The 111,638-nt window shown below is 65.0% G+C and carries 104 protein-coding genes, 4 tRNA genes and 1 pseudogene (2 of these 109 only partly in view); 63 read left to right on the forward strand and 46 right to left on the reverse strand.

Translation table 11 applies throughout. The features are described from left to right. Positions 1-910, reverse strand: the 5' portion of a protein-coding gene (locus tag ACFQO4_RS08580) for a Cdc6/Cdc18 family protein (RefSeq protein WP_500260533.1). It extends 128 nt beyond the left edge of the window; 910 of the gene's 1,038 nt are visible here — the first part of the coding sequence; it begins with the start codon at positions 908-910; its stop codon lies off the left edge, out of view. A gap of 81 nt (positions 911-991) precedes the next feature. Here ACFQO4_RS08580 and ACFQO4_RS08585 point away from each other — a divergent pair, with 81 nt between their 5' ends. Both ACFQO4_RS08585 and ACFQO4_RS08590 read left to right on the forward strand, forming a co-directional pair. Further along, on the forward strand, positions 992-1,741 hold the full coding sequence (locus tag ACFQO4_RS08585) for a sugar phosphate isomerase/epimerase family protein (protein WP_500260534.1): 750 nt from the start codon (positions 992-994) through the stop codon (positions 1,739-1,741). Positions 1,742-1,880: 139 nt separating this feature from the next. Beyond that, positions 1,881-2,276, forward strand: a complete 396-nt coding sequence (locus ACFQO4_RS08590) for a hypothetical protein (protein ID WP_500260535.1) — start codon at positions 1,881-1,883, stop codon at positions 2,274-2,276. 994 nt (positions 2,277-3,270) lie between these two features. On the opposite strand, the gene ACFQO4_RS08595 is transcribed toward ACFQO4_RS08590, so the two are convergent. After that, entirely contained in the window at positions 3,271-4,590 is a 1,320-nt protein-coding gene (locus ACFQO4_RS08595; protein ID WP_500260536.1) for an alpha-amylase domain-containing protein, read from the reverse strand. Positions 4,591-4,812: 222 nt separating this feature from the next. Between ACFQO4_RS08595 and ACFQO4_RS08600 the strand changes: the two genes are divergently transcribed. The 6 genes from ACFQO4_RS08600 to ACFQO4_RS08625 all read left to right on the forward strand — a co-directional run bounded on the left by ACFQO4_RS08600 (position 4,813) and on the right by ACFQO4_RS08625 (position 8,154). Continuing rightward, positions 4,813-5,199: a DUF7971 family protein gene (locus ACFQO4_RS08600; RefSeq protein ID WP_500260537.1), complete on the forward strand. Its 387-nt coding sequence runs from the start codon at positions 4,813-4,815 to the stop codon at positions 5,197-5,199. Positions 5,200-5,291: 92 nt separating this feature from the next. Beyond that, a complete protein-coding gene (locus tag ACFQO4_RS08605) occupies positions 5,292-5,762 on the forward strand; it encodes a hypothetical protein (RefSeq protein ID WP_500260538.1) in 471 nt (156 codons plus the stop codon). Positions 5,763-5,901: 139 nt separating this feature from the next. Continuing rightward, the gene (locus ACFQO4_RS08610) at positions 5,902-7,011 is read left to right on the forward strand and encodes a glycosyltransferase (protein ID WP_500260539.1); all 1,110 of its coding nucleotides are present in this window, start codon (positions 5,902-5,904) and stop codon (positions 7,009-7,011) included. 118 nt (positions 7,012-7,129) lie between these two features. Next, a complete protein-coding gene (locus tag ACFQO4_RS08615; protein WP_500260540.1) occupies positions 7,130-7,408 on the forward strand; it encodes a ubiquitin-like small modifier protein 1 in 279 nt (92 codons plus the stop codon). A gap of 84 nt (positions 7,409-7,492) precedes the next feature. Continuing rightward, entirely contained in the window at positions 7,493-7,753 is a 261-nt protein-coding gene (locus ACFQO4_RS08620; protein ID WP_500260541.1) for a MoaD-like domain-containing protein, read from the forward strand. A gap of 8 nt (positions 7,754-7,761) precedes the next feature. Beyond that, entirely contained in the window at positions 7,762-8,154 is a 393-nt protein-coding gene (locus tag ACFQO4_RS08625; protein ID WP_500260542.1) for a DUF8048 family protein, read from the forward strand. An 88-nt stretch (positions 8,155-8,242) separates the two neighbouring features. On the opposite strand, the gene ACFQO4_RS08630 is transcribed toward ACFQO4_RS08625, so the two are convergent. From ACFQO4_RS08630 to ACFQO4_RS08640, 3 genes are all read right to left on the reverse strand, one after another. Then, the gene (locus ACFQO4_RS08630; RefSeq protein WP_500260543.1) at positions 8,243-8,707 is read right to left on the reverse strand and encodes an NOB1 family endonuclease; all 465 of its coding nucleotides are present in this window, start codon (positions 8,705-8,707) and stop codon (positions 8,243-8,245) included. A 4-nt stretch (positions 8,708-8,711) separates the two neighbouring features. Then, on the reverse strand, positions 8,712-8,957 hold the full coding sequence (locus tag ACFQO4_RS08635) for a PRC-barrel domain-containing protein (RefSeq protein ID WP_253430099.1): 246 nt from the start codon (positions 8,955-8,957) through the stop codon (positions 8,712-8,714). A gap of 206 nt (positions 8,958-9,163) precedes the next feature. Next, a complete protein-coding gene (locus tag ACFQO4_RS08640) occupies positions 9,164-9,412 on the reverse strand; it encodes a DUF7860 family protein (RefSeq protein WP_500261164.1) in 249 nt (82 codons plus the stop codon). Positions 9,413-9,589: 177 nt separating this feature from the next. Between ACFQO4_RS08640 and infB the strand changes: the two genes are divergently transcribed. Further along, positions 9,590-11,395 carry a translation initiation factor IF-2 gene (gene infB, locus ACFQO4_RS08645; protein ID WP_500260544.1) on the forward strand — a complete coding sequence of 602 codons (1,806 nt, stop codon included), beginning with the start codon at positions 9,590-9,592 and terminating at the stop codon, positions 11,393-11,395. Positions 11,396-11,589: 194 nt separating this feature from the next. Continuing rightward, positions 11,590-11,982 carry a DUF5811 family protein gene (locus ACFQO4_RS08650; RefSeq protein WP_500260545.1) on the forward strand — a complete coding sequence of 131 codons (393 nt, stop codon included), beginning with the start codon at positions 11,590-11,592 and terminating at the stop codon, positions 11,980-11,982. 92 nt (positions 11,983-12,074) lie between these two features. Here the strand turns inward: ACFQO4_RS08650 and ACFQO4_RS08655 are convergent, their stop codons facing one another. After that, positions 12,075-12,722: a DUF8526 domain-containing protein gene (locus tag ACFQO4_RS08655; RefSeq protein WP_500260546.1), complete on the reverse strand. Its 648-nt coding sequence runs from the start codon at positions 12,720-12,722 to the stop codon at positions 12,075-12,077. 128 nt (positions 12,723-12,850) lie between these two features. Here ACFQO4_RS08655 and ACFQO4_RS08660 point away from each other — a divergent pair, with 128 nt between their 5' ends. The 5 genes and pseudogenes from ACFQO4_RS08660 (at position 12,851) to ACFQO4_RS08680 (ending at position 15,276) form a co-directional block, all read left to right on the forward strand. After that, positions 12,851-13,345 carry a ferritin-like domain-containing protein gene (locus tag ACFQO4_RS08660; RefSeq protein WP_500260547.1) on the forward strand — a complete coding sequence of 165 codons (495 nt, stop codon included), beginning with the start codon at positions 12,851-12,853 and terminating at the stop codon, positions 13,343-13,345. 94 nt (positions 13,346-13,439) lie between these two features. Next, positions 13,440-13,868 carry a metal-dependent transcriptional regulator gene (locus tag ACFQO4_RS08665; protein WP_253430113.1) on the forward strand — a complete coding sequence of 143 codons (429 nt, stop codon included), beginning with the start codon at positions 13,440-13,442 and terminating at the stop codon, positions 13,866-13,868. An 89-nt stretch (positions 13,869-13,957) separates the two neighbouring features. Next, a pseudogene (locus ACFQO4_RS08670) lies at positions 13,958-14,707 on the forward strand (HNH endonuclease). 72 nt (positions 14,708-14,779) lie between these two features. Next, positions 14,780-14,883 (forward strand) — tRNA-Gln (locus ACFQO4_RS08675). Between the two features lie 90 nt (positions 14,884-14,973). Then, entirely contained in the window at positions 14,974-15,276 is a 303-nt protein-coding gene (locus ACFQO4_RS08680; RefSeq protein WP_500260548.1) for a PadR family transcriptional regulator, read from the forward strand. 6 nt (positions 15,277-15,282) lie between these two features. Here the strand turns inward: ACFQO4_RS08680 and ACFQO4_RS08685 are convergent, their stop codons facing one another. After that, positions 15,283-16,425, reverse strand: a complete 1,143-nt coding sequence (locus ACFQO4_RS08685) for an acyl-CoA dehydrogenase (protein ID WP_500260549.1) — start codon at positions 16,423-16,425, stop codon at positions 15,283-15,285. 193 nt (positions 16,426-16,618) lie between these two features. Between ACFQO4_RS08685 and ACFQO4_RS08690 the strand changes: the two genes are divergently transcribed. Then, positions 16,619-17,665, forward strand: a complete 1,047-nt coding sequence (locus tag ACFQO4_RS08690) for a phytoene/squalene synthase family protein (protein ID WP_500260550.1) — start codon at positions 16,619-16,621, stop codon at positions 17,663-17,665. Between the two features lie 251 nt (positions 17,666-17,916). On the opposite strand, the gene ACFQO4_RS08695 is transcribed toward ACFQO4_RS08690, so the two are convergent. Further along, positions 17,917-18,369, reverse strand: a complete 453-nt coding sequence (locus ACFQO4_RS08695) for a hypothetical protein (RefSeq protein WP_500260551.1) — start codon at positions 18,367-18,369, stop codon at positions 17,917-17,919. Between the two features lie 65 nt (positions 18,370-18,434). Then, positions 18,435-19,289 carry a 3-hydroxyacyl-CoA dehydrogenase family protein gene (locus ACFQO4_RS08700; RefSeq protein WP_500260552.1) on the reverse strand — a complete coding sequence of 285 codons (855 nt, stop codon included), beginning with the start codon at positions 19,287-19,289 and terminating at the stop codon, positions 18,435-18,437. 183 nt (positions 19,290-19,472) lie between these two features. On the opposite strand from ACFQO4_RS08700, the gene ACFQO4_RS08705 reads away from it, so the two are divergent. The 5 genes from ACFQO4_RS08705 to ACFQO4_RS08725 all read left to right on the forward strand — a co-directional run bounded on the left by ACFQO4_RS08705 (position 19,473) and on the right by ACFQO4_RS08725 (position 24,467). After that, positions 19,473-20,030 carry a DUF7409 domain-containing protein gene (locus ACFQO4_RS08705; RefSeq protein ID WP_500260553.1) on the forward strand — a complete coding sequence of 186 codons (558 nt, stop codon included), beginning with the start codon at positions 19,473-19,475 and terminating at the stop codon, positions 20,028-20,030. 233 nt (positions 20,031-20,263) lie between these two features. After that, positions 20,264-21,052 (forward strand): class I fructose-bisphosphate aldolase, encoded by a 789-nt coding sequence (locus tag ACFQO4_RS08710; protein ID WP_312909700.1) that lies wholly within the window; start codon positions 20,264-20,266, stop codon positions 21,050-21,052. Positions 21,053-21,054: 2 nt separating this feature from the next. Next, positions 21,055-21,942: a class 1 fructose-bisphosphatase gene (locus ACFQO4_RS08715; protein ID WP_500260554.1), complete on the forward strand. Its 888-nt coding sequence runs from the start codon at positions 21,055-21,057 to the stop codon at positions 21,940-21,942. Between the two features lie 85 nt (positions 21,943-22,027). Continuing rightward, on the forward strand, positions 22,028-23,800 hold the full coding sequence (gene argS, locus ACFQO4_RS08720) for an arginine--tRNA ligase (RefSeq protein WP_500260555.1): 1,773 nt from the start codon (positions 22,028-22,030) through the stop codon (positions 23,798-23,800). A gap of 133 nt (positions 23,801-23,933) precedes the next feature. Next, positions 23,934-24,467, forward strand: a complete 534-nt coding sequence (locus ACFQO4_RS08725; RefSeq protein ID WP_500260556.1) for a GNAT family N-acetyltransferase — start codon at positions 23,934-23,936, stop codon at positions 24,465-24,467. A 15-nt stretch (positions 24,468-24,482) separates the two neighbouring features. Here the strand turns inward: ACFQO4_RS08725 and ACFQO4_RS08730 are convergent, their stop codons facing one another. Further along, on the reverse strand, positions 24,483-25,691 hold the full coding sequence (locus ACFQO4_RS08730; RefSeq protein ID WP_500260557.1) for a potassium channel family protein: 1,209 nt from the start codon (positions 25,689-25,691) through the stop codon (positions 24,483-24,485). Between the two features lie 244 nt (positions 25,692-25,935). On the opposite strand from ACFQO4_RS08730, the gene ACFQO4_RS08735 reads away from it, so the two are divergent. Both ACFQO4_RS08735 and serS read left to right on the forward strand, forming a co-directional pair. Further along, on the forward strand, positions 25,936-26,307 hold the full coding sequence (locus ACFQO4_RS08735; protein ID WP_500260558.1) for a hypothetical protein: 372 nt from the start codon (positions 25,936-25,938) through the stop codon (positions 26,305-26,307). Between the two features lie 296 nt (positions 26,308-26,603). After that, positions 26,604-27,983 carry a serine--tRNA ligase gene (gene serS, locus ACFQO4_RS08740; RefSeq protein WP_500260559.1) on the forward strand — a complete coding sequence of 460 codons (1,380 nt, stop codon included), beginning with the start codon at positions 26,604-26,606 and terminating at the stop codon, positions 27,981-27,983. A gap of 22 nt (positions 27,984-28,005) precedes the next feature. Here the strand turns inward: serS and ACFQO4_RS08745 are convergent, their stop codons facing one another. Then, entirely contained in the window at positions 28,006-28,911 is a 906-nt protein-coding gene (locus ACFQO4_RS08745) for a winged helix-turn-helix domain-containing protein (RefSeq protein WP_500260560.1), read from the reverse strand. 384 nt (positions 28,912-29,295) lie between these two features. On the opposite strand from ACFQO4_RS08745, the gene ACFQO4_RS08750 reads away from it, so the two are divergent. From ACFQO4_RS08750 to ACFQO4_RS08770, 5 genes are read left to right on the forward strand one after another with little or no spacing between them, the layout of a single operon-like run. Further along, positions 29,296-30,528: a translation initiation factor IF-2 subunit gamma gene (locus ACFQO4_RS08750; protein ID WP_500260561.1), complete on the forward strand. Its 1,233-nt coding sequence runs from the start codon at positions 29,296-29,298 to the stop codon at positions 30,526-30,528. Positions 30,529-30,537: 9 nt separating this feature from the next. Further along, positions 30,538-30,924 (forward strand): type II toxin-antitoxin system VapC family toxin, encoded by a 387-nt coding sequence (locus tag ACFQO4_RS08755; RefSeq protein WP_254158270.1) that lies wholly within the window; start codon positions 30,538-30,540, stop codon positions 30,922-30,924. Beyond that, positions 30,925-31,497, forward strand: coding sequence for a DNA-directed RNA polymerase (locus tag ACFQO4_RS08760; RefSeq protein WP_253430163.1), 573 nt, complete (start codon positions 30,925-30,927; stop codon positions 31,495-31,497). A 2-nt stretch (positions 31,498-31,499) separates the two neighbouring features. After that, entirely contained in the window at positions 31,500-31,697 is a 198-nt protein-coding gene (gene spt4, locus ACFQO4_RS08765) for a transcription elongation factor subunit Spt4 (RefSeq protein ID WP_500260562.1), read from the forward strand. A 22-nt stretch (positions 31,698-31,719) separates the two neighbouring features. Further along, positions 31,720-32,313: a GTP-dependent dephospho-CoA kinase family protein gene (locus ACFQO4_RS08770; RefSeq protein ID WP_500260563.1), complete on the forward strand. Its 594-nt coding sequence runs from the start codon at positions 31,720-31,722 to the stop codon at positions 32,311-32,313. A 23-nt stretch (positions 32,314-32,336) separates the two neighbouring features. On the opposite strand, the gene ACFQO4_RS08775 is transcribed toward ACFQO4_RS08770, so the two are convergent. Then, positions 32,337-32,756: a PaaI family thioesterase gene (locus ACFQO4_RS08775; RefSeq protein WP_500260564.1), complete on the reverse strand. Its 420-nt coding sequence runs from the start codon at positions 32,754-32,756 to the stop codon at positions 32,337-32,339. Positions 32,757-32,877: 121 nt separating this feature from the next. On the opposite strand from ACFQO4_RS08775, the gene ACFQO4_RS08780 reads away from it, so the two are divergent. Beyond that, on the forward strand, positions 32,878-33,984 hold the full coding sequence (locus tag ACFQO4_RS08780) for a geranylgeranyl reductase family protein (protein ID WP_500260565.1): 1,107 nt from the start codon (positions 32,878-32,880) through the stop codon (positions 33,982-33,984). A 65-nt stretch (positions 33,985-34,049) separates the two neighbouring features. Here the strand turns inward: ACFQO4_RS08780 and ACFQO4_RS08785 are convergent, their stop codons facing one another. After that, positions 34,050-34,550: a halocyanin domain-containing protein gene (locus tag ACFQO4_RS08785; RefSeq protein WP_500260566.1), complete on the reverse strand. Its 501-nt coding sequence runs from the start codon at positions 34,548-34,550 to the stop codon at positions 34,050-34,052. Between the two features lie 200 nt (positions 34,551-34,750). Here ACFQO4_RS08785 and ACFQO4_RS08790 point away from each other — a divergent pair, with 200 nt between their 5' ends. The 3 genes from ACFQO4_RS08790 to ACFQO4_RS08800 all read left to right on the forward strand — a co-directional run bounded on the left by ACFQO4_RS08790 (position 34,751) and on the right by ACFQO4_RS08800 (position 40,353). Next, a complete protein-coding gene (locus ACFQO4_RS08790; RefSeq protein WP_500260567.1) occupies positions 34,751-35,389 on the forward strand; it encodes an FxsA family protein in 639 nt (212 codons plus the stop codon). A gap of 67 nt (positions 35,390-35,456) precedes the next feature. Beyond that, positions 35,457-35,530: transfer RNA gene (locus ACFQO4_RS08795), tRNA-Ile, on the forward strand. Between the two features lie 566 nt (positions 35,531-36,096). Then, the gene (locus tag ACFQO4_RS08800) at positions 36,097-40,353 is read left to right on the forward strand and encodes a DUF7282 domain-containing protein (protein WP_500260568.1); all 4,257 of its coding nucleotides are present in this window, start codon (positions 36,097-36,099) and stop codon (positions 40,351-40,353) included. Between the two features lie 99 nt (positions 40,354-40,452). Here the strand turns inward: ACFQO4_RS08800 and ACFQO4_RS08805 are convergent, their stop codons facing one another. Beyond that, complete coding sequence (locus ACFQO4_RS08805) at positions 40,453-40,773, reverse strand: cupin domain-containing protein (RefSeq protein ID WP_500260569.1); 321 nt, start codon at positions 40,771-40,773, stop codon at positions 40,453-40,455. Positions 40,774-40,836: 63 nt separating this feature from the next. After that, positions 40,837-42,162: a nickel pincer cofactor-dependent isomerase, group 22 gene (locus ACFQO4_RS08810; protein ID WP_500260570.1), complete on the reverse strand. Its 1,326-nt coding sequence runs from the start codon at positions 42,160-42,162 to the stop codon at positions 40,837-40,839. Between the two features lie 94 nt (positions 42,163-42,256). Between ACFQO4_RS08810 and ACFQO4_RS08815 the strand changes: the two genes are divergently transcribed. The 3 genes from ACFQO4_RS08815 (at position 42,257) to ACFQO4_RS08825 (ending at position 44,942) form a co-directional block, all read left to right on the forward strand. Beyond that, a complete protein-coding gene (locus ACFQO4_RS08815; RefSeq protein ID WP_500260571.1) occupies positions 42,257-43,270 on the forward strand; it encodes an aldo/keto reductase in 1,014 nt (337 codons plus the stop codon). Between the two features lie 239 nt (positions 43,271-43,509). Further along, on the forward strand, positions 43,510-44,160 hold the full coding sequence (locus ACFQO4_RS08820; RefSeq protein ID WP_500261165.1) for a metal-dependent hydrolase: 651 nt from the start codon (positions 43,510-43,512) through the stop codon (positions 44,158-44,160). Between the two features lie 110 nt (positions 44,161-44,270). Continuing rightward, positions 44,271-44,942, forward strand: coding sequence for a DUF2238 domain-containing protein (locus tag ACFQO4_RS08825; protein ID WP_500260572.1), 672 nt, complete (start codon positions 44,271-44,273; stop codon positions 44,940-44,942). A gap of 167 nt (positions 44,943-45,109) precedes the next feature. Here ACFQO4_RS08825 and ACFQO4_RS08830 read toward each other — a convergent pair whose 3' ends face one another. The 3 genes from ACFQO4_RS08830 to tatA form a co-directional block, all read right to left on the reverse strand. Beyond that, positions 45,110-46,477, reverse strand: coding sequence for a TIGR00341 family protein (locus ACFQO4_RS08830; RefSeq protein ID WP_500260573.1), 1,368 nt, complete (start codon positions 46,475-46,477; stop codon positions 45,110-45,112). Between the two features lie 430 nt (positions 46,478-46,907). Further along, positions 46,908-46,980 (reverse strand) — tRNA-Arg (locus ACFQO4_RS08835). Between the two features lie 11 nt (positions 46,981-46,991). Continuing rightward, positions 46,992-47,294, reverse strand: a complete 303-nt coding sequence (tatA, locus tag ACFQO4_RS08840; protein WP_500260574.1) for a twin-arginine translocase TatA/TatE family subunit — start codon at positions 47,292-47,294, stop codon at positions 46,992-46,994. Positions 47,295-47,646: 352 nt separating this feature from the next. On the opposite strand from tatA, the gene ACFQO4_RS08845 reads away from it, so the two are divergent. After that, on the forward strand, positions 47,647-48,468 hold the full coding sequence (locus ACFQO4_RS08845; protein ID WP_500260575.1) for an HD domain-containing protein: 822 nt from the start codon (positions 47,647-47,649) through the stop codon (positions 48,466-48,468). A 256-nt stretch (positions 48,469-48,724) separates the two neighbouring features. Here ACFQO4_RS08845 and ACFQO4_RS08850 read toward each other — a convergent pair whose 3' ends face one another. Then, a complete protein-coding gene (locus tag ACFQO4_RS08850; protein WP_312909723.1) occupies positions 48,725-48,949 on the reverse strand; it encodes a MarR family transcriptional regulator in 225 nt (74 codons plus the stop codon). Between the two features lie 108 nt (positions 48,950-49,057). Between ACFQO4_RS08850 and ACFQO4_RS08855 the strand changes: the two genes are divergently transcribed. After that, complete coding sequence (locus ACFQO4_RS08855) at positions 49,058-49,252, forward strand: XapX domain-containing protein (RefSeq protein WP_254158290.1); 195 nt, start codon at positions 49,058-49,060, stop codon at positions 49,250-49,252. A 127-nt stretch (positions 49,253-49,379) separates the two neighbouring features. Here the strand turns inward: ACFQO4_RS08855 and ACFQO4_RS08860 are convergent, their stop codons facing one another. The 3 genes from ACFQO4_RS08860 to katG all read right to left on the reverse strand — a co-directional run bounded on the left by ACFQO4_RS08860 (position 49,380) and on the right by katG (position 54,960). Next, the gene (locus ACFQO4_RS08860; protein WP_500260576.1) at positions 49,380-50,684 is read right to left on the reverse strand and encodes a 5'-deoxyadenosine deaminase; all 1,305 of its coding nucleotides are present in this window, start codon (positions 50,682-50,684) and stop codon (positions 49,380-49,382) included. A 332-nt stretch (positions 50,685-51,016) separates the two neighbouring features. Continuing rightward, positions 51,017-51,490: a hypothetical protein gene (locus ACFQO4_RS08865; protein ID WP_500260577.1), complete on the reverse strand. Its 474-nt coding sequence runs from the start codon at positions 51,488-51,490 to the stop codon at positions 51,017-51,019. Positions 51,491-52,776: 1,286 nt separating this feature from the next. Next, positions 52,777-54,960 (reverse strand): catalase/peroxidase HPI, encoded by a 2,184-nt coding sequence (katG, locus tag ACFQO4_RS08870; RefSeq protein ID WP_500260578.1) that lies wholly within the window; start codon positions 54,958-54,960, stop codon positions 52,777-52,779. Between the two features lie 427 nt (positions 54,961-55,387). Between katG and ACFQO4_RS08875 the strand changes: the two genes are divergently transcribed. Continuing rightward, positions 55,388-56,845 carry an MATE family efflux transporter gene (locus ACFQO4_RS08875; protein ID WP_500261166.1) on the forward strand — a complete coding sequence of 486 codons (1,458 nt, stop codon included), beginning with the start codon at positions 55,388-55,390 and terminating at the stop codon, positions 56,843-56,845. A 111-nt stretch (positions 56,846-56,956) separates the two neighbouring features. Continuing rightward, positions 56,957-58,075, forward strand: a complete 1,119-nt coding sequence (locus ACFQO4_RS08880) for a YihY/virulence factor BrkB family protein (protein ID WP_500260579.1) — start codon at positions 56,957-56,959, stop codon at positions 58,073-58,075. 425 nt (positions 58,076-58,500) lie between these two features. Here ACFQO4_RS08880 and ACFQO4_RS08885 read toward each other — a convergent pair whose 3' ends face one another. Beyond that, positions 58,501-59,652, reverse strand: a complete 1,152-nt coding sequence (locus ACFQO4_RS08885) for a CapA family protein (RefSeq protein WP_500260580.1) — start codon at positions 59,650-59,652, stop codon at positions 58,501-58,503. A 112-nt stretch (positions 59,653-59,764) separates the two neighbouring features. Between ACFQO4_RS08885 and ACFQO4_RS08890 the strand changes: the two genes are divergently transcribed. Then, the gene (locus tag ACFQO4_RS08890) at positions 59,765-61,090 is read left to right on the forward strand and encodes a glycosyltransferase family 2 protein (protein ID WP_500260581.1); all 1,326 of its coding nucleotides are present in this window, start codon (positions 59,765-59,767) and stop codon (positions 61,088-61,090) included. 33 nt (positions 61,091-61,123) lie between these two features. Here ACFQO4_RS08890 and ACFQO4_RS08895 read toward each other — a convergent pair whose 3' ends face one another. The 3 genes from ACFQO4_RS08895 to hemC are packed head-to-tail and all read right to left on the reverse strand — an operon-like array spanning position 61,124 to position 63,926. After that, positions 61,124-61,912 (reverse strand): uroporphyrinogen-III synthase, encoded by a 789-nt coding sequence (locus ACFQO4_RS08895; RefSeq protein ID WP_500260582.1) that lies wholly within the window; start codon positions 61,910-61,912, stop codon positions 61,124-61,126. Positions 61,913-61,915: 3 nt separating this feature from the next. Then, the gene (cobA, locus tag ACFQO4_RS08900) at positions 61,916-62,719 is read right to left on the reverse strand and encodes a uroporphyrinogen-III C-methyltransferase (protein WP_500260583.1); all 804 of its coding nucleotides are present in this window, start codon (positions 62,717-62,719) and stop codon (positions 61,916-61,918) included. Next, positions 62,712-63,926: a hydroxymethylbilane synthase gene (hemC, locus tag ACFQO4_RS08905; protein WP_500261167.1), complete on the reverse strand. Its 1,215-nt coding sequence runs from the start codon at positions 63,924-63,926 to the stop codon at positions 62,712-62,714. Before hemC ends, cobA begins: the two co-directional genes overlap by 8 nt. 99 nt (positions 63,927-64,025) lie before the next feature. On the opposite strand from hemC, the gene ACFQO4_RS08910 reads away from it, so the two are divergent. From ACFQO4_RS08910 to ACFQO4_RS08925, 4 genes are all read left to right on the forward strand, one after another. Further along, positions 64,026-64,096: transfer RNA gene (locus ACFQO4_RS08910), tRNA-Gly, on the forward strand. Between the two features lie 164 nt (positions 64,097-64,260). After that, entirely contained in the window at positions 64,261-64,722 is a 462-nt protein-coding gene (locus tag ACFQO4_RS08915; protein ID WP_500260584.1) for a homing endonuclease associated repeat-containing protein, read from the forward strand. A 204-nt stretch (positions 64,723-64,926) separates the two neighbouring features. After that, positions 64,927-65,721: an NAD+ synthase gene (locus ACFQO4_RS08920; protein WP_500260585.1), complete on the forward strand. Its 795-nt coding sequence runs from the start codon at positions 64,927-64,929 to the stop codon at positions 65,719-65,721. 188 nt (positions 65,722-65,909) lie between these two features. Further along, positions 65,910-66,056 (forward strand): DUF1328 family protein, encoded by a 147-nt coding sequence (locus ACFQO4_RS08925; RefSeq protein WP_253430255.1) that lies wholly within the window; start codon positions 65,910-65,912, stop codon positions 66,054-66,056. A gap of 154 nt (positions 66,057-66,210) precedes the next feature. Here ACFQO4_RS08925 and arlJ read toward each other — a convergent pair whose 3' ends face one another. From arlJ to ACFQO4_RS08955, 6 genes are read right to left on the reverse strand one after another with little or no spacing between them, the layout of a single operon-like run. Beyond that, on the reverse strand, positions 66,211-67,935 hold the full coding sequence (gene arlJ, locus ACFQO4_RS08930; protein WP_500260586.1) for an archaellar assembly protein ArlJ/FlaJ: 1,725 nt from the start codon (positions 67,933-67,935) through the stop codon (positions 66,211-66,213). 14 nt (positions 67,936-67,949) lie between these two features. Beyond that, positions 67,950-69,629: an archaellum flagellar ATPase motor FlaI gene (gene flaI, locus ACFQO4_RS08935; RefSeq protein WP_500260587.1), complete on the reverse strand. Its 1,680-nt coding sequence runs from the start codon at positions 69,627-69,629 to the stop codon at positions 67,950-67,952. A 1-nt stretch (position 69,630) separates the two neighbouring features. After that, complete coding sequence (arlH, locus tag ACFQO4_RS08940) at positions 69,631-70,356, reverse strand: archaellum protein ArlH (RefSeq protein ID WP_500260588.1); 726 nt, start codon at positions 70,354-70,356, stop codon at positions 69,631-69,633. Further along, positions 70,353-70,820, reverse strand: a complete 468-nt coding sequence (arlG, locus tag ACFQO4_RS08945; RefSeq protein WP_500260589.1) for an archaellum stator protein ArlG — start codon at positions 70,818-70,820, stop codon at positions 70,353-70,355. The genes arlH and arlG overlap by 4 nt, the downstream gene beginning before the upstream one ends. A 3-nt stretch (positions 70,821-70,823) precedes the next feature. Further along, positions 70,824-71,255, reverse strand: a complete 432-nt coding sequence (arlF, locus tag ACFQO4_RS08950) for an archaellum stator protein ArlF (protein WP_500260590.1) — start codon at positions 71,253-71,255, stop codon at positions 70,824-70,826. A 4-nt stretch (positions 71,256-71,259) separates the two neighbouring features. Then, complete coding sequence (locus ACFQO4_RS08955; protein WP_500260591.1) at positions 71,260-72,345, reverse strand: FlaD/FlaE family flagellar protein; 1,086 nt, start codon at positions 72,343-72,345, stop codon at positions 71,260-71,262. Positions 72,346-72,963: 618 nt separating this feature from the next. On the opposite strand from ACFQO4_RS08955, the gene ACFQO4_RS08960 reads away from it, so the two are divergent. From ACFQO4_RS08960 to ACFQO4_RS08970, 3 genes are read left to right on the forward strand one after another with little or no spacing between them, the layout of a single operon-like run. Next, positions 72,964-73,554: a flagellin gene (locus tag ACFQO4_RS08960; protein WP_500260592.1), complete on the forward strand. Its 591-nt coding sequence runs from the start codon at positions 72,964-72,966 to the stop codon at positions 73,552-73,554. 2 nt (positions 73,555-73,556) lie between these two features. Continuing rightward, on the forward strand, positions 73,557-74,147 hold the full coding sequence (locus ACFQO4_RS08965; RefSeq protein WP_500260593.1) for a flagellin: 591 nt from the start codon (positions 73,557-73,559) through the stop codon (positions 74,145-74,147). Positions 74,148-74,172: 25 nt separating this feature from the next. Then, positions 74,173-74,676 (forward strand): DUF7500 family protein, encoded by a 504-nt coding sequence (locus ACFQO4_RS08970; RefSeq protein WP_500260594.1) that lies wholly within the window; start codon positions 74,173-74,175, stop codon positions 74,674-74,676. Between the two features lie 169 nt (positions 74,677-74,845). Here ACFQO4_RS08970 and ACFQO4_RS08975 read toward each other — a convergent pair whose 3' ends face one another. Further along, entirely contained in the window at positions 74,846-74,971 is a 126-nt protein-coding gene (locus ACFQO4_RS08975; RefSeq protein WP_256498842.1) for a hypothetical protein, read from the reverse strand. Positions 74,972-75,158: 187 nt separating this feature from the next. Between ACFQO4_RS08975 and ACFQO4_RS08980 the strand changes: the two genes are divergently transcribed. Beyond that, positions 75,159-76,022, forward strand: a complete 864-nt coding sequence (locus ACFQO4_RS08980) for an SOS response-associated peptidase (protein WP_500260595.1) — start codon at positions 75,159-75,161, stop codon at positions 76,020-76,022. A gap of 28 nt (positions 76,023-76,050) precedes the next feature. On the opposite strand, the gene ACFQO4_RS08985 is transcribed toward ACFQO4_RS08980, so the two are convergent. Next, complete coding sequence (locus ACFQO4_RS08985) at positions 76,051-77,673, reverse strand: ABC transporter permease (protein ID WP_500260596.1); 1,623 nt, start codon at positions 77,671-77,673, stop codon at positions 76,051-76,053. A 103-nt stretch (positions 77,674-77,776) separates the two neighbouring features. Here ACFQO4_RS08985 and ACFQO4_RS08990 point away from each other — a divergent pair, with 103 nt between their 5' ends. The 4 genes from ACFQO4_RS08990 (at position 77,777) to ACFQO4_RS09005 (ending at position 82,858) form a co-directional block, all read left to right on the forward strand. After that, positions 77,777-78,313 carry a gluconate 2-dehydrogenase subunit 3 family protein gene (locus tag ACFQO4_RS08990; RefSeq protein WP_500260597.1) on the forward strand — a complete coding sequence of 179 codons (537 nt, stop codon included), beginning with the start codon at positions 77,777-77,779 and terminating at the stop codon, positions 78,311-78,313. A 25-nt stretch (positions 78,314-78,338) separates the two neighbouring features. After that, the gene (locus ACFQO4_RS08995; RefSeq protein WP_500260598.1) at positions 78,339-79,970 is read left to right on the forward strand and encodes a GMC family oxidoreductase; all 1,632 of its coding nucleotides are present in this window, start codon (positions 78,339-78,341) and stop codon (positions 79,968-79,970) included. Positions 79,971-80,055: 85 nt separating this feature from the next. Next, a complete protein-coding gene (locus tag ACFQO4_RS09000; protein ID WP_500260599.1) occupies positions 80,056-80,913 on the forward strand; it encodes a dolichyl-phosphate hexose transferase in 858 nt (285 codons plus the stop codon). A gap of 934 nt (positions 80,914-81,847) precedes the next feature. Further along, positions 81,848-82,858 (forward strand): alkaline phosphatase family protein, encoded by a 1,011-nt coding sequence (locus ACFQO4_RS09005; protein ID WP_500260600.1) that lies wholly within the window; start codon positions 81,848-81,850, stop codon positions 82,856-82,858. A 74-nt stretch (positions 82,859-82,932) separates the two neighbouring features. Here ACFQO4_RS09005 and ACFQO4_RS09010 read toward each other — a convergent pair whose 3' ends face one another. The 5 genes from ACFQO4_RS09010 to ACFQO4_RS09030 form a co-directional block, all read right to left on the reverse strand. Further along, a complete protein-coding gene (locus ACFQO4_RS09010) occupies positions 82,933-85,140 on the reverse strand; it encodes an ArnT family glycosyltransferase (RefSeq protein WP_500260601.1) in 2,208 nt (735 codons plus the stop codon). 3 nt (positions 85,141-85,143) lie between these two features. Further along, a complete protein-coding gene (locus ACFQO4_RS09015; protein ID WP_500260602.1) occupies positions 85,144-86,262 on the reverse strand; it encodes an extracellular solute-binding protein in 1,119 nt (372 codons plus the stop codon). Between the two features lie 50 nt (positions 86,263-86,312). Further along, positions 86,313-87,509 (reverse strand): alpha-1 4-glucan-protein synthase, encoded by a 1,197-nt coding sequence (locus ACFQO4_RS09020; protein ID WP_500260603.1) that lies wholly within the window; start codon positions 87,507-87,509, stop codon positions 86,313-86,315. A 40-nt stretch (positions 87,510-87,549) separates the two neighbouring features. After that, positions 87,550-88,686 carry a lysylphosphatidylglycerol synthase transmembrane domain-containing protein gene (locus tag ACFQO4_RS09025; protein ID WP_500260604.1) on the reverse strand — a complete coding sequence of 379 codons (1,137 nt, stop codon included), beginning with the start codon at positions 88,684-88,686 and terminating at the stop codon, positions 87,550-87,552. A gap of 148 nt (positions 88,687-88,834) precedes the next feature. After that, on the reverse strand, positions 88,835-89,809 hold the full coding sequence (locus ACFQO4_RS09030; protein WP_500260605.1) for an NAD-dependent epimerase/dehydratase family protein: 975 nt from the start codon (positions 89,807-89,809) through the stop codon (positions 88,835-88,837). A 275-nt stretch (positions 89,810-90,084) separates the two neighbouring features. On the opposite strand from ACFQO4_RS09030, the gene thsB reads away from it, so the two are divergent. The 4 genes from thsB to ACFQO4_RS09050 all read left to right on the forward strand — a co-directional run bounded on the left by thsB (position 90,085) and on the right by ACFQO4_RS09050 (position 94,727). Further along, positions 90,085-91,737 (forward strand): thermosome subunit beta, encoded by a 1,653-nt coding sequence (thsB, locus tag ACFQO4_RS09035; protein WP_500260606.1) that lies wholly within the window; start codon positions 90,085-90,087, stop codon positions 91,735-91,737. A 210-nt stretch (positions 91,738-91,947) separates the two neighbouring features. Then, on the forward strand, positions 91,948-93,222 hold the full coding sequence (locus ACFQO4_RS09040) for an ABC transporter substrate-binding protein (protein ID WP_500260607.1): 1,275 nt from the start codon (positions 91,948-91,950) through the stop codon (positions 93,220-93,222). Next, a complete protein-coding gene (locus ACFQO4_RS09045; RefSeq protein ID WP_500260608.1) occupies positions 93,215-93,970 on the forward strand; it encodes an ABC transporter ATP-binding protein in 756 nt (251 codons plus the stop codon). The genes ACFQO4_RS09040 and ACFQO4_RS09045 overlap by 8 nt, the downstream gene beginning before the upstream one ends. Then, on the forward strand, positions 93,963-94,727 hold the full coding sequence (locus ACFQO4_RS09050; RefSeq protein ID WP_500260609.1) for an ABC transporter permease: 765 nt from the start codon (positions 93,963-93,965) through the stop codon (positions 94,725-94,727). The genes ACFQO4_RS09045 and ACFQO4_RS09050 overlap by 8 nt, the downstream gene beginning before the upstream one ends. Positions 94,728-94,740: 13 nt before the next feature. Here ACFQO4_RS09050 and ACFQO4_RS09055 read toward each other — a convergent pair whose 3' ends face one another. From ACFQO4_RS09055 to ACFQO4_RS09065, 3 genes are all read right to left on the reverse strand, one after another. Next, a complete protein-coding gene (locus tag ACFQO4_RS09055) occupies positions 94,741-95,568 on the reverse strand; it encodes an ABC transporter permease (protein ID WP_500261168.1) in 828 nt (275 codons plus the stop codon). 59 nt (positions 95,569-95,627) lie between these two features. After that, positions 95,628-96,695, reverse strand: a complete 1,068-nt coding sequence (locus tag ACFQO4_RS09060) for an ABC transporter substrate-binding protein (protein WP_500260610.1) — start codon at positions 96,693-96,695, stop codon at positions 95,628-95,630. 299 nt (positions 96,696-96,994) lie between these two features. Continuing rightward, entirely contained in the window at positions 96,995-97,297 is a 303-nt protein-coding gene (locus tag ACFQO4_RS09065) for an amphi-Trp domain-containing protein (RefSeq protein ID WP_500260611.1), read from the reverse strand. Between the two features lie 312 nt (positions 97,298-97,609). On the opposite strand from ACFQO4_RS09065, the gene ACFQO4_RS09070 reads away from it, so the two are divergent. After that, positions 97,610-97,903, forward strand: a complete 294-nt coding sequence (locus tag ACFQO4_RS09070; RefSeq protein WP_500260612.1) for an ArsR/SmtB family transcription factor — start codon at positions 97,610-97,612, stop codon at positions 97,901-97,903. Between the two features lie 17 nt (positions 97,904-97,920). On the opposite strand, the gene ACFQO4_RS09075 is transcribed toward ACFQO4_RS09070, so the two are convergent. After that, positions 97,921-99,063 carry a sodium:calcium antiporter gene (locus ACFQO4_RS09075; RefSeq protein ID WP_500260613.1) on the reverse strand — a complete coding sequence of 381 codons (1,143 nt, stop codon included), beginning with the start codon at positions 99,061-99,063 and terminating at the stop codon, positions 97,921-97,923. Positions 99,064-99,365: 302 nt separating this feature from the next. Between ACFQO4_RS09075 and ACFQO4_RS09080 the strand changes: the two genes are divergently transcribed. Both ACFQO4_RS09080 and ACFQO4_RS09085 read left to right on the forward strand, forming a co-directional pair. Further along, positions 99,366-100,475, forward strand: coding sequence for a sodium:calcium antiporter (locus tag ACFQO4_RS09080; protein WP_500260614.1), 1,110 nt, complete (start codon positions 99,366-99,368; stop codon positions 100,473-100,475). Positions 100,476-100,569: 94 nt separating this feature from the next. Beyond that, positions 100,570-101,538 (forward strand): cupredoxin domain-containing protein, encoded by a 969-nt coding sequence (locus ACFQO4_RS09085; RefSeq protein ID WP_500260615.1) that lies wholly within the window; start codon positions 100,570-100,572, stop codon positions 101,536-101,538. A 74-nt stretch (positions 101,539-101,612) separates the two neighbouring features. Here ACFQO4_RS09085 and ACFQO4_RS09090 read toward each other — a convergent pair whose 3' ends face one another. Further along, positions 101,613-102,638, reverse strand: a complete 1,026-nt coding sequence (locus tag ACFQO4_RS09090) for a Kelch repeat-containing protein (RefSeq protein ID WP_500260616.1) — start codon at positions 102,636-102,638, stop codon at positions 101,613-101,615. 275 nt (positions 102,639-102,913) lie between these two features. Here ACFQO4_RS09090 and ACFQO4_RS09095 point away from each other — a divergent pair, with 275 nt between their 5' ends. The 3 genes from ACFQO4_RS09095 to ACFQO4_RS09105 all read left to right on the forward strand — a co-directional run bounded on the left by ACFQO4_RS09095 (position 102,914) and on the right by ACFQO4_RS09105 (position 108,158). Beyond that, on the forward strand, positions 102,914-103,831 hold the full coding sequence (locus ACFQO4_RS09095) for a hypothetical protein (protein WP_500260617.1): 918 nt from the start codon (positions 102,914-102,916) through the stop codon (positions 103,829-103,831). A gap of 6 nt (positions 103,832-103,837) precedes the next feature. Then, the gene (locus ACFQO4_RS09100; protein WP_500260618.1) at positions 103,838-105,706 is read left to right on the forward strand and encodes an outer membrane protein assembly factor BamB family protein; all 1,869 of its coding nucleotides are present in this window, start codon (positions 103,838-103,840) and stop codon (positions 105,704-105,706) included. 481 nt (positions 105,707-106,187) lie between these two features. Beyond that, positions 106,188-108,158 (forward strand): ABC transporter ATP-binding protein, encoded by a 1,971-nt coding sequence (locus tag ACFQO4_RS09105; RefSeq protein ID WP_500260619.1) that lies wholly within the window; start codon positions 106,188-106,190, stop codon positions 108,156-108,158. 10 nt (positions 108,159-108,168) lie between these two features. Here the strand turns inward: ACFQO4_RS09105 and ACFQO4_RS09110 are convergent, their stop codons facing one another. Both ACFQO4_RS09110 and ACFQO4_RS09115 read right to left on the reverse strand, forming a co-directional pair. After that, complete coding sequence (locus tag ACFQO4_RS09110) at positions 108,169-108,606, reverse strand: hypothetical protein (protein WP_500260620.1); 438 nt, start codon at positions 108,604-108,606, stop codon at positions 108,169-108,171. A gap of 137 nt (positions 108,607-108,743) precedes the next feature. Further along, the gene (locus ACFQO4_RS09115) at positions 108,744-109,508 is read right to left on the reverse strand and encodes a DUF4397 domain-containing protein (RefSeq protein ID WP_500260621.1); all 765 of its coding nucleotides are present in this window, start codon (positions 109,506-109,508) and stop codon (positions 108,744-108,746) included. Between the two features lie 241 nt (positions 109,509-109,749). Here ACFQO4_RS09115 and ACFQO4_RS09120 point away from each other — a divergent pair, with 241 nt between their 5' ends. Next, a protein-coding gene (locus ACFQO4_RS09120) for a CARDB domain-containing protein (protein WP_500260622.1) crosses the window boundary here: on the forward strand, positions 109,750-111,638 show its 5' portion. 970 nt of this gene lie beyond the right edge of the window; only the first 1,889 of its 2,859 coding nucleotides appear in the window; its start codon is at positions 109,750-109,752; its stop codon lies beyond the right edge, outside the window.

The raw sequence follows: 111,638 nt of genomic DNA on the forward strand, positions 1-111,638 counted from the left end.
TCCGCGACGTCTTGGGATCGTCCACCCGTCGCTCGTACTCGGCGTAGAGCGCGCTCGGTTCGATCTCGCCCGCTTCGTCGATGACGTCGTAGAGCACCCGCTGGTGTTCGATCAGGCCGTCGATGGTTTCCCGGCGGATCGCCTCCCTGGTATCGGGAATCGCCTCCTCGAGCGCCTCGTTCGAGAGCGTCCCGCCGCCGCGGCGCGTCTCGATCCGGGCTGCCGAGCGCAGGATGCCGATTCCGACGCGGGCGTCGCCGCCCGCCGCCTGCGCGATCAATTGTAGCTGGTCATCCTCGACGGCGCCCGGCTCGAGGCCCTGTTTCGCCCGTTCTCGAAGAATCGCGACCAGTTCCTCGGTCGAATACCGGTCGAACTGCACGCGCGTCCCGGCGCGCAGGCGAGAGCGGACGCGGTCGTCGAACCCGGCGAAGAGTTCGGCCTCGCGGTTGGCGATCAACACCAGCGAGACGTGCCCGAGCCGGTGGAGGTCGTACAGGGCCGTCGTCTCCTCGAGCTGGTCGACCTCGTCGAGGATGGCGACGACGGGCTGGTCGTTCGCCGCTGCGAGGCGGTCGAACAGTTCGTCCTTCGGCGTCGAGCGGTGGACCTCGAGCGCGAGTCCAAGCGCATCGAGGATCGCGTACAGCACGCGATACCGAGTGTGGTCCTGCCAACAGTTGACGTAGGCGACCTGCACGTCGGGTCGCTTTTCCTGCAACCGGTCGAGCGTGTATCGCGCGATGCAGGTCTTGCCGACGCCCGTCGGCCCAAGCAGAAAGGTCGTCTCCGGTCGATCTCCGTGAAGGATCGGCTCGAGCGTCTCCGAGAGGTGAGAGACCTCGTCGTGGCGGTGGACCACCTCGCTCGGAACGAAGTCCTCCTGGAGGACGCGCGGATCGACGATCACGATACGACGAGTGTGCGCTCGAGGACCATAAACGGTCGTGGCTCCGCATGCACTCTTGACGCCGGCGTCCGTACGCGACGTATGCACACCGCCGTTCAGCTGTACTCCTTGCGAAGGCTCGATCGATCGCTTCCCGAGAAACTCGAATTCGTGGCGCGAACTGGGCTCGAGGGCGTCGAGCTGGCGGGATTCGACGACGCGGATCCCGCAGCCGTCGCCGACGCGCTCGAGCGGACGGGGCTCGAGGCGATGGCTGCCCACGTCCCGATCGAGGACCTCGAGGCCGACCTCGAAGCGGCCGTTCGACCTTACGGACCCATCGGCTGTGATCGAATCGTCGTTCCGTGGCTCGATCCCGAGGCGTTTCGGTCTCGTCGTGCAGTCGAGGAGACGCCCCAGCGGCTCTCGAGACTGGGCGAACGACTCACCGACCTCGGATTCTCCCTCGCCTACCACAATCACACGCAGGAGTTCGTATCGATCGAATCGGCCGAAGACGAGCAACGGGACGCCTTCGACTTCCTCGTCGACGAACTCGCGGGAACTCCCGTGACGCTCGAGCTAGACGTGGGATGGGCTCACGCCGCAGGTCGCGACCCTGTTGCCCTCCTCGAGCGTTACGGCGAGCAGGTCCCGCTAGTTCACCTGAAAGACGTCGACGTCGACGAGCCGTGCGCCCTCGGGGCGGGCTCGGTCCCGCTCGAGGCCTGCGTCGACGCCGCCCGGGAAGCGGGCGTAGAGTGGCTCGTCTACGAACACGATGACCCATCGGATCCGGAACTGGCTCTCGAGCGCGACACCCAGACCATGGTAGACTTACTCGGTCGATGACAACTCGACGTAGAAACTGGACGTTCTACGAATCGACGGACGAACACTCGCTCAGGGATGACAATGGCGTCCCTGCAGAATGTTCTGTGGATACGAAATCACGGGGAAATTACTTATCAATTGAACAAACACTCAACCCATGGAGCGCCGCTACTTCCTCCTTGGAACAGCCGCTATCGCATCGGGCTTATCTGGCTGTTCGACACTGTCCTCCGACTCGCAGTCGCTCGACGTGATCCTGTTCAATCAGACGAGTGACCCCTATACAGTCGAACTGAGAATGTTCCGAGATCACGACGACTCGAGCCGTAGCGAAGCGAGAGTCTTCTCCAGTCGCCTCGACGTAGATCCAGAGGGAGAAACACGGCGAGAAAATGCGGCCGAAGCCGAGCACTACGTCGTCGATTACGGTGTGTACAGGGACAATAGTAGACTAACCGATCAGGGTCACGTACACTATTCTCCTCCGAATGGCGAAGATACCGATACCCTGGCGTTCGATATCCGGCCGCCGGGGGTACTCACTCGCCGCTGAGAGAGTCCAGGCGGAGTGAGGACGCCAATTGGTGTCAATCACGAACCCGGCCTGGTTTCCACAGCATGGCAGGAAAATCAGCTGGACTGTTGAGTGTACCCGCCCCGAGTCACTGAAATTCGTATATCGTCATGAAGTATATGGCCCGGGGCTGACTGAAGATTCAGAAGTCGAGAGCGTAGCGAGTTCATCGAGCGTTACCGTCCTGTGTCTTCCGCAAATCAACGCCCTAGGCGTACACCTCGTTTCGGTGATGCGACGAGTAATGAGCTCGCCCAGGTGAAACCGGCGCAGTCTGAATCCGCGAAGCTGGAACCCGGTTTCGCAGCCGCGACCCCCCGGGTCTCGTGCCGAACTCGCCCTTGCTCGAGGGCCCGTTCCGCCGGCCGCTGAGGAGAGACCAGTAGTCTTCTCCGAATCCGAGATTCGGGAAGTCGACAGCCGGCATCGGAGAGCACTCGAGACACACCGTCGTCGAGGGCAGGCGAACGTGGCACCGGTAGCTGATGGCGGGGTGCCCTCTCCTGGAGGCATTTCCAGCCTTCGATTGCCGTTCGCACCCTACGGCCGCTATCGATGCTGGTTCGGCGTCACGGTCTCGAGAAGCACCCGGTCCAGATCCGTTCTCGCGATGAGATACCCTCACTGAACGTGGCCGACCGAAGGCGCACTATCAATCCCGGTGGGGTGGTTAGCGTATCGATCCCGGATGGGGGAGTCGGCGAATCGATTCCGGACTGAGAGCCGCCGCCGATACGCGGCGCCGATTCGACGGACCGTAGATTCGCTCTCGAGAGCTGGTCGAGGAAGATCGCCGATCAGTAGGTGCCGTACCGGTCGTGGGCGCGTTTGCGGAGATTTTGCGTTCGATTTCGACGAATCGGGCAGGCCGGTGAGAGTCCAATAAACCTCATTGTGGTATATCAAATTGGAGGCCGTGGACACGGCTCGGGCCTCGAGCGCGACCGAAAAAATAGCCGACTGCGGAGGGAAGTCAGTACGGCGCGTAGAACACCCATCCCTCCGGCGGGACCCAGACTTCGACCCAACCGTCGCCGTTGACCTCGACGTCGCCGGCGGCCCCGCTGTAGTCCGTGAGCGTCTCGTTGCGCCAGGTCGTGTACACCCACTGGCCCTTCCAGTCGTTCGTGTTGTTGTTCAACCCGACGAGCAAGTTGTTGTCCCGCTCGTAAATCGCGAGATCGGAGTCGGTGTAGCGCCAGTAGGTCGCCCCGCCCGCGAGGTTCTTCTTGACCCAGACCATGTTGTTGATCGCGTCGTCGTCGAGGATGCTATCGGGGTAGAGGTTGTACACCATCGGCGTCCCCTCGATCGTGAGGACGTGCGCGTGAGCGAGGTGGTACTGCGGTGGTGCACCCTCGTCGTGGTTCTGGACGAAGGGCCAGGCGTGCCACGAGTCCTGTGCCTTTAGTCCGGCCCCCTCGAGCTGGCTCATATCGCCATAATCGAAGACCGACTCGAGCGTCCAGTACAGCGGGAAATCGAAGGCGTCCATCCCGGTGTCGACGTAGTTCTGGACGTAGTCGACGCTACCGTCGAACACCTCGCCGACGCGGTTCATACCGAACTCGTCGGCCCAGGGATTCGCGTACTGGTCCCAGAACTCGGCCTCGACGTGTTTGACCGCGTCGTATCGGTAGCCATCCGCCCCGAAACTCGCGATTTTCTGCATGTAGTTGTACAACTGCTCGCGGACGTACGGCGCCGTGTCCTCGTGGCCGTGGGCCTCGAGCTGGGCGAGGTCCTTGAGCCCGAGCAGGTCGCCGTGTTCGACCTGGTGCTCGTCGTCCCAGTCGTCGATGGAGCCGACGTGCGTGTGGAAGTGCTCCTCGTTGAACTGCGGAAAGTCGTACCCCCGGTTGGCGGCCATGTGGTTCATCACGCAGTCGACGTACACCTCAAGGTCGTTGTCGTGGGCGGTGTCGATGAGTCGTTGCAAGTCGGCTTCGGTGCCGAACTCGCTGTCGAACGATCGGAAGTCCACTGGCTGGTAGCCGAGTGGCGGGTCGTTCCGGCCGTCCTGATCCGACCACGTCAGTTCGCTCTCCTGAGGGGCCTGAATCCAGATACCGTCGTAGCCGCGGTCGGCGACCTTCCAGAGGTTGTCAGTGATAGTCGGCCAAGTTTCGTGGAAGTACTGGAAGAACGCTCGTTCCCCTGCAGCCGACACCGTCGAGGCCGACCCGAGACCGGCGAGTGCCAACCCGGTCGTCGCTGCTCCACGAACGACGTTCCGCCTGCTGATCGTCAGTGATTCCTGTTCACGTTCGCCGTGAGTGTCTTTCTCAGACATGCAAGTACGAGGTACTATTACACCCAAAATATGTATTTTGTAAGTTTGGATTACAATTAACGGCTATTTGGAAAGGAGTATCGGCGACCTCACCATGTAGATTCGAGGAGAGCGTGTAAGCCGTGATCGAGCAGGATAGAAACCGGAACCTGTCGTCCTAGCGCTGATCAAATCGGAGAGTATCCACCGTGGTTTCTTTACCACCGGCCGACACCCTCCGGTATGGACGAGATCTCACTCGGCGTCCCGGAACCGGTACTCGAGCGACTGCCAGACGACAGCGGCGACGCGGCGATAGACATGCAACAGGCCGTCGCCGGTTGGGAGAGTCGACTGAATCGCGCCATCGAGGAAGCCGACGACGACGCGGAAGCCGCCGGCCACGTCCTCGACGCGATCGAACACTTCGAGGATCGTCTCGAGACCTACGACGCGTTCGTCCCCGAACTGCGGGCGTGGGGGCAGTCGCCGATTTACGCCATTGCGTGGCGAACGCTCTATGCGGACGTAATCGCACAGCTGTACGAACACGACGACCTGGCGACGTACCTCGACCGGGAGCGAAATTCCCGGCTGGTCCAGGACGGGATTCGTCTTCGGGATCTGTAGTTCTGGCAGCCGATCGTACTCTCTTCCGTTCGAAACAGTCGGTTGCGAATGCAGACGCAACGATTTTCTTCGTATCTACGGTAGAGAGGGGCGTGAACGCGAGGGACGAGGACGGCGCTGACCTGGACGCGACGACGCGACTTCGCCGGCGTGTGCTCCCGACACTGCACCGAATCAAAGAGCCGCTGGGCGGGTTCGCCACGTGTACCCAGCACCCGTCTGAGTACGTCGGAACCATCGAACGTGACCTGCGAGCGTTTCGGCCGGACCTCGAGGCGATGGCGTTTGCACCCGAACCGATCGCCTCGTTGAAGGTCCACGAGGACGGCCGCTTCTCGGCTGGAAGCTGGGTACGGCGGCGGTCGCCGCTGGCCGACTGGCAGCTACACGTGACGCTGTTTCAGGACGGACGAGACGCCGTCGAGGTGTTCGCCCACCGGGAGTACTCCTGGCTTCGCCACCCCTACAAGCACTACGTCGGTGACGGCTGGGATACGTCGAGCGGCGTCGAACGGATGCGGTCGCTGTTGCGGGGTCACGGGATCGAGTTCGTCGTGGACTAGACGAGGCCAGCGGGGCGGTTCACGCCTCGAGACCTTTCGTCCCGTACCGTGCCTCGAGACGTCCGTTGTGGGTCTCGAGACGAACCGAGAACGTATCGACAACGCAACCTATTCGGCCCCCGCGTTCGAACCACGACCTATGACCCGGACGGAGACGGTCGCCGCCTTCACAGACCTCTACCTCCCCACGGTCAACGGTGTCACCTACACGATCCAGCTCTGGCGCGAGCGCTGGCGCCAGCAACGGACGGCGATGCCCATCGTCTACCCGGAGATGGACGGCTACGAGGCGGGCCCCGGCGAACACCCGATCCGAAGCGTTCGCGCGCCGCTGTACCCGCAGTATCGCCTCGGGCTTCCCTCGATTCCGGACGACCTGGAGACGCCGGAGGTCGTCCACGTCCACACGCCGTTCACCATCGGCTTCGCCGGGATTCGCTTCGCTCGCAAGCGCGACGTACCCGTCGTCGCCTCCTACCACACCCTCCTCGACGACCGGGCCAGCCAGCACGTCTCTGGCAACGTCCTCGACGGCGTCAAGCGGACCTGCCGGCTCTACGAACGCACGTTCTTCGAGCGCGTCGACCACGTCACCGCGCCGACCTCCTTCGCCCGCGATCACTTGCTCGAGACCGTCGAGGCCGACGTCGACGTGACGGTGGTCTCGAACGGCATCGACACCGACTTCTTCCGCCCCGTCGATCCGACCTCGTTTCGCTCCCGGTACGACCTCCCCGACGACCGCCCGCTACTCGGCTACACCGGGCGCCACGGCGAGGAGAAGAACCTCGAGGAGGCGATCGACGCCGTGGACGGAACGCGGATGACACTCGTCCTCGGCGGCGACGGACCCGCTCGCGAAGCCCTCGAGGAACGTGCGGCCGAGGTGAACGCCGACGTCAGGTTCCTCGGCTTCCTCGAGCGCGAGGAGTTGCCGGCGTTTTACGCCGCGCTCGACGTGTTCATCTTCCCGAGTCCGGTCGAGACCCAGGGGCTCGTGGCGCTCGAGGCGACCGCCTGCGGGACGCCCGTCGTCGCCGTCGACGAGGGGGCGCTGACCGATTCGGTGATCCAAGGTGAAACCGGCTACCGCTACCGGCGCGGATCGATCGGGGACCTCCAGTGGGCGATCACGCGCTGTCTCGACGAACACGACCGCCTGGCCGATCTCTGTCGCCGTCGCCGGGCGATGCTCTCTGTCGACCACTCCATCGAGCAGTTATCGGAGATTTACGATGGGCTCGTCTGAGCGGGCTCGGGAGCGGCCCCAGGAGCGGTCTCGGGGAAGCGTACAGCACCCGACTCGAGACCAATTTTCAGCAGGCCCGACTGCGGGCACTTAAGTCTCGTCGCGTCAATTCGAGCGCATGGAACTCGATCTTCGATTTTTCGCCACGTTTCGCGAAGCCGTCGGCCAGAAGGATCTCTCGAGGACGGTCGAGGACGGCGCGACCGTCGGCGACGTGCTCGAAGCGCTGGAAGCAGAGTACCAGGGCCTCGAGGGAGAACTGCTCCAGGACGGCGCGATTCGGCCGCAACTGAGCGTGTTGAAAAACGGCCGGGACGTGGTCCACATGGCGGGCGTCGACACTGACCTGGAGGAGGGCGATCGGCTCTCGGTGTTTCCACCCGTCGCGGGCGGCTGATTCGCTCGAAAGGGTAAGTCGAGAGTTGGCGGACACCCTGCCGCCGAACGCACGTTTATGGGCACTCTCCACGAAACTGATTCAATGACCACGCGCGTCGAACGGTCCTTCCGGGGAATCTCCGAGCGACTCACCGTCCGCTACCTCGAGAACCTGGGCGGCGAGCGGGTAGCAGACGACGTCGTCGAGGGAGACGGTTGGCGAGCCCAGTTCGACGCCGAGACGATCGGCGTCGGGCCGACGTTGACGCTGACCGAGGTGACCGTCGTCTTCGACGGCGAGGAGGACGTTCTCGAGGAACTCGTTCCCGCGTTCGCCCAGAAGGCGATGCGGGCTGGAGGGTGAGATTGGCGATGACGGTCGCCGGCGAGCCGATCGAGGGTCAGATCCTCCTGCTCGCGGCGGCGAAAGCGAGCGTCCCGCCGTCACAGCTTCCGGATCTCGTGGAACGGGTTCAACACTACCTCGCGGCCAATCTCGACCGATATCGTCGATCGGCGGAGTGCCCCTACGAGGACGACGACCGGATCGTATTACTGTTCGAAACCGGGTTCTGGGAGCAGACCGGGTCGACGCTCGCACTCGAGGAGCGCGAGTGGGACGCCGTCTCGCGCGCACACGCCGAACAGTTTCGTCGGATCGGGCGCCGCCGCGACCGCGAGGACGAGTTCGAGACGGCACTGGAGATTCGCGAGCCGGTCTGTATCGGCCGCCCAGCCGCTACCGAACGAAATAGGTCTGGCTGACAGCAGGTCGAACGAGCACCGAACGAGTACCGAATACGCTCGGATACACGCCCGGATACGCGCTAGAAGGATTCGCTCGAGCCCGGTTTTAGCTCGAGCCTGGATTCTTCCGGGCGAGTTCGGCGCCACAGATCGGGCAACGGTCTTTCTGTTCGTCGTACTCCCGTCCACAGCCCTGGCACTGGAAGGTCCACTCGCGCTCCTCCTCGATGCCCTCGCGCGCGATCGGTTCGACGGTGACGGTCAGGCGCTCGGCGACGTTTTGCATCGCGTAGTCGTCGGTCACGAGCACGGCGTCGAGTTCGAACGCGGCGGCCACGAGGCGAACGTCGGTGTCCGAGAGCACCTCGAGATCGCCAGACTCCTTCGCGGCCCGGCGAACCTTCTCGGTGGTGTCGCCGTTGGGAATGTGAACGTGCATGCCCGACCCCTCCATGGCGTCGTAGCGGTAGACGCTCTCGCCCTCGAGTTCCTCGCGGACGAGCGGAATCGTGGCTGTCTGTTCGGTGGTGTGAAAGTCGTGAATAAAGGCCGACGAATCGAGAATGTACATACCGTTAGCGTTGGACGACGATGTAGTCTTTCACCGCCTGCACGCGGCTGACGGGGATGAGAAAGCGGCCGGCGTCGTTTCGATCGAAGTCGACCGATCGAGACGGCAGTTGCTCGTCGGGGTCGACCACGAGGTCGTGGAGTTTGCCCGAGTTGATGTCCATCGTGATGTTGTAGAGCAGTCCCAGTTCAGTCCCATCAGAACCCATGACGGACTTCCCCGAGAGATTCTCGGCGAGTATCTCGCTCATACCCCCTCGTACTGACTAGTGACTATTAAAGACATGGGAGCCGTCAGACGGACGTCGCCCCTCGAGCAGACGGAGCCTCGAGCGTGCTGTCGAACAGACGGGCCTCGAGAATGCTAGAACGAGTGCGTGCTCGAATGACGTGTCTCAGAGTCCCGGGGCTCGAGTGGGGTGACGGCCGCGAACAGAGTGGTGGGGAGCTCGTCGGGTCACTCCGTCAGCGGAAGGAAGATACCGAACACGAACGGCGAGAAGAACCCGATCAGGAGGCCGACCGTGATCAGACCGTACAGCAGCGTGTTCTCCCAGGCCGGGAGCGTACCGACGTACGTCTGGCCGACGAATTCGCCGCCGATACCGACGACGAACATGCCGAGGCCGAGCAGAAAGCCGCTCTTTGCGAGGGAAGGAAAATCGATGTCTCCGTAACGTCCAATAACGGCGAGACACGACGAAATCGGTTAGCGATTTTCGATTCGTTCAAATCGGCGGTTGGTACACGATCGAGGGTCGGAGAAACCCGAAGACGGGGGAATCAGCCACACGAATCGATCGACGTGCGGAGAAGCCGGTGACGATGGGTTTAACTACCGGGCAGCGGACGATACGGATAAGACCTTCTCGGGTGGTTCACTATGTCGGACACTGACTCGGATACACACGATCCAGCGGCCCTCAGGACCCCGATCGTCGCGGTCCTGGGACACGTCGACCACGGTAAGACCAGTCTCCTCGACAAGATCCGCGGCTCCGCGGTCATCGAGGGCGAAGCAGGGGCGATCACCCAGCACATCGGTGCGACCGCCGTTCCGCTCGAGGTCGTCTCCTCAATCGCCGGCGAACTCGTCGATCCGGACGACTTCGACCTCCCCGGGCTCCTCTTCATCGACACGCCCGGCCACCACTCGTTCACGACGCTTCGCTCTCGCGGGGGCGCGCTCGCGGACATCGCCATCCTCGTCGTCGACGTCAACGACGGCTTCCAGCCCCAGACGCTCGAGGCGCTCGACATTCTCAAGCGCTCCCAGACGCCGTTCATCGTCGCCGCGAACAAGATCGACACCGTCCCCGGCTGGAACGTCCACGAGGACGCCCCGATCACCCAGACCTACGAGTCCCAGTCCGATCGGACCCGCCAGCGACTGGACGAGAGCCTCTACACGATCATCGGTAACCTCTCCGACCACGACTTCTCCGCCGACCTCTACTGGCGCGTCCAGAACTTCCAGCGCAACGTCGGCGTCGTCCCCGTCTCCGCGCTCACCGGCGAGGGCGTCCCCGACTTACTCGCCGTCATGATGGGGCTCTCCCAGCGCTACATGAAAGAGGAGATGGAGATCGACGTCGCCGGCCCCGGCGTCGGCACGGTGCTCGAAGTGAAAGAGGAGAAGGGCTTCGGCACCACGGTCGACACCGTCCTCTACGACGGAACGATCCGCAGCGACGACACCATCGTCGTCGGCGGCCTGAACGATCCCATCGTCACCGAGGTCCGCGCCCTGCTCCAGCCCCGGCCGCTCGCCGAAATTCGGACCGAGAGCCGCTTCGACAACGTCGAGGAGGTCGGCGCGGCCGCCGGGATCAAGGTCGCCGCGCCGGACCTCGAGGACGCGATGGCGGGCGCCCCGGTCCGCGTGATCCGGGACCGCCCCCTCGAGGACGTCATCGCCGAAGTCGAGTCCGAACTCGCCGAAATCGCCGTCGACACCGACGAGGAAGGGGTCGTCGTCAAAGCCGACACCCTGGGCAGCCTCGAGGCGATGGCCGACGCCCTCGGCGAAGCCGAGATTCCGATCGTCCGGGCCGAAGTCGGCGACGTCGCGCCGCGGGACATCTCGGTCGCCTCGACCGCGGACGACGCGAAACAGCGCGCCGTCCTCGGGTTCAGCGTCGACGTCCTCGCCGACGCCAAGCGCCGGGCCGAAATCGACGACGTGGAGTTGTTCACCGACGACGTGATCTACCAGCTCGTCGAGGGCTACACCGAACACGTCGAGGAGATCGAGCGCGCCCAGCAAGACACCATCCTCGACAACATCACCCGCCCGTCCCGGTTCCGCGTGCTCGAGGACCACGTCTTCCGCCAGAACGATCCCGCCGTCGTCGGCGTCGAGATCTACTCCGGGACGCTCCAGAACAACTCCTTCGTCGCGAAGTGGGAGGACAACGAACCGACGCGCGTTGGACAGGTCAAGGGCATCCAGGAACAGGGCGAGGACGTCGACGAGGCCCGCGCAGGCGAGCGCGTCTCGGTGGCCATCGACGGGCCGACCATCGGGCGGCAGGTCAAGGAGGGCGACCTCCTGTGGACGGAAGTTCCCGAGAAGCACGCCAAGATTCTCGAACAGGAACTCACCAGCGAGATCCCCGCCGACGAACTCGAGGCGCTGAACATGTACCTCGAGAAACACCGCAAGCGGGATCCGTTCTGGGGCAAGTAGCGACGCCGGTTGGCGGCTCAAGGTGGCCTGGTCCGCCCCGTCGCTGAACGTGGTATCAACTCCTCGGGGTCGGGAGTGAAACCGAGATTCGGTAGCCGGGCGAGAAAACGATGCCCCGTAGCCGGGCGTGACATCGACTGTCACGAAGGGAACGTTTTTTAGGCGCCATCCCCAATCGGAAGTAGCGAGTTCTCATGAACGGAAATACGCCGTACGCGGGGTTGCCGGGAGTTACGCAAGCCGGACAGCGGGCCGCGGCGGACGTTCCCGAACTGTCACTCGAGCAAAAGCGAACGCTCCAACGGACCGTCAGCCAGATCGCCGCCCGGACGCGGGAGTTCCTCCCCGACGAGTACGTCGTCGACGCGGACGTCGCCGACGGCGTCTCCGGCCCGCAGGCGCTCGTGGCCGTCCAGCCACCCATCGGTCACCCGGTCAGCGCTGGATTCACGCCCGACCTCGAAAACACGCCGGAAGACCTCATCAGCGCCGACGACCGCGACGAGGTCGCCCAGGGGCTGGCTGCGAGCGCCGCCTTGCAGGTGAAACAGGCCGTGAACGACGACGTGACGCCGACGGCGCGATAGTCGTCCAATCCGCATTCTGCCGCCCACCCGTCTTTCTGCCCATCGATTGCCCTGAGCGCAGCGAGTCGAACGCCTCGAGTGCAGCGAGTAGATCACTGGACGTCGCGAACCAGCCCCGCCCGCAGGTCGCGACCGAAGTAGTAGCCGATTACGCTCGCGAGGAGGCCAGCGCCCGCACCGATGGCGAGCAGGTACCGACCCGAGTCCGTCGGCAGAAAGATAGCGAAATCGAGGAGGACGCCAAGCGCGCCGATGCCAGCGCCGCCCAGGCAGGTCTCGAGGTAGCGACGTCTCGAGGTGGCCAGGCCGATCACGAACGCCATCGCGAACAGGCCGAGCAGGCGGCCGACGCCGGAAAACGGCAGGACGATACCGCCAGCCACCATGCCGAACCCGAGTGTGAGGAAAACGGCGAGGAGGCTCCTTAGGGAAAAGTACCGCGACGGCGAGAGGCGGGCGCGGATCGAGCCGCCGAACCGTAGGCGCGAGAGCGGGTTCCACGTCCAGTTCCGACTCGAGTCCGTCGTCGATCCCGCCGACGGGCTCGACTCGGTCGCCGCGGTCGACTCGGCGTCGCTGCTCGCATCGGCCCCACCCTCGAGGAGTCGGTCGGTCTCGGCCAGCAGGTCGTCGGTGGTTGGACCTGGCCCGCTCGACCCGTCCGCCGGCACCGAACCGGTCGATCCGGACGACCGCGTTTCGGCGTCGTCCATCGATACCTCGTCGGAACGCTCGCTCATATCGTCCTCGAGGGGCGACAGCGGGATAGTTCCTTCGCTGACACGAGGTCGAGGTGCCAGTAGCGTGTGCAGAACGCGCCAAAACAAAAAAGCGGGAGACTAAGTATGATCCGCCCCGAATCGGGGGTATGAGCCTGGGACAGCGGGTCTCGAGCGACCACCAGCTCACCCGACTGCTACAGATCGGGATCGTCCTGGAAGAGGTCGTCGAGTCGCGTGCCGCCCACCACCTCGAGTCGTTGCCCGAGGCCGAACGCGAGGCCATCGACGACGAGGTGCGAGTGTTACTCGCCGAGGCGGCCGAGGAGTCAGCCGAGCACCGCCAGCGCCTCGAGGCGCTCGTCGACGAACTCGAGGCCGAGACGGTCTCCTACGAGGAGATCAACACGCTGGTCGACGCCCGCTACGGGCCGCCCGAGGACACCGACGGCGTCCTCTACGATCAGCTGTGTAACGAGGAGACAGCCTACAAGTTCTACGACGACCTCATCGCGGCAATCGAGGCCTCCGAGACAGACTTCAGCGTCGACCGCGACCGCGTCCTCGACACCCTCGAGGCGATCCGCGCAGAGGAGACCGAGGGCGTCGAAGCGGTCACGGAGATTATGGAGCGACGAGCATGAGCGGGGAGCCGAACGGAACGCGCACATTTCACACATCGTGCGGATCGCGGACATCCCGTACGTCACACACGATGCGGACGCGAGGTGGCAATCGATGAACACGGCAGATCAATACCTGAAGGCGGTCTACCTGGCACAGCGTCTCGAAGACGGCCCGGCCTCCACCGGCACCCTCGCGGAGTTACTCGAGGTCAGCCCGGCGAGCGTCAACGAGATGATCGGGAAACTCGAGGAACGAGAACTCGTCGAACACGAGAAGTACAAGGGAGCGACGCTCACCGACGAAGGACTCGAGCGCGCGCACAACGCCCTCCAGACGTACTGTATTATCGAGCGATTTCTCACGAACGTCCTCGAGGTCGAGGAGTTCCGCGAGGAGGCCCGCGCCCTCGAGAGCGTCATCGACGAGACCGTTGCGGACCGACTGGACACAATCATCGACCGCCGAGAGGAGTGTCCGGACTGTTTCGACGCCGAGGAGGACTGCTGTGCCTACCTCGAGGCGGGGTCGCTCGCGGAGTGACGGCGTGTTGGCGTGGCGGCATGGCGACGTGTTGGCATCGGTCGCGGACGGTACGGGAGTTTATATAAGATCGGGCGGCCAGACCCGGCGTGCGCTGTCCGACCTGTGAGAAGTCCCTGCAGACGGAGCGGGGAATGCGACAACACCACACGAAAGTCCACGGAGAGCCACTGCCGAACCGGACATGTAAGGGCTGTGGCCTCGAGTTCTACGACCCGAAGTCGAGACGAGTCTACTGCGACGACTGCAATCCGAACGGCGGCTCGAACAACGGCAACTGGAAGGACGCCAGGGAGGAGGCGTCGTGCGTGCGTTGTGACGAGACGTTCGAGTACTATCCCTCGAACAAGGAGGGTGTGTACTGTCCGCCGTGCGTCGCCGACGCCAACGGCCTGCTCCCGGACAATCCGTCGACGCCCAGTAAACGGGTGTCGACCACGTGTGCGAGCTGTGACGCTAACCTCGAGGTCTATCCGTCCCGTGGTCGAGGCGAACGAGCGCGGCGTGTTCTGTGATCGGACGTGTTATGGAAACTGGCTCTCGGAGACAGTCGTCGGCGAGAACCACCACCAGTGGGCTGGTGGCCCGATATCGTACGGCGAGCGTGGTGGAAAATACGCCGGCGAGCGCTCGAGCGAGACGAGTATCGGTGTCAGTCGTGTGGCCGTGGACGTCAGGAAATCGGACGAAATCCCGACGTCCATCACGTCATCCCCGTCCGAACGTTCGACGATCTCGAAGACGCCCACACGCTGGACAACGTCGTTTCACTCAGTCGTCGCTGTCATCGACTGGCAGAGGAGGGGTCGATCGCTGTTTCACCTGACGGAAAAAGGTAACACTATTACTTTTCGACCGACTACGACTGGATACCCACTGTCAAGCTGACGGCTGACTGTGGAGACGCGTACAGTCCCGTGGTGTAGTGGCCAATCATAATGGCCTTTGGACGCAATCGGAACCCACCTATTGCGGGAGACAGCCATTGACGGCGGTTCGAATCCGCCCGGGACTATGACAAATATCTTATATCAATTCTTCGAGCCAGGCACCACGCTCGAGAACGAACCGTAACGACTGTAGCCCCGTCCCTACCACATCCAACATGACCAGGTGGCTCCAGAGCGGGCGGCGACGCGATATCTGTTTTCTCCTCGCAAAACTGGAATCGGCGCGCGGCCAGGAACTCAAGTCGGCCCTCGAGTCCCACTACGACGAGCGCCTCGAGCCGAAGGCGTTCTACGGCTCCCTGTCGGCACTCGTCGACGCGGGGTTCGTCGAGAAGGACGTCGAGGGACTCCACGACGTCTATCGCCTGACCGACGCCGGCGAGGCTCGCGTGCGCGAACACGGGTCGTGGGTGCGGGCGTGTCTCGAGGGCGAAAACGGGAACGACGGTTCCGAATAACGCGACTTACTCGAGGAGTCGGTCCCCGATCGTATTTCGCAGAATCTCGCTCGTGCCCTCGTAGATCTCGTTGAGTTTGGCGTCGCGGTAGAAGCGCTCGGCGGGGAAGTCCTTGGTGTAGCCGTAGCCGCCGTGGATCTGGATGCCCTCGTTGGCGACTTCGCGGGAGACCTCGCTGGCGTAGAGTTTCGCCTGGGCGGCCTCGGTGATATAGTCCTCGCCGCGGATCTTGTTGTCGGCGGCTCTGTGCATCAGCAGTTTTGCGGCCTGAATCTTCGTGTCCATGTCCGCGAGTTTATGCTTGATCGCCTGGAACTCGCCGATGGGCTGGCCGAACTGTTCGCGCTCGCCGGCGTACGATCGAGCTTCTTCGAAGGCGGCGCGGGCGATGCCGACGCCGCGGGCCGCGATGGTGATGCGGCCGCCGTTGAGCGTCTTGAGCGCCTGGACGAAGCCGTCACCCTCCTCGCCGAGTCGGCGGTCGGCGGGGATCCGGAGGTCGTCGAACCGGAGTTCGGCGGTGGGACAGCCCTTGTCGCCGAGTTTCTCCTCGGTGCCCTCGACGTAGAAGCCGTCGTCCTCCTCGGGACGCACGACGAACGAGGAGATGCCGCGGTTGCCGGCGTCGGGATCAGTCTTCGCAAAGAGGGTGACGGTGTCGGCGACGGATCCGTTCGAAATCCAGAGCTTGCCGCCGTTGATGACGTATTCGTCTCCGTCCCGTTCGGCCGTCGTCGTCATCGAGGGGACGTCACTGCCGGCCCCGGCTTCGGAGAGAGCGAACGCGCCGACGTCTTTCCCCTCGGCGAGCGGAGTCAGGTACGTCTCCTTCTGGGACTCGTCGCCGAACTCGTAGAGCATGTTCCCCGCCAACGAGATGTGCGCGGCGACGACGGTTCCCAGTCCGCCCGACCCCCGGGAAATCTCCTCGATTCCGATCGCGTAAGAGTGGTAGTCGAGGCCGGCGCCGCCGTACTCCTCGGGGAACGGCATCCCCATCAGGCCCAGGTCGGCCATCTGATCGACGAGATCCTGCGGGAACTCGTCTTCGTGGTCGATCTCGCTCGCGACGGGCACGATCTCCTCGTCGACGAACTCCGCGACCATGTCCCGAATCTGTGCCTGCTCCGGCGAGAGGCTGAAGTCCATGATCGATCCATCGAGCGGCCGCCGCTTTATTGTTGTTGTACGCTCGTCCCGTTGACTCGCGTGTATTCGACCGTCGATCGAGACCCATTGCGTCGGGCTCGATGAGGCTGAATCGGACGGTTCGGTTCGCATATCTTCAGGATCGTCCGCGACCGGGGTGTTTTTCCGGAACGACGACCAATAAGGGGCCTAGATGACTACGGGCCACTCCCCTCCAGCCGCCGAATCCGACATCGAGTGGTGCTACGACGCCGTCCATGGCGTTTCGCGCACCTTCTCGATCACCATCGACCGACTCGAGGAGCCGATGGCGCGTCACATCTGCCTGGGGTACCTCCTGTGTCGAATCGCCGATACGATCGAGGACGCCGGTCACATACCACCGGCCGAGCAGACTGCCCTGCTCGAGGCGTTCGATCGGGTGCTCGATCCGGACGCCGACACGACGGCCGAAGACTTCCGCGAGGCCGTCCAACCCTGGATCCCGGAGGACCGGTCGAACGACTGGGACGTCGTCGCGCACGCCCCGCGAGTCGTCCGGACGTTCGAATCATTCGAGGACGAACCTCGCGAGATCATGCGCGAACCGGTCAGGGAACTCGTCGACGGGATGGCGATGTTCACCAGCCGGTACGCCGACGAGGGCGGTCTCCGTCTCCAGACGCTCGAGGAACTCGAGGAGTACTGCTGGTACGCCGCCGGGACCGTCGGGACGCTCATCACGGGACTCGTCGCCCGCGGCACCTCGCCCGAGCGCGCCGAGGTGCTCCGGGACAACGCCCGATCGTTCGCCCTGCTCTTGCAGCTGGTCAACATCGCGAAGGACGTCGAGACCGATTACCACGAGGAGAACAACGTCTACCTGCCGGCCGAGTGGCTCGCAGAAGAGGACGTCGCAGTCGAACGCGTCACCGACGAGGCCCACCACGGCGGCGTCACGAACGTCATCCGTCGGGTGACCGGGCGGGCGGAGGGATACCTCGACGGCGCCCAGCGCTACCTCGAGGTGGTGCCCGAACGCCACGGGAACACGCTGTCGGCGTGGGCGATTCCGTACCTCCTGGCCGTGGGCACCCTGCGGGAACTCCGCGAACGACCCGAGGACGTCGTCCGTGAGGGGAACGTCAAGATCTCGCGCGCGGAGGTCTTCGCCGTGATGCAACGGTTCGAACAGGACCTCTCGAGGTCGGCGCTCGAGGAGTTGCGACGTGAGATATCCGAGAAGCCGCTTCACCAGTAGCGGGGCCGCGTCTATCGGCAATGGGGCGGTGTCTGCCGGTAGCGGATTCGAGTCTCCCGGTAGCGGATTCGCGAGGAGTCGAGAAAGAGGAGCTGTTCGACGGACCGTACGTTACTACAGAAATTATAGAATATTGCCATCAATAGTATAGTATTGAATCGGCGCGAGCACCTCGAGCGGCAGAAATCGTCGGTGATGAGTCAAGGTACCTCGAACGCCGGGGAAACGCAGGTGAAAATGCAGCGCAGCCGTTACGCGAGCGCGAAGACGTCGGCCTCGAGCCGACGGTCGGGAGTCACGGTGATCGTCACGTGGGCCTCCGTGACGCCCCAGCCGTCCTCGAGCTGGTCGGCGATCGCCTCGCTCGAGAGGCGGAGCGACTCCTCGTCCAGCTGGGCGCGAATGCCGTAGGGACGGGCGGTCTCGTGCCACGGGCCGCGGACAGCCTGGCGGTCGCGGCCGCTCTCGTGGCCGGCGGGGTCGAGCCAGCGGGTGGTCTCGCGGGCGGTCTCGAGGTCGGTGTCGACGGCGATCTCGACCGTGGCACGCTCGCTCGAGTCGTTCGCGACGTGGAGGGAGGCGATCCGAAAGGTGTCGGGGTCGGAACGCTGGCCCCAGGCGACGGCGGCGGTGAGGGACGTGCCGAGACCGCCGAGTCCGAGACCGAGGACTGTCCGGCGAGTGTACGTTGGAGTGGAGGGCATCGGCTACCAGATAGTTCAACGGCGTTACTCATATACCTGTTGACTCGCTAAGAGGTGTGCGAGTGCTAGTCGTACTCGTAGAAGCCCCGTCCGGTCTTTTTGCCGAGGTCGCCTGCTTCGACCTTGCGCTTGAGGAGGTACGCAGGCTTGTACCGGTCTCCGAGTTCCTCGTACATGGTCTCGGAGGCGTGCAGGCAGACGTCGAGGCCGATGTGATCGGCCAGTTTCAGCGGTCCCATCGGGACGTTCGTCCCCAGTTCCATCCCCGCGTCGATGTCCTCCTTGCTCGCGACGCCCTCGTCGTAGGCCCTGATCCCCTCGTTGAGCCAGGGCATCAGGATACGGTTCGTGACGAAGCCGGGCTTGTCGTCCGATTCCCAGGTCGTCTTTCCGAGGGCCTCCGCGATTTCGTGCGCCAGGTCGGTAACGGCGGCGGTCGTCTTCTCCCCGACGACGATTTCGACGCCTTCCATGATCGGCACGGGGTTCATGAAGTGCAGGCCGACGACGCGTTCGGGGTGCTCGAGTGGCGCTGCGATCGACGTGATCGAGAGCGTGCTCGTGTTGGTCGCGAGCACGACGTCCTCGTCGCAGTGGGTCTCGAGATCACGGAAGATGTCCCGCTTGATATCCATATTTTCGACGGCAGCTTCGACGACCAGGTCGCAGTCGGCGAGGTCCGCGAGGTCGGTCGTCCCGGCGATTCGCGCCCGAATCGTTTCGGGGTCGTTGGGTAGTGCGTCCTTCCCGTCGAGGCGCTCGAGGCTGTCGGCAATCGCGTCGAATCCGCCCTCGACGTACTCGGATTCGATGTCGCGCATGACCACGTCGTAGCCGGTCGTGGCGGCGACCTGGGCGATGCCGCTCCCCATCGTCCCCGCGCCGACGACGCCGATTCGCTCGATGTCCTGGCGTACCATGGCGGGCAATACTTGCGATTCGCTGGTAAGTGTAGCGATACGTCGGAACGCCGTTCGATCGCCGTCGGTGCCCGCAATTTCGACCGACGAAGGCGGCGTCAGACGTCACCACTGCTGGCGATTTTCTCGAGGGGAAGGTTCAAGTTACGGGCGTGTGAGATACGGATAGTTCCGGTGAATCGCGTGAGCAAGGAAAACGTGGCCGAAACGAGAGACGGCTCCGCACGGATCCTCGAGCCGGGCCACCGCGAGGCCCTCGAGGACGCGGGTATCGAACCGGCAATCGTTTCCAGAGAGCATTGCTCCTATCGGATGCTACTCGACGCCGGCCTCGACGAGGACGTCGCCGACGCGCTCCGCCGACAGTTCTCCCTGCCGTGGTCGTTCGAGACCGACGGCGACCTCGACCGGCGCTCGAGCGAGGTTCGCGGCCTGGGAGAGGCCGAACGCGCCTGGGTCGCCGCGAGCGCCGACGAGGGCTGGCAGGCGTTCGAGCCCGTCTCCTCGAGCGGGACCGAAATCGGGGCCGAGGACGCGTCCGACCGCTCCTGGCCCCGACCCACGCCGGTGACGGCGGTCACCGGTGTCAGTCCCGAAAACGCCGCGAGGCTGGCCGAGGCGGGGATCAACTCCGCGGAACGACTGGCGACGATTCACGCGACCGAAGTCGCGAAGGTCCTCGAGTTGAGCGTCCTCCACGTCCGAACGTGGCGTCACAACGCCCGCGAGTTAGTCGATTGAGCGAGTCACTCGAAGTTGGAGTTGAGCGAGGCACTCGAGCCTTCCACTTCGAGACCAGCGAGCACGCTCCAAACACGCATCAATAATCAGATAGATACTCGAGCGTGAAGTTCGGACCGAGACGGCGACCAGCGAGTGTGGCTCGAGGAACCTCGAATTTACTACTCGAGAAAGTATTTTTCAGTTGAGAGGACCGCCAACGATATATGGGTCGATGGTGGAGTTGCAGGCAGATGCGACCCATCGACGACTCACCGATCGTTCGCGACGGAAACGCCTGCATTCTCGCGATGGACCACGGCCTCGAGCACGGGCCGGTCGACTTCGAGGAGGTGCCCGAGAAGCTCGACCCCGCGACCGTGTTCGAGACGGCGACCCACGACGCGGTGACGTGCATCGCCGTCCAGAAGGGAATCGCCGAGGGCTACTACCCGAGCTACGAGGACGACGTCAACCTCCTGGTGAAACTCAACGGTACGTCGAACCTCTGGATGGGCGAACCGGACTCCTCGCTCAACTGTTCGGTGGAGTACGCTGCCGAAATCGGGGCCGACGCGGTCGGGTTCACCCTCTACGGCGGGTCGAACAACGAAGTCGAGATGGCCGAGGAGTTCCGCGAGATCCACGAGGCCGCCCGCGAGTACGACCTCCCCGTCGTCATGTGGTCGTACCCGCGCGGCCAGGGGCTGAAAAACGACACGAAACCGGGGACGATCTCCTACGCGACCCGACTAGCTCTCGAGCTGGGCGCCGACATCGCGAAGGTCAAGTACCCCGGTAGCGCCGACGCCATGGAACACGCCGTCCAGTGTGCCGGCGACATGAAGGTCGTCATGAGCGGGGGCTCGAAGACCGACGACCTCGACTTCCTCTCGACGGTCGAGGCCGTGATCGCCGCCGGCGGCAACGGCCTCGCCGTGGGCCGAAACGTCTGGCAGCGCGAGAACCCCGAACGGCTGCTCGACGCCCTCGAGAAGGTCATCTACGAGGGGGAGACGGCCGACGCCGCGCTCGAGGCGTGACGATGGCGACGGCGCTCGACGACGCGGTCGAGCCAGTGAATTCGATCGTGCGGACGGTCGCCCGGTCGGCGACGGAGATCCGCCAGGGCCTCATCGGCCGCCGGAGCAGCGCCGCCGAGGAGAACCCCAGCGGCGAAACCCAGCTCGAGGCGGACGTCTGGGCCGACGACCTCCTCTACGACCGGCTCTCCCGGATCGAGGGGGTCGCCCAGTACGCGAGCGAGGAGCGCGAGGAGGTGCTCGACTGCGGTGACGACGTCGACCTGGACGACGGCGTAGCCGTCGCCCTCGACCCGCTCGACGGCTCCTCGAACCTGAAGTCGAACAACACGATGGGGACCATCGTCGGGATCTACGACGAGCCCCTCCCGTCTCCAGGCGAGGCCCTCCTGGGCGCGTGTTACGTCCTCTACGGACCGATCACCACGATGGTCGTCGCCACCGAGGACGGCGTCTCGGAGTACGAACTCGGCGGTGGCGAGGCGACGGTCGTCCAGGCCGACGTGACCCTCCCCGACGATCCGGTCGTCTACGGCGTCGGCGGGCGCGTCCCCGACTGGCCGCCCGCGATCGAAGCCTACGTGAGCCGCCTCGAGAGCGAACTCAAACTCCGGTACGGCGGCGCGATGATCGGCGACGTCAACCAGGTGTTGACCTACGGCGGCCTCTTCGCGTACCCGACCCTCGAGTCGAGTCCCGAGGGGAAACTGCGCGTCCAGTTCGAGGGCAACCCCATCGGGTACATCCTCGAGCAAGCAGGGGGTCGCTCGAGCGACGGCCACGGCTCCCTGCTCGCCGTCGAGCCGACCGAACTTCACCAGCGGACGCCGCTGTACGTCGGGAACGAGGCGTACGTCGATCTGATCGAGGACGTCCTCGCGGACGCGTAGCTCGTCAGCGGCGAGTGGATCCCGGCTCCGTTGGCGGTCGGAGAAACCCGACACCCCTTTACTCGAGCCCCGAAAACGGGGTGGTATGTTCCGTTCACTCCGTGCGGAGGTCGAGGCCGCCCTCGAGGGGGCGCTCTCTACGCTCGACCTTCCGACCGACGACCTCGGGATCGAAGAGCCACCGGAAGACGTCCCGGCCGTTCTGGCCTCGAGCGTCGCCTTCCGGCTGGCCGGCGAGATGGGGGCGGCCCCGCCACAGGTCGCGGCCCAGCTAGCCGAGGAAATCGACGTCGACGATCTCGAGTACGTCGGCCGGATCGACACCCAGGGGCCCTATCTCAACTTCCTGCCGAGCGACGCCTACTTCGCCCACACTCTCGCGGCGGGCACCGACGAGGCCTACGGCCACCTGCCCGACCGCGACACCTCGGTCGTCGTCGAGCACACCAGCGCCAACCCCACCGGCCCGGTCCACGTCGGCCGCGCCCGCAATCCGATCGTCGGCGACGCCGTCGCGAACGTCCTCGACGCCGCCGGCTACGACGTCGAACGCCACTACTACGTCAACGACGCCGGCCGCCAGATGGCCGTCTTCACCTGGGCCTACGAGACCTTCGACGAGGACGACCTCGATTCCGAGCCCGACCGCGACCGCATCGAGTACGACCTCGTGCGCTACTACCAGAAAGGCAACGCCTACCTCGAGGAGGCCGACGAGGACGCGGTCGAGGCGGCCGAAGCCGAAATCCAGGGGATCCTGCAGGGGCTCGAAGCGGGCGACGAGGAGACCTACGAGCGCGTCCAGACGGTAGTCGATCAGGTGCTCGGCGGAATGAAGCAGTGTCTGGCCCGTCTCCCCGCGACGTTCGACCAGTTCGTCAAGGAGACCCGGTTCATGCGCGACGGAAGCACCCAGGACCTCGCCGACCGCCTCCAGGACACCGAGTACGCCGTCCTGGAGGAGGGGGCCTGGCAACTCGACCTCGAGGAGTGGGGCATCGAGAAGAAACTCGTCTTCATGCGTTCGGACGGCACCTCGCTGTACACGACCCGCGACCTCGCCCATCACGAGTGGAAGTTCGACAACTACGACCGCGCCGTGACGGTTCTCGGGGAGGATCACAAACTCCAGGCGAATCAGCTTGAGGCGGCCCTAGAACTGCTCGGCAACGACACGGACGCGCTGGACTCGATTCACTTCTCGTGGGTCAACCTTCCCGGCGGTGAGGGGATGTCGACCCGCCGCGGGACGGGAGTCATGCTCGACGATTTGCTCGACGAAGCCGTCAATCGCGCCCGTGAAGAGGTCGAGAGCCGCCTGGACGACCGCATTCGCGACGACGACCTCGACGAGGACGACGTCGAGCGCATCGCCCACCAGGTCGGCATCGGCGCGGTCCGCTACGACATCGTCTCCAAACAGCCGACGAAGGGGATTACCTTCGAGTGGGACCAGGCGCTCGACTTCGAGGCGCAGTCAGCCCCCTACGTGCAATACGTCCACGCGCGCTGTTGTGGGATCCTGGACGAGGCCGGTGTCGGCGTCGGTGGCGAGTTCGAAACTGACGTGGACGCCGACCTGCTCACCACGGACGCCGAACGCGACCTCCTCGAGACCATCGCTCGCTTCCCGGCCGTCGTCGAGGAAGCCGCCGACGACCTCGAGCCCCACCAGGTGGCGACTTTCACCCGCGAGTTCGCCGAGGCGTTCAACGCCTTCTACCGCGAGTGTCCGGTGCTCGCCGACGACGTCGAACCCGACGTGCGCGAGGCGCGCCTGGCGCTGGTCGCCGCCTCGAGACACACGATGGCCAATGCGCTGTCCGTGCTCGGGGTCGAGGCACCGGAGTCGATGTGAGTTGGACGCGTACTCCTCAATTAGAGACAGCGTGATTCCGGTCGTTCGGGCGGCGTGATCCCGGTCGCCCGGTCAGAGTGAATTCGTAGCACACGACGGCGACGTTGAAGTACGTAGTCCGCGAGTGACGCGTATGCCCGGAGCCGTATTCCTCGAGGGAGAGCACGTCGAACTGCGAACCGTCGAACTCGAGGACGCAAAATTCTTACAGGGACTGATCAACGACCCGGCCGTCCGGACGAGCCTGTTCGCCCACCGTCCCATCGCCGGCCACCAGGAGCGCGAGTGGATCGAATCGATTGGCGAAGACGACGCGGTCAAGCTCCTGATCTGCGTGGACGGCGAGGCCGTCGGCATCGTCACCCTCGAACCGCCGAACGACGTCTGGGGCTGTGCCGAAATCGCGTACATGGTCGCCCCGGCCGAGTGGGGCAACGGCTACGCCACCGACGCGGTCGAGGCCCTCTGCGGGTACGCGTTCACTGAACGACGGCTCAACAAGGTGTACGCGAGCGTCTACGCGACGAACAGGGCCTCGGCGCGCGTGCTCGAGAAGGCGGGGTTCCAGAAGGAAGGCGAGTTGCGCCGAGAGGCGTTCGTCGAGGGTGAGTACGTGGACCTCCTTCGGTACGGGTTGCTGGCGGAGGAGTGGACGGACGGCAGGTAAGGTCGGAAAAACGGATCAGGCTCGAGCCAGGTCCTCGAACGCCGCCGCCGACGTCCTGGTCCCCTTCGCGATCAACACGTCGCCCGCCTGGAGGCTCGCGTCGGCGTCCCCGACCAGCAACCAGCCGTCCTCGGGCCGGCGGATGGCGATGATCGACATGGTCGACTCAGTGTCGGGCATCCCGTCGACGATCGACTGGCCGTCGAGCTGGCTCCCCGGCTCGACCTCGAGGCGGGTGATGATTTCGTCGCTCTCCTCGACGGCCATCTGTACGACCGGGTGGACGTCGATCTCGCGAAAGACGCCCTCGGTGATGTCGACGGCGGCGTCGCTGATGACCTCCGTCGCCTTGCTCAGGTGGATCAGCCCGCGCAGTCGCACCGGATCCGACGCGTCGGCGGCCGCCCGCAGCGCCCACGCCTCGAACCGCGACTCGAGCGCGTCGACCTCGACCTCGAGGTTCTGGACCTCCTCGGCCAGCCCGTCGCTGTCGAAGAGGACGCTGCTGTAGGCCAGGTCGACGGCCAGCTCCGAGAGGTTCTTCATGTGGACGATGGCGTCGACGGCCCGCTCGAGGTCGGGCAGGTCGGGCGTCGCGGCGACCGGGGGCTCGTGGGGCGTGCCGGTCATGGCCTCACAGACCTCCTCGATTCCGGCGTCGGGACCGCGCATGAACGCAACGTCAGCGGCTTCGACCGTCGTCTGGGGACCGGGGTTGAGAATCCACTTGTCGCCACGCCGGAGCGCGATGATCCGGACGCCCGTCTCGGACTCGAGGTTGATGTTTTCGAGGGTTCGCCCGGCGTAGGCCGAGTCGTCGTCGACGACCTCGCGGACGAGCGTCTCGACGGCCTCGGGGAGCGCCGCGCGCATCGCCTCCGGGAGCCCGATGTCCTCGAGGACGACCTTCGCGATGTCGCCGGCGGCGTCGCTGATCTGGTCGGCCGCGGCCACGATGCCGAGCACCGGCGCGAGCTGTTCGGCGTCGTCCGGGTTCCGGGCCGCCATCATGAGACTCATTCGTCCGCGCATCTCGAGGCGGTCCATACGCGACTCGAGGCGCAGGACCTCGCGTGCGAGGTCCTCGTTCCGGTGGAGCACGGCGGAGTACGCGAGGTCGATCAGTAGTTCGGCCGTGTCTTTCATCTCGATCAACACGTCCTTGACGCTGATCGGCTCGTACTCGATGGGCGTCGACGGCGCCTCGTCCGCGAGCGGGTCCATACCCGAACTCACCCACCGCGTGGAAAAAAGCGTTTCCCGCCCGCAGTCGCGGCGGTCGGCTATGACTGAAACGCGATCGATGGCTCGAGCGTCCGAGTGAGTGGTTTCGCCGACTCTCGAGGAACGGATCGAGGCGGTCCGAACGCCACTCGTCGCTCAGTCGTGTCCTATCTATCGGGGTGACTTTCAATGGCAGGCACTGGAAAGCGGTTCGCTATTCGGCCCCGAGGTGGTACGAGAGAACATGCGAGGAAGACAAACGTCCGTCCGATCCGAAGACGAATCGAGGTCCTGGCTCGATCGAGTACGGCGGCGGTCGGCGACGGAGCCACCGGAGGACTCGAGCGGCCGATCCGGCTGGCGGCGGTGGAACTCCATGCGGCCAGGGCAGGACGAGCGAGGAAGCTGGTTCGGTCGCCGGAGTGCGGAATCAGAGACGGTCGACGACGAGTCGGGCAGCTGGCTGAGCCGGGCGCGGGCGAAGTACGGTCTCGGCACCCTGCTCGTCGCCGCCGGGGTCGTCCTCGTTCTCTTCCCGGAGCCCATCACCTCGACGGTAGGCATGATAATGGTCGGGGCCGGAGTCCTCCTCTGGCTCGCCGGCCTGGTCAGGTGAACAGGTCGCTAACCCAAGACTCGCGGGGAACGGCCCTCGAGTGACGTTGCAATCATCAGTTCTTTTCGAACGACGAACGGTGCCTGAAGACTGTCGGTCGGAGAGCGCCGAGCACGAGACAGTCTGTCTTCCGTGGGCACCTCGGCCTCGAGTCGGCTGGAGGCTCGAGGCGACTGACGCTGGAAACGGCCAAAGGCTCGAGTCGGCTCACACATACACGGGAGACGGAAAGTCGACTGTCTCACCGTCACACACATCCGACACGGTTTTTGCCGGGGGGTGGGAATCGACGCCCAATGCTCGACCGGACGATCCTGCGCGAGGACCCCGAGGCGGTCCGCACGGCCCTCGAGAACCGAGGGACCGACGTCGACCTCGAGGCAATCCTGGAGGCCGACGAGGAGTGGCGCGACCTGAAAGCCCGCGGTGACGACCTTCGCCACCAGCGAAACGAGGTGAGTTCGAAAATCGGCGAACTGAAACAGGCCGGCGAGGACGAGGCAGCCGAGAAGGCCATCGAGCGCTCGCAGTCGCTCAAGACCGAGATCGAGGAAGTCGAGAACCGGGCGACCGAACTCGAGGCCGACCTCGAGAAGCGCATGCTCGAGTTACCGCAGATTCCCGACGAGAGCGTCCCAGTCGGCGCGGACGATGGCGAGAACGTCGAGCGCCGCCGGTGGGGGTTCGACGACCTGCGCGACCTGCCCGCGGAGGTGACACCCCACTACGACCTCGGCGAGGATCTGGACGTCATCGACGAAGCCCGAGCAGCGAAGACCACCGGCGCCGGCTTTTACTTCCTCAAGGGCGACGGCGCCCGCCTCGAGCACGCGCTGATCCAGTTCATGCTAGAGATCCACCGCGAGCAGGGATACGTCGACCTCCTGCCGCCGGTCCCGGTCTCGAGCGAATCGATGCGGGGGACGGGCCAGTTCCCCAAGTTCGTCGACGACGCCTACCGACTCGGCGGCAGCAACGAGGACGCGTACGAGGACGAGGACCTCTGGCTCTGCCCGACCGCTGAGGTCTCCGTCACCAACATGTACGCCGACGAGATCCTCCTGAAGGACGACCTGCCGCTGAAACACCAGGCGGTCACCCCCAACTTCCGGCGGGAAGCCGGCGAACACGGCACCGAGACCCGCGGCATCGTTCGCGTTCACCAATTCAACAAGGTCGAGTTGGTCAACTTCGTCGAACCCGAGACGAGTTACGACCGCCTCGAGGCCCTGCTGGGCGAGGCCGAGGAAGTCCTCGAGCGACTGGAACTCCCCTACCGCATCCTGGAACTCTGCACCGGCGACCTGACGTTCGCGAGCGCGAAGACCTACGACATCGAGGTCTGGGCTCCCGGCGACGACATGGACGACGGTCCCGAGGAGGGAGGCCGGTGGCTCGAGGTCTCGAGCGCGTCGAACTTCGAGGACTTCCAGGCCCGTCGTGCCGGTCTGCGCTACCGACCCGAGCGCCACGAGTCGGCCGAATATCTCCATACGCTCAACGCCTCGGGGCTGGCGCTGCCGCGCGTGATGGTGGCGATCCTCGAGTACTACCAGAACGAGGACGGCACCGTCACCGTCCCGGAGGCGCTCCGGCCGTACATGGGTGGCCAGGAGATCATCGAGGGCCACGAGAAAGTGGGCGAGAGCGCGCTGGGCGCGGGCGAACGAGAGTAGAATCGGGTTCGAGGCTTCGTTTTCAACAGGACCGCGAGTCGACGCTCGTCTCGAGCACGTCCAGGTCGTCGTCCAGCCGGACGGTCATCACGTCCTCGCCGGCGGGCATCCGGACCTCGAGTCGATACGGGTCGCGAGCCACGACGCGGGTGAACTCGTCGCTGACACACCACGGGAGCGTCCAGTAGGGTCGCTCGTCGAGGTTGATCCCGCGCTCGCGGTGGAAGGTCACGACCGCGGAGTGATCGAGCAGGCGGAGGCCGGCAGCCGAACAGAGGGTGTGCCCGCACTGGACGCACTCGTGGTCGACGCGAACGTCGACGCCGAGACAGCACGCGCCTTCCTCGACGACGTGCGTTTCCATACGGCCGCTGCACTCCGGACAGACGCCGTCGGCGGCCAGACAGTGGAGGTGACGCACCCGGTTGTCGAACGCCTCAGCGACCTCCTCGTGGGTCCGGTCGGCCAGCCCACCCGGCGGGAACGAGTACTCGCCGTGGCGCTGGCCGCAGTCGGCACACTCGATGGCCAGTCGTTCGTCCTCGTAGACGCCCTGGAGCGGGCCGCCGCAGGTGACGCAACCGCCCTGTACGGGGAACGGCTCGAGGTCGGGGTGTTCGTTGAACGTGCCGGCGATCACAGATCTAACGACCTTCTCGCCGGCGTGTTTGAAGTCGTAGCCCCCTTCTCGCTGGACCACGAACTGGCCCGAGAGCTTCTGGAGATGGTAGTTGAACTGCGCCGAGTCCCGCATGTCGACGGCCCGGCGGAGGTCCGAAAACGACACCGGGCGTTCGTCGGCGGCCCACAGCGCCTCGAGGATCGAGAGGCGCGTCTCGTTGCCGATGAGGGCGAAGGCCTCAGCCGGTCCGAGACAGTCCGTGCACTCGAGGATCGTGGAGTCGCTCGAGACCTCGGGTTTGCTCATATCGGATGATCGACCAGGAACGACTAAAGCGTTCGCTGAATTCGGTTTTTGTAAGTTATCTGATGGTTATCGCCACCGTGCTCGTTGGACCTGCTGTGCCTGCCGTGCTCGTCGTGCCCGTCGCTCCGACCATGCCCACCGCATCTGCCGCGCCTACCACTCCTAGCGCACTCGTCGCTCCCGAATGCACCTCCCTCGAGCAATCGAACCGAACGCGAGCCGCTCGAGCGGTGTCGAGGTATCGGGTCGCGCAATAGCCATCGCTCGAGGCGCAATAGCCATCGCACGACGAGGCGAGGCTGGCAGGGACTGGCGCACGCACCTGCAGAACAGTAGGTTTATCAATCGCAGGGCGGAAGCCCTAGTAGAATTACTTACCGTCTTATGGCAGGAAATGGACAACCGGAGGTGAACATCGGACTCGTCGGCCACGTCGATCACGGCAAGACGACGCTGGTGCAGGCCCTGAGCGGCTCGTGGACCGACCAGCACTCAGAGGAGATGAAACGCGGTATCTCCATCAGGCTGGGCTACGCGGACGCGACGTTCCGTCGCTGTCCCGGGGTCGACGAACCCGAGTGTTTCACCGTCGAAGAGGAGTGTCCGGACGGCTCCGAAAGCGAGCCCGTCCGGACCGTGTCGTTCGTCGACGCCCCGGGGCACGAGACCCTGATGGCGACGATGCTGTCGGGCGCCTCGCTGATGGACGGTGCCGTGCTCGTCGTCTCGGCCTCCGAGCCCGTGCCACAGCCCCAGACCGAAGAGCACCTGATGGCGCTGGACATCATCGGCATCGAGAACATCGTCATCGCCCAGAACAAGGTCGATCTGGTCGACGCCGAAACCGCCCGTGACAACTACCAGCAAATCAAGGACTTCGTCGAGGGGACGGTCGCTGAGGACGCTCCCATCGTCCCCATCTCCGCCGGCCAGGAGGTCAACATCGACTATCTCATCGGCGCGATCGAGGACGAGATTCCGACGCCCGAGCGCGACCCCGACGTCGACCCCCGGATGCACGTCGCCCGGAGCTTCGACATCAACAAACCCGGGACGACCTACGAGAACATCACCGGCGGTGTCCTCGGCGGCAGTCTCGTCGCCGGGCAGCTCGACGTCGGCGACGAACTCGAGGTCCGTCCCGGCCGACAGGTCGAGGAGGGCGGCCAGTCCGAGTACGTCCCGATCGAGACGACGGTCCGCTCGCTGCAGGCGGCCGGACAGTCCGTCGACACGGCGACGCCGGGCGGCCTGCTCGGCGTCGGCACCGGACTGGACCCGTCGCTGACGAAGGGCGACGCCCTCGCGGGCCGCATCGCCGGTCCACCAGGGTCGCTCCCGCCGACCTGGGAGCAGTTCACCATGAGCGTCGACCTGCTCGAGCGCGTCGTCGGCGCCGAGGGGAGCGAGACCATCGACCCGATCAGCACGGGCGAGCCGCTGATGATGACCGTCGGTACCTCGACGACCGTCGGCGCCGTCACCAGCGCTCGCGAGGGCGAGTGCGAGGTCAACCTCCAGCGCCCCGTCTGTGCCGAACCCGGCGCGAAAATCGCCATCAATCGCCGGATCGGCGCTCGCTGGCGCCTGATCGGCCTCGGCACGCTCCAGGAATAGTCCGGAGAGATGACCACGACGGTAGTCCTCGACACGAGCGCGCTCATGATGCCGGTCGAACTCGACGTGCGTCTGTTCGACGAACTCGACCGGGTCGTCGGCTCGTACGAACCGACGACGCCCCAGCCGGTTCTCGAGGAACTCAGGCGCCTGTCCGAGCGAGGCGGCGAGGAAGGCACCGCGGCGACGGTCGGTCACGACCTCGCGACCGAGCGCTGTCTCGTAGTCGACACCGAGGAATCGTACGCCGACGACGCGCTGGTCGAACTCGCTCGCGAAGGTGTCGCCGACTACGTCGTCACGAACGACCTCGCGCTTCGCGACCGGGTCCTCGAGGCGGGGATACCGGTAATTGCATTACGCGGGAGAAACAAGTTAGCAACCACTCAACCATAGATGTACAAACGGGTCAAACTAAAGGATACAGTAGAAGTGCCCCCGGAAGCCCTCGGCGACGTCTCGCCGGGGCTCGTGAAGCAACTGCTCCAGGACAAACTCGAGGGACGCATGGACGAGGAGGTCGGCAGCGTCGTCTCCATCACCGAGGTCCACGACATCGGTGAAGGGACGGTCCTGCCCAACCGCCCCGGCGTCTACTACGAGGCGGAGTTCGACGCGGTCACCTTCGATCCGCAGATGCAGGAGGTCGTCGACGGGACCATCGTCGAGGTCGTCGAGTTCGGCGCCTTCGTCGGCATCGGCCCCGTGGACGGACTGCTCCACGTCTCCCAGATCTCCGACGAGTACCTCGCGTTCGATCGGGAAAATCAGCGACTGGCCTCGAGCGAGTCCGATCGGGCCATCGGCGTCGACGACGCCGTCCGGGCGCGCATCGTGACGAAGAGCATCGACGAACGTAACCCGCGCGACTCGAAGATCGGTCTCACGGCCAAACAGCCCGGCCTGGGCAAACACGGCTGGCTGACCGAGGAGTTCGAGCAGCGCGAAGAAGTAACGGCGGGTGAATAATCGTGGCGTCGAACCGCCTCGTCTGTCGCGAGTGTCACCTCGTCAACCCGGCCGACGCTACCACTTGCGAGTCCTGTGCCTCCTCCTCGCTCACCGAGGACTGGGCCGGCTACGTCGTCATCGCCCACCCCGAGCAGAGCGAGATCGCGACGGAGATGCAGGTCACCGAGCCAGGCGCCTACGCGCTCAAGGTTCGGTGACGACGTCCACAATTCGTACGCCGTGACTCGAGACGACGCGGACGGCATCGACCCCAGCGACGACGACCAGCCCCTGCTGTCGCTCCCCGAATCGCTTCGCCACGAGCTCAAGGATCCGATGGGACCCATCGAGACCGACGCCGGGATCCTGCTCGAGGCCGTCGACGGACCGTTGATCGCCGTCGGCGACGTCGTGACCTACCACCTCCTGCAGGCTGGACGCACGCCGGACGTCGCCCTGATCGACGGCTACACCAAGCGGGAGACCGTCGACGCGGAGGTCGAACGCGTCGTCAGCGACGAACGCCCCGAGGACGACCACACCATCCTCGAGGTCGCGAACCCGCCCGCCGTGTTGGCCCGATCGCTGCTCGAGGCGCTGGTCGAAGGCCTCGAGCGACCGGAACCGGTGACCATCGTCGTCGACGGCGAAGAAGACCTGGCCGTCCTGCCGGCCCTGCTCGCGGCGCCCGAGGGTGCGAGCATCGTCTACGGCCAGCCCGACGTGGGGATGGTTCACGTCATCGTCGACGCGGAGACGCGGACGAGCGCGCGAGACCTGCTCGAGCGATTCGACGGCGACGTCGAGCGAGCACTGGCGCTGCTCGAAGGATAGTCGGGGTCCGTTGGATCACCGACTCAGGAGTCGACGAACGGATTGTTTCCATCGACCATATTCGTCTTGTACACGCCTCGACTCGTCGCGAGCGTTCGATCGTCCGCGTCGACGATTTCGGCCTCGACAACGCCGGTTTCGGCACCGTATCGTACCACTTCGGCAGAACCGTAGATGTCCCCGGTCGCCGGTCGAAGGTAGTCGATTCGCACGTCCAGCGTCGGACCGGGGGCTCCTTCCACCGACGCGAGGGCAGCCGCCGACAGGGAATCAGCCAGTCCAAAGGGGACGGCTCCGTGGGCGAGCAGCGTCGACTCCGAGAGGGAGTGGTGAGCCTCGAGTTCGATCTTCCCTTCCACGTACCCCTCCTCGACGCGCGTGATCTCGAGCCCGAGATGCTCGCCGAACGGGTACGTTTCGTTGAACCGTTCGTGAACGTCCATGTACCCGATAGCTCGCGTGAGGAGGATATCACTGTTTCTACGCCGCGGATAGCAGGATTCCCGGAACCCGTGCTACCGCGCTTCGTGAAGCTATTTACCGTCGGCTGAGTACGTCCCGGGTATGTACGACTTCGCCGTCGTCGGCGTCGGCCCGGCTGGGGCGCGCTTTGCCCGGCGTGCCGCCGAATCGGGATACGACGTCGTCGCCTTCGAGCAGGGCCGGATCGGCGAGCCACTCGCGTGTTCCGGGCACGTCAGCACCGACGTCTGGTCGTTCACCGGCGACGGCGCACGCGAGGAGCTCCTCCAGAACGAGGTGTACGGTGCCCGATTTCACGTCGGGGGGCCCCACGAGGCCGACGGTGCCGGACGCGACAGCTACCAGTTTTACAAGCGCGAGGTCGTCTCGAACGTGATCGACCGGGTCGGCCTCGACCGCCACCTCGCCGACATCGCTCGCGAGGCCGGGGCCGACGTTCGAGACGGGCACACCGTGACGGCCGTCGACGAGCGCGAGGGGTCCGTCGAACTGACGGTCAAAGGCTCCAACGGCACCGAAACTGTCGAGGCGAAGATGGTCGCTGGCTGCGACGGCCCCCGCTCGCGAGTCCGTGAAGCGCTCTCGCTTCCCGAGCCGGACGAACTGCTCCACGGCGTGCTCGCCTTCTCCGCGGAGGACGACCCCGGCGACTTCGTCGACGTCCACCTCACGGCGCCGAAATTCTTCGCCTGGCGCATCCCGCGCGCCGACGCCGGCGTCGAGTACGGCCTGGCCGCGCCGCCGGGCGTCCACGTCAATCGTCACTTCGAGGACCTGATCGACGGCTACGACGTCGAGGTCTCACACCGCTGCTCGGGGCTAATCCCCATCGGACCGCCGGATCGAGTCACGAGTCGTCGGGGCTTTCTCGTCGGCGACGCGGCGGCCCAGACCAAACCCTTCACCGGCGGGGGCATCCTCTACGGGATGACCTGCGCGGATCACGCCGCCGACCGGATCGATCCTGACCACCCGGCGAGCCTCGCCGCCTACGAACACGCCTGGCGGGACGACCTCGAGCGCGAGATCGAACTCGGCCACTGGCTCCGACGGGCGTACTCGCTCCCCGAACCGGTACAGCGCCTCGGCTTGGCGGCGACGGCCGGAGAAATCGGCGTCCACATGGACCGACCAACGTCGGTCGCCAGCCTCGAGCATCTGAAGGCGATGCTCTCAGGGAGTCAGTAACGAACGCGGACCGTCGGCGACAGGCAAAGAGGAGGAAGCGAAAAAACGGGGACGTATACGAGGCCTTACTCGACGACGACGGAGCCTTTCATGCCCATGCTGACGTGGGGCGAGCAGTGGTAGGTGAAGGTACCGGTCTCCTCGAAGGTGTGTTCGAAGGTGTCCCCCTCGTCGCTCAGCATATCGCTCTCGAAGCTTCCGTCCTCGGCGATCACGTCGTGGCTGCCGCCGGCGCCGGTCCACTCCCAGACGACGGTCGTTCCCGAGTCGACGACGATGGCCGCGGGGCCGTACGCGAAGCCGTCCGAGCCGGCGCCGACGTCGACGGTAACCTCGGACTCGCCGGTGTGGTCCTCGACGCCGTCGTAGTTGTTGGCGTCGTCGAGGTAGCCGTCGAAGTCGTAGTCGCCGCCACCGTTGCCGTCGCCGTTTCCGTTTCCGTTGCCACCGTTCCCGTTGCCGCTACTTCCCTCGTCTTCCTCGACGCAACCGGCCACGAGAGCCAGCGCCAGTGTTCCGCCCGATACCTGCAAGAACGTCCGTCGACTGCTAGTGTGTGAAGTCATTGTTCGTCGCTATCAGAGCGTATGTCCGGGTAATGGGTCAGTTGCTCGGTCATTACCAGTCGGCGGGAATATAGTCGAACATATTCGTATTATATATCCGTAGCCGTTCATCGACGGCTGATGGGCCGGCGACCGAACGAGTAACGGACCGCACCGACCGAGAGTAAAGGGTTTTCACCCTCGAGCGGCTATCTCGAGTAATGCTTCGGTGGATCCTCGCGTTGTTGCTCATTCCGTTTCTCGACGCCGTGTTGCTCGCCGTCGTCGTGAGCCAGACGACGTACATCGGCTGGATCGGGATGGTCGCCCTCGTCGTCCTCACCGGCCTGGTCGGCATGTTACTCGTGCGCGCCGAAGGCCGCAGAACGCTCCGGAAGACCCAGCGGTCGCTCGCGGAGGGCAAGCCGCCGACCAACCAGCTCCTCGACGGGGCCCTGTTGATCGCCGCCGGTGCGTTCTTGCTCACCCCTGGGCTGGTGACCGACCTCATCGGCTTCCTGTTCGTGATTCCGTTCACGCGAGTGCCGATTCGCGCCGCACTCAAGCGGTTCGTCATCGTCCCCTACCTCGACAAGAAGAGCGACGGGTTCGCCAGCGGCGTCACCTGGACAGGCGGGTTCCCCGGAGAGGGGTCGACTGGCATCTCGTGGTCCAGCGGTTCTGGGGGGGACGCAGGGGCCGGGACTGGAGCCGGAACCGGCGCTCGCAGCGACGACGCCACGACGGTCGACCTCGACGAAGACGACTACTCGGTCGATACCGGCTCAAGCGGTCGCCACATGGGGTTCGACGACGAGGGAGATAGCCGGGGCGACCACGACGACCCCTCCGCTCGCTAGCGGTTCTCACGGCCCCCAGAGAAAGAAACGTTTAAACGTCCCTCCGCGCAACTCACAGATGCGACGCGGGCCAATAGCTCAATCAGGTTGAGCGCCACTCTGATAAGGTGGAGGCTCTCGGTTCAAATCCGAGTTGGCCCATGTTCTTTCCACGAGCAAATTCGCGAGCGACGAGTACTGGATCCTGCTCGAATTTGAATGACGTGAGTCGCAAGCCCGGGAAGCGAGCGAAACGAGCGACCCGGAGCGTCTCGAGATGGTTCAAATCCGAGGTGGCCCACTCTTCTCAGCGAACAATCTCGTGAGCCGAGAGTACGTGCTGCCGTGAGGGTCTTTCGTAGGCATCAGCGACCGGGTGATAGCCCAGCGAGTGGTTTCCGTCGTTCGCAACTGGGCATTACTCGAGGAGAAGTTTCAGAATTCGTGGCGGAGTCGAAGAATTTACTCTCCCTTCTTCGGTCCCACCCTGCGGGCTGAAGCGGTCGCAGTCGACTCCTCGAGGCGCTGGTGTAACGGAACGCACGGTTACCGGCTCGAGCCGTGAGGGAACGATGAACCCCGTTTTTATCGCACAGCGGTCTGGATAGGAAGATGATTCCGAACCTCCGCGCCTTGTGCACAGTACCGCGTCGTGAAAGCCCCACAAATCGCGCTTCACCGTCTATCGAGGCAACGTTCGATTCACGGCACGGGGGTCGTTTCGAGCGATGAAGCGACTTCTGTTCGCGTTTCTCGTCGCCGTGGTCGTGAGCGGGTTGGTCGTCGGTGCCTCCGGACTGACGCTCGGGAGCGTTCCGCTCGCCGGTCCGGGAGACGGCGAGACGCGACCCGAATCCTCCGCTGGTGGCGATGCAATCGACGTTTTGGAGAACGGTGTCGAACTCGTCGAGTTCGACGAGACGCACTCGAGCGCACGACAGGACGAAGCGACTGCCCAGTCGAAGCGAGAGGCGGCCGAGGAGGGCGCCGAGCGAGGAATTGAACTCGCCCAGACGCAGGGCGTAAACGTCACCCAGGAACACCGGGAGGCCGCGACGTCTGCGGCCATCGAAGCCGCCGAACAGCACCAGAACGCGACCGTCGAGCAAGTTCAGCGCGCCGCAACGGGGGCGGTTCACGGCGCGTTGCTTCAGCACCAGGCGGTCAACGTTACGCAGTTACAGTCGGCCGTGACCGGCAGCGCGGACGGTGCACTGAGCCAGCACCAGTCGGCCAACGTCACGCAGATACAGAACGCGGCTTGGGGTGGCGCTCACGGCGCGCTCGACCAGCACCAGACGGTGACGGTCGAACAGATCCAGTACGCGGCTCGCGGGGCCGCCGCAGGCGCCGCACGAGAGGCTGGCGAGAAGGGAGTCGGTCACGTCGGCGTGATCCAGGAGGCGGCCCAGGGTGCGGCCCACGGGGCGCTCGAGGCCGCGAAGAAGCAGAAGCACCCCTCTCGACAGCACGTCGTCCAGCGCCAGGAGATAACCGTCGAGCAAATTCAACACGCGGCGGCAGGGGCGGCAGCGGGGGTCGTCGACGGGCACCATGAACAGCACGTCAGGGTCGAGCAGCGACAGCACGTGTCGATCAAGCAGATCCAGACGGCTGCGATGGGCGCCGCGAAGGGCGCGCTCGTCCAGAAGCAACGGGTCACCGTCGAGCAGACGCAGGTCGCCGCACGCGGCGCCGCGAAGGGCGTGCTGTCGGTTACGCAAATCCAGAGGGTAGAGATCACGCAGATCCAGGCGGCGGCGACCGGCGCCGCGACGGGCGCGATCTACCAGAGCCAGGAGGCGACGATCGAACAGATCCAGGCGGCGGCGATCGGCGCAGCGAGGGGAACGATCGTCCAGAAACAGGAAATTCACGTGACGCAGGTCCAGTACGCCGCTCGCGGCGCCGCGATGGGCGCCGTCGAATCCGCGATCCAGTACCAGGCCGTCACTGTCACGCAGATCCAGGCCGCGTCGATGGGCGCCGGAAAAGGTGCCGTCGAACAGACGCAGACGGTGCGCGTACAGCAGGTACAGACGATCGCCCGCGGCGCAGCGAAAGGCGTCCTGTCGGTCGCCCAAGAACAGCGCGTGACGATCCTCCAGATACAGAAGGTGGCCGAAGTAACGTGCCAGTCGGTCTCGGAGACGGTTCAGGACCAGCGAGTCACCGTCGAGCAGGTCCAGCGGATCAGCGAACGTACCGCTGCCGACACGACCCAGCAGACGGTCGACGATGACCTCGACCGCGAGGTCGACATCCGCGAGCGTGCGGAGGCGAGCGCGGTCGATAGAACCGCCGAAGAAGAGCCTTCGGAGGGGGAGGCGACGGTGAGCACCGTCGGTCAGACGATCGACGGGGAGACGGTCACGATCGACGACGTGACGCTCTCGGAGGGCGGATTCGTCGCCGTCCACGACGGGAGGTGGCTGGAAGGCGAACGCGCCGACAGCGTAATCGGCGTCTCCGAGTACCTCGAGCCCGGCGAGCACGAATCGGTGACCGTTACCCTGTTCGAGGACGTTCCCGGTGCCGAGTACGAAGTCGACGCACTCGAGCCCGGCGAGCACTCGCTCTTCGCCGTCCCGTATCGCGACGGCGACAACGACCAGGAGTTCGATCGCATCGACACCGACGACGGGGAGGATTCGCCGTACGTCCGGCAGGGCGGCGAACCGGTGGTGGCATCGCTCGAGGCGACGGTCGCCGAAGAACGGTCCGCCGACCTCGAGGTCGCCGACCAGACCGGGGACGGTGAAACGGTGACCGTCGAGCGCGCGACGGCGAACGTCGAGTTCTACGTCGAGGCGAGCGACGGCGATCGGGTCGTCCAGAGCGAGGGATTCGGGGCGAACGAGACCGCCGCCAATTTGACGCTCGACCTGGACCCGCCGCTCGAGGAGGCTACCGACCTCGAGGTGACGATCCGCGCCGTCGAGGACGGTGAGGGACTCGAGTCGGCGGAGCTCGAGTACGACGTCGACGCCGCCGGTGCCGACGAACCAGCGGACGAACCGGCGGAGGCGACGGCGAGCCTGAACGTTTCGGACCAGGCCGGCGACGGCGAGACGCTGTCCGTCGACCGGGCGACAGCGGACGAGGAGTTCGCGGTCGAAGCGCGCTACGACGGCGAGGTGGTGCGAACCGACGCTATCGACGCGGACGAAGTGGTCGAGAACCTGACCCTCGAACTCGATCCGACCCTCGAAGAGGACGCGAACGTCGAGATCGCCGTCGTCACGACCGAAGACGACGAGGACCTGGCTGTCGAAGCGATCGAGTACGCCGTCGATACGGAACCGGTCGAGCCGACGGCCGATCTCGAGGTGACGGACCAGACCGGCGACGGGAGGACCCTCGCCGTCGAAAACGCCACCGCGACTGTCGACTTCGTCGTCGAGGCTCGTTACGACGATGAGGCGGTGCAAAGCGAATCGTTCGACGCGGACGAGGTCGTCGAGAACCTGACGCTCGAACTCGATCCGCCCCTCGAGGAGACCAGCGACGTCGAGGTCGCCGTCAGAGCCGACGACGACGATTCGGAACTGGCGGTTCAGACGATCGAGTACGCCGTCGAGGCCCCGGTGGCGTTCCTCGATTGTACCACGCTCGAGGTCCGGGACGCGGCCGAAATCGATCGCCTCTCGCTACGCGTCTCGTACCTGGAGGGGCTGGCGGGTAACGAGACGGAACTCGAGGAGGAAGTGCTCGCGGAGACGGTCGACGCCCCGATCGAAGACGGGACCGTCCTCTCGACGGCCGATCTGTACCCCTTCAGCGAGTTCACCCACTACGTCGAATTCGCGTCCCTCTCCGAAGCCGACGACAAAAACGTCGTCGAGAATCCGCACCCGGCGACCGTCGAGGACTGTCAGGAACTCGGCTTCGGCGAGCGCCCGACCGCCGACGTCGCGTTCGGCGACCAGGAGACCGACGGGACGAGCGCGACCGTCGACGCCGTTTCCCTCTCGGAAGGCGGCTTCGTCGCCCTCTACGAGGCGGGAGCGCCGGTCGAGAACGAGACCGTCCTCGGCGTCTCCGAGTACCTCGAGCCCGGCGAGCACGAGAACGTCACCGTCGACCTCGCGGAATCGATCGACGAGGACCGAACGCTCGTCGCGATCGTCCACCGCGATCTGACCGACGACGGCCAGTTTACGTTCGAGAGCGTCGACGAAATCGGCGTCCACGACGGCCCCTACCTCGACGAGGACGGCGACCCCGTCGCCGACGAGGCCGAACTCACCCTCTCGGCCGAGTTCGCCGTCTCTATCGTCGACGCGCCCGAAACCGTCGAACCCGACCAGCCAATCGAACTATCCGTCGAGGTGGAGAACCGCGGCGCCGGATCCGGCGAGGCGCCCGTGGTGATCGACGTCGGCGCGCAGGAGGCGGTCGTCGAAGAGTCCGTCACGCTTTCACCCGGCGAGACGACGACGCTCACGGTGGCCGTCGACCCGCCGACCGACGCCGTCGGCGAACTCGAGGTGACAGTTCGCGTCGACGACCCAGACGTGGCCGCGCCCGAGGAGGGAAGCGATTCGGTGACCGTCACCGTCGAGGAGGCCGGCGAACCGGCGTTCGAGGTGACGGCCCTCGACGCACCCGAAACCGTCGAGGCGGGCGAGTCTATCGAGGTCGCCGCGGAGGTGACGAACGTCGGTGAGGCTCCCGGTGAAGCCGAAGTGGTGTTCGACATCGACGGCTTCGACGCCGCTACCGATTTCGTCTCGCTCTCTCCCGACGAAACGGCGACGCTCGTCGTCACCGTCGAGACCGGCCCGGGCGACGTGGGCGACCTCGAGATCGGGGTTCGCACGGTCGACGACCGGACGTCGACGACTGTCGAGGTGATCGAGTCTTCGGATGAGGACGACCAGCAGGACGCTCGAGCGGGACCGACGGCTGGGACGGATCCGGCAGTCTCGGCGTCCGCGTACGTACCGAGCGATCTGATCTCGGTCGATCGGGTGGACTCGTAGCCGCCCGAAACCACCGGTCGTAGCGCTCGAAGGGCGTCAAAACTCGATCGCTCTCGTGATTTTACCGGGTTGTGCAGAAACAGCGACCGTCGCGTCCGCTTACGGTGCGCCCGTAACGACCATCAGCGAGTCGTCCGCCGTAAACCGCAGTTCGCGCGTCGTCTCCGGGTCGACGCGAACGGCGTCACCGGACGCGAGGTCGACCTGGTCGCCGTCGATTTGGATGGTCGCCTCGCCCTCGAGCAACAGGTACACTTCCTCCTGGCCGTCGTCTTCGTGGTCGTGTTCCAGGCCGTCCCAGCCCTCGTCGGCTTCGATGACGGTTAGCCCGTGCGTCTCGCAGTCGAGCGCGTCCCGAAGGAAGGACATACCCGGCGCGCGCGGTTCGACATCCTCGTACGAGGTTGCGTCGTACCCCATAGAGATTCCTCGCACTCGTCGCCTAAGAAACCACGCGAAGCGGAACGTGACCGCCGACAAGCGTTATTCTGGGGAAGGAGCGACGAACTGCCCGTCGTCGTCGAACTCGAGCGGCGCCGGTTCCGAAATTATTTGGAGATCCTCGCGTTCCCGCGCAACTTCGACGAGTGGACTCGAGGCGTAACACCGCTTCAGGCGCATCGTGTCCGTCACTCTGAGAACGCGAGCGTCTTCACCTGGAACGGGGCCGATGGTACCGAGGGCGGCCACGAGTCCCGCGCGGTCGGTTTCGACCACCGGCGGGAGACGGACCCCGCGCACCGTGCTCGCGGTGATGGCGTTGATGAGGGATTTCGGCCAGTCGAGTTCGGCGAGTATGTCGCGGTGGGCGACGTCCGCCTGGCCCATCCCCATCGCGTTCCCCTTCGTCTTCGCGGTGAGGCCACGAGCGAAGACGCGCTTGATCTCGGGCGAGTCCGGTTCGGGTTCGTTGATCGTGAAGTGGCGTCGACCCGTGACGTTAGGGTCCATCCCCTGGCCGCTGACGTCCTTGCCGAGCCGATCGACGACGAGGACGTCCAGGTCGTCGAACGGCAGCGTCGGCATGCGCTCGCGGGCGAGGTCGAGGAGGTCGGCCTCTCGAGTCAGAAATCCCTCCGGTGGGACGCCCTCGACGAGTGTGGTGTCGTCGTGCTGGTCCTCGACGACCGCGATGCCGCCAGCGACCGGCAGCGTCCGGAGCAACTGATCGGCGATCTCGGGAATCATATTGCTGAGGCTCCACTCGACCGCCCAGTCGTGGGCGAGTTTCGCGCCGCGCTGTTTCCCCATCCCGATGACGAGCATCTTCGAGAGACCGCTCTCGACGTCGCCGCTGAATCCGGTGTGGGGCTTGATTCGGTTTACCGGCACGATGGCGTCCGCCTCGACCGCGTACGCGTCGGTGTAGACGGGAACCCCGCGCTCCGGCGTCTCGCCGACCTGGACGACGTCCATGGTCGCCCGGATCGCACAGCCGATCGACGCCTCGGTGACGCCGAGGGTCTCGAGTTTGTCGCGCTGGCCGGAAGCGGTCGCCCCTCCGTGGCTCCCCATCGCGGGAACGACGAAGGGCTCGTACCCGCGGTCGCGGAGGCCGTCGACGGCACCGCGAACGATCTCGGGGAGGTTGTCGATGCCGCGGCTGCCGACGCCGACGGCTACCTCGCCGCCCGCGGGGACATTCGCGAACTCGAGGGCAGCTACCGCCTCGGCTGCCTCGGCCGCAACGTCTTCGGGCGGGATCGGGTCGGTCTCCCACCGCTGTTCGATGACGCCCATCCGCGGAAGTACGACGTCTCCGCAGGCGTCCCGGACGGTCGACTCGCCAATCGCGAGTTCGTCGATCATGGGCGCGTAGACGGCGGTGGGCGTCAAAAGCGTGTGGGCGAGGTGATCGCCGCTTTCTCAGGGCTTTTTTCACCTCGACGCGAACGACCGGTGCATGACTGACTCGTTCGACGACGTCGACCTCGAGTTCGTTCCGCTCGGTCGAACCGGCATTCAGACCAGCGAACTCCAGTTCGGGACCTGGCGTTTCGGCCGCACGACGGAGGAGGGGAACCTCGAGATTACCGAAGAACGCGCCCACGAATTGCTCGACGCCTACGCCGAGGCCGGCGGTCGGTACATCGACACGGCCGACGTCTACGGCGGCGGCGACAGCGAGCGCTGGATCGGCGACTGGCTCGCCGACCGCGACCGCGAGCGCTACACCATCGCCTCGAAGATTTACTGGCAGATCCGCGACGGCGACCCGAACAGCAAGGGGACGAACCGGAAGACCGTCCGAAACCGCATCGACGCCCTCCTGAATCGTCTCGACACCGACTACGTCGACGTCCTCTACATCCACCGGTGGGACGACGCGACCTCGACCCGCGAGCTGATGAAGACGCTGAACGGGCTCGTCGAGGACGGGAAGGTCCACTACCTCGGCGCGTCGACCATGCGACCGAACGCCTGGAAGGTCGCTCGTGCGAACGCCATCGCCGACGCCCAAGGCTGGGAGCCCTTCACCGTCCTCCAGCCACGGTACAACCTCGTCGACCGGGAAATCGAGGGCGACTACCTCGAGTTCGCCCGCCAGCGCGACCTCGCGGTCTGTCCGTGGAGTCCGCTCGGACAGGGCTTCCTGACCGGGAAGTACTCCCGAGAGGAGGACGTCCCGGAGGACTCGAAGTCCGCCGAATCGAGCCGGTTCAGGGAGAATTACCTCACCGAGGAGAACTTCGACCTGCACGACGAACTCGACGCAGTCGCCGAGGAGGTCGACGCGTCGCCGGCCCAGGTCGCGCTGGCGTGGCTCTCCCACCGCGACGGCGTCAGCGCACCCATCGTCGGCGCCCGGACGGTCGAACAACTCGAGGAGAACCTCGCGGCCGCGGCAGTCGACCTCTCCGACGAACAGGTCGAGCGCCTGACGACCGCGAAGGCGGGTCCCTACGACGGACTGTAGCGACCTCGAGGGCGCTCGCCGACTCGAGTTCGAGTACCGATTCTTCGTCCTTCAGTGTGAATAGTTCGACTTTACCGGAGAGGTCGGCTACCGAGGGTCCGCGAAGGGAGCAAACGGTGGTGCGGGAAGAGCAACCCAAAGACGAACGTGAACGTGGACGCAGACACGAACGCGGACACGGATACGAACTCGAGGCGGGCGACGGATTCATACTGTCGTGTCCCCTCAAAGACGACAAAATGATGCTGCCGACCCACGCGTTCGCGGGAATGGTGATTGCCCTCCCGTACGCACTCGCGTTCCCCGAATTCGGCCCTGTGGCCCTGCTCGCCGGCTTTCTCGGCGGCGTCGTTCCGGACCTGGATCTGTACGCTGGTCACCGGAAGACGCTGCACTACCCGGTGTACTACTCGGGGGTCGCCACGCTCGTCGTCCCGATCGCCCTCCTGCAGCCGACCCTCCCCGCGGTCGTCGCCGCGTGGTTCCTGATCGGTGCCGCCCTCCACAGCGTCGGCGACGTCTTCGGCGGCGGGCTGGAGCTTCGACCGTGGGAAGCCACCTCGAACCGGGCCGTCTACGACCACCACAACCGCCGATGGATCGCCCCCCGGCGCTGGGTGCGCTACGACGGAGCGCCGGAGGACCTGGCGCTGTCGATCACCCTCGCCGTGCCGCTGGTGGTCGCTCTCGAGGGCGCGCTCGAGTGGCTCGTGGTCGCGTTCCTGGCTATCGCGGTCACGTACGCGACCGTTCGACGGATCCTGCCCGCAGTCGCCAGCCGACTGATCGGCGACCTCGTGGTCCCGAACGTCTCGAGTCGCGTCCTGGCGTACGTTCCAACTCGTTATCTGGATACCAACGCGGAACGCGGTTCAACCCGGTCTCGGTAGCCTTGAGTATGCGAGCGACGGTTTCACTATAGAATATATAGCAGTGGCGACCAAAGAATCATATCAACTCGGCGTCAGTCACCAGCAAGGCGTTCGCGATGACTGGATGGATGACAGTTGCACTCGTTTCGTTCCAGGTCGGGATTCTCGCCATCTTACTGGAGGCGCTTCGTCGCCGAGACGCCGCCGCTGCCACGAACGCGCTCGTGTCGTTTGCCGTCACGCTGCTTCCGGCAGCCGTCGAGTACGTCGCGGAGGCCGGATTCGACGGATCCATCGCGTTCGGAACGGACCTGCCACTCTGGATCGCCGTCGCGGGATTCTTACACGCCGTCGGGATGCTGGGTCCGTACGATTCGGTCTGGTGGTGGGATCACCTCACTCACCTGGTGTCCGCCGCCCTCGTCGCAGCGCTGGTCTACGCCGGGTTCCTGGTGCTGACCCCTGCGCTCGGGTGGTGGCGAATCGGGGTCCTGACCATCGGTGTCACGTTCGTCGTCGGCGTGGTGTGGGAACTGCTCGAGATCCTCGCGCGTCGGGTGGGAATTCGGTACGACGTCGAACCCGTCCTCGTCCACTACGGCTGGCGCGACACGGCGTTCGACCTCGTCTTCGACGTGCTCGGGGCGCTCCTGGTCGTGCTCTTCGATCTGCGACTGTTCGTTCCGGTCGCCGACCGGTCGCTCGAGTCCCGGGGCGTGACGGTGCTAGGAGTCAGCGTACTGGTCTTCGCCGTCGCGTTCGTCGTTCTCGGCCTCGACGCCCGGAGCAGGGAGTCGTGATCGGACGCCCGAAGGTCCGTCTACCGTGCTCGAAACGGTCGAATCCTCCCTCCCCCCCCCTCCCCTACCCTACCGTTAGCACGTGAGCAGTCGGAATCGGCTGGGAGCGTGCCGGCAACCCCATCCGTCAGAGCGATGAGTCGGAGCTGTCCCGGCTATCCCGTCAGTCAGAGCGACAAGTCGGTCGTTGAACGTCGTTCGTCGCTCCTCGAGACCGCGTCCGTCCGATCGCCGGGCGTCTCGCCTCGCTGCTCGGAGACGACGAACCGGACCTCGACGACGACCGACTCGCCCGTGTGCGCTGCGATTCCCTCCTGGATCCGCTCGGTCAGTGCCGGTAACTGGCCGGGGTCGTCTCCAGAGACGGTGACGACGACCTGGTCGACCGACCGGACGGGATAGTCGTCGTCGAGCGTCACCTCGACCGACTCGACCTCGAGACCGTCGAATCGCGGTTGCTCGAGTGCGGCGTCGACCTCGTCGGTCGCGCTCGACCGCAGTTCTGTCGTGTGAAAGTCGAGCAGAGTAATGCTCACGAGGGGGGCGGCCAGCACGAGCAACGCGACCCCGAAAACCGCCGCATACGTGTAGGTTGGTCGTCGAGTCGGCGACACCTCGAACAGCCCCTGCGGGCGGTAGCCGGCGATCCACAGCGTGGTCAGCGCGGCAAGATTGATCGAGAGCACGTTGACGGTCACGAGCACGGCGGCACCGAGTGCCGCGCCGTACATTCCCCAGGCGACGGTGATCCCGACTGCGGCCGCCGGCGGGATGAGCGCGGCAGCGATCATCACGCCGACGATAGCCTCCGAAAAGCCCCGCGTGAGACTCAGGATGCCGGCGACGCCGGCCCCCAGCGCGACGGCGAGCGAGAGCAGGTTCGGGGACACCCGCTCTTGCAGTTCGGCGACCACGACGATGTCGACGCCTGCGGGCTCGAGACCGGCGAACCGAGCGAGCGTCGCGAGGCCGACTGACGCGGCGACGACGATAGCGACGCCGACGACCTGGTAACGAAACCCCGTCGACGTGAGTTCGCCGTCGCCGGTGACGATGCCGACGTTCGCAGCCAGCGCGGGGCCGATTAGCGGCGCGATGACCATCGATCCCACGACGACTGCCGGCGAGTCCGCCAGGAGGCCGGCGGTCGCGACGACGGCACTGATCAGCAACATCACCACGTAGATCGAAAACGACGGCGTGAGTTCGTCGGCCCTGGTTCGGAGCACCTGTCTCGATGTTCGCTCCCCTTTCGTGCCGCCGTGGCTGTACTGGTCCAGCAGGGCGTCGAAACTCCGTGAGATGACGGTCTCGGCGTTGATCACGACGACGCGTGCCTCGTCGTCTACGCCAGCCCGATTCAATCGGTCGAGAAGCGGTTCGACGGCTCGCGTCGGAAGCGGAAACCGGACGACGGCCGCGTACCCTCGCCCGCTCGTTTCGTCGCCGACGACGTAGTCGATTCCCTCGTCCTCCAGGATGTCGAGTACGGCCTGGCGACGGCCCTCCGGAATGGCGATTTCGAGGTACCGCATGGAGACTCCGACCACGGACAGTGACGTATAGGCCACCCGGGGTCGAGACGGGAAGAACAGCCGCCGGGTAGGCAGCGAGTTAGACCGATTCGAGGGATGACGAAACGAAAATCGCGACTTTCGGGGTGCACCTCGAGATGCTCAAGACCTGGCGAGATTGGATCGAGCACACCTGCGGGTTTTCGACGTTGGGCAAGGCCACGAGTGATCGACGGAGCGAGACGAAGACGTGGCGTCTCGGGATCCGTTATCGTATTGAGTCCTGCAGAGGTGATAACGGACGAGACGGGATTCGTCAACGGCCTCGCGTCGCTCGGCACGTTGACGGGTGAGACGGGATTCGAACCACGCGAACGGCTCGCGTTGCTCGCCGTTCTCTACTTCGAACCCGCTGTGCCGTTTTCACTGCTCGCTGACGCTCGCAGGAAAACGGGCGAGACGGGATTCGAACCCGCGATCAGAAGGTTAGGAACCTCCTGCCCTCTCCGCTAGGCCACTCGCCCCGAGAAAAATGTTAGTTGGCTTCCGTTTCCGTTTCCGTCTCGGTTTCCGTCTCCTCGTCTTCAGCCGTAACGGGCTCCGTGTCGACGAACTCCTCTTCCTCGTCGTCGTAGTTCCCCGTCTCGCGCATCTCCTCGAGTTCTTTCTCGACCTTTTCCTGACCCTTCTTGAACTCCCCCATGGCCTCTCCGGTCGACCGTGCCAGTTTGGGGATCTTGTTCGCCCCAAAGAGCAAAATGGCGATGAAGAGGATGATCAGGAGTTCCGGACCCCCGGGGACGCCGGGGATGACAAGCGGTGCGATTTCGGCTACCATCTCTGTCCGCAGATTACCCGCTGGCAATTATAACCTTTTTGGACCGGCAAGTGAAGCCACAGGAAGCTACAAAAGGGCTCGAGAGGCGCTGTGCGTCCAATTCAGTGGGTGCAGGTAGGACATCTCTACTGTTGACTCGCCCGTAGTTGGTATGACCGGTTAATTCCGTCACTTTGGCTCCAGCGGCGACCGTCGGTCCGGCCGAACGATTCTCACCGCAATCGGGACCACCCATGTGGGAGCGGCGTAACGTGCCGACGCTCGCGACGACCACGAGTTAGCGACGACCACGAGTCGACCCGTAGACGCCGCCGGCGGAGGGCTTTTTTGCTTGCCCGACGACAGCTAGGCTATGAGCGACAGCGAACGCGTCGAGACTCCCTCCGCCGGCCGCGTCTACGAGCCCGACGCAGACCACCACTTCCCCGACCAAAAACTGAACGCAGTGCTCGAGTTCGTCGAGGCCGACGAGGAGATCCAGACTTACCTCGAGGCCCAGAACGTCAACGCAGTCGATCGCAAGCGGTACAACGACCACGGGTCGAAACACATCGAGATCGTTCGCCACCGGGCGCTGTGTCTCTACGACCTGCTGAAAGCGGGCGACGTCGACTTCAACGGGGCCAGACAGCAGGGCCTCGAGGAAGCCGACGAGGCGGTGATCATCGCGCTGGCGGCCACGCTCCACGACGTCGGCCACATCGTCCACCGCGACCAGCACGCTTACTACTCGATCCCGCTTGCTGCCGACATTCTCGACCGAATCTTGCCGGAGTTCTACGACGTCGCCGACCGCGTCCGCGTGAAGGGCGAGGTCTTGCACGCGATTCTCTGTCACCACACGGCCGAAAAGCCCCTGACGACCGAAGCGGGCGTCATCCGGGTGTCGGACGCCCTCGACATGGAACGGGGTCGCTCACGGATTCCGTACGAACAGGGTGGTCGTGGGATCAACACGCTCTCGAGCCAGGCGATCAGCCGCGTCTCGCTTCACGAGGGCGAATCCAGCCCCGTGATGGTCGAGATCGCGATGACCAACGCCGCCGGCGTCTACCAGGTCGACAACCTGCTAAAGGCCAAACTCAAAGGATCTGGGCTCGAGGACGATATTCGAATCGTCGCCGTCAACACGAACGAGAACCGCGAACAGCTCGTCGAACGTATCGAACTGTGAGACAACCCGCTGCGAAGCGGGATAGCCCGGAAACGTACTGATCGTCCAGGGTGCCGTTTCGCAGGAGATTGCTCGAGGCCTCGAACTACCGTCTTCGCCGACGAGCCAGTTCGATCAGTCGTCGAGGCTTGTTGTCCTGGACGTGGCCGGCCTCAGCCTCGTTTCTGACAGGCGATGGGTTGGTGGCCTCTCCGGCCAGTATCGACGGTCGTCGAGATGGCACGACGGGGTGTAATTGCTTCGAGAACAGGAGCCTTCAGCAGACGCGATATCGACCGTCGAGGCGTTCGACGTGGCCGCGCTCCCTGAGCGTTCCGAGGATCGAGAGCGCGGCGCCTTTCTCGACGTCGAGTTCCGTGCAGAGGTCGTCGACGGACGTTCCCTCCCAGACGGCGAGCGAGAGGTAGATGAGTTTCGCCTGTGCCGATTCGATATCCGGTGGTACCGCCACCGGGGACTGCTGTCGAACGTCGGTTTGCATACTACAGGCTCGAGTGTTCGACGATATTAAAACCTCGTATCGACAATTGACGTAACTTATCGGAGCGAACTCAGAGCCCTTTTTGGTACCGCCGCCCCGGTGTCCGGTATGACAGTCAAGCTCATCGCGCTGGGGCTGCTGACGGGATTCCTGACCGGAGCGTTCTTCGCGCTGGTCGACGTGCCGATCCCGGCCCCGCCCGAACTCCCCGGGCTACTGGGCATCGTGGGAATCTACCTCGGCTACAAGTTCGTGGAGACGGCCGGACTCGGCGCAACCGTGCTCGAAACGCTCGGATTGTAGGCGCTTCAGGGTTCGAGTCCGTGCTCGCACCGACGTGTGAGCGGTGGGTCTGGATGCTGTCGGACGCCTCGTCACCGACCGCGAGCGGAGCGGACGCAGTTCTCGCGAGTGGTCGACGTCCGGCCCGTTACGGCGCCGCCTCGAGTCCCGACGCGATTTCGGCCGCGCGGGCACGAAGCCCTTCGGCGTCGATACCGACCGCTTCCCCGTCTCGTAACCGGACCTCCCCGTCGACCATCGTAAACGTCACGTCGTCACCGTGGGCGGCGAACACGAGGTGCGAGAGCACGTCGTGAATCGGCGTGGCTCGTGTGCGGTCCGTCCGCAGGCCGATTACGTCTGCTTTCCATCCCTCGCGGAGTTTCCCGACGCGGTCGAAACCCGCGGCCGTCGCGCCGTTGACCGTCGCCATCTCGAAGACCGTCTCCGCGGGGAGTGCTCGTGGCTCGAGGGCCTCGACCTTCTGGAGCAGGGACGCCTGTCGCATCTCGGTGAACGGATCGAGCGTGTTGTTACACGGTGGCCCGTCGTTGCCAAGCGCGACGTTGATCCCGCGCTCGAGGTAGTCGGTGATGGGTGCGATGCCGCTCGCCAGCTTCATGTTCGACGACGGGCAGTAGGTGACGTTGGTCCCCGTCTCGGCTAGCACCTCGCGTTCGGATTCGTCGGTCCAGACGCAGTGGGCCAGGACGACGTCCTCGCCGGTGATGCCGACCTCGTCCAGCCAGTGGACGTTTCGCAACCCGGTCCGCTCCTCGACCGCGGCGATTTCGCCACGGTTCTCGCTCGCGTGGGTGTGGATGCGAACGCCGTCGTAGCTGTCGGCCAGCCGTCTCGCCCCTCGCAGACACTCCTCGGTGCAGCTCACGGCGAATCGGGGGGTGACCGCGTACTGGATTCGGCCACCGTCGACCCCGTGGTAGCGCCGGATGAGGCGTTCGCTCTCGGCTAACGCCTCGTCGGTGTCCTCGAGTAGGCCGGACGGGGACTCGGTATCCATCATGACCTTGCCGAGGCACGCTCGGATGCCCATGTCGCGCGCGGCCTCGAAGGCCTCCTCGGCGTGGCGGACCGAGAGATGGTCGATGCAGGTCGTTGTCCCGCTCTCGAGCATTTCGAGGTAGCCGAGTTCGGCGGCGACGCGCATCGCCTCCGGGTCCAGTTCGGCTTCCATGGGAAGAACGTACTCGTAGAGCCACTCCAGCAGTTCCGTGTCGTCCGCGATGCCACGGCCGAGGCTCTGGACGGAGTGGACGTGCGCACCGACGGTCCCCGGAGCCACGATGTCACAGGCGTGGCGCTCGTGGTCGGGGTACAGTTCGAGACACTCGGTTCGAGGGCCGACGGCGACGATTCGATCGCCCTCGACGACGACGGCTCCGTCCTGGATGACCGTCTCGGCGTCGACGACGACCGTTCCCGCGATCAACATACCGACACCGGGTAGCGTCGCCGCCGCCTTAGCTATGGCGTTCTCTCTCGAGGATCGACGATGGAACCTAGGGTGGGCAAAGGTGACGTCTGCGAGGAGTACACGAATTGCGACGAAAGGCGACCCGTCTCGAGGGACTCTCGAATCATTCGACCCGAAAACATTGGCACAGTCGGAAAAGCTCGACTGCTCGAGGAATTTTCACTCCCCTGGGCATCGTAGAATTCCTCGAGTAATGATAGGTTTTGGCGATTCTGCTGAATACAGGGCGCGAATGTTGCACGGGCTGAGGAAGGATCAACGCGGAAGGTTGAACGCTCAGTATAGGTGACTTATGTATCACTACTCGGTGGCCAAGAATCACAGTCAGGCGTGAAGCTTGTTACCGAAGAATCAACTTCAATTTTGAGTCGCACGGAGTAGCACGTTGACTCATCGTCAGCTGGAATTTCATGTTCATTCCACGATGTCTGGCCATCAACTCTTGTATAGATCATCCAGCCACCAGTTGTACCGTCCCATTTATTGTTCTCAAGAATCGCACTATCGATGCTGCCATAGTTGTCGTCATCTTCAGGTGCTGATACCGCTTCGAGTTCGTGGGTGGATCCATAGATGAGATCGGAATCCCGTTCGACGACTACGTGGATTATATGCGATGTATCGTCACTGTTTTCGACAGTAATCTGTCCGAGCTCGGAATCTGATTCGGTGCTTGAGAGGGCTGAACAGCCAGAAATGAGCGGAAAAGCAATCCCCATCCCTACCGAAATAATCTGACGTCGGGTACATGTGTTGGAGACCATGCTCTAATTATTCACTACTCTACAATAATCATTGTCACGTCTATCGATACGTATGCACGTGTAGTGAGCGGATGGCTCATCGGTTCTGACGTGGAACAAACAAAATCGTCGTGCTGAACTCATCCTCTGTATTCAGCAGACAACTCTTGTTATCTACTGAAGATTACAACAAAACGTACTAACCGCGTTTCAGATACCTCATAATCGGGTTCTCTATCCGGAAGAGTGGGTATGGTCTCTGCTCCGAAAGCCGATTATGAAGATAGTCTAGGAAAGGTTGCACGATGAGGATCTTCCTCGAGCATATGGCTTGTGCCCCAATCGTCGAGTAGGAGGCTTCTCAAGGGGATTAGGATACTTTCGCGTGTGTCTCGATGAGTTCCAGACTGATGGGCGAACGAGGTCCGTTTCGTAATCGGTGCTCGCTGCGTAGATGCAGGACTCGAAACGCCAAACGTGCACAATCGGTTCGAGACGCGCTCTCGAGTGCGTTTCCCTTCTCAAAAAGTGTCTCAACCAGTTTGGACATTCGAGCGTCGTCTAGTACCCAAAATCGATAGCAGAGGACCGATTATGAACTTTTGAATCGTGTACTGGACGACCCTACGTTCGACTCGAGCGGGTGAGTAAGATCCCTGTAGAGAAGGCTCTAAACCAGCGAATTCATTTTCGTAAAACTGGCTTGAGGCTCTCTTCGTAGCGTTTCTCTTCCTGGTGACCGCCAACCCGGAAAACGCAAGACGGAAACCGACTATGAATTTTTGAGAGGTGATTTCTCCCTCTTTTCGGGTTACTCTCTTTGTCCTGCTCACGCCTCCCTCTGTCCTGGAACCCATCTCGAGCGATATACGCCCTACTCTAACATCTTTTCCTAGATTCGTCCATAGGCCACCTCTACACACATCTTCCGGACAGCTGTCGTGGTTATGACCATCGAGTGTTCTGGCCCATACGATCATAGAAGCGCTCATCCCTCTGTGAATTCCTCCATTCGCACCTGACCGACAGCGACCCGAACCCCGCCGACGCACTGGCGACGGTGGGAGCCGATATCGCGGCCCCCGGACCGTGATAGAAGTGCTACGTCATCTACCAGTCGAATCTCCGGCTTCGATGAACTCCGCAGAAGCTCGTACAAACCACGCGCTGCTTACCGCTATTGGGCGGACATATCTTCTCAAATGCTAAGAATTTCAACAGGTCGTCCCTCACCGTTCACGCCGGTAAGGGCGCCGTGTGTCGTCGAGATGGCCTACACGACTACCGACTCGAACCCGCAGCCGTGATCACTCGAGGTCGAAGCGGTCGAGATGCATCACTTTGCCCCACGTATCGACGAAGTCGTGCACGAACTTCTCCTCACCGTCGTCGGACCCATAGACGTCCGCGATGGCTCGAAGCCGGGCGTTCGATCCGAAGATCAGGTCCACACGGGTCCCCGCCCACTCGACGTCGCCCGTCTCGCGGTCGCGCAACTCGTAGATGTCGTGGCCCTCCGAGGGTGCTTCCCACTCCACAACGTCCTGGGAGTCCGCGTCCGAGACGGCTTCCCACTCGTAGTCCATGGAGAGGACGGTGTCGAAGAAGTCGTTGGTCAACGTCTCCGGCCGGTCGGTGAAGACGCCGAGGTCGGAATTCTTGTAGTTCGCGCCCAGCGCGCGCATGCCGCCGACTAACACCGTCATCTCGGGTGCCGTTAGGTCCAGGAGGTCGGCCTTGTCGACCAGCAACTCCTCCGCCGACCGATCGTGGCCCTCGCCGAGGTAGTTGCGGAACCCGTCGGCCTCCGGCTCGAGCGCCTCGAAGGACTCGACGTCGGTCTGTTCCTGCGTGGCGTCGGTACGGCCCGGTTCGAACGGCACGTCCACGTTATAGCCGGCCTTGGCTGCGGCCTGCTCGACGGCCGCGTTGCCGCCCAGCACGATCAGGTCGGCGAGCGAGACGCGCACGTCGTCGGTTCGCGAGCCGTTGAACTCCTCGCGGATCTCCTCGAGCGTCGCGAGCACCGTTTCCAGCTCCTCGGGCTCGTTGACCTCCCAGCTCCGCTGGGGCTCGAGGCGGATGCGAGCGCCGTTGACGCCACCGCGCTTGTCGCTGTCGCGGTACGTCGACGCCGCTGCCCAGGCGGTTTTGGCAAGCTGAGAAACCGAGAGGTCCGACGCGAGGATCGTCTCCTTGAGATCGTCGACCGCCGCCTCGCCGATCAGGTCGTGGTCGACGTCGGGGACGGGGTCCTGCCACAGCATCTCCTCGTCGGGAACCTCCGGACCGAGGAACCGCACCGGCGGGCCCATGTCGCGGTGGATCAGCTTGTACCACGCCTTCGCGAAGGCGTCCTGGAACTCTGCTGGGTTCTCACGGAAGCGCTCGAGGATCTCCCGGTAGTCGGGATCCCGCTTCAGGGCGACGTCCGTCGTCAGCATCATCACGTCCTCTTTCTCCGACGGATCTTCGGCGCCCGGCGCGGTGCCGTCGAGTTCGCCGTTCTTCGCGGTCCACTGCCACGCACCGCCGGGGCCCGTCTCGGGCTCCCACTCGTAGTCGAGCAGGTTGTCGATGTACCCCATGTCCCACTGGGTCGGCGTGGCGTTCCACGGGCCCTCGATTCCGCTGGTGATCGTGTCGGTCCCCTTCCCGGAGCCGTGGCTGCTCTCCCAGCCCAGCCCCTGCTGATCGATGGGGGCCGCCTCGGGCTCGGGGCCGATGTGTTCGTTGGGGTCGTCGGCGCCGTGGACCTTCCCGAAGGTGTGCCCCCCGGCGATGAGCGCGGCCGTCTCCTCGTCGTTCATCGCCATTCGACCGAAGGACTCTCGAATCCGTTCTGCCGACTTCTCCGGCTCCGGCTCGCCGTCTGGTCCCTCCGGATTCACGTAGATGAGCCCCATCACGGTGGCGGCGAGAGGCTCAGCGAGTTCGTCGTCGTCGCTGAAGCGCTCGGACGCTTCCCACTCGGTTTCGGGCCCCCACTCGACGGCCTCGTCGGGTTCGTAGGCGTCCTCGCGTCCGCCGGCGAAGCCAAACGTCTCGAAGCCCATCGACTCGAGGGCGACGTTCCCGGCCAGGACGATCAGGTCGGCCCACGAGAGCTTCTCGCCGTACTTCTGTTTGACCGGCCAGAGCAGTCGGCGGGCTTTGTCAAGGTTCGCGTTGTCGGGCCAGCTGTTGAGCGGGGCGAACCGTTGCGTGCCGCCCGAGGCGCCGCCGCGACCGTCGCTGGTACGGTACGTGCCGGCGCTGTGCCAGGCCATCCGGATGAAGAGCGGACCGTAGTGGCCGTAGTCGGCCGGCCACCAGTCCTCCGACGTCGTCATCACGTCCTCGAGGTCCGCCTTCACGGCCTCGAGGTCGAGTTCCTGGAACGCCTCGGCGTAGTCGAACTCCTCGCCCATCGGACCGACGTCGCGGGCGTTCTGGTCGAGAATCTTCAGGTTCAACTGGTTCGGCCACCAGTCTTGGTTGGACCTCGTCATCACCCGGTAATTGCTACTTTCGCCTAATAAGATTGTCTAAACCGATAAGGAACTCTTCGTTGCAGCCAAAGCAATATTCCGAATTTGTAAATCCGCCGTCGGCGATTGATTCGCGCTGTGCGTCCACTACAGCCATCGAGATCCGGTAGTAATCGCGGGTTACCAGGCCCGGTCGTGTCCTGGCTGAGCCCGTAAGGAAGAATTGTATCTCAACCCGCGCCCAGAAGTCGACAACGCCGAACGAGACGGGAGCCCTTTTGATGGTTCCCCGAGGAGAATCACCGACGTGGTGTCTTCGGGGGCCGACGATAGCGACGACGTGCTCGAGTCCGACTCGTCGACGAGCGACGGTGAAGCGGCCGCACACGAGGCCAGGGCTGGTTCCCGATCCGGCGAGGTCGAGGTCGAAGCTCGAAAAGGGATCGACATGACGACCGGGTCGATACCACCGAAGCTCGCGCGACTCGCCTGGCCGCTGGTCCTCGGCAACCTCCTGCAGACCGTCTACAACCTCGCGGACATGTTCTGGGTCGGGCGTGTCAGTTCGGAGGCGGTAGCGGCCGTCTCGCTGATGTTCCCGCTCTCGTGGATGTTCGTCTCGACGGCGATGGGACTGACGGCGGCGACCATCGCCCTCGTCTCCCAGCACGTCGGCGCCGGCGACCAGCGCGCGGCCGACCGGGTCGTCGGCCAAACTATCCTCCTTGCGGTGGTCGTCTCCGGCCTCCTGGCGACGCTCGGCCTGACGTTCCGGCGACCGTTACTCCAGCTCATCGGCGCGCGCGATCAGGTATTCGTCGAGGCACTGGCGTACATCGAAGTGATCTTCCTCGCCCTGCCGCTGACGTTCCTCTTCTTCGCCTTCCGGTCGTCCCTCCAGGGCGCCGGCGACACGAAGACGGCGATGTGGCTGGTCCTGATATCGGCCGGGCTGAACGTCGTGCTCGATCCGTTTCTCATCCTGGGCTGGGGGCCGTTCCCCGAGTGGGGGACACGCGGGGCGGCCGTCGCGACCTTCCTCTCGCGAGCCGTCGCCGGGGTCGCCGGAATCGCTATTCTCCTCGACGGTCGTTACGGGGTTCGACTCCGGCTTCGAGACCTCACGCCGAACCTCACGATCCAGCGCCGGCTAATCGACGTCGGCTACCCGGCCACGTTCGACGGCTGGGCGCGAAGCTTCGCATCGGTCGCGATGGCCGCGTTCGTAGCCCGCTTCGGCGCGACGCCGACCGCCGCCTACGGGATCGTCGTCCGCCTCATGTCCGTAACGTGGTCCGTCGCGGGCGCCGTCGGCGACGCGACCGCGACCGGCGTCGGTCAGAACCTCGGCGCGCGGACGCCCGATCGGGCGGCAACCGTCGCGAAGACGGCGACGGCGGGAACGATCGGATTCATCTTCGTGGTCGCCGCTATCGTCTTCGCCTTCCCCGCCCAGGCGATGGGCATCTTCGTCAAGGATCCCGACGTGATCGCCGAAGGGATCGTCTTCATCCGGATCAACGCCCCCTTCTGGGGGGTTTTCGCCGGTGTGATGGTCATCCAGGGCGCGTTCCGTGGCGCCGGAAACACGCGCGAGGCGATGGCGCTCTCGATGCTCTCGCGGTGGGTCTTTCGCGTCCCCGTCGCACTCGTGCTCGCGTTCGTCTGGACGGTGACGGTTCCCGGCCTCGGCATCACGGTCTCGGGGCTCGAGTGGGGCGTCGACGGCATCTGGTGGGCGTTCTCCGTCGGCATGGGTGCCACGTTCGTCGTCGCCGTGGTCTGGTTCCGGCTCGGGACCTGGCGCGAGGCGATCGTCGAGGACGACGCGAGTGGGCCTCGAGCGCCGAGGAGCGGAGCGGACGCGACAGACGTCGACCGGGATTCTGACGCACCAGCCGAGTAGCGCTCGAGGCGTTCGTGGCGAACAGTAACCGCCGCACCGGCGACGCTCGAGCGCAGAACGCGTGCAAGCAAACCCGTTATCGACGGTGCCGTGGTGCGTCCGGCTATAGATATGGCTCTCGACGTTCGCCGAAGGATATCGACGGGAAAGGACGTCGTCGCGGGCATCCAGCAGAAGAACGTGACGTTCATGGCGGCGAGCATCGCCTACCAGGCGTTCATTTCGCTGATTCCGCTGCTCGTCCTCGTGTTCTTCCTCGTCTCGATCGCCGGTGACGAACAACTCGCAGAACAGGTCGCCGCGACGACCGAAGGCGTCCTCCCGGAGAGTGGCCAGATGCTGCTCGAGGAGGCGATCGCCGGCTCCGCAGAGAGCACGGGCGCGTCGATCATCGGCCTCGTGACGCTGGTGTGGGGTTCGTTGAAGATCTTCCGCGGCCTCGACACCGCGTTCTCTGAGATCTACGAGTCGGCCGCGGAGAACAGTTTTTTCGAGCAACTCCGCGACGCGTTCGTCGTCTTCGCCGCGATTGGGCTCGCACTGCTCGCCGCTGTGGTCGCAACGGCGGTCTTCGCGTACCTCCCCGACAGTCCGCTGCTCGGGATCGCGAACCCGCTCATGCTCGTCGTCGGGTTCACGCTCGCCTTCCTCCCGATGTACTACTTCTTCCCCGACGTCGACGTCGGCGTCCGCGAGATTCTCCCGGGGGTCGTCGTCGCCGCAGTCGGCTGGGCGGCGCTCCAGGCGCTGTTCCAGGTGTACGTCGCCCTCACGAGCAGCACCGACTCCGCTGGGGCGATCGGTGCCATCCTCCTGTTGTTGACCTGGCTGTACTTCGGTGGCCTGGTGTTGCTCGTCGGCGCGGTTGTCAACGCGACGACAGCGGGGCGGCTCACCCTCGAGGACGAAGACGACCTCGATCGAGCACCCTCCAGACAGGCCACCCACGAACGGGAACTCGAGCAACTCGAACAGCAACGAAACCGACTCGTACGTGAGCGCGATCACCTTCGATCGACCCTGCGCGCCCAGCGATCACGTCGGAGCGGCCTCGAGACCCGTGTCGATCGGCTCGCGTCGACGGTCGACCGACTCGAGCGTGAGAACGAGGAACTCCGGCGTGAACTCGAGCACCGGGAGGAGCCGCCCTGGCGACAGGTGCTGATAGCGGCGCTGGAACGGGTCGAGACACTGAAGGTGGGTACCGTCCGTCGATCACGCGACTCCTGAGTCCCTCCTGGGGACGAGGTAATCGCGGCAAAGATGATGCAGTAGGGATGATCGCGGTCCCCCGCCCGCGATCGGACAATCTCGGACGAGAGGTCACAGTCGGATGGTGATCGAACTCCGCATCGGCGACCGCGACCTCGGTACGTTCGAGGCGGAACTGGGTCCTCGAGGTCGGGAAGGCCGTTCCCAGATCGGGCTGCTGTCGCCAACTGGCTCTCGAACCGCGCCGAGACGGACGCCTGCCCTTCCCCGGGTCGCACCCGCTCGCCATTGCGAGCGCATGCTTCCGGCCGACGTGTGCTTCCGGCCAGCACGCGTTTCTGACCGTCGTGACCTGTCGAAGATCGCTCGAGCGAGATTCAGACTATAGAAGGTATAGTATGTCTCGTTACAAGTAATTTCGAGAGTGACACCGCTCGAGGCCGTCATTCCCGCTCGAGCGTGACCACTAGCGCGTTGTCGTCGTCGAGTTCGAAATCGGTGTCGAACGGGTCGGAGCGCTCGCGCATGGTGTCTCGCGCCCAGTCGGCGGCGTCGTCGCTCGCGTGGTGCACCCGGCAGTCGTCGATTTCGATGGGGACCAGTCGGACCGCCTCGAGTTCGCCCGCCTCGAGGACGAGTTCGAAGCAGTAGCTGCGGTCGTTTCGCAGTTCCTCCTTGATCACGTAGTCGTCGACGAAGTCGCCCGTGTCGTGGAGGATGACGCCGTCGTGGTAGGTCTCGACGCCCTGGAAGACGTGGGCGCTGTGGCCGTGGACAACGTCGGCGCCCGAATCGATCAGGTAGCGGGCAAACTTTCGATACGTCGATTTGGGGTACTCGACCCAGTTCGGTCCCCAGTGAACCGAGACGACGACGAGGTCGGGGCCTGGATCGAACGCCCTCGCCTGCGAGAGCGCCTTCCGCAGCCGAACCTGGGTCCGAGCTTCCGTCGGGTCGCACTTCAGGTAGGCCGTCCCTGGTCGGTCGTCGGTGACACCGTAGGACTGGAAGTGGTCGGCGATGGAGACGACCGCGAGGTCGATCCCGTCGACCGAGACGCGCGTCGGTGCGTAGGCATCGTCAGGCGTCGCACCCGCGCCGGCGTGGGCGATCCCCTCCTCGTCCAGCGCCTCGAGCGTGTCGAGCAGCGCCGTCGGACCGTAATCGAGCAGGTGGTTGTTCGCGAGCGAGAGCGCGTCGAATCCGGCCCGCGAGAGCGCCGGCGCCGCCCACGAGGGATCTGCTCGGAAGTAGAACTCCCGGTCGGGGAACCGCTGGCCACGAGTCGAGAGACAGCACTCGAGGTTCCCCACCAGGCCGTCGAGCGACTCGAGGTACGGGAGGACGGGTTCCCAGGGGTCGGACGGACCGCCGTCGACGTGCTCGGCCTCGACGCCTCGTGCTAGCATGACGTCGCCGACGAAGCCGATGCGGGTTCGCTTCTGGCCCGCCTCCTCGCCACGCGACGCGTCCTCGTTCGTCCGTCGCGCTCCATCCCCGTCCGAACGGTCGAGGACCGACGCGCACCCCGAGAGCATCACTGCACCGCCGCTTGCGAGAACCGCTCGTCGGCGCGTCACCCGTCGCTCCGTCATTGCTCGACCTACCGAGCAAACTGACAAAAACCTTCAGCCTCGAGCACGGTTGCGTGCAGTTCGAACGCTCGTTCATAATATTGAAGACGGGTCGGTTGGAACGTTGCCCCGTATGGGTTCCCCGATTTTTCGAGTGATCGAACGGTTCGGGACGGGAGTCGGGACCGGATCGCTGGTCCTCGCCGGCCTCTACCAGGGGGCGGACATCCAGACGGTCACCGTCGAGTTACTGTTAGTGACCGTTCAGGTCGTCTACCTCGAGGCCTTGCCTGCCGTCGCCCTCTTCACGGCGTTCCTCCTCGCGACGGGCGCACTATTGCTCCGGGAAGTGTGGGCCTCGAACGACGACGACCCGCGAATTACCGACGGGCCGCCACTCGAGGCCATCGTGCCCGTCTACGGGGACGCGGAGACGCTCCCGATCAGCGTCGAGAGTCTGGTCGAGAGCGAGTACGAAAACCTGGCCGTGACGGTCGTCGTCGAACCGAACGACGAGCCCACCGTATCGGTGGCCCGGCGGCTGGCCGCCCGTCACGACCGCGTTCGGTGTCGCGTCAACGGCCGGCCCGGCTCGAAGGCGGGCGCGATCAATTGGACGGTCGCCGAGAGCGACGCCGACCACTTCGCGGTCTTCGACGCCGACGAATGGGTCGATCCGGCGTTTCTATCGCGGGCGATGGCCGAACTCGAGGGAGAGGGCGAAGGCAAGGACGAAGCTGACGGCGGCGACGCAGACGTATTCCAGGGCCGTCGCGTCCCGCGAGCGACCGGCCCCGTCGAGACGCTGGCGTACTGCGAGCGCGTCCTCTTTCACTCGAGCTACAAGCTCGTCGAACTGTTCGGCTTCGCGAACTGCCGAAGTTCCTCGACCGTCTTCACCCGCGAGGCCCTCGAGCGCGTCGGGGGGTTCGACGACGTGCTCACCGAGGACCTGGCGTTCGCCCACGACTGCTACCGGGCGGGCTGTTCGGTCACACAGGCACGCCAGTGGACGAACACGATGGAAGCACCTCACACGCTCCGGGACCTGTGGGGCCAACGGAAGCGCTGGCGCATCGGCCAGGTCGAGGTGCTCCACCGGACGCTTCGTGAGGCCCTCACGGAGGGGATCGATCGGCGCGGCCTAGTTTCAATCGGGCGCCTGTCGTCCGCCCTGCTGGGCACCCTCGCCGTCCTCTTGCTGGCCGGCAAAATCGCCCTCTTGCTCATGCTCGACACCGAATCGGCCCTGCTCGTGCCCGTGGCCTGCCTCCTAGCGCTGATCGGCGGCGTCGCACTCAGAGACGTTCAGGACGGGCGCATCGACGGACTCCACTGGAGCGCCTGTTTCGTCATCTTCGTCGTGCCCGCCTTCGGCGTCCTGACGCTCAAGGCCGTCCTCGAGTACGTGATCAGCTGGAACGGCGAGTGGTACCGGGTGACGAAAGCAGGAGCGTAAACGGCTGCGGTCGGCCACGGCGGTGACGACCGATCACTCGTAATACGTCGGCGCCGCCAGTTCGACCGTCTCGGTCGCCAGCGTCTCGAACGTCGCCTCGCTCGCGACCAGGTCGATGTCGATTCCTGCCGCGGCTGCGGTCTCGCGGGTCGGCTCGCCGATGACGCCGACCGTGGCGTTCGAGAGTCCCTCGAGCGCCGCGTCTCTCACTCCCCGCTCGTCTGCGGCCTCGAGCCAGTTGGTGACCGTCAGCGAGGAGGTGAAACAGGCCACGTCGAGGTCCCCCGCGGCGGCGAGTTCCGTGGAGTCGCCGCTCCCGTCGGGCCGGACGAGTCGGTAGAGGACGGTCTCGTGGACGTAGGCCCCGGCGGCCTCGAGCCCCTCGAGCAGGACCGAACTCCCGTGGTCGCTCCGGGCGACCTCGACGCGAGCACCGTCGACGTGGTCCTCGAGGGCGGCCACGAGGCCGCTCGAGGTGTACTCCTCGGGGACGATGTCGGGGTCGTATCCCTGTTCGCGGAGGGCGTCGGCGGTCTTCGGACCGACCGCACAGAGGGTAGCCTCGCCGGGGTTCCAGCGATCCGTCCGCCCGTCCACGTCCACGCTGGCGTCGGCGTCGGGGTAGGCGCCAGCGACGAGTTCGGCTCCCGTCTTGCTCGTCAAGATCGCGTAGTCAGCGTCTTCGCGCGGACTCGCGCCGGTCGGCTCGACGGCCAGCATCGGGTCGGGAACGGGCGTCGTGCCGAGGGACTCGAGCAACTCGACGGCGTCTTCAAGGCGATCGTCGTCGGGGCGAAAGACGGCGACGGTGAGATCCCGCACGGGTCAGTTCCCCTCGTTCTCGATCCGGTCGTCGGCCCGCTCTCGCTCGTTCGCCAGGAACTCGAGCACCCGTTCGCGCGTTCCCGCCACGTCGCCGATAACCGTCACCGCGGGCGGTTCGATGCCGGCCTCGTCGCGAACGTCGACGATGGTCTCGAGGGTTCCCGTCGCGACCCGCTGGCCGGGCCAGGTGCCGCGCTCGACGAGGGCGACGGGCGTCTCGGGAGCTAGCCCGGCCTCGAGCAGGGCCGCGGTGTAGTCGGGGAGGCGGCCGACGCCCATCAGGACCACGATGGTCCCGCCCGTGGCAGCCAGTGCCTCCCAGTCGACGGCCGACTCGGGTTTCGTGGGGTCCTCGTGGCCCGTGACGAACGACACCGAGGAGGCGTGATCGCGGTGGGTGACCGGGATGCCGGCCACGGCGGGCGCGGCGACCGCCGACGTGACCGCGGGGACGACCTCAAACGGAATTTCGTGCTCGGCGAGGTACTCCGCTTCCTCGCCACCCCGCCCGAAGACGAACGGGTCGCCACCCTTGAGGCGGGCGACGTCCGTGCCCTCCCGGGCCAGCGCGACCAGCCGTTCGTTGATCTCCGCTTGGGATGTGCGCTCGCCGCCGGCGCGCTTGCCGACGTCCTCGGCGTCGTCGGGGAGCGACTCGAGGATCTCGGGGCCCGGCAACTTGTCGTGGAGGACGACGTCGCAGGTCTCGAGCAGCCGTTTCGCTTTCACGGTGAGCAGGTCGGGATCGCCCGGCCCGCTGCCGATGAGGTAGACGGTGCCGACGTCGGCCTCAGCCTCAGTCATCGCGGCCCTCTTCGGTCTGGACGTCCGCCGCGCCCGCTTCGTTCTCTTCGTCTTCTGTGTCTCGAGCGCCCTCGATCAACTCGGCGGCGCCGCGTTCGGCCAGGTCGCGGGCAAACTGTCGGGCGGCCTCGGCGTGGCGTTCCACCGGTAGGTCGCGGCTGCCGGTCACCGATTCCTGGCCGTCCCGGTCGAACACCTGCACGTTCGCGTGGACGTACTCCCCCTGCAGGATGGCGTAGATGCCCACCGGGGCGATACACCCGCCGCCGAGTTCCGCGAGGATCGTCCGCTCGACGGTCGTCTCGACGCGGGTCCGGGGATGGTCGAGAACCTCGTTGAGTTCGCCGGCAGTCTCGCCGTCGACGGCTGTCACCGCGAGCGCGCCCTGGCCGGGGGCAGGGACGAACCTCTGGGGGGAGAGTCGCCGATACTCGACGTACTCGTTCAATCCGCTGCGCTCGAGGCCAGCCTCGGCGAGGACGAGCGCGTCGTACGCGACGTCGACGTCGCGCTCGAGGGCGCGTTGCTCGAGGTCGCTCAGGGTGGCGTGCCAGTCGTCGACGGTGGTGATCCCGTCGTCAGCGTCTTCGGCGTCGCCGTCGCTGCCGTCTGCGTTCCCGTCGCTGTCGTCGTAGGTCGGTTTGTAGCTCTCGCCACCGTTATTCGCGTTCCCCCGCCGCTCTGCGTCCGCCTCTCGTCGTTCCTCGCGCTCGGCTCGGAGCGCGGGCGCCAGCACCTTCTCGAGGCGGGTGTCGACGTTGCCGCGGATCGGTTCGATCTCGAGGTCCGGGCGCTCCGAGAGGAGCTGGGCCCGTCGGCGCAAGCTCGAGGTTCCCACAACAGCACCATGGGGGAGGTCTTCGAGGCTCGCTCCGTCGGGGGTCACTAGCACGTCGCCAGGTCGAGCGCGTTCCGGCACCGCCGCGGTGACGAGGTCGCCGGGCTGTTCGGTCGGCATGTCCTTCATCGAGTGGACCGCGCCGTCGGCGCTCCCCTCCAGGACGTGGTCGTCGAGTTCGCGAACGAACGCGCCGGTTTTCCCCAGTCGATGGATCAACTCGTCTCGTAGCTGGTCGCCCGTGGTTTCGACGGTCTCGAACGCGACGTCGTAGCGGCGGTTCTCGAGGGCCTCACCCACGAGGTCCGCCTGACGCCGGGCGAGGGTGGAGCCTCGCGTCGCCAGTGTGACCGTCCCCTTGGTTCGCATATCCATGAGTCCGAGCCTCGAGTATGAAAAGCGCACGCTCTCGAGTTGGGTGACGTAGAAAGGAATGCACTTAAACGAGGAGGTGGTAGGAGTGGGCGAGCGCGGTTGGTCCAGTGGCAGGACATAAGCTTCCCAAGCTTAGAGCCCGGGTTCAATTCCCGGACCGCGCACTTCTTAATCAGTCCTTCGGGAAGAAGGTAGCTACGAGAGTCTCGAGATCGCGTCAGTTTGTTTCGTGAGTTGTTCCGATGATCGTCGGGATGAGATCCATCATCCTGACTGTTGGATCGCTGAAGAATCAGTTTATTTGTGAGAACGCTCGAAGTGGTTTCATATGGCGACAGTCTACACAAAGGCTGATTGTATCTCATCACTCCAGAAAGCGGCTCAGAAGCTCGAGAAGTCACCCACGCAAGCCGAATATAGAGAACTCAATCTTTCGCCGTGCGTAACCCATATCTGCGATATTGTAGGAGGATGGAATAAAGCGAAGGAAGCGGCAGGTATTGAGACGTACGATCAAGTCGGGGAAGCATACGATCACGTCCCGTACCATCCAGACTCAAGCGGCTACGAGCGGTGGGTGCATACGTACGAGGGAGAGCAATCTGAGGTTAGCGTTCATCGTCTTCTCGCGGTACCTGAGTTCGGATTTGACGCAGTAGTGGACAAGCAAATTCATCACAAAAAGCCGATTCCGTGGCTCAACACTCCCGACAACATCATTGTACTAACCAAACGTCAACACCTTGCGCTGCATATACTCATGGAAGATTTTGAGGTAATGATCGAGTAATTTCTGTGCCAATAAGTGCGTAGCAAGTCGAGACGGTGGATTATGAATACGGCCATAAATAGAGTACTAACTCGAATTCTCAATCCTCTCTCGAGAATGGGCAAACGATGAACGCTATGCGGTGGGCGTCGCCAAATCGAACGCCCGTCCACTTTTCCCGCTCGAGGCGAGCCTATTAGTCGCTCTCGAGCAAACACACGCGCGATGATCGATCTTCGATTCTCGGAGGCGGAACTCGAGGCGCGACGCGACCACGTAGTGCAGTTCGTCCGCGACCAGGTCGAAGCCGCGGGCGTCGACGGCGTCGTCCTCGGGCTCTCCGGTGGGATCGACAGTACGACCGTCGCCTACCTCGCCGTCGAGGCCCTCGGTGCTGAGCGCGTCCACGGTCTCGTGCTCCCTGCCCGCGTCAGCAGCGAGGACAACATGAGCGACGCCGAGCGGGTAGCACGGGACCTCGAGATGAGTTACGACGTGATCGAGGTCGAACCCGTCGTCGAGGCGCTGCTCGCGGCCTACCCCGAAGCCGAGGGCGACCACGTGGCGGTCGGCAATGCCCGCGCTCGCGTCCGGGCGGTGTTCAACTACCTGGTAGCGAACCACGACGGGCGACTGGTGCTGGGGACCGGCAACCGCAGCGAGGCCGCCGTGGGCTACTTCACGAAGTACGGCGACGGCGCGGTCGACTGCCACCCCATCGGCAACCTGTACAAACAGCAGGTTCGTCAGCTCGCCCGCGCCCTGGGCGCTCCAGAGGACCTGGTTACGAAGACGCCGACGGCCGAGCTCTGGGCCGACCAGACCGACGAGGACGAACTCGGTATCGAATACGATACCCTCGACGCGATACTCGTGAGCCACGTCGATGGGCCGCTCTCGGTCGCGGCGACGGCTCGGCGCCTCGAGGTCGATCCCGAAACGGTCGAGATGGTCCGAGGGTTGTACGAGGCCAGCGCGCACAAGCGTCGGGCCCCACCCGCGCCGGAACCGCTCGAGTGATCGGCGTTCGCTGGCCACGTCAGGTGCCGTTTCTAACTCGAGCCGCGAACAATCTGCTACTCGGCAGCGAGAACGATTCTCGTCATCTATCGTGACGTTCACTCGACATTTACTATCTCCCCCCTTGTGAGTTAGTGGCACCTGCAGGCCGCACTGGTATGCAGAAATCCGTGATTCGAACAGATGGTATGCTCGAACTGGCACTGCTGTTCTTCGTGATAGCATTGATCGCCGCCGCCCTCGGGGCAGGCGGTGTAGCAGGCCTGAGCATGACCATCGCCAAGTGGCTGGTCCTGATCTTCCTGGTACTGGCCGTGGCGTCGCTGTTACTGTAGCCCGGGAGCGGTCCCGGGCCGGGCGTCGGCCGCCAGCGGGGTGGTCGGCGCCCTTCGACGCAGCACGCAGCAATCGCCAGCGACCGCTGTTCTCCGTCGAGATAGTGGGCTCGAGAGACGGCTCTCTCGAGCTTCAGCGCGAAGAACGAGTCCCTTAGACGGCGACGACCGCGTTGACGACGTAGGTCGTGATCGCGGCGACGATGGCACCCAGCCAGGACATGAACACGAAGTGGACGAGTCCGCTGAGGATGTGCCCCCGATCGGTGAGCCGAATCATGATGGCAGAGAGCGCGGCGTTGATGAAGATCGTCGTGATCAACAGGTACTCCATCACGACGAGGTTGTACTGGCTCGTGTTGAGCAGATCGCCGACGAGTTGCTGATCCAGGTCCATCTCGGCGGTGATGTCCATCATGATCTCGACGACCTCGAGGCCGATGAAGAAGGCGAAGACGCTCGAGGCGGTGATCCCGTAGAGGACCCCGATGAGCGTGGTCGTCGCCTGTTGGCGCTTCTCGCGCACCTTCAGCACCTGGTTCTGGTTCTTGCTGATGACCTGACCGAGCACCTTCGGGTCGCCGCCCATCTGGCGACCGACGACGTACATGTCGCCGAACTTCTGGATCAGGTACGATCCCGTCTCCGCGGCGAACAGCCGCCACGAGCGGACGTCGTCGATCCGCATGTTCAGCCGCTTGTAGAGCGCGTCGACGTTCTTCGTGAGCGAGCCGAAGTCCTTGTGGCGGAGACTCTCGAGGACGCTCCCGGTCGAGGTCTGTTTGACGCTCTCGACGGCCCCGAGGGCACGGATGAAACTCGGAAACTCGCTGTCGCGGTCCTTGACCTTCTGTTCCTCCTGGCGCATCCGCCACCCGGGGAGCAACAGCGGCGTGACTGGAATCGCCGCCATGATCGGGAGCGGGATCCGATCCGGCGCGAGCGGCGTGAATCCGAGGGCGACGGCGATGACGACGACGGCGAGCAGGAGGCTCGCGCCGACGCCGATCACGAGCGCCTGCGGAATGCGGACGAGCGGCCCCTCGCCGTCGGTCTCCTCGATGTACCAGAGTGGGTCGTACGGCGAGATTGTGTGGACGGCGTAGACGAAACCCGCCTGGACGAACGCGAACATGACGATCGTTCCGGCGATGAGCAGGGTCGGGCTCGTCCCGATCAGGATCGGGAGGATGATGGCGAACACGAGGACGAACGCTACCGAGAGCATCATCGACAGATACAGCTCTTTCATCACGTCGAGTTTGGTCAGGTCGCCCTCGTAGCGGGTGACGAACTGCTGGATAATCGTGTCCTGTTCGTCCATCAGGAAGTCGCTGATCTCCTGACCGCCGCCGACGGTGTACGCCAGTCGCTCGAGAAAGTCCGAGAGCAGGGGGCTCTGGGTCTGTTTCGCCCGGATGCGGCAGGCGTCGTCGAGACTCAGGTTCCAGGTGTCGACCAGCGCGACGAGGTGGCCCATCTCCTCGGCGATGGCCTGGTACTCGTCTTCCTCCGCGAGGATCCGGAACACCTCGACGCGGTTGACGTTGGTCGTCGAAAGGACGGTGATATGAGTCAGGAAGAGGTGAAAGCGCTGGCGAACTTCCTTGCGCCTGCGATCCTGGGCGATCTTCGGGTAGACGACGGCGACGACGACGGCGAACAGCCCGAAGACGACGGCGGGAACCGACACCATGAGCGAGAAGCCGAGCACGAACGGCACGACGACCGATGCGACGAAAATGGCGAACGCCGGGAGAACGACGAGCAGGAGGTACCGCTCGACGGACATCTCCATAGTCTCGTAGGCCGCGTTGATCGAGGCCAGCGCCGAGCGAGTGGAGAGGTCGGGCGGTTGAGTCTGGGTGTCGGTCGCCATGATTTCGGTGATCGTTACGCGAACTGCTCGAGCCCGCGAACCTGGATCGGGAGCCCCTGAACGCCGTCGCGCTGGAAGTCCGTGATGGCCTTGTTGACTTCGTTGTAGCCCAGCACGTCGGCGTCGATGAGCTGGCGGATGATCTCCGCACGACGGTCGAGTTCGTTGTAGATGTCGCGGGTGTCCTGATAGCCGAGCAGGGTCGCAATCTGTTCTTCGAGGACGTACGAGTTGTTCCGCCCGGTGAACGTCACATTGTCGTCCCTGGGATCCCAGCTGAAGGCTTCACGGGTGACGACGCCGCCCTCGTAGTCGGAGTAGCCTTCGATCTCCTGGACCGAGGTGACCCGTCGAAGGATGTCGTCGCCCTGTTTCACCCGGTTCTGGAACAGCGCGACGTCGCAGTTGTCCATGAACGTCTCCGGGACGTTGATCGGGTTCCCGGTGAAACGCTGAATCATCGAGACGATGTCGCTCGCGTGGAACGTCAGGATGACCGGGTGACCAGTCTGGGCGGCCTGGAACGCCATCTGTCCTTCCGCACCACGAACCTCACCGACGATGATGTAGTCGGGGCGGGAACGGAGGGCGGCCGCCACGAGATCGAACATGTCGACGTCAGCGTTGCCGTCGCTCGAGCCCTCCCTGGTGAGGAGCTGCTGCCAGGTACTGTGAGGCGGCACGACCTCGGCGGTGTCCTCCGCGGTGTAGATCTTGGCGTCCCGTGGGATGAACGAGAGCATCGCGTTGAGCGTCGTCGTCTTCCCGGAGGCCGTCTCGCCGACGACGAACACCGTCTGCTCGTTCTCCAGACAGAGCCAGAGGTAGGCCGCGAGTTCGGGGCTGAGCGTTCCCCACTTCGTGATCTGGAGGATGGTGAGCGGAATCTCCTCGCCCTGCCGGATCGTCAGCGATGGTCCTTGCACGGAGACGTCGTCGGAGTAGATGATGTTGATACGCGAGCCGTCGGGCAGGGTGGCGTCGATCACCGGGTCAGAGTCCGAGATAGGGTGATTCATCCGCTCGCCCATATTCCGGAGCCACTGCTCGAACTCCTCGGAGGAACCGAAGTCGACCGTCGCCTCGACCATCCCGTAAGTGCCGTGATCGATGTAACACTGATGGGGACCGATGACGTGGATGTCCTCGTTGGCCGTGTCGACCATCACCGGTTCCAGGGGACCGAGGCCCACGATGTCGCGCTGGAGCTGGTAGCGGATCTTGTCGTACTGCGCCCGGGTGAGACTGATCTTTCCGCCCCCGAAGGCGCGCAGTCGACCGATCGACTGGCCGGTGATTCCCGAGGTCACCTCGGCGACCTCGCCCAGCAGTTCGTCGAGGTGGCCCTCGAACTCCTCGTTGTCGCTCGGGGCGGGCCGGGTGACGCTCTTGTCGAGGATCCGCTGTCTGATCTGGTTGTACAGCGCCTTGTCGGCCTCGTCCAGGATGGGTTCGACGCAGTAGTACGTCTTGTCGATGCCCACGTCACCGTGAACGTGGCAGAAGATTGGTGCCTCCGCCTCGTAGATCACGTTCGGGCGGTGGGACTCCCACTCGCCCGACGGCTCCTCGATGAGCGTCGGGTACTCACCGTACTCCTCGTGGAACCACTCGAGGTGCTCGCGAAGGTGGGGGTACTCAGTCGCCAGTGCCTCGAGTTCGTTCGAGAGTCGCGCGGTGCCGAAGTCCGCCATCTCAGGCCACCGTCCGGCTGACGATCGAGACGCCCCGGCCCTGCTGGACGTTGAACCCGATGGAGTCATCGACCGGGCTCTTCATGTTCTGGAAGCGACGCACCCTGATCTGGCGGCGAATCTCCTGGCCGACTGCGGACGTCTCGATGTCGAAGTAGACGTCCGCGACGTTCCGAAGCGGGCGGAGCGCGTCGTCGTCGACGCTCGTCGGATCGACCGTCAGGACGACCGTCTTGTCCTGGAGCGTGACCTGCCGGAGGAACGTGACCAGTCGCTGGAGGACGTGATCGGTGTCGGCCGGGTCGGCCGCCTCGAAGTTGGGATCGTTTCGCAACAGTGCCGAGAGCGTGTCGACGTAAACCACGTCCGCCCGCCAGAGCGTCTCGGCGTCGGCCAGTCGCGCCAGCAACTGGCGCTTCTTCCCTCTCGAGTGGGTGTCGACGTTCGCGTGCAGGAACAGCAACTGCTCACCGAGCAGGTGATCGACGACGTCGTAGGACAGCGAGTGCATCTGCTGGACGAACTCCCAGGACTCGAGTTCCGTCGAGACGTAGGTGACGTAGGTCCCTTCCTCGGCCATCCCGTAGGAGAAGCGCTGGGAGAGGGCGCTCTTGCCGGCGCCGTCTTCGCCCTCGATGAGCACGACGCTCCCCTCCGGCAGGCCGCCGCCGATGGCGTTGTCCACGCGATCCGTCTCCGTCAATCCGAGTGAGTAGTGATCGGTCATACGTAGAATTCGAACACCTCCCTGTCGCCGCCGACGTCGACGACGACGCGGTGGTCGCCGGGGTCGAGCCCACCGTCGACGGCGACGACGAGTTCGGCGACCTCGCCGCGTCGCCAGGTCGGGCCGTCGGTGAGGACCGACACCTCGAGGCCGTCGCTCTGGACGTAGGTTCCGTCGACGAGGACGTCCAGGCTCGCGCCGTCGGTGGGGAGCGTTCGCTCGCCGGTGTTCTTGACGAGGAGCGTGATCCGTTCCTCGCCCACGGTATCGTTGTAGACGGCGTCGCTTCCGGCGTCGCTGATGATCTCGATATCGGTGTCGATCTCCTGCTTGACGCTGCTGCTCTTGGTGTCGATCGAGTTGCTGAGTTCGTTGACGTTCGCCACGAGCGTGCCCGCGATTCCCGCCGCGACGAGCATCGCGGCGATGAACAGGATCAGGGTCGAGACGGATTCACTGCCCATCGGTCACACCTCCATGAGGATCCGGGCGAGGCCGTGTTCGGTGACGACCTTGACCCGGTTGGGGTAGTTGGTAACGTCCGTGACGGTGAACCGGAGTACCTCGCCGCTGTGAACGCGCTCTCGCGTCGCGTCGCCCTCGACGCTGGTTGCGGCGTCCGTCCGGACGGCGCCGTCGACGAGCAGCGTCGTCTCGGTCACCGAGAGCGTCGTCGTCCCTGTGTTCGTCACGTTCACGCGGAGTTCGTTCGCCCCGTCGTCGTAGGTCGCCTCGAGCGCGACGTCCGAGTTCCGCAGGTCGAGCGCGCGCTCGTCCCGTTCGTCGATCGCGTCGGCCCGTCGCTCGTGGGCGGTCTCGACGGTCGGGTAGACGATGCCGACGGCGACGAGCAGCCCGATGAAGAGGATCGCCACGGCCCCGCTGGTGCTGAATCCCATCCTGTCACCTCTGGGGGGTTACTTCCCGCTTGGTCTCGTGGATTTCCTGGAGTTTCATGATGTACGTGTAGCTGTCGGCGTGGTCCTCGGCGGTGAGTTCGTCGGGCGTCGTCTCCGGATCGACGTGCATGTCGAGGTCCGGCCCGCTGAGGACGCTCTCGAGGTGGTCCTTGACGTCCTCGCTAATCCAGCCGATCTCGCGGTAGTACGAGATGGCCCGCAGTGTGGCGGCCGGGCCGCCGGTCCGTACGAGAGCGGTGAGCCACTCGAAGACGATGATGTCGCTCGCGTACGTGTTCGAGAGTCGCGCGAGCGTGACGTCGCTCGCGTTGGCGTCGTCCTCATCCTCGGCTGCCTCTTCGTCCGCACCATCGACGCTGTCGGTCGCCTGTACCTCGACGTGCGTGTCGTCGACGTCGTCCTCGTCGAACGTGATGGTCTGTCCAGTTTCGTCGGAACTCGCGTCGGCCGCCGCGTCCTCGATCATCCCCTTCAGGTCGTCGAAGGAGACGGATTCCGCTTCAGGGTCGGTACCCATCTCGAGGCCGTCATCGTTTGCGTCGGTCGCCTCCGCCGCCGGTTTTCCGAGACCGAAGCCCTCGGGTTCGTCCTCGTCGTCGAAGACCCCGAACCCGTGGCGCTCCTCGCCGCTCCCCGTAAAGGGGTTCACGTCGTCGGTCAGCCGGTCGTAGATCCCCAGCAACTGGCGAATCGTGTCGTTGACGTCCTCGACCTGACTCGAGACGTGCTGGGTGGAGTCCTGAATCGAGCCCAGCGTGTTGCCCTTCTGCTCGAGGTCGTCCTCGAGGTTCTCGATGCGGTGGTAGAGGTCGTCGACGACCTCGTCCTCGTCCAGGTCGTCGGGGTCGGGACGTTCCTCGCGTTCGAAGGTCGTGGCTTCGGACTGGCCAGTCGCGGCTTCGTCGGGTCCGGGTTCGTCGCCGTCGTGTGCGGCGTCAGTGTCGGCGGCTCCGGCTTCGGCCTCCGCGTTCGCCTGCCGCTCTGCCTCCCGATCCCGCCCTCGTCGGCCCCCGGAGTTCCCGAGGAAGTTCTCGAGCAGCTCGCGGAGGTTTCCGAGACCAAGATTCATCGGATCACCGCGCGTGTGGGGCGTCGCGTGTGGTGGGTGGAAACGGGAGCGGGTTTGGGTGTGAGGGCGAGAGGGAGAGCGAGATTGGAAGCGAAAGCAGAATCCAAAACGGAACCAAAAGCGAAAACGGGACTGCGGCCGGAACCCTGACGACGGCCGAAGGCACCAAAAAGGCGGTGACGCGAGCTGGAGGCGAGCCCATCGTCACGTCGCGCAGTTACAGTCATTCATCACTCAGTAGTCACAGTAGCGGTATAGTAGTACGCTCGAGTTCGCCCCCCGATTCGGCCCGCGTATCGAGTCGTGAGTCGGCGTTCGATACGCCGCTCGATATTCTACAGAGGTTGATTACCCAACTAGGCTATGAGTCGAACGGGGTACATCCCCAGAATCTGTGATGCCAACGATATCGCCGCACGCCGACTTTCGACGGGGTTCAGACGCGTCCGTTCGCGTCCACACGACTCCGTCGCTACGTCCCCCCAGGAAGCGACGGGCTGTGCCCGTCGAGTCGGCGGAGACAGGCTCGAGGGACCGACAGGGTGCCTCGAGGGACAATGGTGGGTTGACTACTATTGCGATCGGCGGCTCGAGAGGGCACACAGGGTGTACGCATACATGTTCGAAACAATAACAGAAAACGACGAACGCGGTCAGGTGGGTATCGGTACCCTCATCGTGTTCATTGCAATGGTCCTTGTCGCGGCGATCGCGGCAGGTGTACTGATCAACACGGCTGGTTCGTTGCAGAGCCAGGCGTCCGACACGGGTACGGAAACCCAGCAGGCTGTAGCGAACCAGGTTGAGGTCGTCCACGCGTATGGTGACCTTGGTACTAACGATACTGTTGAGAATATTAATCTAGTTGTTAAGAAATCGGCAGGATCGGATGTGATTGATATAACTTCGCTTACTGTTCAGTATACAAGTGAAACGACCTCTGATACGCTTGAGTATGTTGACGGCGGTGGTGCAGATTCGTTCGACACGACTGCATTGGCTGACACTACTGATGCGACTGCGCTGACTGAAACAAGTGATAGGATTGAGATAAATATCGCTCTCAGCGATACGAATGAAGCCAGTGGTGAACTTCAGCCTGGTGCTAGCGCAACAATTGAACTTGTAGACCAGTCTGGTGCGCAATTCAGTTATGGTGTGACTGTCCCAGCAACGTTCAGTAGTGATGCCAATATTGTTGAGGTCTGATAATGTTTGAGCAAATCCACAATTCCGAAGAACGCGGTCAGGTGGGTATCGGTACCCTCATCGTGTTCATTGCAATGGTCCTTGTCGCGGCGATCGCGGCAGGTGTACTGATCAACACGGCTGGTTCGTTGCAGAGCCAGGCGTCCGACACGGGTACAGAAACCCAGCAGGCTGTAGCGAACCAGGTTGAAGTTGTCCAAGCATATGCTGAGGATACCGACGATAATGGTGACTTTGACTCACTAAACTTGGTTGTGAAGAAGTCAGCAGGCTCCGATGTGATTGATTTAACTTCACTTACCGTTCAATATACGGATGAAAGTGACTCAATCACCCTCGGCCATGATTCAGGATCCGCGGCTTCAGTATTCAGTACTACTGCAGCCACCGCCGACAGTCAAGATAATTCATTAACGGCTACAAGTGACCGGATTGAACTAACTATTGATCTGGGGACTCCTGATCAACCATCCGCACTCCAAACAAGTGACAGTGCAACAGTGGAACTCGTTGATCAGTCGGGGGCACAGTTCAGTTACGGTGTAACGATGCCACAAACGGTAAGTGACAGCCAGACGGTTGTCGAAGTCTAATCACACACTGTAACTAATTAAATCTATGACCCCCAATCCGACATACGACAACGCAATCCTCACCCCCGATGACCTCGAGGTCACGCCTGACAACGAGACCGTCACACAGTTGGGTGAGAATCGGTACGTCGTGCGGTCGGAGTCAAATTCGAGTTCCGACCTCGAGTCCCCCTCGTTGCCGTCACCCGACGGCGAACGCGGCCTCGAGACCGAGGCGGCTGGTGAACGCACACGCCAGCGTGCCGATATCGGTCTCGAGGCCGATGGAGGGCTCGAGTTCGGAACCGATTCCAACGGTTCGGATGCAACACGCGAGCCCGACGAGTGGCTCGCGGCCGCGTCCGAACCCCACGGGGTCGAGATCACCTTGAAGACCGACGGCGAAATCGCACACCACCGCGCGACGTCTCACGACGTTCGCGAGGTGTTCGCCGACCTCCTGACCTGGTACGCCGGGCAGCTCGACGACGACATGTCGCCGACCGACGCGTTGCAGGTGCTGCTGGCAACCACGGATCTCGAGGCCTAGACAGGCCGCCGGTTTTCACTCACGCTGTTACCCCCTCGAGCGACGGCTCTCCGCGGGACGGGTCGGACTCTCCCTCGAGTCATCTGGGGCGAACTCGAGCCGTCTGAAACGGACTCGAGTCGGAGCCGCATCCGGGAACCGAACGTCGGTCTCGAGGAGGCGCCGGCGATCACCGCTCGCACTCGACCGGCGAGTCCGTCGTGATCCAGCGCTCGGGCTGGTCGTACTCGCGAATCTCGAACCATCCGTCGTCGGTGAACGACGCTTCGTAGGCGTCCGTATGCTCGGCGGACATACTCGTGTCGAGGAGACCGAGGGTCATGAGTACGAACGTGTTAATCCGGCCCATCCCATTGCAGCCAGTTCTTAATCAGTCCTTAGCGACTGCATACCACGGGAAACGATCGGGATTTCGCTCAAGACGATAGTCGATCGTCCCGAGGGGCGATACCGGTTTGTTCCTGGCACCCCCCTAGGGACGTATGTGTGGCCGTTACACCCTCTTTCTCGAGCAGGGCGACCTCGAGGACCGGTTCGACGCCAGGTTCCCGTCCGACGAAACGTTTGCACCGCGGTACAACGCGGCGCCAGGACAGCGCCTGCCGGTGATCACGAACGACGAACCCGCCACGTTCCAGCGCCTCGAGTGGGGGCTACGTCCAGCCTGGCGCGAGGACGTGCGGGCCTCAGGCGGCTCGAGTAGCTCGAGCAGGTCTAACGGCCTGATCAACGCCAGGGCGGAAACGGTGGCCGAGAAACCGAGTTTTCGCCCGGCGTACGAGATGAAGAGTGACCGAGTCGACCGTTCAGGCGACGCGAATGAACCGTCTGAACGGAATGAATCGGACGCAGGAGATCGGGACCGGACGCCCGTCTCCCGAGGTCGGTGTCTGGTCCCCGCCGACGGCTTCTACGAGTGGGTCGAAACCGGAAACGGGGGCAAGCAACCCTACCGGGTCGCGCTCGCGGACGACCGCCCGTTCGCGATGGCCGGTCTGTGGGAGCGCTGGGAGCCCGACCCGGAGACCACCCAGGCCGGCCTCGAGGCTTTCGGCGGCGGCTCGAGCGAAGGGGATGGCGAGAGCGCCGCCGAACGCGAACCCGGACCCGTCGAGACGTTCACCGTGCTCACGACTCGTCCGAACGACCTGGTCGCCGACCTGCACGACCGCATGGCGGTGATCCTCGAGCCGGATCGCGAACGCGAGTGGCTGACCGCCGACGACCCGCGGGACCTGCTCGAGCCCTACCCCGCCGAGGAGATGCGGGCCTATCCGGTGTCGACGGCGGTCAACAGTCCGGCAGTGGACGAGGCGTCGCTGGTGGAACCGCTCGAGGAGGTTTGAGTTTGGCCGGGACAAAAACTCGAGCCGTCTAGAGCCCCTCGCGACCCCCCTGCGTGAGGAGCACGACCATCGAGAGCCCCGAGACGACGATCAACATGAGCGCGGGGATGGCGGCGTACTGGAAGTAGGCGGCCTCCTGAGCGCGCCAGATCACGGTCACGAGGGTGTCGAACCCGGTCGGGCGCAAGAAGAGGGTCGCGGGCAGTTCCTTCATCGTCGTCAGGAAGACGAGTGCAGCTCCCGCGGTGATCCCCGGCGCGATGAGGGGGAGCGTCACCCGGCGGAACGACTTCAGGGGCGTGTCACCGAGGGTGCGAGCGGCCTCGACGAGGGTCGGATCGACCTGCAGAGTCGTCGATCGAATCGAGCCGACCGCCTGGGGGAGAAACCGGATCACGTAGGCGAAGATCAAGAGCGGGAGCGTCTGGTACAGCACCGGGGCATAGGGCAGGTCGAGCGCCTCGTAGTCCGTTCCGACGGAGACGAGCGCGAGGCCGAGAACGACGCCGGGGACGGCGAAGCCGACGTACGTCGCCCGCTCGAGCACCGAGGCGAGCGTGGCGTCGGACCTGGCCGCCAGATAGGCGACCGGGATCGCAGCCGCGACGGAGAGGAGCGCGGCGGCCCCCGAGACGAGAAGCGAGTTGTACGCGTATTCGAACTCGAAGGCCAGTTCGGGGCGGGCGTAGGGGTCGGCAGTCACGAGCCACAGTCCCAGGATCCACAGCGGAACGAGCAGGGAGACGGCCGTGACGCCGACGGGCAGGAGCGTCGCGGGCCAGCGCCAGCGGCCGAGTTCGACGACGGTTCTCGAACGGCCGCCGCCGTCCCCGTGGACCGTCCGGTTCGAGCGGACCTTCCACTCGAGGGCGAGGACGACGAGGACGATGGCGAGCAACTGGAGGGAGAGGAAGGCCGCGTACTCCCGGTTCCACTGCTGGAACTCGACGTAAATCTGTCGCGTGAAGACGGGCAGTTGCATGATCGCGGGCGTCCCGAAGTCCGAGACGGCGTACAGCGCGGCGAGCAGCGCCCCCGCGACGACGGCGGGTCGGATCTGGGGGAGCGTCACCCGGCGGAAGGCCCCCCAGGTGTCGTGATTGAGCGTCCGGGCGGCGTCTAACAGTCGCGTGTCGAAGGAGAGCAACGCCGCGCGGGTGGTGAGGTAGACGTAGGGGTACGTGTAGAGCGTGATGACGAGAATCGATCCCCAGAGACCGTAGATCTCGGGTAGCCGTTCGATGCCGAGGGGCTCGAGGATCGACTGGAACTCGCCGCGGGGGCCGAAGGCCGAGACGAACGCGAAGGCGCCGATGTAGCTCGGGACGACCAGCGGCAGGGCGACGGCGACGGCCCAGAAGCGCCGAAGGGGGAGATCGGTCTGGACGGTGAGCCACGCCAGCGGGACGCCGACGAGAACCGAGCAGACGGTGACGCCGACCATCAACAGGAGGCTGTTCCCGACGATTTCGACCGTCTTGGGTCGCACGAGCAGGCGCCAGGCGCGACCGCCGTCGATCCGGGTGGCCTCGACCAGGAGCCACGAGAGCGGAAACAGCAGGGTCGCGGCGATCGCCGCAACGAGGGCCGTCAACCCCAGCGGGAGCTCCTCGTCGGCTGCGATTCGGCGGACGAATGACGGTCGTGGCATCTGCAGGTACGCGATTCTCGAGTCCCGGCGTATTTGCCGGTGTCGTTTGCCGGCCACTCCGGTTTCAACGGGTATAAGTTTTAGGTGTGCCTAACTCGCGGTGATGGACCTGACGCGACGGGACGCCGTGGCCGCCCTCGCGGCGCTGGGCGTCGGCGGGGGTGCCGCCGCGACCCTCCGGTATGGCCGCTCGAGGAGGACGAGCGACCCAGCACCCGTCGACGAAGAACGCATTCAAGCGACGCTGGTCGCCGCTGCCGACGTCGTCTACCCCTCGGCAACCGACGGCGTCGAGCCGTTCGTCGAGACCTTCCTCGAGGGACGACTGGCCGACCCCGACCACGCGGCGGCGATGGACGAGACCGTCGCGAAACTCGAGGAGTTGGCCGAGTCGTGGCACGGGTCGCGGTTCGTTGCACTGTCAGTCGCGGACCGGGATCGATTCCTCCGTGAACTCGGGGCGGACGCCGCCTCGGAAGCGCCGGAGGGCACGACCGCCGAGCGAGTTCGGTACTACGTCGTCAACGAGCTCCTGCTCGCGCTGTACGCGTCGCCGACGGGGGGCGAACTGGTCGGCCTCGAGAATCCTCAGGGGCACGCGGGCGGGATCGACACCTATCAGCGGGGGCCAGATTCGTGAGTTCCTTCCAACGGAGGCCAGACTCGTGAGCTGGAGTCGGCCACCCGCAGAGGCGACGAACGAGTCGGTCGGATCCGGCGACCGGACCCCGGTGACGGAAGCAGACGTGTGCGTGATCGGCGCCGGACCCGCCGGCAGTATCGTCGCGACGCGACTCGCGGAGGCGGGTCACGAGGTGGTGATCCTCGAGGCCGGGCCTCGATTCGATCCGGCCGATCGACTGGCCAGACAGGAGCGCGCGATCCGACCCGCCTACGACCGGCCGGACGTCTGGGACGGCGACCCTGAACGCGACGCTCACGCCGCCTCCGGGGAGTGGTTCTATCCCCTGAATCACGCCCGCGTCAAGGGCGTCGGCGGCTCGACGCTCCACTGGCAGGGGATGGTCATGCGCCTCCACGAGGACGACTTCGAGTCGGCGAGCGTCCGCGGGGCTGGCGTCGACTGGCCGATCGACTACGCCGACCTCCGGCCGTACTACGCCGACGCCGAGCGAGAACTCGGGGTCTCGGGTGCCGACAATCCCTTCGGTCCGCCACGAGAGGAACCCCACCCGCTGCCGGCGTTTCCTCCCTCCTACAGCGATAGCCTGTTCGCGCCGGCCTGCGACGCCCTCGAGATCGCGATGCACCCGGTCCCGAACGCCCGGAACTCCGAAGCCTACGACGGTCGCGGCGGCTGCGTCGGCTACGGCACCTGCCAGCCCGTCTGTCCGTCCGGCGCGAAGTACGACGCGACCGTCCACGTCGAACGCGCAGAAGCCGCGGGGGCGACGGTGCTCGACCGGGTTCCGGTCACGCGACTCGAGCACGGTCCCGACGCGGTCGAGGCGGCGGTCTACGCGACCCCGGACGGTGACACGTACCGCCAGGAGGCCGACGCCTTCATCGTCGCCTGCGGGGGCGTCGAGACGCCGCGACTGCTGCTGGTTTCGGAATCCGACCACTACCCCGACGGCCTCGCAAACTCGAGCGGCCTCGTCGGGCGATACTTCATGGATCACCTCTTCGCCGGGATGGGTGGCGTCCTCGAGGAGTCGACCCGCCAGAACCACGTCGGCTTTCTCACCAGCGAGTGCCACCAGTTCTACGACGAGGCCGACGAGGAGGTCGCCCCGTTCAAACTCGAGTTCTTCAACTACGCCGGCCCCTCGCCGGTGGAACTGGCGCTCACCGGCGACGACTGGGGCGACGCCCTCCTCGAGCGCCTCCGGGCGGAGTACGGCACCCACGTCGGCGTCGGCGCGCTCGTCGAGCAACTCCCCCGCGAGGACAGTTACGTCGGGCTCGACCCCGAACGCACGGACGACAACGGCGTTCCGATCCCGGACGTCCACTGGAACGTCGGCGAGCGGGCGCTGCGAACCATCGAGCGGGTCAACGAGATCCAGCGATCGATCCTGGAGGAACTGGGCGCCGAGATCACCTGGCAGGTCGGGCCGGAGAACACCGGACCCGCCTACCACCACATGGGGACGACCCGGATGGGTGACGATCCGTCCGAGAGCGTCGTCGATCCCACGCTGCGGACTCACGACCTCGAGAACTGCTGGCTCGTCTCGAGTTCGGTCTTCCCCACCGGTGGCGCGATGAATCCGACGCTGACCATCGCCGCCCTCGCGTTGCGGGCAGCCGAGGCGATCGAGGACGCTCTCTAGCGCTCGCCACCATCCCACCTCCCCCCCCCCCCTCTGTTTTAGGCAAACCTAAAACCTTAAGTGACACCCGATGAGAGTACCGGTAATGAGCGTGGAGACACCCGCGGACGACGGCGACGAACTCGAGGTCGACGCCACACCCTCGGATCGACCCGGGGAGTCGATCGATGCCGACAATGGTGCAGACTTCGACGACGAATCGACGCGAGAGGCCACCGACGGGAGCGGCACTGACGAGTACACCTTCGACGACGTCGCTGTCGTGATGGGGACGTACAACGAGGAGCAAGCGATCGGGACCGTTCTCGCTGACATCGAGCGCGTGACCGACGACCGCGCCGAGGTCGTCTGCGTCGACGGGTCCTCGGACCGCACGCCAGAAATCGCGCGCGAACACGGCGCGACCGTGATCGAACAGGAACCACAGGGCTACGGCGTTGCCGTCCACGAGGCCATCACGGCGCCCGAACGCCCGGTGATCGTCACCACTGACTGCGACGACACCTACCCGATGGATCAGTTACCGGAATTCCTCGAGTTGATCAACCGAGGTCACGACGTCGTCAGCGGCGACCGCCTCTACCACGGCGCCGAGGCGATGCCGGCGCTCAACCGCCTCGGCAACCACGCCTTCGCGTCCCTCGCCAGCGTCCTGATGGGTACGCGCGTCCACGACACCACCACAGGCATGCGGGCCTACCGCCGCGAGGTCATCCAGGACATTGAGTGGTCCGAGAACACCGGCCTCTCGGCCGAACTCCTGATCCGGCCCCTGATGCGGGGCTACGACGTGGTCGAACACCCCATCACCTACGCCGAGCGCGCAGGTGAGACCAAGCTCGACCCCTTCCAGGGAGGCTACGAGATCGCGCGATCGATCGTCAAGGTTGCCCTCGAGGAGCGCATGCGGGAGTTGCCACACGAGCCGCAGCAGGATCGGTAGGTGGACACCGACTACATCGGAGTACCACACTGTGACACTATTCGTCGTCGCTCTTCAGAAACAGCGTGCTGGTGAGCGCTGCCACTGGAACGGTCGCAGACGAAGGTATTGATACGGGATTACCCGACTACGTCTACACTGCCACCCAGTGTGGTTCGTTCGGAGGAGAGCGTCACGAGGGACCGATCCATCAACTGCGGGCGGGTTTCGGTAATCCGGTCCACCATGAGACGGTCTCGTTCTGTCGTTTTCAGCCAGCGAAACAGTGCAGAGTACCGTATCGCCACCGTTGACCGCATGGGAGCATCCCTGCGAATTGTGATTCAGAACGGTACCGACCATTGAACGCCGAGGAGAGTGGAAACCCGTCCGCTGAATCTATCGTTCGACTTGGATCGTCTGCTGACGTATGTTTGTTCGACTCGAATTCAAGACGTGGTCAATTTCGTTTCTCTCAACTGTTGTCACCGTACAATTCTCACCTGCTGAAAGAACTTCGTCTGGTCGACGAGGCCAGTAGAGGCTATGTTCAGTAGGGAATAGTCACCAAATTCCCAGGCGTTTATAAAGGCGTCCGCAGTCGGGCGTTTAGAGAATTGATAAATAAAGGGACATACTCCAGGGTATCGTATGGAATGGAGTTCCCTCTACAACCGACAATTCCGCACATTATGACGAGACACCCATTGATCGATCATCGAGACCGGTCGGGGCGCCTCGAGGACCGACACCGACATCGGAGGACGACAGGACGCCTTTCTACCAGCGCACACCGCCGTACAGGGACACGGGTCACGCGTTCAAACGGCTGTAGCCAGCAAACACGCAGGGGGCTGAACCGGGATAACCGAAACCAATTGGTCGCACACCAGGAAAACACTGGGGAGCTGGTCGGCGACGGTCACTGGGCGGGCAACGGGGATGGGCACGCCGCATGAGGGAACTTAGCGTCCGCTCCTGGATCGACCGAGCGAAGCGAAACTGGCAGTCGGACAAGAAGCGAGCGGTCATGGAGGCGGCCTACTGTCTGTATCTTGGGCCGTGGTTCACGGCGACATCCCGACGTCCCATCGGGACGAACGTGTACGACCTCGAGTGGGACGCACTCATTATTCTGGATGCGTGCAGGGTGGATGCGCTTCGGTACCTCGCGCCCGAATACGACTTTCTGGACGCGAGGAGCATCGACTCGATACTGTCCGTGGGAAGTGGTTCGCGGGAGTGGCTGGTCAAAACGTTCAACGAGGACCGTCTCGAGGACGTCCAGGAAACCGCGCTCGTCACAGCCAATGGCTTCGACCGGGATATCTTCATGAACGACCGATACCTCCCCGGGATCGCCGTCCCGTTCTGCTGGCCAGGTGCAGAGCCGGTCACGGAACACGATTTCCTCAGATACGATCCGGTGTGGCGCGACTGTCGAGACGAACGGCTGGATACGGTTCCCCCGGAAGCGACGACGAACCGAGCCATCCTGGCCGGACGAGAGGCCGGTGCCGACCGACTCGTCGTTCACTACGCTCAGCCACACACGCCCTATATTGCCGATGCAGCAACCGACGGTGGGAGAGAGCTGACAGACATCGAGCAGAATGCGTGGGGAGCGCTCAAGCAAGGTTCAGTGCCGAACGAAGTGGTGTGGCGAATGTATCTCAACAACCTTCGCCACGCGCTCGATTCGGTCGGCGTGCTCCTCGAAAACCTCGACGCGGAGACGGTCGTACTCTCGGCCGACCACGGCGAGGCATTCGGCGAGTGGGGAATCCAGGGACACCCAACCGGCCTTCCACACCCACACGTGAAACGAGTTCCGTGGGCGACGACGACTGCGACCGACTACGAATCGGTCGCGACTGACGATATTGCGAGTCCAGCGGCGGATCCCACGGAAGACGATGGAACCGTCGAGGAACACCTGGAGGCGCTCGGCTACGGGAAGTTCTAACGCATCATCGGTGCCCGTCACCGTTCCAATGGCAGTGCTCCCACCAGCACTCTGCTTGTGAAGAACGTTCGTCGTTAGTCCGCAGTCACTTCGAGTTCCGTCTCAAGCCGTTCCCACTCGGGCAATTCAGCGTCCTCGAGCAGCGTCCCCTCCCGCCCGCAGTCGGTGACGAGACGGCAACCCCGCGTTTCCGGCGGCCAGACGACCTCGAGCGTGCCGTCTGCGACCCGAACCGTGGTCTCCTGGCGGTAGGTGTAGGTGCCGCCGTCGGGCTGGACGAGCGTGACCGAGAGGACGAATCGGTTAGTGGCAGCGAGTTCGACCCCGTCTTCGGTCGGCCCGCGAGTCGCCTCCGGGGGGACCGACAGGGTAGCGTTACCGGCGTCGTCGCTCGCGGCCGCCACCGTCCAGGCGACGCGGATCTCGTCGGTCGGGTCCTCCAGGTGGTACTCGACGGAGCCGTTCGCCCCCTCGAGGGTGACGACGGCACGGCTGACCCGGTCGGGGACGCCGACTGTCGTCTCGCCGTCCATCGTCGCACCTCGCCGGATCTCGAGGGGCTGGAGAACGGCCTCGATCTCGTCGGGGCTCGCGCCCCACGCGCCGCGGTAGGTGTACCGGTAAGGGTCGCGGTCGGGATAGGCGTCGAGAACGGCGAACTCCCGTCCGGCGTCGCCCTCGAGGACGTAGACGACGTCGCCCTCGAGGTCGGGGTCGTTCCGCAGCGCCTGGAAGGGATGGTTGGTCCACTGGCCGTAGGGTGCGGGCTGGAAGACGAGGGCGTTCTCGAGGTCGCGGTCGTCGAACGGTTCGTAGGCCGCCTCAGCACTCCGGGTGTAGTCGGCGTTGCGATCGATCGGTCCCGAGATGAGCGCGACGGTCGTCGCCGCGAGGACGAGCGTCGCCACCAGGGCGAGGGAAACGAGGACCCTGCGAGGCGAACCCGGGGTGTCGATCCGCTCGAGGAGTTCGGGGACGCGAACTCGAGCGAGACGCCACGCCGTCACGAGCGCGACGGCGGCGAAGACGGCGAACGGAGCGAGCAGGTCGAAGTGATAGAAGGGGCCGAACCGACTGACGAGGCCGTTCGTCGGATCGTCCATCGTCGCCAGAATGTTGAAATTGCCCCAGAAGGCGACGTTGCCCAGGACGACGGTGATGACGACGCCCGCGAGAAGCGCGGCGGGCAGCGGGGATACGGCGACCAGGCGACCTCGCGCTCGCGATCCGGTCCGGTGTCCCTCGAGCCACTGCCGACCCGCCAGCGCGAGTCCCGCGACCGCCGCCAGGGTGCCGACCGGCCCGGCGACGACCCAGCGGGTGGCGAAGTACCACAGCACGTAGCCGTTGGCCTCGAGCGCCAGCGCGGGCGTGTACTCGATGCCGTGGCCCACGATCTCGCGATAGCCGAACCCGGGGCCGTCCAGCGGCGCGAACGCCTGGAAGGGAAACTCGAGGGGCGACCCGGTCAGTCGTGCGTTGTACGCGAGCGCGAGAGCGACGAACGCGAGACCGATCGCCCCCGTGAGCAGGTTCCGGCGGACGGGATCGGCCCGCGGGCGGCCTCGTCGGAGAGCGGTCACCGTCTGCCAGCCGGCGTGGACGATGAACGGCAGGGCGAACAAGACGGCAGTGTACGGCCGGGCGAAGAACGCGATGCCCACGGCGATTCCAGCGATAGCGGCCATTCGGGAGTCCCCGAAGCGGACGCCGCGCAGGTAGCAGACGGCGAAGAGGAGGTTCCACAGCGTCGTCGGGGCGTAGGGAAGGAAGACGGACGAGGACAGGAGCGCCATCGGCGAGGCCGCGAAGAGGACGGACGACACGAGGCCAACTCGGCGGTCGGCGACCATCGAGCCGAGGACGTAAGTCAGGTAGGCGTTGAGCGCCGCCACGACCGCCAGCGTGACCCGAGGCTCGTCGAACAGGGCCATCGAAACGGCGTACATGCCGGCGGGGACGGGCGCGTACTTCGAGTACAGCCGACCGTCCTCGAGGACGAAGAACCACGGTCTGACGGCCTCGGCGAGGTCTCCCGCGTGAATCTGAAGGTGGCCCTCGAGCAACATCGCGGCCTGCAACAGGTAGACGGCCTCGTCGTCGTTGCTCGAGTGGTACGGAAACAGCTCGCTCGCGAGGGTGAAGACGACGAGGCCGGCGAGGACGCTCACGAGGAGCGCGTAGCGGCGCTCGCGCGGGCGGGTGGCGGCCCGGAGAACGGAACGAACGGAGCGACGCGAGGGGACGTGGCTTCGGAGTCGGTGCTGGCGGGGGTCGCCCATGCCTCAGGTGTTGATGCCGACCTCCCGCATGAGGTCGATCGTCGGCTCGAGGTCTGAGAGCTTCGAGAGGTCGAGGTTCGGGACGTCGAGTTCGTCGATAGGCGGCAGGTCGCCGACCGGGTCGACGTCCGAGATCAGCGGGTACTCGTAGGTCTCCGTGGCGAAGTACTCCTGGGCTTGCGCCGAGAGCAGGTGACGCACGAAGTTCTGAGCGAGGTCAGCGTCGTCGGTCGCGTCCGTGACGGCCGCGCCAGCGACGTCGAAGACGGCGCCCGCGTCGCCTTCGGTAAACGACGTGGCGATGGGAGCGTCCGGCGACCCGTCGAGCACCCGCTGGACGTAGTAGTGATTCGTGAACCCGGCGTCGATTTCGCCGTTGGCGACGGCCTGACAGACCGCGAACTCGTCTGCGTACTCTGCGATTCCCGCGTCGACGACGCCCTCGAGCCACTCGCGGGTCGTCTCCTCACCCTCGAGCAGGCGCATGGCGGTCACGAAGCCCTGGCAGGAACCGTAAGAGGGGGCCCAGCCCAGGTCGCCGTCGAAGTCGGTCGCGTACGCCTGGATGCTGTCGAACGTGTCCTCGGCCGAGAGGGAGTTGGTGTTGTAGGGGACGATTCGAGCGCGCCCCGAGGTGCCGACCCACTGATCGGTCCGGAACTCCTCGCCGACCATCGAGGTGACGTCGTCTGAGAGCGCCTGCGTTCGGCCCTCGTCGGCGAGCGCACCGAGAGCCGCCGCGTCGACGGTGTAGAACACGTCCGCGGGGGTTCCAGAGCCCTCTTCGGCGATCTGATTGACCAGTTCCGAGGAGTTGTCGTAGCGAACGTCGACCGAGAAGTCCTCGTAGTAATCCTCGAGGTCGCCGAGCAGCGTCCCGACGAGGAACTTGCCGCGCCCGGAGTAGACGGTGAGTTCGCCCTCGAGGTCCGGAAGGTCCTCGACGCGAGTCCCGCCCGGTTCGGGGCGTCCGGCCCGCCCGGAGCCGATCTGGCCAAACGTGTTTGGTGCGTCGTCGTCGCTTCCGATCAGGCCGAGACAGCCGGCGACGCTCGCGGTACCGAGCGCGGCCGAGCCAGCCAGAAAGGTGCGCCGAGAAGGTGAATTTGATCGTCGAGTCATGTTTTTAGGTTTGCCTAAATATATTTATAAGCGTCGATGTTTGTCGGGCGTCAGTGGCGGACGGCTTCGACACGGGTCGTCGCAGTCGATCCCTCGAGACGTTCGAGACACTCGAGCCACTCGAGCATGTACTCGCCCACGTGAGTGAAGAACGCGCCGTTGGTGTACTCGTCCCAGTTGCCCTCGGCGAGCGCCCGGCCCATCGCCTCGAACACGCCCGCGTAACTCTCGCGGTCGCCGCCGACGTCGTCGACGACTTCCCAGAGGTGTTCGTTGAGCTCGAGGCCCGGCACTTCGTTGTTCAGATCGTCGAACGTGCTTCGCGGCGCCTTGTTGTGTTCACACAGCGGGTCCCCATTGTAGATCTGCTTCCCGAGGACGTCGCAGGCACGCTTGAGGAAGACGCCGCTCCAGATGTCGTCGAAGCGGCCGACGTTCCACTCGTTGTCGTCCATCGGCAACTGGTAGAACGCGGGGACGACTTCTCGGCGGAACGCGAGGTTCATCGAACAGACCGTCAGGTACTGTCCAGGTTCGGCGACGAAGTCCCCCGCAAAATCCTCGCGCGTCGTTCGCGTCTGCGCCTGCCCCTCGAGGTCGCCGTCCATCAAAATCCGGACGGCGTCGAGGTCGGGGACGTTGGTCCACAGCCCCTGAGAGGCAACCACGTCGCCGGACTCGAGGGTCGTCGTCCCGGTCTCGACGGTCTCGTCCATCGCGGCGTAGGGGTAGCCCCGCGGGTAGAGGCCGTGCTCCTCGGCGTTCTGGTAGAGGACGTTCACCCACTGTTCGTCCGATCGAACGGACTCGACCTCGCCCTCGAACGCGAGGTTCTCGAGGTGGGTCCCGAAGAAGTCCACGTCCGCGTGCGGGAGCGTGTCGTCGTCGATGAAGACGCCGTACTCGAAGCGGTCGTCAGCCCAGAGATAGAGCAGTCCGAAACTCGTTTCGGCGTGACTCGCCGTCGGCACGAGGTGGCCGTACTCGGCGATTCCGTGCGCTTCGTACCACTCCTCTCGACGGGTGCCGTCGAAGACCTCCCCGGAGACGCCCTCCTCCTCGAGCATCGCCGCCATGGCGTCGGTGTCACAGAAGTCCTCAGTGACCAGCACGACGTGCAGGCGCTCGAGGCCGAAGCCGTGGTCGCGGGCGTTCTGGAGGTAGGAGCGCACGCACTCGTACTCGCGGATGGTCGGCACGACGACGCAGATATCGGGGACCCGGTCTCGATCCGTACGCTGACTCATTGACTCGTAATTTTTTAGGCTAGCCTAAAACAGTACCGATTCACTCCGAGCGTTCGTCGGTGAGCACCGAAACCGACAGCCCGAGCGCTCCGGCGCTCAGGCAGCCGCCGACGAGGGTGACGCCGTTTTTCAGCGCGTGATCGACGATTGCCGCAGCCAGCGCCGTGCTGGCACCGATGGGGGTGATCGACACGATGAGAGCCGTGAACGCGGCCTCGTACAGTCCGACCCCACCCTGTGAGAGCGGTAACACCTTCGCCAGGTTGCCGACGCTCACCGCGAGCGTCCCGACGGCCAGCAGGGGGATGACCTCGAGCCCGGTTCCGAACGCCGCGAGCACAAGTACGGCGGTCACCACGTCGAGCGACCAGATCGCCAGGCTCGTCGTCGCGACGGCCGTGAGGGAGCGAGGCCGTCGGGTGATCGCCTGGAGGTGGCCGACGAACTGGAATCCGCCCTCGAGTGTGGTCTCGAGTCGATCGCTTCGGACGTGCGAGCGAATGCGTGCGGCGAGACCGGCGGGGGAGCCGTAGCGAGCGGAGGCGACCAGCACGAACCCGACGCCCACGGTGGCGGTGCTGACGACGGACGCGGCCAGCACGGCACGTCGAGCGCCGTCGGTGGCGAACACCTCGAGCGGAGTCGCGGTCCCGCTGAGCGCGAGCCAGCCGGCCGCCCCGATCGCGAGGGCGGTGATCGTCGCCAGATCGAAGAGGCGTTCGACGACCAGCGACGCGCCGCCGGTCGGGTAGGGAACGCCCCACCGGCTCTTGATAATGTACGCACGCGCGCCGTCGCCGGCCCGCGCGGGGAGCGCGAGGTTCGCCAGCTGACTCACGAAGATCGCGGCGGTCAGCGGTACGGTTCCGACGCGGTAGTACATCGTCCCCAGCACGTCGCCGTAGCGCCGCCCGCGAAGCGGCCACGAGAGGAGGTAGACCACGACGGCCCCTGCCAGCAGCCGACGATCGGCGTGAGTGACCTCCGCGAGTATCGTCTCGAGTTCGACCGATCGAAACGCGACGAACAGGCCGAGAACGATGCCGATCGCGGCGACGAACGGCCCGTATCGTCGGAGGCCGGCCTCGAGCGAGCGCCCCCGTCTCTCGTCGGCCGACGCTGTCCGGCGAGGGCGTGTCGTCGAATCGTCCTCGAGTTGGTCCCGTCCGCCGTCCATACGACCTCGTGCAGGACCCAGATATTTAAGCCCACCTAAAACTCGTCGAAACGCGACCAAGATTCGTTCTCGCGGGCGTTTAGTAACAGAGATCGACTCGAATTCGGCCAGCAGCAGAGAGGTACTCGAGTTCGACCAGCAGCAGCGGTTACTCGAGTTCGGCCAGGAGCTCTCGCGTGGCCGCGCGGACGGCCTCGTCGCTCGAGCGCCTGGGTTCGAAGCCCAGTGCGGACAACTTCTCGATCGAGAGGCGCATTTTCGGCACGTCGCCGGTCCAGCCCCGGTCGCCGCCGGTGTACTCGAACGTTGGGTCGAGACCGAGTTCGTCGGCGACGATGGCCGCGATGCGGTCGACAGAGGTGGTCGTCTGCGTGCCGAGGTTGTAGGTGTGTATCGCTCCCTCCTCGTCGCCCTCGCTCGAGGTGTCCCCGTCCCCGTCCACTGCGCCAGCGTGGGCGACGACGTGCTCGATCGCAGCCAGACAGTCCTCGACGTGCAGGTAGGACTTCTCCTGGCGACCGTCGCCGAGGATGGTGAGTGTCTCGGGGTCGTCCCGAAGCTTCTCGATGAAGTCGGGGATCACGGCCCCCCGGAGTCGCGGGCCGACGACGTTCGCGAAGCGGACGTTCCAGACGGTGAGCCCGTGGCTGTGGGCGCGCGCCGAGAGGAGTCCCTCGTCGGCGAGTTTGCTCGCCCCGTAGGCACTGATCGGCTCGAGCGGCGCGTAGTCCTCGGGGGTCGGCCGGGGTGCTTCGCCGTAGACCGTCGACGAGGAGGTGTAGACGAGTTCGGTAACGTCGGCGTCGGCCATCGCCTCGAGGACCGTCCGGGTCATCCGCGTGTTGTCGTCGAACTGGCCGTGCGGGCGGTCGGTATCGACGTGTTTCGAGGCCGCGAGGTGGTAGACGCGGTCGACGTCGTCGAGCAGGCCCTCGAGTGAGTCGGGGTCGGTCAGGTCGACCTCGACGAACTCGGCCTCGGACGGGACGCGGTCGCGGTCGCCGTTCGAGCAGTCGTCGACGACCGTCACCGCCTCGCCGGCCTCGAGCAAGTACTCGGTCAGGTGAGAACCGATGAAGCCGGCCCCGCCTGTCACGAGCGAGTGGCGCATAGCGCGGTCCATAAGCGCCGTTGGCGGGAACGACAGTAATCGCTGCCGATTTCAGGTACGGGATCGCCGATTCCACGCCCGACGATCGTCCGGTGAACTTATATAAAAGACGGAGGGCCGGGGCCTCCATTCGCCGTGATCGTCTGCGTCAGAGAGTAGCAAGGGCTGCGGACCCGGGTCGTTCCGTCCGGTGGTTTTGGTGATCTCGAGCGGGCGTTGGAGACGTAGCGCGAGTGCACGATAAACGGTATTTTTATATAGAAGGACAAACAATGATTCGAGCGACTATGAGTCAGCGAATGCAACAGGGACAGCCGATGATCGTGATGAGCGAGGACTCCCAGCGCGTCAAAGACCGCGACGCGCAGGATTACAACATCCAGGCCGCTCGAGCGGTTGCGGAGGCCGTACGCTCCACACTCGGCCCGAAAGGGATGGACAAGATGCTCGTCGACTCGATGGGCTCCGTAACGATTACCAACGACGGCGTCACCATCCTGCAGGAGATGGACATCGACAACCCGACGGCCGAGATGATCGTCGAGGTCGCCGAGACCCAGGAGGACGAGGCGGGTGACGGCACCACGACCGCCGTCGCGATCGCTGGCGAACTCCTCAAGAACGCCGAGGACCTCCTCGAGCAGGAGATCCACCCGACGGCCATCATCAAGGGCTTCCACATGGCCGCCGAGCAGGCTCGCGAGGAGATCGACGACATCGCGACCGAGATCGACACCTCCGACGAGGACCTGCTCAAGAAGACCGCCGAAACCTCGATGACCGGCAAGGGCGCCGAGGTCAACAAGGAACACCTCGCCCAGCTCATCGTCGACGCCGTCTCCGGCGTCACCGTCGAGACCGACGAGGGCGACAGCGTTGTCGACCTCGAGTTCCTCAACATCGAGACCCAGACCGGTCGCGCCGTCGACCAGTCCGAACTCCTCCAGGGGGCCATCGTCAGCAAGGATCCCGTCCACGACAACATGCCCACCGAGGCGACGGACGCGAACATCCTCCTGCTGAACGACCCCATCGAGGTCGAGGAGACCGACGTCGACACCGAAGTCTCCGTCACCGACCCCGATCAGCTCCAGAAGTTCCTCGACCGCGAGGAGAAACAGCTCAAGGACAAGGTCCAGCACATCGTCGACCTCGGCGCGGACGTCGTCTTCTGTCAGAAGGGCATCGACGACCTCGCCCAGCACTACCTCGCGAAGGAGGGCATCCTGGCCGTCCGCCGCGCGAAGAAGAGCGACCTCGAGTTCCTGACGGAGGTCGTCGGGGCCTCGATCGTCTCCGACCTCGAGAGCGCGACCGAGGACGACCTCGGCTTCGGTGACGTCACCCGCGACGACGAGGACGACCTGTTCTACGTCGAGGGCGACGACGCCCACGGCGTCACCCTCTTGCTTCGTGGCTCCACCGAGCACGTCGTCGACGAACTTGAACGCGGCGTCAACGACGCCCTCGACGTGGTCGCCCAGACCGTCTCCGACGGCCGCGTTCTCGCGGGCGGTGGCGCCATCGAGGTCGAACTCGCCTCGCGACTGCGTGACTACGCCGACTCCGTCTCCGGCCGCGAGCAGCTGGCCGTCGAGGCGTTCGCGGACTCGCTCGAACTCGTCCCCCGCGTGCTCGCCGAGAACGCCGGCCTGGACAGCATCGACACGCTGGTCGACCTCCGCGCGGCCCACGAGGACGGCGAAATCCGCGCCGGCCTGAACGTGTTCTCGGGCGACGTCGAGGACACCTTCGAGGCGGGCGTCGTCGAGCCGGCCCACGCCAAGGAGCAGGCCGTCTCCTCGGCCACCGAGGCGGCAAACCTCGTGCTCAAGATCGACGACATCATCTCCGCCGGCGACCTGTCGACGGACAAGGGCGACGACGAGGAAGGCGCCCCTGGTGCCGGCGGCATGGGCGGCATGGGCGGCATGATGTAGAACTCGCCCGGCGACACCTACTGCTCGATCGAACCGCTCGCGACCGATCACGATTTTTTCGCCTCGACGCATCGCCAGCGATTGGATCGTCGACCGTAACGGCGGTCGAAAGGGAGTGTTCTTTCCGAAACGTACTCGAGACGAACACTCGCCGAAATCCACCGGGTAACCGCTCCGATTTTATGGCGCTGGACGTCGTAGCCCGACCCGATGGACGTCCGGGAGTTTCCCGTCCTGAGCGACGGGGATCGAGCGCTGGTCGATCGGCTCTCAGCGGGCCTCGGCGAGAACGCCGGTCGCGTCCTGGCGTACCTGCTGCGTCGGGACGAGGACCCCGCCCTAGAGAACGCTGCGACGTCGACCGCGATCCGAATCGGGACCGGACTGAGCGAGTCGGCGGCCAGGGAGGGGCTAGACGAACTCGAGTCGGTGAAGGTCGTCGATCGGACGACCGTTCGAACGGCGTCAGCCGGGCGGCCGCCGAACGCCTGGTATGCGAGAGACCGGCCGGAGCCGACGATCCGCCGAGCGTTCGACCGACACGCGGACCGGCTGCTCGAGCAAGGGGAACGCTTCGACGAGCACGATGCGGGAGCAGATCGCGAAAGGCGCGACGAAAGCGAAACGGAGGCGCACGACGAGTTCGTCGTCGGACTCAACTGGCGGGCGAACGCGCTTCACCTCCCCCTATTCGCCGCGCGAACCAACGACGCCGGAGGCCTCGCGATTTCGTTCGAAGAGTACGACGGCTCGAGCGCCGCGGCCCGTGCCGTCGCGGCCGGCGACGTCGACGTCGGCGTCGCCGGCGCCGCGACCGTTCTGCGCGAGCGCGCTCTCGGCCGACCCATCGTCCCCGTGGCCGTCCTCTTTCCGCGCTCGACGGCCGTCATCTACGCGACGCGGGAAGCGTTCGGCGGCCCATTCGATCGGATCGACCGACTACGCGGCCGGCGCCTCGGAACGTCGGCATCCTCGGAGACGGAACTGCTCGGCCGACTCATGCTCGAACAGGCGGGCGTTCGCGAGACAGTCGAAATCGTGTCACTCGAGGGCGAAGAGCGGGAGGCGCTGGAAACGGGGACGGTCGACGCCGTCACGGGAATGTACCCCGACCCGCGGCGTCTCGAGCGGAACGGGCAGACGACCGACGCCGTCACGATCGCGGACCAGTTCCCCGTGTACGGTCCGACGCTGATCGCGACCCGCGACGGACTCGCTGCCGACCGGGAGCGCCTGGCGACGTTCCTCGCCGCGGCGACTGACGGGTGGGCGACCGCGAGGGCCGACCCGTCGGTAGCAGCGGCCGACGCCGCGGAGCGGTCGGCGGAACCGGCCGACCGGATCGAGCGGACGTTCGACCGAGCGGCGGTCCGTTTCGGCGCGACCGAGACGGTGCGAAAGCGAGGGTGGGGGTGGCACTCGCCGGCGGCGTGGCGCGACCTTCGAACCGCGCTTTCCCAGGGCGGGGTGTTCGACCGTGATTGAGGTCGCCGACGTCGCCGTCGCCTACGAGAGCGTGACCGCAATTCGGGACGTCAACCTCGAGGTCGACGCCGGGGAGTTCGTGACCGTCGTCGGGCCTTCCGGGTGCGGGAAGACGACGCTGCTGCGGACGATCGGCGGACTCGAAGAGCCGACCCGCGGGCGGGTGTCGATCGCCGGACGCGACCCGGCGTCCGCCCAGCGCGAGGCGAACGTCGGATTCGTCTTCCAGCAACACACCCTGTTTCCCTGGAAAACGTCGCTCCAGAACGTGACCTTCCTCCGGACGATGGCGGGCCGAAAGCCGGCGACCGACGAGGCGCGGTCGCTGCTCGAGACCGTCGGTCTCGAGGGATTCGAAGGGGCGCGCCCGGCGGCACTCTCGGGCGGGATGAAACAGCGGGTCGCGATCGCCCGGGCGTTACACCTCGGCGCTGACGTCCTCCTGCTGGACGAACCGTTCGGCGAACTCGACGAGATCACCCGGGACGAACTCGGCGTCGAGATTCGAGAGCTCTGGCGCCGGGAGCGCAAAACCGTCGTCTTCGTCACCCACAGCGTTCCAGAAGCGGTCTTCCTGGGCGATCGCTGCGTCGTGATGCGGGACGAACCCGGTCAAATCGAAGCGATCGTCGACGTCGACTTGCCAAGCCCCCGCGACGAGGCGGTTCTCAGCTCGCGGGCGTTCCAGGAACGGGTCGCAACCGTACGGCGGATGCTACACGGGGTCGACGACGATGGCGATGAGTGAGCGCGTGCGAACCACGGCAGCGGACGTCCTCTATCCCGTCGGCGCGCTCGCCGTCGGCACCGCGCTCTGGTGGACGACCGTGGCGGTGCTCGAGGTGCCGCAGTTCCTGTTACCGCCACCGGACGCCGTCGCGGCGCGGCTCGTCGCGAATCCGCACCTCTACCTCCGCAACGCGTGGCTCACGCTCGAGAAGGTCGCCTACGGCGGCGGTCTCGGTGTGCTCGCCGGGTTCGTTCTCGCGATTTTGATCGACTCGCTTCCCTGGTTCCGGCGGTCGGTCTACCCCTACCTCGTGACGGTGCGCGTGGTCCCGAAGATCGCGATCGCCCCGCTGCTGTTGATCTATCTGGGCACGGGGATGGGGACCGCGGTCGTGTTCGTTGCGCTCATCGCGTTCTTCCCGCTCGTCCTCAACACGGTCGCCGGACTCGGCCGGACGCCGGAGGAACAGTTAGACCTGTTGCGGTCCGTGAACGCTCATCCGGTCGAGACGTTCGTTCGGGTTCGGCTCCCGTACGCCCTCCCGGACGTCTTCGCCGGGCTCAAGCAGTCCACGACGCTCGCGGTCGTGGGGGCGGTGATCGCCGAGTGGCTCGTCGCCGACGGCGGGCTCGGCTTCTTGATCCTGCTGGCTGCCGAGAACGTGCGGACCGATACGATGCTCGCGGCGCTACTCGTCCTGCTCGTCGAGGGAGTCGTCCTCTACGGCGGCGTGGTCGCGCTCCAGCGCGGTGTCGATCGGTACGCCGCCGCCTGACGCGACCGCCCGATCACGTCGTCCAGATGCGCCGTTCGAGCAACGCCGGCAGGAGGTAGAATCCGACGCCGACCAGCGAGAGCATCGCGAGCGCGGCGTAGGACGTCGCGGTCTCGAGCCGCGTCGCGCTGTAGAACACTCGATAGCCGATTCCCGATCGAAGGGTGACGAACTCCGCGACCACCGCTCCCACGACTGCGAGCGTCGCGGCGATCTTGAAGCCCGCGAAGACGCTGGGAGCGGCCGCCGGAACTCGAACCCGCAGGAACGTCTCGAGCGACGACGCGCCGACGGACGCCGCGAGATCGAGGAACGCCGATGGCGTCGAGCGCAGTCCGTCGAGCGTCGCTATGGTCATCGGAAACAGCGTCAGCGTCGCGACGAGCAGCGCCCTCGCGGGGATTCCCCGCCCGAACCAGAGGAACAGCAGTGGCGCAACGGCGATCAGCGGCGCGATGCGTAGCGCGACGACGTACGGGAGGATCGTCCTGGTGGCCGATCTCGAACGAGTCATCGCGAACGCGAGCACCAGTCCGACGGCGGCGCCCCCTCCCAGGCCGAGCGCGGCCGTCGCAGCGGTGACGGCGGCGTCGGCAAGGAGCGTCGGATACCCTTCGACGAGCGCCGCGCCGACGTCAATCGGCGTGGGCAGGATGACGGTCGGCACGTCGTAAACGACCGCAACTCCCTGCCAGAGCGCGAGCACGCACGCGAGCGTCGCGAGCGGCGGTCCGACACGAACGAGGCCGGGACGGACCCGGTCGACGACGATCGATCGGCGTTCCGGCGTCGAAATCACCGCCTCTCGCCGGGCACGCCGTTCGCGGTTCCCATCGGTCATGATTCGAAGGGCGTTCCGTGCCGCGTCGACCCGGCCAGCGGCGTCGTTGCCACGTCGAATCACTCCGTGACGAGGTCCGCGTACTCGCCTATGTACTCGTAGTCGGCGTCGAGGTGTTCATTCTCCCACACCGACCCGGGATCGATCTCGTCCGCGAAGAAGTCGGCGGCGGCGAGCGTCTCGTAGGTCGATTCCCACGGTTCGGGCTCGCTCCACCCCCAGCCGTGATCGCGAACGGCCTCCGAAAGCATGTACTCGGTGCGCATCAGCTCCCACTTCTCGCGCTGGTTCTCGCGGACCTCCTCGAGTTCGGGCTGTGCGTCGACCACGACGTCGATCGCGTCCCCCGGGTTCTGGGTCGCCCAGACGGCACCTCGAGCGGTCGCACGCAGGAACGCCCGTATTGCGTCCGGGTCGTTCGCCGCGAACTCCTCGCTCGTCGCGACGAGGTGGCCGTACGACGGGACCGCCTCCTGAACCGAGAGCGAGTCGATCTCGACCCCCTGCTGCTCGGCGTCGACCACGTCGCCGAACACGCCCCCCGCGGCGTCGATTTCGCCCGTGAGCACCTGCTGGACGGTGTCGAATCCGCTGTCGACGTACTCGACGGACTCGCGAACGTCGTGGTACTCGAGAAACGCCTCGGTCATCTGCCGGACCATTCCGGGACCGCTACCGATGGTGGTCCCCTCCAACTGCGAGGGATCCGACAGTCCGTCGAAGCGCTCCCGGGGCGCGAAGACGACCACCGGGTTGTGCTGCATCACGATTCCGACTGCGAGCGGGGAGAGTTCGCGGCTGTTGACGTTGAGGATCTGGTCGCTGCTCGTGATCGCGAACTCGACGTTTCCCAGCCCGGCTTGCTGGGCCGAGAAGTCCGACCCATCGCCGCTCTCGATGGTCACCTCCTCGATCCCTTCCGCCTCGTAGAAGCCCCGATCCGCCGCGACGAAGTACGGCGCGTGAAGCCCGCTCGGATTCCAGTTGAGTAACAGCCCGACGCTGTCGACGTCGGGCTCGAGCGATTCCTGCGCGCTCGGACCCCTCTCGGACAGACACCCCGCCAGGACGGTGCTCGCGACTCCTCCCGCCGTCGCCGCGAGGATCGTTCGTCTCTCGAGTCCCATAGTACCGATCGACCACCCGAAGGGATAAAAAACGATTTCGTAGAATGTTTAAATACCACTGCCTGTTAGAGGATATTCGTAGCGTTTTATTCTACTAACCACCACATTCTTGAATAGTTAAGGATTTTTCTGCAATTATTAACTGAAGTCGTATCTCGAGAGGCGCTGTGGCTCGTAGTCCTGTCGTGCGTCCGCATCGCCCGCTCGGAGCAGCCTCGGAGCGCTGCCCTGATGCGCGTCGCGATAGGAGCAGACGATTCGTCGACACCGCTTGTGCTCGCAACCGCCGCGAAGAGGCGCTATCGGACGGAGATGTTCCGGTTCTCGGCCGACTCGGAGAACTCGAGTTCGACCTCGAGTTCTCCCTCGTGGTGCTTCGCGAACTCGATTTCGACTTCGATCGGTTCGCGATACTCGAACGGAATCTCCCAGTCGGACGCGCTGATCGTCAGCGACGTGTCAGCTTCGATCTGATCGGCGAGTTCGCGCAGGAACGCCGCCGTCTCTCGACGGGAAAGGTACACCTCGCGCTCGAAGAACCCATCAGTGATCGTCCGCCGGTCGTCGTCGCGATCTTCGGGAAGCGTCACGCGGTCGTTCATGCGTTATTGTAATACGCTTGTCGGCATAAATATGACCGACAGTTCGACGAAGCTTGGAATAATTACACGAGATCTGATGTTTTGTCCTGGACGGCGTCCGGTCGAACAAACTCATGAGGAGCCCGCCGTCGAGGACGAGTACTCCGGCTCAGGCGGTCGCCGTCGCGTCACCATCGTCCCCGCCGGCCTCGAGCCCGACGGTACGGTCATCTTGCCCCCTTTCGGCACCCCGCTCGAGCGGGGCGTTCACGTTCGTCGAACGGTCACGGAAACCGGCAAAATCCTTTGTATCACAGGCGTCGAACCACGGTCATGACGCTCATCGACGCGCTTGGAAACGGCACGCGGCTGAAGATCCTTCGAGAGCTCTCGCAGCGACCGAAGTACGTCACTGAACTGACGGAGTCGGTCGGGATGGACGGAAAGACCGCGGTGCACCACCTCTCGACCCTCGAGGAGGCCGGGATGGTGAACTGGTACATGCGCGGCAACCGGAAATACTACGAGTTGAACCGGTCGCTCGAGTTGCGGATCGCTCCGCCGCCCGAACGAACGTTCGTCCTTCAGACTATGGAGCTGTCTCAGGAAGCGCAGTCGACCGAGTAGCGAGGCGAACGGCGAGATCACTCTCCCAGGGGTACCGTCGCGAAGAACCGGACGTTGACGAGAAGATAGAGGACGTACAGCCCGAGGAGGAGCACCCCGTGTTTGCGCGTCAGTTTCCCCCGCCAGAGCAGGTAACTCGCCAGTCCGGTGAACCCGAGGAGGACGGGAAGGTGGAAGAACACCGTCTCCGATCGGAACTGGATCTCGCCCAGCAGGCCGACGATGCCGACGTTCGCGGTCACGAAGAAGAGCAGGCTGCCGATGACGCCCCCGACAGCGACGTCTGGATACCCTAGCCGAAGCGGCTCGACGATGAGCAGGATGTCGTCGATGGTGAAGAGGATCGTGATGAGAGTGACGCCGACGAACGTGCCGGTCAGGTGCCACGTCTCGAGGATTCCCTCGACGCCGATCGCCGCCCCCTCTGCGCCGACGACGATTCCGAGGACAGAAACCAGCAACATCGACGGCCAGAACCACTTCTTTCGGGCGAATCGCCGCAGCGGCGACGGAAGATCCCCCGCGACGTCGCGTTGCCCGTCCGGAACCGTGACGGCCCGCTTGACCTCCTCGGACTGCATGAACGTCCGGTCCATCTGGCGCTCGCGCTGGAGAACGTACGCGAAGATCACGACGTACATCATGATGAACATCACGCTGAGCGCGGGCGTCAGCGTCCCCGAGATGATCACCGGGATCAACACGAGCGGCGCGGCGGCCATCATTGCGAGGTAATCGTTCGGAACGTCGATCACGAACGGAAAGAGGAGCGCACCGAGGGCGAGCGTCAGGCCGAAGATCGAAACGGCGTTGCCGATCGCGAGTCCGAACGCGACGTTTTGCATCTCTCGAAACCCCGTGAAGATGCCGAACGCGACGTTGTCGAACTCCCAGCCGGAGAAGACCACCGCGAGCAAAAAAGCCGAAATTCCGAACCGGACGGCGGTCCGCACGAGCGCGTGGATCAGCAACTCGATGCTCGCCATCAGGAGGATCGTTCCGGCGAGCAGCACCGCCACCGCGGTCCAGCCCGACACCTCCACTAGTTCGTCCTCGCCGGACTCAACGTCCTCTTGCGCTACGGCGACGCCCCCGCCCGCGGCGACGAGGAGTACCGCGGCAACCAACACAGCGCCGAGTCGAAGGCCGTCAGTCGTCATGATACCTTCAGACGACGGAAACAACCTTATCGATTTGGTGCCGTATAGCGACGTTCATTGAACGATCGTACACGTAAATGCGTGTATACTCGTTCACTGAACGAGTATACACGGGTTCTGACGCCGGCCCCTATTGCCGGAGATCATCGGGCAAACGCCAACCGCCGGCGACTCGCATCGGGAACGGGCGTGGATCGACGTTTCGAACGCGTGCCGTCGTGACAGTACGCGGTGCGCGTCGGTGCGGTTCCGGTCGGTCGCGGGCGCCGAATTAAGTGCGCGCTCCGCATATAGGCGCCCGTATGGTCGCGGGCGCTTCCGAACTGGTGATCCTCGTCGCGCTCTTCCTGGTGGGCGTAGCGACGGTCATCTACAGCGTCGAGGTGTTCATCGAGGCCGTCGCCCAGAGCGCCATCTCGCTCGGCGTCTCCGGGTTCTTTCTCGCGGTCATCCTCGCTGGCGTCGACCTCGAGAACGGGATTCTCGGCGTCACCGCGGCCTTCGTCGACCTTCCGGCCCTGGCGCTGGGGACGGTGTTCGGCGAGGCCCTGTTCGTCCTCGCAGTCGCCGTCGGCATCGCGGGACTACTCGTTCCGTTCCGGATGAACGTTCCCGTCGTCTACCTGGCGCTGCTCGTCCTCGTACCGCTGCCGGCGTTCGCGATGTCCGCAAGCGGAACGATCGACTGGCGCGGCGGGGCGCTACTCACCGCCCTGTTCGTCCCGCTCCTGGGGGGCATCTACTGGCGCGAGAGCCGGTCGGAGACGAGATACCTGCTCGCGGAGGAGGTCGGGGAGGCGATCGAACTCGAGGGGACGGGAATGGTCGAGCGGTCGTCGGTCGAGGGATCGACGAACGGCGGGCGGATCGGCGGATCCGCCGACTCGACGACCGATCAGTGGGACCTGGATCTCGATCTCGATCTCGACCTCGACGAGTTCGTCCCGGCTCTCGCCCACCGGAGCGGACCGTTCAACCTCGGGGTGGCGATGCTCGCCGTCGGCGGATTAACCGCCGGATCGCTGCTCACCGTCTTCAGCGCCGAGGGGATCTTCGTCGCGTTCGGAATTTCGGAGCTCGCCTTCGGGGCGACGGTGTTGAGTTTCATCGCCTCGATCGAGGAGTTGGCACTCACCGTCGAGCCCGTCCGCCGAAACCGACCTGAGCTCGCCGTGGGCAACGTCGTCGGCAGCACGGTGTTTTACGTGACGGCGAACGTCGGCCTCATCGCGATGCTCCGTCCCGTCCACACCACCGGCGCGGTGATGACCGTTCACTGGCCGATGTTCGCCGCGTGCCTGTTCGTCGTCGTGATCATGCTCGCCCGCGGTCGGGTGACGCGGTCGGGAGGTGCGACGCTACTCGTCCTCTACATCGCGTACTGGATCGCAAACTACGCAGAGCCCCTCTGAGGGACGCCCGGTCGGCAGGAATCCATTCACAGGACCGTGAATTATCACAATATATCATAAAAGAGATATATGCGGGGGCGGTGTACGTCGGCTCATGCGTGAGAGACACACTCGGAGACGATTCCTTGAGGTAGCGCTCGTCGTCGGCGGGGCGAGCGCCGGGTTGACGGCCGTTGCACAGGAGGACAATACCGAGCCCGACCTCGAACTCGAGGGCCGGATAAGCGGCTGGCAGGGCGTCGCCCCGGAGGCTATCGCGGATGAGGAGAACCCGACGCTGACACTGGTCGAGGGCGAGGACTACGTCCTCGAGTGGCGAAACGGGGACGGGCGGCCGCACAACTTCAGCATCGAAACCGAGGGCGGAGAGGACCTCCTGGCAACGGACATCATCTCTAGCGGCGGCCAGACCGTCGAGTTCACCGCCAGCGAGGAGATGCACGAGTACTACTGTCAACCACACCCCGACTCCATGCGCGGCAGCATCGAACTCACGGACGACCCGGACGACGAGGACGCCATCTCGCCGACGGATCAGGAGGACGACGAGGCGGACCAGGAGGAGGATGGCGACGAGCAGGAAGAACCCGACGAAGAACCGGTAGAAACGTACGATCTCACCCTCACGGATAGGTGCTGGGTGGGACAGTCACCGGACGAAATCGCCGACGAGGCGAACCCGACCCTCGAACTGGACGCTGGCGAGGTGTACGAGATCGTAGTCACGGTCGAAATCGAACGCGAGGAACACCAGACGGGACACGCGCTCACGATCGTCGACGAGGACGGACAGCACGTCATCAACACGAACTACCTCGGCGAGGGCGAGTCAGACTCGATCGTCTTCACTGCCGAAGACGACATGGTCGAATACATCGACGAGCGGCAACTTGACGTCGGGGGAGACATCAAGGTCGCCGGTGGCAACGGCGACGAAGACGACGAAGACGATGGAGACGAAACGGCGGAAGACGACGAAAAGTCCCCCGAACGCGAAGAACGCAAAGAAGGGAAGGAGGAGGCAGAAGACGACGAAGATGAGGACGACGGAAGCGGTAACTGACCGCAACGCTTCGGCGGCGCTCGATTCGGGTTCGAGGCGTGCCCTTTCGTTGTAGCGTAACCGCGGCGACGCGGTCACTCGCGCTCGAGAACCTCGAGCACGTCCGAGTAGCTGAAGCCTGGTTCCGGTCCGCCCGACGCGACGTAAACGTCGCCGCCGATGGCGGCCACTCCGAGTCCGTGTCGCGGCGTCGGCATCGACTCGAGCATCTCCCAGCGATTCTCGTCCGGATCGTAGCGTTCGACCTCGTCGTACGTCTGCTCCCGGCTCTCACCGCCGACGACGTAGATCTGGCCGTCGACTGCCGCCGCCGCGTGGCCGCTTCGGGGGGTGGGCATCGGCGCCGTCTCGGACCAGGTGTCAGAATGGGGGTCGTAAACCTCGGTCGTGCCGCGGTTGTCGAAGTTGACCCGGCCCCCGATCGCGTACACGGCGCCGTCGATGGTTCCGGACGTCACGTGCTCCCTCGGCGTCGGCATCGGCGCCGCTTCGTCCCAGGTATCCGCCTTAAGGTCGTAGGTCTCGTTGGTCGGCAGCGCGCCGTCACCGTTTTCGCCGCCGATAGCGTGGATCCGGTCGTCGACAAGTCCCGCCGTCAGGGCGCCTCGCGGAGTCGGAAGTGGCTCACCCGCTCGCCACCCCTCTCCGTTGAAGATCCAGACGGAGTCGACCGGTTCGAAGTCGCCCTCGAACCCGCCAACGACGAAAATCTCGTCATTGGTCGCGGCGACGCCGGCGTGGTGGAGCGCCGCCGGCATCGGTTCCGCGTACTCCCAGCGGTCCCCGTCCGGATCGTAGACCGCTACCTCGTCGGTCACCGGACGGGTTTCGTCGTTGGGAACGAACCCGCCAACGACGTACAGTCGTCCCTCGAGGACCGCCGCCGCGACCTCGGTCCGTTCGTCCGGCATCGGCGGCCCCTCCCGCCAGTGCGGATCCCCGTCGTCGCCGTCCTCGTCCTCGATTCCGGTCAGTCGGTCGTGGCCGCCGCTTTCCGACCGCTGGTCGCCAGGTTCGGTCGGATCGCCGTTCGTTCCGAGCCAGCCGCCGACGACGCCGGCACTCCAGCCGACGAACTCGCGACGTGTCGCGAGAGTCATAGGGATTTTACGACGAGATGATTCAAATAGCCGGGGGAGGGGACGCCTCGGCTTGCGTTCCTCGACGTTTCGATTCGTTACCCGCCCGATTCTGTGTTCGGCGCGTTCGTTCACTATACTTGTCGCGATCGGTCGCTGGTACAGTACGAACCGCTTACTGATCTTGTCAGGTCAGTTAACTGGACCCGACACGGACGTTTGTTGTACTTAACACATAATTACTCGGAATCCCGTGTGGGATTTAACCCTCTGCGAGTTGTACGATAACACTAGCCATGGGCTATGAGCACCACCAGAAAATCGACGAGGAGGATCGTCGAGCGTTCCTCAAGGCGCTCGGCGTCGTCGGCGCCGTGAGCGTCGGCGGCGCGACGATCAGCGAGGTTCGAGAGGAGGTCGGCAGCGGCACAGCCGAGGAGTTTGCGTCGATCGGTCGGGCGATCGAGTCCGACCTGTCCGGCACGCTCGACGCCGAGTTCCTCGCGACGCAGCAGGGGGCGTTCGCCGAACTGGCGAGTGAACTCCCGGCCGTCGTCGAGCGCGGAGTACCGGAAGCCGAGCCGCGTACCGAGTTCGCGAGCGTCGCCGAGGCGGGGCGCCCGATCTACGACCACCTGGTCGAGACGGGGTTCTTCGAGAGCACGACGAGCCACCTGCCCGAGTTTACGCCCGAGTACGTCACCTCGAGCGCCGAGGCGTTCGTCGGGTCGGAGGCGCTCACCGCACCCCTCGAAGAACTCGGATTCTCCGAGGAGGTCGCCGTCGACCTCCTCGTTCCGATGGTGAACCGCGCGGAAGAACTCAGTCACTATCACTGGGTCGCGACGGACAAGATTCCCAGAGAGCAGATCGAACTCGGCGAGACGATTCCCGCGATGACGCGAGCAGCGGCGGGCGGCGTCCTGCTTTGGCTCGAGGATCTCGATGGCCACCTCTGGCAGAAGCAGGTGCTGTTGACCGACGACATCGTCGCGGACGCCGTCTGGGACGCCCAGGCGATGGCCGCGGGCTTCCACCTGATGACCGAGGGGGCGAGAGCGATCGGTGCAGAGTCGAGCGAGCTATCCGACGGCGAATTAGGCGCGCTGCTCTCGACGAGTTTCGCCGTACAGGCGATCGGACAGGCATTGCTGCCGCCTGATGCGTACTGGATCACGGAAGAAATGCGCGCATCGCAGGCCCAGCCGAGGTGAACGACGATGGTCACAGAATCCAACGAACGCGCGAAAGAACTGGAGAAACGGCACGAAGTCGAACCGGAAGAGCGGATCGGTCTCGTCGACGTCGGCCGACAAGCCGACGAACACGAGACGATCACCCACGAGGAAGTGCCCGGATCGGACGTCAGTCAGGAACGAATCGTCGACGACGTTACGAACCCGGCGTCCTCGATGCAGTACAACGGAAACCTGCTGCAGGACGGGTTCGCCGCCGCCGAAGAACTCACGCCGGAGAACGTCGGGGACCTCGAACTCGAGTACGTGATCAACACGGGCTCGGCCGGCCTGCAGACGAACCCGATCATCGTTCCCGGCGACGACGGGGAGCCGCCGGTCATGTACTACACGCAAGGGAACATGGTCGTGGGCGCCGTCAACGCGCGAACCGGCGAGCCCTTCTGGGAGTTCCATTACAGCACCCAGCGCGGCTTCGGACAAGGCGAGAAGAACCGCGGCGTGAGCGTCTGGGAGGACAAAGTGTACTTCGGCCCGCACGACACGTTCCTGCTCGCGCTGAACCGGTACACGGGTGAACTCGAGTGGACGACCGACCTCCTGACCGACGGGCAGAAGGAGATGCCCATCGGTGACGAACGCGTGAGCCACACGGCGGCGCCGTTGGTCTACGACGGAACGGTCTTCATCGGTCAGTCGGGCGATATGATCGGGTGGACGACGATCTCCGGCGTCGACGCCGAATCGGGCGAGATCCAGTGGCAGTACAAGACGGGCCCCGAGGACGAGTGGGTCGGCGAAACCTGGAAGTACGCGAGCGGCGCCGCGTGGATGGGGCCGACGGTCGATCCCGAGACCGGTCTCGCTTTCTACGTGACGGGGAACCCGATGCCCGTCGCGAACGGCGTAGTCCGTCCGGGCCCGAACAAACACACGAACTCGATAATCGCGGTGGACGTGGAATCGGGCGACATCGAGTGGACCCACCAGCTCTACCCACACGAGGTGTGGGACTACGACGGTCACACGCAGGCGTACGTCTTCGACATGGAGGTCGACGGGGAAACGCGACGCGTGGTGGGACACGACAGCAAAACGGCGTGGACGTTCGTTCTCGACGCGGAGACCGGCCAGTTGCTCCGGCGCTCCGACCCGTGGGAGACCCAGGAACACGAGTTCGGCGCGTGGCCTGATTCCAGGTTCCTCAACTATCCCCCGAAAGGGGAGGAAAATGCCGGCCGCATGGCGCCGCACTTCGCCGGCGCGACCGAGTGGCCTGGCGACGCGTACAGCCGCAATACCGGGCTCCGGTACATCAACAGTAACGGGTCCCAGACCGGGTACTTCTACACCGACTGGGAGTTCGACCCGGAGGAGGCTAGCTTCCTCCAGAGCGGCGGAACGACCGACCCCGGCGAGTACGACGCCGAACTGCGCGTGATCGGCCTCGATCCCGAACGCGGAACGGTCGAGTCGGAGTACGTCTTCGACGACGCCGACGGCAAGGTGTGGGGTCCCGGCGTGCGCGCGACCGCCGGAGAGGTCGTGTTCAGCGGTTCGCCGGAAGGTGCCTTCGTGGCTCTCGACGACGAGAACCTGGAGGAGCTGTGGCGCTACGACACCGAAGGGCGGATCACGGCCTCACCAGTCGTCTGGGACGATCCCGAGATCGGACAAGGGTTCGTGACCGTCGCCTCCGACGACCGCATCTTCGTCTTTACGACCGAGACGTCCGAAGACGCGCCCCGCGAGTACGATTTCCCGGAGCGGGAGGAAGAGGAGACGCCCGAAGACGTGGAAGAGGAAGACCGGGAGGAACGAGAGCGGGAGGAAGAGGGCGACGAAGAAGATGAAGACGAGGACGAGGAAAACGACAGCGAAATGAGGCTGTAACGACCCTCCGGCAATCTTCCCCGCTCCCCGGACGATCTCCCTGGAAACTAAGGACGTTTCTGAACCGAACCTGCCCCAGGCTCGACTTGAGCGGCTGTGTGATCGGTATCCGTCCCGAGGGGCCGGGCGCGCTGTCCCTCTCGATCGTGAACTCGAGGGCGCTCGTGTCCGTCCGCCGGTGTACGACGAGATCCATCCGGAATCGGGAGCCTCGAGATCACCGAGAGCGCGAACGGGAACGTCGATTTCTCGCCGGACACCGACTCGAGCGGATCCGCGAAATTGGGACACGCCCGAAACGCTTCGAGCGGACTATCGGTCGTCGAGACGGCCGTACGGAAGGAAGCGTATCGCTCCTGGGACGGAGGGAGACGCCCAGTGACATCACCACGGGCAGAAACAAGAACGGGCGCATATGTTGGCACATCGTTCGCTCTCGAATCCGTACGCATTTACGATTCGAAACAGTAGCCCACCAGCAGTGAGTACCGAGGACGAAACCCCGTTCGATGCCTACCGGGAGCACGTCGATCGACCGCTCTGGCGGCTCTTTCGCGAGTACGGGCCCGGTCGGTTAGGCTGGTTCAGTATCGGCATGGTCGCCAACTTCCTGGCCCGAATGGCCAGCCTGGTGCCGCCGCTGGTGCTGGGGGCGGCTATCGACGCCGTCTTCGTCGGCGAAGGAGACTACAGCCTCCCCGTCGTCCCCGACGCGTGGCTCCCGACGGAGAGCCTCGAGCAGTTCTGGTTCTCGATCACGGCCATCGCAGGCGCGTTCGTTGCCGTCGCCCTCTTTACCTGGATCTACGGGGTGTCGGCGAACCTCTTCGCCCACAGCGTCATGCACGCCGTCCGGGTCGACTGCTTCCGGAAGATGCAGAACCTCGACATGACCTTCTTCGACGACAAGCAGACCGGCGAGGTCATGGCCGTCCTCAACAACGACACCCAGAACTTAGAGCGATTCCTGGATAACGCCCTGATGAACTCCGCCCGGCTGCTCGTGATGGTCGGAGGCATCGCGGGCGTCCTCTTCTACCTGAACTGGCAACTGGCGCTCGTCACGCTCGTAGCCGTTCCCGTCATGTTCGCCTTCACGCTGTGGTTCATGCGCGTCATCGAGCCCCGGTACGTCCGCCAGCGGTCCTCGGTCGGGTGGCTCAACACCCGCCTCGAGAACAGCCTCTCGGGGATGGACCTGACGAAGACCACCGCCAGCGAGGAGTACGAGGTCTCGCGGGTCCGGAAAGCCTCGAAGCGACTGTTCGACGACACGATGGCCGTCCTCAAACTCTCGTACGTCTACCGACCGGGGATGGAACTGCTCGCCGGCCTCGCCTTCGCCGCCACCTTCCTCGTCGGCGGCCTCTGGCTCACCAACGGCGCGGCGCCGGGCCCGTTCACGGGAACGCTCTCGGTCGGCAACTTCGTCACCTTCCTCTTTCTGACCCAGCGGATCGTCGCCCCGCTCGCGGAGGTCTCGAACATCGTCGACCAGTACGAGAACGCCAAGGCCTCGAGCGAGCGGGTCTTCGGCCTGCGAGACATCCCGGTTTACGTCTCCGATCCCGATGACCCCGAACCGCTCGAGGACGTCGCGGGTCGCGTCGAGTACGACGACGTGACGTTCAGTTACGCGACCGGCGAGCGGCGGGCCGTCGGCGGGGACGACGCGTCGGGTGACGGTCTCGAGAACGATGACGGCGGCAAAAGTAATGGCGAGGACGACGCGGAAATCGTCGTCGAGGACGTCTCGTTCACGGCGGAACCCGGGGACACCGTCGCGCTCGTGGGACCGACCGGCGCCGGAAAGTCGACCGCACTCAAACTCCTCCTGCGGCTCTACGACGTCGACGACGGCGAGATTCGGGTCGACGGCCACGACGTCCGCGACGTTCGACTCGCGGACCTCCGGGAGTCCGTCGGCTACGTCAGCCAGGACACGTTCCTCTTCGACGGCACCATCGCGGACAACGTCCGGTACGGCCACTTCGACGCCTCCGACGAGGCGGTTCGCGAGGCAGCGAAGGCCGCCCAGGCCCACGAGTTCATCGAAGACCTCCCCGATGGCTACGAGACGCGGGTGGGCGAACGCGGCGTCAAACTCTCGGGCGGCCAGCGCCAGCGGATCGCCATCGCGCGGACGGTCCTGCAGGACCCCGAGATCCTGATCCTGGACGAGGCGACGAGCGCCGTCGACACGAAGACCGAGCTCCTGATCCAGCGCTCGATCGACCGCCTGACGGAGGGGCGGACCACCCTCGCAATCGCCCACCGCCTCTCGACGATTCGCGAGGCGGACGCGATCCTCATCCTCGAGGGCGGCCGGGTCGTCGAACGCGGCGACCACGAGGAGCTGCTCGCGGCCGGGGGACGCTACGCGACGCTGTGGGAGGCCCAGGCCGGGACGCTCGACGAGGCGCTCGAGGCGATGGCCGACGGCGGGGATTGAGACGGATCGGTCAGGTCCCCGCCTGCCGAACGGACGCGACCAGGCGATGGTGGAGGTCTCGGCGAACGCCCGCTCGAGCGAGGACGACGACGGCCAGCGGAGTGGCGCTGGCGAGGGTGAACAGGCCGCCGAAGAAGACCCCGCCGCCGGTTCCGGCGTAGAGCGTGTAGAGGCTGAGTGACGCCCACCAGAGCGTCAGCGCCCCGAGACCGAGCGCCAGCAACTGACCGACGCGGAGTCCCAGTCCCTCTCTCACCACGCCGGTGATGACGAGGATCGCCAGCACGCCAGGCAACACGAGTTCGGGGTCGATCGGCACGGAACCCAGTTCCGGCCACGACGGCCACGGCAGGGGCCGATTGGCGAGCAGGACGACGTCGACGAATAGCACGAAGACTGCGAGCACGACTTCGCTCCCTCGATGCAGGGTGCCGGGCGGGCGAACCATCTCGTTTCTCACTCATCAGATAAGCGTAAAAACATTTCCACGGCGCTGGTTCGCTCGAGTCCGTCAGTGGAGGTCGAGGGGGCGAAGCAGGGCTCCAGCCGAGGAGTGAACCGCGCGACGGCGGTTTCGAGCGACGATTAGCGATCGCTCGCCGCAGCCATCGGGCCGTCGAGGGTCGCGCGAATGGTGAATTCGGCGTCGCCGTCGTTCGGTTCGAGAGCGCCCACCGCGTACCCGGTGTAAGCGCCGCCGCGCTCGAGGTCGAGGTCGACCGAGGCGACGGTCGTTTCGGGATCGCCGGCCGGCCGCACGTCGAGCGTGTACTCGGCGGCCGGGACCGCGACGTAGTTGGAGGTCTCGCCGTAGGCGAGGTCCGTCACGATCGGGTTGTCGCCGTCGTTGGCGTAGAGGTCGACGGCCGGCGCGTCTGGCGAGCCGTGAACGGCCCGGAACAGGACGGAGCCGTCGTCGACCAGGACGTGCGGGCGGATGGTTCCGGCTTCGAGTTCGCCGATGGCGGCGGCGGTGTAGAACGCCTGTCCGAACCAGTACTCGCGCTCGAAGATGACGGTGTCGGCGTCGTCGGCGGCCGTGACGGTGATGGTGGCGGTGCCCGGTTCGAGCTCGAGATACGGCGTCAGGGTGTCGTACTCGAGACCCGAGACGACGCGTTCGCCGTCGACGAGGACGTCGACGCCTGGCGCGTCCGGCGAGAGGTGGGCGACGCGGACGGCGGTCAGTGGCGCCCCTCGCTCGTCCGCGCCGTTCGCCTCCTGGTCGTTCGGGTCCCCTTCTCGTTCGTCGTCCTCGTGTTCCCCGCGTCCGAAGACGATCCCGCTGGTCGTGGCCGCCCCGCCGGCGATGCCGAGGGCGGCGAGCGTTCGTCGTCGTGAGAGTGGCATGGGGAAGTCGGCGGACGGCGAACGGATAAACTACTACGTCAGTTGCGGTGACAGTCGGAATGCAGCCTTGCCCTACGACGGTCGCTCGAGGGTGACAGTCCGCGTAGCGAGGACGTACTCGCGTTTCCGGCCACGGGAGGCTCGTCGAACCAATGTCACCGACCGTGAAACTCACCGCCGCGTGGTTAATTTCTAATTTATCTGGGAGGATATATTGCCTTTCGCCCGCGTAACCACTCGCATGCGCCGAAGAGGCTATCTGGTGGGACTCGGCACCGGCGTCGGAGTGCTCGTCTCGGTCACCGATGGAGGGCTCGCGACGGCCACGGACCTGTCGGTGCGGATCCGCGAGACGAACGACCCCGTCGAGGCCGGCGAGTACCTGACCGTCACGGCGGAGGTAACGAACACGACCGCGTCGGAACTCGAGGTCACGGCCGAGTTCCTCGTGGGCGGCGATCCGGTGGGTGGACGGTGGATTTTCCAGCTCGAGGGCGGCGAGACCCGCGACCTCGAGTTCAGCCACCTGACCTATCCCGTTCGCCAGGACGTCGAGTTCCCCGTCCGCGTGGAGACACGAGACGGGAGCGACGAGCGACTCGTCACCGTGACCGGCATCGACGACTTGCCGGCCGAGCGCGTGCGACCCGACTCGCAGGTCACGGTCGCACCTGGATCGACGATCCAGTTCGAGACCGAACCCGACGACACCGAGGGCTACGGCGGGGTCACGCACTGGTACGTCGACGACGACTACGCCGGGTGGGCGATGGGGCCGTGGCAGGCGGAGTACTTCGGCTGGACGGGTCGTGACTACTGGCAGTACACCTTCGACGAGCCCGGCACGTACACCGTTCGAGCGAGCGTCGTCCAGGAAGGGGCGAACGCGACCGCCGAGTGGACCGTCGAGGTCGCCGAGGGCGGGCACGGCGGCCCGGCCGTCGAGGAGGTTCGGCCGGCGCCCGGCCGGCTCGCCGTCGGTAACGAGGAGACGGTCGAACTCGCCGTCGACGTAAGTGACGCCGAGGGACGTCTCGAGGAGGTCGTCTGGTGGCTCGGCCACGCCGACCGCATCCTGGACATCTCCTCGGTCTCGGGCTCGTCGGATACCGCGACGCTCGAGGTCGACGGGGCCTCGCTCTGTCACGGGTGTCCGGTGATCGTCTGGGTTCGCTCGAGCGACGGCACCGTGACGACGGCCCAGCCGTGGACGCCCGTCGAACCCGACGGCGGCCACCTGCACGTCTCGATCCGCGAGTCGAACGACCCGGTCGGCGCCGGCGAGCCCCTCGAGTTCGTCCTCGACCTCGAGAACGTCGGCTCGAAGTCGGCGACCAGGGAGGTCGCGATGGTCGTCGGCGGCGAGGTCGTCGACGCTCGCTCGGTGACGGTCGACGGCGGCGGGACGGGTTCGGCGACCCTCGGCTACGACACCTACCCCGTCCGCCAGGACGTCGAGTTTCCCGTCTGGGTGACGACCGGCGACGACGCGGACCACCGAACTGTCTCAGTGTACGCCGACGGCGTGGCCGATCTCGAGATTCGGATCCTCGAGACGAACGCGCCCGTGGCGGCGGGCGAAGTCCTCTCGGTGCTCGCGGCGGTCGAGAACGTGGGAACCGAATCCGTGACGCGAGACATCCACCTCGTGGCGGGTGATCGCGTTGCGAGCGAGAAGGTGTCCCTCGAGCCTGGCGCAACCGAGACCCTCGAGTTAGGATACGAGACCTATCCCGTCCGCCGAAACGTGGAGTTTCCCGTGTCGATGGAGACCGACGGAGCCTGCGACCGCCGCCTCGTGCGTGTGTACGCCAATGGACTCCCCGCGCTCGTGCCGCGAATCGTCGAGGTCAACGATCCCGTTACCGGGGGCGAGCGCCTCGAGGCGACGGTCGAACTCGAGAACCGGGGCGACGGGCGCGCGACCGAGGACATCTCGCTGGTCGTCGGCGGCGAAGTGGTCGATTTGGCGTCGGTGACCGTCGACGGCGGAGAGACGGAGACGCTCGCGCTGGGCTACGAGACCTACCCCGTCCGTCAGGACGTCGAGTTCCCAATCACCGTCGTCGCGGGCGAGGAGCGAGACGAGCGGACGGTGGCGGTTCGCGGCGTAGACGGGGAGGGCGATGG

Source organism: Saliphagus sp. GCM10025334, from assembly GCF_042663485.1.
In the GTDB taxonomy this organism is placed as follows: Archaea; Halobacteriota; Halobacteria; order Halobacteriales; family Natrialbaceae; genus Natronosalvus.

What these genes read in the sequence shown, in the direction of transcription:
- ACFQO4_RS08585 (WP_500260534.1), top strand. Translation starts at nt 992, where the DNA reads ATGCACACCGCCGTTCAGCTGTACTCCTTGCGAAGGCTCGATCGATCG.
- ACFQO4_RS08590 (WP_500260535.1), top strand. Translation starts at nt 1,881, where the DNA reads ATGGAGCGCCGCTACTTCCTCCTTGGAACAGCCGCTATCGCATCGGGC.
- ACFQO4_RS08595 (WP_500260536.1), bottom strand. Translation starts at nt 4,590, where the DNA reads ATGTCTGAGAAAGACACTCACGGCGAACGTGAACAGGAATCACTGACG.
- ACFQO4_RS08600 (WP_500260537.1), top strand. Translation starts at nt 4,813, where the DNA reads ATGGACGAGATCTCACTCGGCGTCCCGGAACCGGTACTCGAGCGACTG.
- ACFQO4_RS08610 (WP_500260539.1), top strand. Translation starts at nt 5,902, where the DNA reads ATGACCCGGACGGAGACGGTCGCCGCCTTCACAGACCTCTACCTCCCC.
- ACFQO4_RS08615 (WP_500260540.1), top strand. Translation starts at nt 7,130, where the DNA reads ATGGAACTCGATCTTCGATTTTTCGCCACGTTTCGCGAAGCCGTCGGC.
- ACFQO4_RS08620 (WP_500260541.1), top strand. Translation starts at nt 7,493, where the DNA reads ATGACCACGCGCGTCGAACGGTCCTTCCGGGGAATCTCCGAGCGACTC.
- ACFQO4_RS08625 (WP_500260542.1), top strand. Translation starts at nt 7,762, where the DNA reads ATGACGGTCGCCGGCGAGCCGATCGAGGGTCAGATCCTCCTGCTCGCG.
- ACFQO4_RS08630 (WP_500260543.1), bottom strand. Translation starts at nt 8,707, where the DNA reads ATGTACATTCTCGATTCGTCGGCCTTTATTCACGACTTTCACACCACC.
- ACFQO4_RS08635 (WP_253430099.1), bottom strand. Translation starts at nt 8,957, where the DNA reads ATGAGCGAGATACTCGCCGAGAATCTCTCGGGGAAGTCCGTCATGGGT.
- infB (WP_500260544.1), top strand. Translation starts at nt 9,590, where the DNA reads ATGTCGGACACTGACTCGGATACACACGATCCAGCGGCCCTCAGGACC.
- ACFQO4_RS08650 (WP_500260545.1), top strand. Translation starts at nt 11,590, where the DNA reads ATGAACGGAAATACGCCGTACGCGGGGTTGCCGGGAGTTACGCAAGCC.
- ACFQO4_RS08655 (WP_500260546.1), bottom strand. Translation starts at nt 12,722, where the DNA reads ATGAGCGAGCGTTCCGACGAGGTATCGATGGACGACGCCGAAACGCGG.
- ACFQO4_RS08660 (WP_500260547.1), top strand. Translation starts at nt 12,851, where the DNA reads ATGAGCCTGGGACAGCGGGTCTCGAGCGACCACCAGCTCACCCGACTG.
- ACFQO4_RS08665 (WP_253430113.1), top strand. Translation starts at nt 13,440, where the DNA reads ATGAACACGGCAGATCAATACCTGAAGGCGGTCTACCTGGCACAGCGT.
- ACFQO4_RS08680 (WP_500260548.1), top strand. Translation starts at nt 14,974, where the DNA reads ATGACCAGGTGGCTCCAGAGCGGGCGGCGACGCGATATCTGTTTTCTC.
- ACFQO4_RS08685 (WP_500260549.1), bottom strand. Translation starts at nt 16,425, where the DNA reads ATGGACTTCAGCCTCTCGCCGGAGCAGGCACAGATTCGGGACATGGTC.
- ACFQO4_RS08690 (WP_500260550.1), top strand. Translation starts at nt 16,619, where the DNA reads ATGACTACGGGCCACTCCCCTCCAGCCGCCGAATCCGACATCGAGTGG.
- ACFQO4_RS08695 (WP_500260551.1), bottom strand. Translation starts at nt 18,369, where the DNA reads ATGCCCTCCACTCCAACGTACACTCGCCGGACAGTCCTCGGTCTCGGA.
- ACFQO4_RS08700 (WP_500260552.1), bottom strand. Translation starts at nt 19,289, where the DNA reads ATGGTACGCCAGGACATCGAGCGAATCGGCGTCGTCGGCGCGGGGACG.
- ACFQO4_RS08710 (WP_312909700.1), top strand. Translation starts at nt 20,264, where the DNA reads ATGCGACCCATCGACGACTCACCGATCGTTCGCGACGGAAACGCCTGC.
- ACFQO4_RS08715 (WP_500260554.1), top strand. Translation starts at nt 21,055, where the DNA reads ATGGCGACGGCGCTCGACGACGCGGTCGAGCCAGTGAATTCGATCGTG.
- argS (WP_500260555.1), top strand. Translation starts at nt 22,028, where the DNA reads ATGTTCCGTTCACTCCGTGCGGAGGTCGAGGCCGCCCTCGAGGGGGCG.
- ACFQO4_RS08725 (WP_500260556.1), top strand. Translation starts at nt 23,934, where the DNA reads ATGCCCGGAGCCGTATTCCTCGAGGGAGAGCACGTCGAACTGCGAACC.
- ACFQO4_RS08730 (WP_500260557.1), bottom strand. Translation starts at nt 25,691, where the DNA reads ATGGACCCGCTCGCGGACGAGGCGCCGTCGACGCCCATCGAGTACGAG.
- ACFQO4_RS08735 (WP_500260558.1), top strand. Translation starts at nt 25,936, where the DNA reads ATGCGAGGAAGACAAACGTCCGTCCGATCCGAAGACGAATCGAGGTCC.
- serS (WP_500260559.1), top strand. Translation starts at nt 26,604, where the DNA reads ATGCTCGACCGGACGATCCTGCGCGAGGACCCCGAGGCGGTCCGCACG.
- ACFQO4_RS08745 (WP_500260560.1), bottom strand. Translation starts at nt 28,911, where the DNA reads ATGAGCAAACCCGAGGTCTCGAGCGACTCCACGATCCTCGAGTGCACG.
- ACFQO4_RS08750 (WP_500260561.1), top strand. Translation starts at nt 29,296, where the DNA reads ATGGCAGGAAATGGACAACCGGAGGTGAACATCGGACTCGTCGGCCAC.
- ACFQO4_RS08755 (WP_254158270.1), top strand. Translation starts at nt 30,538, where the DNA reads ATGACCACGACGGTAGTCCTCGACACGAGCGCGCTCATGATGCCGGTC.
- ACFQO4_RS08760 (WP_253430163.1), top strand. Translation starts at nt 30,925, where the DNA reads ATGTACAAACGGGTCAAACTAAAGGATACAGTAGAAGTGCCCCCGGAA.
- ACFQO4_RS08775 (WP_500260564.1), bottom strand. Translation starts at nt 32,756, where the DNA reads ATGGACGTTCACGAACGGTTCAACGAAACGTACCCGTTCGGCGAGCAT.
- ACFQO4_RS08780 (WP_500260565.1), top strand. Translation starts at nt 32,878, where the DNA reads ATGTACGACTTCGCCGTCGTCGGCGTCGGCCCGGCTGGGGCGCGCTTT.
- ACFQO4_RS08785 (WP_500260566.1), bottom strand. Translation starts at nt 34,550, where the DNA reads ATGACTTCACACACTAGCAGTCGACGGACGTTCTTGCAGGTATCGGGC.
- ACFQO4_RS08790 (WP_500260567.1), top strand. Translation starts at nt 34,751, where the DNA reads ATGCTTCGGTGGATCCTCGCGTTGTTGCTCATTCCGTTTCTCGACGCC.
- ACFQO4_RS08800 (WP_500260568.1), top strand. Translation starts at nt 36,097, where the DNA reads ATGAAGCGACTTCTGTTCGCGTTTCTCGTCGCCGTGGTCGTGAGCGGG.
- ACFQO4_RS08805 (WP_500260569.1), bottom strand. Translation starts at nt 40,773, where the DNA reads ATGGGGTACGACGCAACCTCGTACGAGGATGTCGAACCGCGCGCGCCG.
- ACFQO4_RS08810 (WP_500260570.1), bottom strand. Translation starts at nt 42,162, where the DNA reads ATGATCGACGAACTCGCGATTGGCGAGTCGACCGTCCGGGACGCCTGC.
- ACFQO4_RS08815 (WP_500260571.1), top strand. Translation starts at nt 42,257, where the DNA reads ATGACTGACTCGTTCGACGACGTCGACCTCGAGTTCGTTCCGCTCGGT.
- ACFQO4_RS08820 (WP_500261165.1), top strand. Translation starts at nt 43,510, where the DNA reads ATGATGCTGCCGACCCACGCGTTCGCGGGAATGGTGATTGCCCTCCCG.
- ACFQO4_RS08825 (WP_500260572.1), top strand. Translation starts at nt 44,271, where the DNA reads ATGACAGTTGCACTCGTTTCGTTCCAGGTCGGGATTCTCGCCATCTTA.
- ACFQO4_RS08830 (WP_500260573.1), bottom strand. Translation starts at nt 46,477, where the DNA reads ATGCGGTACCTCGAAATCGCCATTCCGGAGGGCCGTCGCCAGGCCGTA.
- tatA (WP_500260574.1), bottom strand. Translation starts at nt 47,294, where the DNA reads ATGGTAGCCGAAATCGCACCGCTTGTCATCCCCGGCGTCCCCGGGGGT.
- ACFQO4_RS08845 (WP_500260575.1), top strand. Translation starts at nt 47,647, where the DNA reads ATGAGCGACAGCGAACGCGTCGAGACTCCCTCCGCCGGCCGCGTCTAC.
- ACFQO4_RS08850 (WP_312909723.1), bottom strand. Translation starts at nt 48,949, where the DNA reads ATGCAAACCGACGTTCGACAGCAGTCCCCGGTGGCGGTACCACCGGAT.
- ACFQO4_RS08855 (WP_254158290.1), top strand. Translation starts at nt 49,058, where the DNA reads ATGACAGTCAAGCTCATCGCGCTGGGGCTGCTGACGGGATTCCTGACC.
- ACFQO4_RS08860 (WP_500260576.1), bottom strand. Translation starts at nt 50,684, where the DNA reads ATGTTGATCGCGGGAACGGTCGTCGTCGACGCCGAGACGGTCATCCAG.
- ACFQO4_RS08865 (WP_500260577.1), bottom strand. Translation starts at nt 51,490, where the DNA reads ATGGTCTCCAACACATGTACCCGACGTCAGATTATTTCGGTAGGGATG.
- katG (WP_500260578.1), bottom strand. Translation starts at nt 54,960, where the DNA reads ATGACGAGGTCCAACCAAGACTGGTGGCCGAACCAGTTGAACCTGAAG.
- ACFQO4_RS08875 (WP_500261166.1), top strand. Translation starts at nt 55,388, where the DNA reads ATGACGACCGGGTCGATACCACCGAAGCTCGCGCGACTCGCCTGGCCG.
- ACFQO4_RS08880 (WP_500260579.1), top strand. Translation starts at nt 56,957, where the DNA reads ATGGCTCTCGACGTTCGCCGAAGGATATCGACGGGAAAGGACGTCGTC.
- ACFQO4_RS08885 (WP_500260580.1), bottom strand. Translation starts at nt 59,652, where the DNA reads ATGACGGAGCGACGGGTGACGCGCCGACGAGCGGTTCTCGCAAGCGGC.
- ACFQO4_RS08890 (WP_500260581.1), top strand. Translation starts at nt 59,765, where the DNA reads ATGGGTTCCCCGATTTTTCGAGTGATCGAACGGTTCGGGACGGGAGTC.
- cobA (WP_500260583.1), bottom strand. Translation starts at nt 62,719, where the DNA reads ATGACTGAGGCTGAGGCCGACGTCGGCACCGTCTACCTCATCGGCAGC.
- hemC (WP_500261167.1), bottom strand. Translation starts at nt 63,926, where the DNA reads ATGCGAACCAAGGGGACGGTCACACTGGCGACGCGAGGCTCCACCCTC.
- ACFQO4_RS08915 (WP_500260584.1), top strand. Translation starts at nt 64,261, where the DNA reads ATGGCGACAGTCTACACAAAGGCTGATTGTATCTCATCACTCCAGAAA.
- ACFQO4_RS08920 (WP_500260585.1), top strand. Translation starts at nt 64,927, where the DNA reads ATGATCGATCTTCGATTCTCGGAGGCGGAACTCGAGGCGCGACGCGAC.
- ACFQO4_RS08925 (WP_253430255.1), top strand. Translation starts at nt 65,910, where the DNA reads ATGCTCGAACTGGCACTGCTGTTCTTCGTGATAGCATTGATCGCCGCC.
- arlJ (WP_500260586.1), bottom strand. Translation starts at nt 67,935, where the DNA reads ATGGCGACCGACACCCAGACTCAACCGCCCGACCTCTCCACTCGCTCG.
- flaI (WP_500260587.1), bottom strand. Translation starts at nt 69,629, where the DNA reads ATGGCGGACTTCGGCACCGCGCGACTCTCGAACGAACTCGAGGCACTG.
- arlH (WP_500260588.1), bottom strand. Translation starts at nt 70,356, where the DNA reads ATGACCGATCACTACTCACTCGGATTGACGGAGACGGATCGCGTGGAC.
- arlG (WP_500260589.1), bottom strand. Translation starts at nt 70,820, where the DNA reads ATGGGCAGTGAATCCGTCTCGACCCTGATCCTGTTCATCGCCGCGATG.
- arlF (WP_500260590.1), bottom strand. Translation starts at nt 71,255, where the DNA reads ATGGGATTCAGCACCAGCGGGGCCGTGGCGATCCTCTTCATCGGGCTG.
- ACFQO4_RS08955 (WP_500260591.1), bottom strand. Translation starts at nt 72,345, where the DNA reads ATGAATCTTGGTCTCGGAAACCTCCGCGAGCTGCTCGAGAACTTCCTC.
- ACFQO4_RS08960 (WP_500260592.1), top strand. Translation starts at nt 72,964, where the DNA reads ATGTTCGAAACAATAACAGAAAACGACGAACGCGGTCAGGTGGGTATC.
- ACFQO4_RS08965 (WP_500260593.1), top strand. Translation starts at nt 73,557, where the DNA reads ATGTTTGAGCAAATCCACAATTCCGAAGAACGCGGTCAGGTGGGTATC.
- ACFQO4_RS08970 (WP_500260594.1), top strand. Translation starts at nt 74,173, where the DNA reads ATGACCCCCAATCCGACATACGACAACGCAATCCTCACCCCCGATGAC.
- ACFQO4_RS08975 (WP_256498842.1), bottom strand. Translation starts at nt 74,971, where the DNA reads ATGTCCGCCGAGCATACGGACGCCTACGAAGCGTCGTTCACCGACGAC.
- ACFQO4_RS08980 (WP_500260595.1), top strand. Translation starts at nt 75,159, where the DNA reads ATGTGTGGCCGTTACACCCTCTTTCTCGAGCAGGGCGACCTCGAGGAC.
- ACFQO4_RS08985 (WP_500260596.1), bottom strand. Translation starts at nt 77,673, where the DNA reads ATGCCACGACCGTCATTCGTCCGCCGAATCGCAGCCGACGAGGAGCTC.
- ACFQO4_RS08990 (WP_500260597.1), top strand. Translation starts at nt 77,777, where the DNA reads ATGGACCTGACGCGACGGGACGCCGTGGCCGCCCTCGCGGCGCTGGGC.
- ACFQO4_RS09000 (WP_500260599.1), top strand. Translation starts at nt 80,056, where the DNA reads ATGAGCGTGGAGACACCCGCGGACGACGGCGACGAACTCGAGGTCGAC.
- ACFQO4_RS09005 (WP_500260600.1), top strand. Translation starts at nt 81,848, where the DNA reads ATGAGGGAACTTAGCGTCCGCTCCTGGATCGACCGAGCGAAGCGAAAC.
- ACFQO4_RS09010 (WP_500260601.1), bottom strand. Translation starts at nt 85,140, where the DNA reads ATGGGCGACCCCCGCCAGCACCGACTCCGAAGCCACGTCCCCTCGCGT.
- ACFQO4_RS09015 (WP_500260602.1), bottom strand. Translation starts at nt 86,262, where the DNA reads ATGACTCGACGATCAAATTCACCTTCTCGGCGCACCTTTCTGGCTGGC.
- ACFQO4_RS09020 (WP_500260603.1), bottom strand. Translation starts at nt 87,509, where the DNA reads ATGAGTCAGCGTACGGATCGAGACCGGGTCCCCGATATCTGCGTCGTC.
- ACFQO4_RS09025 (WP_500260604.1), bottom strand. Translation starts at nt 88,686, where the DNA reads ATGGACGGCGGACGGGACCAACTCGAGGACGATTCGACGACACGCCCT.
- ACFQO4_RS09030 (WP_500260605.1), bottom strand. Translation starts at nt 89,809, where the DNA reads ATGGACCGCGCTATGCGCCACTCGCTCGTGACAGGCGGGGCCGGCTTC.
- thsB (WP_500260606.1), top strand. Translation starts at nt 90,085, where the DNA reads ATGAGTCAGCGAATGCAACAGGGACAGCCGATGATCGTGATGAGCGAG.
- ACFQO4_RS09040 (WP_500260607.1), top strand. Translation starts at nt 91,948, where the DNA reads ATGGACGTCCGGGAGTTTCCCGTCCTGAGCGACGGGGATCGAGCGCTG.
- ACFQO4_RS09050 (WP_500260609.1), top strand. Translation starts at nt 93,963, where the DNA reads ATGAGTGAGCGCGTGCGAACCACGGCAGCGGACGTCCTCTATCCCGTC.
- ACFQO4_RS09055 (WP_500261168.1), bottom strand. Translation starts at nt 95,568, where the DNA reads ATGACCGATGGGAACCGCGAACGGCGTGCCCGGCGAGAGGCGGTGATT.
- ACFQO4_RS09060 (WP_500260610.1), bottom strand. Translation starts at nt 96,695, where the DNA reads ATGGGACTCGAGAGACGAACGATCCTCGCGGCGACGGCGGGAGGAGTC.
- ACFQO4_RS09065 (WP_500260611.1), bottom strand. Translation starts at nt 97,297, where the DNA reads ATGAACGACCGCGTGACGCTTCCCGAAGATCGCGACGACGACCGGCGG.
- ACFQO4_RS09070 (WP_500260612.1), top strand. Translation starts at nt 97,610, where the DNA reads ATGACGCTCATCGACGCGCTTGGAAACGGCACGCGGCTGAAGATCCTT.
- ACFQO4_RS09075 (WP_500260613.1), bottom strand. Translation starts at nt 99,063, where the DNA reads ATGACGACTGACGGCCTTCGACTCGGCGCTGTGTTGGTTGCCGCGGTA.
- ACFQO4_RS09080 (WP_500260614.1), top strand. Translation starts at nt 99,366, where the DNA reads ATGGTCGCGGGCGCTTCCGAACTGGTGATCCTCGTCGCGCTCTTCCTG.
- ACFQO4_RS09085 (WP_500260615.1), top strand. Translation starts at nt 100,570, where the DNA reads ATGCGTGAGAGACACACTCGGAGACGATTCCTTGAGGTAGCGCTCGTC.
- ACFQO4_RS09090 (WP_500260616.1), bottom strand. Translation starts at nt 102,638, where the DNA reads ATGACTCTCGCGACACGTCGCGAGTTCGTCGGCTGGAGTGCCGGCGTC.
- ACFQO4_RS09095 (WP_500260617.1), top strand. Translation starts at nt 102,914, where the DNA reads ATGGGCTATGAGCACCACCAGAAAATCGACGAGGAGGATCGTCGAGCG.
- ACFQO4_RS09100 (WP_500260618.1), top strand. Translation starts at nt 103,838, where the DNA reads ATGGTCACAGAATCCAACGAACGCGCGAAAGAACTGGAGAAACGGCAC.
- ACFQO4_RS09110 (WP_500260620.1), bottom strand. Translation starts at nt 108,606, where the DNA reads ATGGTTCGCCCGCCCGGCACCCTGCATCGAGGGAGCGAAGTCGTGCTC.
- ACFQO4_RS09115 (WP_500260621.1), bottom strand. Translation starts at nt 109,508, where the DNA reads ATGCCACTCTCACGACGACGAACGCTCGCCGCCCTCGGCATCGCCGGC.